A 113,277-nucleotide genomic window follows, 5' to 3' on the forward strand; every position below is an offset into this window, starting at 1 on the left:
CTGGTCCATACCCCGCAGCAACCACAGACCCATCCATTGCAGCTGACGGAGCGCATTGTCTACGGTGAACAGGTGAACGCACCGACCCACGTCTTGCGCTTCAAGGCACCCGGCAAGCTGCCGGACTTTCTGGCCGGTGACCTGGTCGGGATTTTGCCCCCAGGCAGTACGATCCCACGCTTCTACTCGCTGGCCAGCGGCTCGCAGGATGGCGTGCTGGAAATCTGCGTACGCAAACACGACGGTGGCGTGTGCTCGGAATTTCTCCATGGCCTGGACATCGGCGGGCCAATCGAAGCGTTTATCCAGCCCAACCCGCACTTTCGCCCGGCGTCGGGCACGCACCCGGTGATCCTCATCGGTGCCGGCACCGGCATCGGCCCCCTGGCCGGTTTTATCCGCAACAACACCGCTCGACACCCGATGCACTTGTATTGGGGCGGGCGCAACCCGGCCTCGGATTTCCTTTATGAACCGCAGCTCAACCAATACTTGTCGGACCGCCGCCTCACGGCATTGCGTGCAGCCTTCTCTCAGGTTCAGGACCGCAGCTACGTGCAAGACCGGCTGATCAGCGATGCCCTGGCCTTGCGCCGACTGATTGAAAAAGGCGCCCAGGTGCTGGTGTGTGGCAGTCGCGAGATGGCCAAAGGCGTGATGCAGGCCCTCGATGAAGTGTTGGCGCCTCTCAACCTGAGCGTGCTGACCCTCAAGGCACAAGGACGCTACCGTGAAGACGTCTACTGAGCTGCAACGCTACAGCCTGAACGGCGAGACCATGGGCACCCGCTACACCGCCCTGTTCTATGCCGCTGCCGGGATTGATACCGACGCAGTGAACCACAGCCTGGCCTGCGCCGTGGCCCGGGTGGATCAGCAAATGTCCACCTGGAAACCCGACTCTGACCTCAATCGCCTCAACGCCGCCCCAGAACAGCAATGGGTGTCAGTGCCTGAAGAACTGGCGACGGTGCTGTCTGCGGCACTGCGCGTCAGTCAGCAATCGGGCGGTGCCTTCGACATCGCGGTCGGTGATCTGGTTGACGCCTGGGGGTTCGGCCCCGGAGAACACGCGATCACAGCGCAGGCGCTCGCCACGCCGTCGTCGCACGCACGACTGTCCGCCAGCGCCGCGCTGGAGGTTGATGCGCAACGCAATCAGGTGCGCAAACGCGCACCACTGCAGCTTGATTTAAATGGCATCGCCAAAGGGTTTGGCGTGGATGAACTGGCCCGTTGCCTGGACGGATTGGGCATCACCCGCTACCTGGTCGGTATCGATGGCGAGATGCGCGCCCGGGGCGTCAAACCTGATGGCCAGTGCTGGGCCGTGGCCCTGGAAAAGCCCCGCCGGGGCGTGCGCGAAGTCATGGGCGTGATGGAACTGGGTGATGCCGCTATCGCGACCTCCGGGGACTATCGACAGTGGGTCGACGTCGCCGGTCAGTCCTATGCCCATACCATGAACCCGGCCACCGGCGCGCCGTTGTGCAACCCTCTTGCCGCCGTCACCGTGGTGGCGTCCTCCTGCATGCTCGCCGATGCCTGGGCCACGGCGTTGATGGTGCTGGGTGAAACCGCAGGTCCACGCCTGGCCCAGGAGCGCGGGATGGACGCCTTGTTCGTGCTGCGCGACGGCCAACAGTTCAAGGAAATATCCATTGTCGGCGGCCAATTGCAGGCGCAGATTGAAACCCGTCCGATGTGAACCACCCAATGACAGTGAGTCGCGATCAACCATGAAATTCATGCACAGGCACACCGAGGCACACCGAAGCGATCGTATCGGCTGGCTGCGCGCCGCCGTCCTTGGGGCCAATGACGGGATAGTCTCCACCGCCAGCCTGCTGATTGGCGTTGCGGCCGCCAACGCCAGCCACGCCACGTTGCTGGTCACGGGGATGGCGGGGCTGATGGCCGGCGCCATGTCCATGGCCGCAGGCGAATACATTTCCGTGCACTCCCAGGCCGATACCGAGCGCGCCGACTTGTCCCGCGAACGGGCCGAGTTAGCCAATGATCCGAAAGCCGAACACATCGAACTCGCCAACATCTACAGGCATCGTGGTGTCTCCCCCGAGTTGGCGCATCAGGTGGCCGATCAATTGATGGCCCATGACGCACTCGGCTCTCACGCTCGGGACGAATTGGGCATCAGCGCCACGCTCACCGCCAAACCCTTGCAAGCCGCCCTGGCCTCAGCCGCCAGCTTCGTGGTGGGTGCCGCATTACCGTTGGCGGTCACGTTTGTCGCGCCGGAGCACAACGCAGTGCCGTGGATATCGGGCATGTCATTGGTGTTTCTCGGGACGCTGGGCGCCATCGCCGCCAAGGCCGGCGGGGCCAATGTCATGACCGGCGCCTGGCGGGTGACATTCTGGGGGGCACTGGCCATGGGCATTACCGCACTGGTGGGGCACTTGTTTGGCGCCGTGGTCTAGTTCAGGTTCCTTTGTACGCTGCCAACCTATGCCACGCCGACAAAATCACTCGCGGTAAGGGCCACATGCCCGACCAGATCAATCTGGAAATCGGCGCCATTACCGCTGTTTACATTGCCCTCCACATAGGTGTGATCGACCCCGCCGACATTGACGAAGTGGTACTTCAATTGCGCCTGGTTGCTGAACTCGGTGCCGGCGCCGTTCCACTCGCCGAGGAAGGTGAAGTCCTGATTACCCGCGGAACCTGCGCCAAAGGTCCGGGCATCGATCGAGGTCAGATCGATGTGGTCGGAGCCCTGCGCAAAGTCGGTGATGACATCGCGGCTTGCGGTTGATGTCCCCGAGTCGCTCGTTGAGGTGAACACAAACATGTCCGCCCCCGCACCGCCGGTCAACGTATCGCGGTTGCCATTACCGGCCAGCGTGTCTCAAGGTGTCGATACCGCCGTTGTAGCTGGACCTCATCGTCGTGGAGCAGTGACGTTCGTTCGTTGGCTGAGCGATCGCACGGTCATACCGCGGGCCGCATCAGTCGCAGCCTGGAACACGCCAACGCTGTTTTTACAGCCTCTGGGATGGACCAAAATCAGCCTTTTTCAGGCCGTCAGCGCCTTCATCAAACCGTTGGCACCGATGACTTTCATGACCCGTTTCAGGTTGTAGGCGAGCACATTCAAGCTCATCTCCGCACTCACCCCGGCCAGCTTCCGCGTCAGGAAGTGCGTCGCACCCATCCATTGTTTGAGCGTCCCGAAGGGATGCTCAACCGTCCGTTTTCGGACTCGCATCATCTCTGGTGCTTTGCTCAGCCGAAGCTGCATCTCCTCCAATACGTCTTCATGCTCCCAGCGTCGAACTCGTCGTTCCGTGCTCGGTGTGCACTGCAATTTCAACGCGCAGCCCTGGCATTTCGAACTCCAGTACCGGTGCAACTTCAGGCCTTTTTCAACGTAGGAATAGTGCCAGATCAGTGCCTCTCCAGCCGGGCAAATGTATTCGTTTTTTGCCGCGTCATAGATGAAGGCATCGTTATTGAAACGCCCGTCAGCCTTGGCTCCCGATGTCATCGGCTTGGGCACATAGGCGGTGATACCTGCATCGTGACAAGCGAGGATTTGTTCGCTTTTGAAATAACCTCGGTCAGCCACTACCGACAACGTATCTGACGCCATCACCTCGTGGGCGTGCTTGGCCATCGAGCTGAGTTGATCGCGGTCAGAACCGACGTTGGTCACCTCATGCGCAACGATCAAATGGTGCTGCGTATCGACCGCTGTCTGCACGTTGTAGCCGACGATTCCTGTGCCGCGCGTCATCATGGAACGGGCGTCTGGATCGGTCAGTGAGACCTGTTTATCCGGGGATTCGTTGAGCTGGATTTCGATCGCTTGAAGCTCCTTCATTTGAGTTTTGAGCTTGGCGATTTTCTCTTCCAGCCGCACGGCGCCGGGCTCGGAAGCTGTGGGTTCTTGCCGATCGGCAGCATCGAGTGCCGCCAGGTAACGATTGATGCTCGATTCAATTTCTTCCATGCGCCGCTTCAGTTTGGCGCTGGTGAAATTGCGGTCGCGGTTGTTGACTGCTTTGAATTTACTGCCATCGATGGCGACCAGATTTTCTCCAAACAATCCCAACTGCTGACACAGCACAACGAACTGGCGACAGACGCCTCGGATGGCCTTGCTGTTGTCTTTTCGGAAGTTGGCGATGGTCTTGAAGTCCGGCATCAAACGCCCGGTCAACCACATCAGTTCGACGTTTCGCTGGGCTTCTCGCTCCAAACGTCGGCTCGACTGGATACGGTTGAGATAGCCGTAGATGTAGATCTTTAGCAAGATCGCGGGGTGGTAAGCAGGCCGGCCAGTATCGGCTGGAATGGCACCTTCAAAACCCAGATTGACCAGGTCGAGTTCGTCGACAAAGACGTCGACTACGCGCACCGGATTGGTATCGCTGACGTAGTCGTCGAGGCTCTCGGGAAGTAAGGTGCCTTGACCTCGATGTTCACCTTGGATAAAGCGCTTCATGGGCGATCCCTGCGATGAAATCCTCAGAAATCATAGCAAGTGTTTGCGAAGGCGTTTTTACACACTCTGGGCCAAAAGGAGCCATAGGTAGCTCACACTACGCACACCAAGCCAAGCCGCCTCCATCGGTGTATTCCCGAAGAGGAACAGACTCAACACAAAAATATATATTATTGAATCGACAGCCACTAGCGTCGCCCCTCCGACACAAGTCTCGGCACCGTCAGGCACGGCGTAGTTCCTTTTCCACACGCTGCAAGCGTTTCAGGTCCAACAGCGGGTTGCCGTACAGAAAGCTTGGTGCGATCCCCTCATTTTTTTTCGAGGGACGCTCATGCTCATGATCGGGAAAAAATGGCAAGTCAGGATGATCGGGCGCAGAGTCAGCGCGGTAGATCTCCTTGCTTGCGCCCGGCGGGTACAACATGTACGCGTAGTCCAACAGGGTATTCAGGCGCAGCAACCAATGCCAGCCATCGGGCAGCGCGATGCGCAAGTGCCAGCCGCGCTGGCGTTTCTGCGCGGTGCCAACAGTGCCGCCCAAGGCCTCGGCCACCATGGTGTGCAACGATGCGATCAGCTCATCCGGGATCGCCTCGCTCCGCTCGACCTCCGGCAGTCCCAGTGAGATTGAAAACAGCGTTTCTAGAAAGAGCGCGACACACGGATACTCTTGGGCGGCCTGCAGGTGCTGAGCACACAACGGCAATTGAATCAGCAGACGATTGTCAACGGCGCTGCTCAACGTAGTGCGGGCGCTGGCGACGGCAGGCGCCTTACAAGCCAAACAATTGCCTACCCCAGTAAAAATCACCGATCGGGAGACCGCGGTGTTGTCAAAGCGTCCTTCAGCCATCGCGGCCTGTTCTGCCGTGGTGCGGGTCATCCAGGCCTGCCAGGCGTGGAACACAGCCGCAGCCGCCGGCGTGTCGAGCTGCGCGTAGAATGTCTCAGGGGTCGATATCGAGCACCAACCCGTGCCTGTCGCATCATGTTCGCTGCTGCCCAGTGCACGCCGATATCGATAGGTCCGCACGCAGCCGCAATGTTCGGTCTGTGCAAAGACCAGCACCGCTTCTTGGGTCTGGCGGATCCTGAACTTCGCGGGGGCAGCTGCTACCAACGTCTGCCAAGTCGCGGCTTGGTGGGTCACGCTTTCAAGCACGAATGGTAGTCGCCGGGCAAAGCCGTCGAAGTTCTTGAAGGCGAGTGACGCAACGAATAGATCCAGGGTCTCGCCCGTGACCACTTCGTCCTGAAGCTCCTCGAGCAACGAATCGATATTGAACAGCTGCGACGTCTGAGTGTGTGGCATGGCAGTTTCCTTCTGCTGGATAATGATACGGCGCTATTGCTTGCGCCCCCCCGCGCCTGGAGGCGTTAGAGAGTTTTCGCTCCTCCCTATTGCGCAATATTCAGTAATTCCTGCGAACCGTCGTAAAAGCTGAACTGTGCTCAAAGTCAGCGGCGCCGCGGCTCATGCCCGAGCAGCTCACCGCTACCTGATCGTGGTTGCAAGTCATTCATACACGCTTGCTTCTTCGTAGGGAAAAATAGTGGCCTGCTCTTCAGGGACATCGTCCACTTCACCTAAAACTACCATCGGAGCCATGCAGGACGGCGGGTGGTGTTGGTTTCCACATAGAACTCTATAGCCGCTTCTTTCCCATTGGTCGAAAAGGTCGGAGTGCTGCTTACGAGCGGCATCTCAACAAGCTGTTTGTGCTCCTGGCTTTCGAGACTTATGGTGTCACCAAGACCCAAAACATCCCTAGCTATCGCCCGTACCTTCCTGCTCTGCCCGAGCTTGACGTCAAACGTTTTTTTATCATGCCGACTACCATCATCATTCCAAGCGACCTGCTTCATTTTAGAGGATCTATGTTTAGTTTTCGCTATATGAACATGGCATTTTGCCTTGTTTTTAGGATCTGCTGCGTCTAGGCGAGCCGACCAAACGTTATCGATTTCCTTCCAATTCCCCTCAAGCGAAATAGCCAGGTAAATGATCGCCTCTTCAGGCAAGGTCACGTACACATCGGTGATCTCATCATCCGATCCAGAATTCAACGCCTCTTTCAAATAATCGCTGATGCTCATTTCTTTCGTTCTCCTCTCTGGCAGGATGAAATGCTGTTCAGTCTACATCAGGGCATTTCAGACACGACTTGCTAGAGTCGTCGGCTTTTTTCGAGAGATATCGAGGGTTTCAGGACGCACTACACGTCCTTGAAAACCCCCGTTATGAACGGCCACGTTCCACTCCTTGGCGCTACTCATATCTCTCCGCCCCAACCCTCGATATCCAGCGCCACGAATTCTGCCTAACGGAGAGTATGGCGCGAAGCTTCAAAGAGGAAAGCGAGCGAGAGCTGCGGCGCGATCCTGGGGATTAGGTCGAAACCACGCCCCCTATGCCGCCCAGTGGCTGCGCCGCAACCTCATAGTCGCCGGGCACATCGCCGCGGGCGATGTCGATGAACGCTCGATCAAGGACGTTGAAAAGGGGACAGATTATTTTTGACTTTGAGAGGCAGCTTCTGGCCGAGGCTGTGTAAAAACGGTTTAGAGCAGGTTTGACAGTCAGAACCAGAACGAAAATCGCGTTCCTACGCAAATTTCAGATCCGCTGACACACCAATCATTGGCAGATTTTGCGTAGCGACGCAGACTTCAAAACCGTGTCTGCGTTTTTACACAGCCTGGGAAATTGACGGCTGGGTGCGTCACAAGCTTCGCTGTGTCATCTGGCGTCAATGGAAGCGGCCCTCTACGAGGGCGCGCAACTTGATACGGCTGGGACTCGGCGAGGCACGGGCGTGGAAATCGGCAGTCAATGGCCGAGGCCCATGGTGGAACTCGGGAGCGCCACATATGAATCAGGTGCTACCGAAGAAGCTGTGGGATCGACTCGGGCTGGTCTCGATACTGGATACGATAAACCGGCTTAACCGCATAACTTGAACCGCTGTATACGGAACCGTACGTACGGTGGTGTGAGAGGACGGCGGCTGTGAAGCCGCCTCCTACTCGATGGCTTTTCTGGTGGACCGTGGTGCGACCATCGCGAGCAGGCTCGCTCCCACATTAGTTCGGTGTTGCCACCAACTCCGCGTCCGACTCTGAATCCCTGTGGGAGCGAGCCTGCTCGCGATGGCAACAACTCGGTTTATCAGAAAAACTCAGCCATCGAGCAATCGGAAAAACCGTTCGCGCACCTGTGGGCTATCGCTGTGCGCGACGTTGAAGCGCAGGAAGCTGCCGGCATCAACCGCTTTGCTCAATAAGGTGCCGGGTGCCAGGACAAGATCGTTTTCAAGACCTTTACTGGCCAGCGTCTCGGCGTGCAATCCCTCGGGCAAACGGGTCCAGATAAACAGGCCCTCACCCGGTAGCGAAGACACTGAGCATCCGGCCTCCAGCAACCAGCGTGCCACGCGGCTGCTCGATTCGTAGAGGCGATCGACTGTGCGGCGAGTGTGTTTTGTGTAACTGCCATTACTGAGCATCGTGCAGATAATTTGCTCCGCCAGCTCTGAGGTCACGCCGCCGCAACTCATCTTCAAACGGATCAAGCGTGCTGCCAGTTGCGGCGAGAGCACCGCGTAGCTGACCCGGCTATTGGCGGTCAGGGTCTTGGAAAAACCGGAGACGTAGCTGATGTTGTCCAGACCACTCGCGGCCAGTCTCGGGGTGCGTCTTTGCTGAAGATCGCCATAGAGGTCATCTTCCACGATGTGGAAACCGTAACGGTGACTCAGCTCCAGCAAACGATAAACCTGGGCGGCGGAGAACGAGTGGCCGGTCGGGTTGTGCAGCGTGCTGTTGGTCATGTACAGCACGGGGCGATGGGCAATCAGCAATTGCTCGAACGCCTCCAGATCCAGGCCCTCGCAATCGCGGGCAATGGTGATGACGTTGACGCCATGCAACGACAGGTTGGCGTGCATGTTGAAGTAGCACGGATCGTCCAGCAGCACCGTGTCACCGGGTTTGATCAACAGGCGCATCAGCAGGTCGATGGCTTGCACAGTGTTGGCGGTGGTGATGATCTGCCCCAGCGGCACGTCGATGCCGACGGTTGACAACTTCACCCGCAACGCCTCGCGCAGCGGCAGGTAACCGCCCACCTCACCGCATTCGCCCATGCGCAGCGCGGTTGCACGAAGGGTGCCGCGTACTGCTTTGAGCAGTTCTTCGGCGGGTAGCCACGAACCGGGCAGGAATCCACAACCAGGACGCAGCGCGCCATTGTTCAACAGCACTGCGCGGCGGACCCGACTGAGAATGTCCTGGGGTTGCAGATCCAGGCTCGCCGCAGCCGGTGGCTGGCTGTTGGCCCGTTGGACGTAGTGCCCCGAGCCCTGGCGTGAATCCACTAGCCCCTTGGCGCGCAATCGGTCCAAGGCATCGACCACCGTGGATTTGCCGACGTTCATCAATTCGGAAAGTTCGCGAATCGGTGGCAACTTGGCCCCGTGAGGCAAGCCACCCTGGCTGATTGCCACAGACAGCTGATCGACAATCTGCTGCACCAGCGGAACTCCCGGCTGGAATTCGATGGCGGCGATCACTGCGCGCTGAGCCTGCATTTTACTGGTCTTCCTGGCAGTAAAGTTCGCTGGATTCTATACGAACTTGCTCTGATCAACGCAAACGTCTGTCTCTACCATCATCTGCACGGTTTGCATGATTGACCAAGGGGGTCCAGTAGATGATTCAGCAGATAACCCGCGATGAACGTTTCCTCGCGATGGCGAAAGAACTCGGTTTTGATATCTACGACGAGAACGCTGCCGGGGGGCGCTACGCGCCGCTGCTTCGGCACGGCGATGAGGTGTATGTCAGTGGCCTGGTGCCGCGCATGAACGGCGAAATCCAGTACCCCGGCTGCGTCGGGCTGGAACTCCACATGGCCGATGCTCAAAAGGCCGCCAGCATCAGTGCGATACGCGGGTTGGCGCTGATCCGAGAGGCTATTGGTTCACTGGATAACGTCAAGGCGGTCCTTCGCGTCACGGTGTATGTGAAGTCCACATTCGATTTTGTGGACCTGAGCGAAGTGGCCAACGGTGCATCGGATGTCCTCGCGCATGTATTGGGCGATGCCGGTCGACACACGCGAACGACTGTCGGTGTTTACCAGTTGCCGAAAAACGCCCCTATCGAAATCGACATGATCGCGGCGCTGCATCCGTCGGTGTAATCAATCCAGCGGGCAATATTGGGTTCTTTGATGGACCGTGTCGCGGCCATCGCGAGCAAGCCCGCCCACACTGGATCGGTGTTGTCGCCACTTTTGTGCTCGACGCTGAACCCCTGTGGGAGCGAGCCTGCTCGCGATGACTGAGCTGCGATGCATCAGTAAAGTCGTAATGACAGCTCATAGGGATGATGAGTTGTTGCTTGCCTAACTGTAAGCAAGTTGCCTATAGTTCGGCGATGCGACTGTATTCTTTGAAAGCACATCGTTCGTAGACGCGCACACTTCAATTTTGGCGAAGCGTTTTTACACACTCTGGGTCGATTTCTGCCTGTCGCGAAGGGCTGCAATCGACTCTCGCGGACCTTGCAGCGTGCCGTTTTTGCCTGCTTCGTGACTATTCCAACTGGTTAAAACAGTCGGGTCATCAGCACATAAGGCACGCCAAACATGTCTGGCAGATTGCGTACCACCCCGAAGCCGGCTCGCTGGTATAAGTGCTGCGCAGCTTCCATTATCGGGGTTGTATGTAATGCGATTAACGTCGTGCTATCGCGCTTCGCGCGGTCGATGCATTCGTCGAGTAGAGCCTGGCCAACGCCATGGCCCCGTGCTTTTGGCACAACTGACATCAACCGTACCATCGGCCATTCGGGCGCAAAAAAGTCGGGCTTGGGCTGGTTTGGACCGACGTAGCCGGCCGCACCAACTATTTCGCCGTCCAGTTCTGCGACAAGTACTTCGCTGAGAGCAGCATTGGCGGTAAGCGCCCCGAGTCGCGGAGCGAGCTCATTCCACCCCGGCATGGCGGTGGCCAGCTCTATCCAGGCATCACGCACTACCTGATCGACCAGCGGCTTGTCTTCTGGAAAGAAATTTCTAATGGAAACAATCATCGGTCTTGTTGGCTGTAAGCCTGCCTCATGTGATCAGAAAAAAGGGGGAGACATCGTCCGCTCTTGGCCGAAAGCAGCTCGCCATAGAATTTATAATTGACCATCGTTAGGCCCCTCCACAACGTTTGCTTATCGAAGGGGACATCGAATCACTGCTCAGTATCGCCACTCCCCAACTCTTTCAACTTAATCTCAGCCAGCGGATGCCCGGCCTTCAAAGCAATACGCCAAAAACGCGCCGCTTCCACCGGATCCGGCGCCTTGCTCGGCGTCCCCGCCAGGCAGATCGCACCAACCTGATACGCCGCCTTGCCATCCCCCGCCAACGCCGCCAGGCGCAGTAACCTCACCCCTTCCTCACGAGCCCCAAGACCGACGCCACGAAAGGTCAGAATGTGGCCGTAAAAGCTCTGGACACCAACATCCCCCAAGTTCGCCATGCGCGCGAACTGGCCCTCGAGCCATTTCCAGCCTCGCGGTTGACGCACAAACCACGACCAGTGAAACAACCGGCGGGCGAGCCAGTAGCCGGCCCGCGCCTTGATTCGTAAAAACACTCAGGCTTCCGCCGATTCCGGGTACTCATATTCAAACACCCGCACCACTTCCGAGGCATGCCAGGACGCGGCAGCCACGCCATCGGAGGGCCCGGAGAAACGCCCGAGGCGCTCGACACATTCGAAGAAGCCGGTACGCGGCAAGCGGCTCGCGCCCTGGCTGATGACCAACGAGCTGCGCAGCGGCTGCTCGGCCTTGGCGTCCAGCGCGGCCAGGTGCTCAAGGGCGGCGGTCAGGGTTTGCATGGCGGGTGTGGGTAGCTGCAAACGCTCCAGCAACGCCCGATAAGTCAAAAGATGGCGCTGACGGCGCGCCTGATCCAGTTCCCCCAGCAATCCGTCCCAATGTTGACGACTGATGCGTACGCTCACGATTCATCCCTCCACCCTGGCACCGTCAATTCCCAGGCCAGGCTGCGGCGAATTGCAGCGTCGGGTTGACGCTCGCCACTTTCGATCAAGGCCAGATAAGACGGGCTGATGCCTACCGTGCGGGCCAGCGCCTCGATGGCGATGCCCTTCCCTTCGCGCAAACTGCGTAGTTGATCCAGACCTGGAAGAATCTGGTCTGGTGCCGCCACGGGACGCGCTGTGGCGTCGTGTGGTGGTTGTTGCTTGATGCCTGCTGCTTTCAGTAGAGCCTGATACTGAGCCCATGGCAGAACCGCATATTCGGGTTCGCCTTCGCGTGTAATTATCTGAATATCCATGACTACCCCGTAGGACAACGACACTTAGCGAGTCGGCACTTTTCCCTAGAAGTGTAATCCTAACAGCGGCCAAGGTCGCGCGGGGGTATGAATATGGATGATACTGAATCGGTTCAGTTTTCTTTCGGGCCCTGAAGTTGCAGCTGTTCCGGGGTATCGGGCAGGCGTTCGACCACTGCGAGTTTTTCCGGTAACTGACGTTTGCGCCAGGCGCGGAAGGCGTTGAGCTCGTCATCGAGGACTTTCATCAGCCAAGCCAGCACGGCAATGTCGTCGAGCATGCCGAATACCGGGATGAAATCCGGGATCGCATCCACCGGGCTCAGGAAATACATCAGGCCCGCCACCACCGAAACCAGTGCTTTCGGGCTGATGGCCCGGTACTCGCCACGCCAGTAGGCCAGGCAGAGTGCCTGCAACAGGCGCAGATCGTCTTTGAGCTTGCCCAGGCGATTGCCCTGGCTGGCCCCTTTGCTGGCAACTGCGAACAGCAGGGTCGGCAAACGACCACGGGCGAGCAGGCGTCCGGCCAGAGGCAGGAAACGAGCGAAATTCCAGGGCGTTTTCATCTTTTCCTCCCACTGAAATGTTATCCACACAAATTGTGGATAACCTTGTGAACAGAGCTGCATTTCACCGCTGGAAGCCCCGTTTCATAAGGGTCTGACTCAGATCGGGCGTTTTTTACTCACATAAAAAAACCCAAGAATTCATTGACTTGGCGCCTCGGGCCGTCTAGCTCTGACGTCCTCACGGACTATGACTTCAGCGTGCTGCATCCGTTCGCTTTGTTTACCTCCACTGAACGCCAGATGCAACAACGCCCCGCATAAGCGAGGCGTTGTTTTTAGAGCAGACGCGAATTACTTGGCGGCGTCTTGTTTGGCTGGATCCTTGATGGCCAGCAGCTCCAGGTCGAATACCAGCACCGAGTTGGCTGGAATCGCCGGGCTTGGGCTTTGGGCGCCGTAAGCCAGGTCGCTAGGGATGTACAGTTTGTACTTCTCGCCAACGTGCATCAGTTGCAGGCCTTCGACCCAACCCGGAATCACACCGCTGACCGGCAGATCGATCGGGCTGCCGCGCTCGACGGAGCTGTCGAAAACAGTGCCGTTGGTCAGTTTACCGGTGTAGTGAACAGTCACTACGTCGGTCGGCTTGGGCTGTGCGCCATCGGCCTTCTTGACCACTTCATATTGCAGGCCGGAAGCCGTGGTGATGACACCGGCTTTCTTGCCGTTCTCTTCGAGGAATTTCTTGCCGGCCGCTGCCGACTCTTCGCTCATCTTGGCCAGACGCTCTTCAGCACGCTTCTGCAGTGCTGCGAAGGCTTCAACCAGTTCCTCATCCTTCAGCTTTTGTTCTTTCTTGCCGACGGCATCTTCGATGCCTTGGGCTACAGCTTTGGAATCCAGATCATCCATGCCTTCCTGAGCCAGGCTCTTGCCCATGTTCAGGCCAATGCCGTAGGAAGCTTTTTGCGCCGGGGTTTTCAGCTCTACGCTGGTCTGCGAATCACAACCCGCAAGTACCAGGCCAACCAGGGCCACCGCCGCCGCCAACCGATGCTGTTTCATGCTATTTCCTTGTTCATGCGCCTAAAGGGCAATCGAGTAAAGCCGCGAGCTTATCAGGCCGCCACGACCAATGGCTACCGGCATGAGAGCAGCAAACATCCGATAAGTTCAGGTGCCTAAACGCATTTGGGCAATAGAAGAATGAAGCTTCTGTCATCTTGCGCCCACAGCCCCGGATACCGGTTCCCACAGCCTCTGGCGTAATGGCCTCTTGCCGCACCTCGTCAGCTGAGGCATAAGAGAGCTACAAATTGACAAGGATGTTTCTCTTGCGCCTCATATTCCGCTTGCTGATTCTGATCGCCGTATTGCTGGGCCTGGGCCTCGCCGTGGTGCTGTACTACGTCGCCAACCCGAAATTGCCAGCCTGGTCCCCCGCGCAACAGGTGCATTACCTGGAGCAATGGAGCGCTGCCGACCGCCAGGCTTACTACTTCACGCCTCAGGGCACCCAGGTCAAAGGCTTGCGCTATGACTGGTTCAACGCCCTCGAACTGCCCTTCTCGCAAAGCCGGTTCGCCGCTCCCGAATACCTCGCGCGCTTTGGTTTTCTGATCGACCCAAGCCTGAAAGCCACGCCGAACAATCCCGCAAACCTGCCCGTGGGTTTTGCCCGTCATCAAAACCCCGGTAGCCAGGACGAGTTTCTGGACATCACCTGCGCCGCTTGCCACACCGGCGAATTACGCTTCAATGGCCAGGCCGTGCGCATTGACGGCGGTTCGGCCCAGCATGTGTTGCCCTCCAGTGTCCCGACCCTGCGCGGCGGCAGCTTCGGCCAGGCACTGGTGGCCAGCCTCGCCTCGACTTACTACAACCCGTGGAAATTCGAACGTTTCGCGCGCAATGTTTTGGGTCAGGACTACGACGCGCGTCATCAACAGCTACGCCAGGACTTCAAAGTCTCCCTCGATACCTTCTTGAAAGTGGCCTGGAACGACACCCATCGCGGTCTCTACCCCACCGAAGAAGGCCCCGGCCGCACCGACGCTTTCGGGCGCATTGCCAACGCCAGCTTCGGCGACGCCATTTCGCCCGCCAACTACCGCGTGGCCAACGCGCCGGTGGACTACCCGCAACTGTGGGACATGTGGACCTTCGACTGGGTGCAGTGGAACGGTTCGGCGCAGCAACCGATGGCCCGCAATATCGGCGAGGCCCTGGGTGTGGGCGCCACGCTGAACTTCTTCAACAGCAGCGGGCAGCCCCTCAAGGGCGATGACCGCTACCCGTCCAGCGTCCGGGTGCGCGATCTGTACCGGATCGAGCAAACCCTGCAACGACTCAAACCGCCCGCCTGGCCGGAAACCCTGCTGGGCACCATCGACAAGCCCCTGGCCGCAAAAGGCCGCGCCCTGTTCACTGAAAACTGCGCCGGATGCCACGTGCCCCGCGTCACCCAAATCGATGGCAGACCGGTGCAACATCTGAAATTGCTGCCCGTGGAGGTGATGGGCACAGACCCCGGTGCCGCCAACAATATTGCCGACCATCGCTTCGATCTGACGGCTTTGCAATGGGATCCGGCAGAGCTTGCGCAACTGGACGTACAACTGCATCCCAAACCCACGGAACCCTTGGATTTGAGCCAGTTGTCAGTGGCCAAGGGGCTCGCTTATGTCACTGCTTTCGTGAGCAACCAGGCCTATCGCGAAGCCAATGTGACACCGGCGGAGCGCCCGAACCTGGACGGTTTCGGCCTGCCTATCGGCGTTCAGGAGTTGCGCAGCTACAAAGCCCGACCACTGGCGGGCGTCTGGGCCACACCGCCGTTTCTGCACAACGGTTCGGTGCCGAGCATTTATCAACTGCTTTCGCCCCAGGATGAACGCGCGACCACGTTCTACAAGGGCACCTTCGAATACGATCCGAAACACTTGGGCTATCGCACCGAAGCCTTCAACAACGGATTTGTGTTCGACACGCGTATCACCGGCAATCACAACAGTGGCCACGAGTTCCGCACAGGCGAGCTTGGTAACGGCGTGATCGGTCGCCTGCTGCAACCGCAGGAACGCTGGGCGCTGCTGGAATACCTGAAAGTGCTGGGCGGCCCGCTGGAGTCGCAATTGCCTGACCATCTCCTCAGCGATAAGGATTGACCCATGCTGATCACTCTCTGGTTGCGCCTGGGCGCCTTCCTCGGCAAAACCCTGCTGTGGTTGTTGGGTCTGGGCCTGCTCGGCTGGGCGCTGGTCACGGCAGGGTCCGCCTGGCAGCATCGCGGCCCGGTATCGGCTGAAGAACTGATTCCGGGCGGCGAAGCGGCAATGACCCAGGACATCATTCAGACGGCCGTGCGTATCGTCGATCAACACCGTGAAAGTACCCGCTACCTGCGCGACGCCCACGCCAAGGCCCATGGCTGTGTGAAGGCTGAAGTTCAGGTGCTGCCGGATCTGGCGACGGCGTTACGTCAAGGCGTGTTCAGCGAACCCGGCAAAACCTGGCAAGCGACGGTGCGGCTGTCCAACGGCAATGCCTATCCGCAGTTCGACAGCATCCGCGATGCCCGGGGCATGGCGATCAAGTTGTTCGATGTGCCGGGTAAACAGTTGCTGAGTGACCGACAAGGGCACAGCGAACAGGATTTCGTGATGTTCAACCATCCGAACTTCTTCGTCAGCGATGTCGCCGAGTATCGTCAGAATGTGGCCGCTCAGGCAGACGGCAAAAAGGTGATGGCGTTCTTTCCGGGTTGGGACCCGCGCACCTGGCAGGTTCGCCATCTGTTTATTGCGTTGGCGACACTCTCCCCGGCCCCCGCAAGCCCGACCCAGACCACCTACTTTTCGGTTTCGCCGTACAAGTTTGGTGAAGCCAACGCCAAATTCCGGGTGATGCCGGATCCTGATAGCTGCCCGGCCTACGTGCTGCCCACGCAAAATCAAAACCTGCCGAACTTCCTGCGCAGCGCGTTGAGCCAGCAGTTGTCGACTGACCGGGTGCCGGCGTGTTTCGTCTTGCAGATCCAGCGCCAGGATGCGGGCAAGTACATGCCGATCGAAGACACCAGTATCGAGTGGAGCGAAAGCGATGCACCCTTCGAAACCGTGGCCAGGATCAAACTGCCCGCCCAGGACTTCGACACCCCGGCGCTGAACCTGCAATGCGACAACCAGTCGTTCAACCCGTGGTTCGGCCTGGAAGCCCATAGGCCGATTGGTGGGATCAACCGGTTACGCAAAGCGGTGTACGAAGCCGTCAGCGACTATCGACACAGCCGTAACGCCGAACAATAGGCAAGACAGAAACGAAAAAAGCGACCTGTTCGGGTAGTGCCAGTCAGTTAAGCAAAATCCCTGTGGGAGCGGGCTTAACTGAATGGCATTGACCTGTTCGGGTCGCTTTTTCAGTGGATCCGCTAAAAAGCCAAATCCCAGACAGCAAAAAGCCCGCATTAAGCGGGCTTTCTGTGGTGATCTGGCGTTCAGTGTTCCAGATACCGAATATGGCGCAGCGGACGGGACTCGAACCCGCGACCCCCGGCGTGACAGGCCGGTATTCTAACCGACTGAACTACCGCTGCGCGTAGCGTTGAAAGTGGTGGGTGATGACGGGATCGAACCGCCGACATTCTGCTTGTAAGGCAGACGCTCTCCCAGCTGAGCTAATCACCCTTTACCTTCGTTGCGGGGCGCATTGTGCCACAGATTTTCATAAAGTGTTGATTTAATTGATAAAAAATCAAAAAAATCTGAAAACCGGTAAAACGACACGACCTGCAGGAACAACGTTCAAACCTTGGGCAGAAAAAAACCCGCGTTAGCGGGCTTTTCCGTGGTGACTTGGCGTTCAGCGTTCCAGGTTACCGAATATGGCGCAGCGGACGGGACTCGAACCCGCGACCCCCGGCGTGACAGGCCGGTATTCTAACCGACTGAACTACCGCTGCGCGTAACACTAAAGCGAATGGTGGGTGATGACGGGATCGAACCGCCGACATTCTGCTTGTAAGGCAGACGCTCTCCCAGCTGAGCTAATCACCCTTCACTTTCGGTGTGGCGCGCATTCTACGGAGCGACCACACCTCTGGCAAGCACTTTTTTAATTAATTTTTTCAGGCCTTCCAAAGGCTTAGCGAAGGGTTGGCCTATGGCGCCGCTAAGAGAATAATGCCCCCTTTGTATATAAGGAGAGACTTACCCCATGTGGTTCAAAAACCTGCTTATCTATCGCCTGACCCAAGATCTGCCTTTTGATGCCGAGGCGTTGGAAACTGCACTGGCCACCAAACTGGCGCGTCCATGTGCAAGCCAGGAGTTGACCACCTACGGTTTCGTCGCGCCATTCGGCAAGGGCGAAGACGCGCCGCTGGTGCACATCAGCGGAGACTTCCTGCTGATCGCCGCCCGTAAGGAAGAACGCATTCTGCCGGGCAGCGTCGTGCGTGACGCAGTGAAGGAAAAGGTTGAAGAGATCGAAGCCGAACAAATGCGCAAGGTCTACAAAAAGGAACGCGATCAGATCAAGGATGAAATCATCCAGGCGTTCCTGCCCCGCGCCTTTATCCGTCGCTCGTCGACCTTCGCCGCCATCGCGCCGAAACAGGGCCTGATCCTGGTGAACTCGGCCAGCCCGAAACGTGCCGAAGACCTGCTGTCCACCCTGCGCGAAGTGATCGGTTCGCTGCCGGTGCGTCCGTTGACGGTGAAAATGTCGCCGACCGCCACCATGACCGAGTGGGTCACCACCCAGAAAGCCGCGGACGACTTCTTCGTGCTGGATGAGTGCGAACTGCGCGACACCCACGAAGACGGCGGCATCGTGCGCTGCAAGCGTCAGGACCTGACCAGCGAAGAAATCCAGCTGCACCTGAGCACCGGCAAAGTGGTCACTCAACTGTCGCTGGCCTGGCAGGACAAACTGTCGTTCGTGCTCGACGACAAAATGGTGGTCAAGCGCCTGAAGTTCGAAGACCTGCTGCAAGATCAGGCGGAACAGGACGGTGGCGACGAAGCACTGGGCCAACTGGACGCCAGCTTCACCCTGATGATGCTGACCTTCGGCGACTTCCTGCCGGCACTGGTTGAAGCGTTGGGCGGTGAAGAGACCCCACAAGGCATCTAAAGGCAAATTATTGTCCCTGTGGGAGCGAGCCTGCTCGCGATAGCGGAGTTTCAGTCAACATCATTGTTGAATGTCAGTCCCTCATCGCGAGCAGGCTCGCTCCCACATTGGTTTTGTGGTGCTACTTAACAATAAGGATCAGGCCATGCGCGCATTGGCTGCATTGAGTCGTTTTGTCGGCAACACCTTCGCTTACTGGGTACTGATTTTCGCCGTCGTGGCGTTTGTGCAACCGGTTTGGTTCATCGGCTTGAAAGGCGCCATTGTGCCGCTGCTGGGGCTGGTGATGTTCGGCATGGGCCTGACCCTCAAGCTCGAAGACTTCGCCGAAGTCGCTCGCCATCCATGGCGCGTGGCCCTGGGCGTGGTCGCCCATTTCGTGATCATGCCCGGTGTGGCGTGGTTGCTCTGCCAGGCTTTCCACCTGCCGCCGGAAATCGCCGTCGGTGTGATTCTGGTCGGCTGCTGCCCAAGCGGCACCTCGTCGAATGTGATGACCTGGCTGGCTCGCGGCGACCTGGCGTTGTCGGTGGCCATTGCCGCCGTCACCACCCTCCTCGCTCCGCTGCTGACGCCGGCGCTGATCTGGCTGCTGGCCTCGGCCTGGTTGCCGGTGTCGTTCATGGAGCTGTTCTGGTCGATCCTGCAAGTGGTGTTGCTGCCGATCGTGCTCGGCGTGGTTGCCCAGCGCGTGTTCGGGCATCGGGTTCGCCACGCGGTGGAGGTGTTGCCGCTGGTGTCGGTGGTGAGCATCGTGATCATCGTCACCGCTGTGGTGGCCGCCAGCCAGGCGAAGATTGCCGAATCCGGTCTGCTGATCATGGCCGTGGTGATGTTGCACAACAGCTTCGGCTACTTGTTGGGTTACTTCACCGGGCGCCTGTTCAACCTGCCACTGGCTCAGCGCAAATCCCTGGCACTGGAAGTCGGCATGCAGAACTCCGGCCTGGGCGCGGCACTGGCCAGTGCACACTTCTCGCCGCTGGCGGCGGTGCCAAGCGCATTGTTCAGCGTCTGGCACAACATTTCCGGGGCGCTGCTCTCGACGTATTTCCGTCGCATGAGCGAGAAACAAGATCGGCAAATCGCGGCTCAGCAGGCTACTGACTAAGCCGAAACTTGATCCTCGGGTTAATGATCGGCACTCTATTGCGCAACGCGAGGACGACCTCGCGGCTCGATCGAGTGATTAATCCGGGGACGACCCCATCCATCGATGGAGGTCCTTGATGTCCTGGATCATTCTGTTTTTTGCCGGCCTGTTCGAAGTCGGCTGGGCTGTGGGCCTGAAATACACCGACGGCTTCAGCCGCCCTCTTCCTACCGCACTGACCGTTGCCGCCATGGCGATCAGCCTTGGCCTGCTGGGCCTTGCCATGAAGGAGTTGCCGCTGGGCACAGCCTATGCGATCTGGACGGGTGTGGGTGCGGTGGGCACCGTGATCGCCGGGATCATCTTGTTTGATGAGTCCATGGCGCTGTTCAGGCTGGCCAGTGTGGCGTTGATCATTACCGGGTTGGTTGGGCTCAAGGTTAGCGCTTAGGCCACTACCGCAATCGCGAGCAGGCTCGCTCCCACAGTGGATTTGTGAACGGCGCAGAACCATTGTGGGAGCGAGCCTGCTCGCGATGAGGCCCGCAAAGTAGTCACCGACTATCTAACCGCCCCACGCAACTCCCCCACCAACCCTTGCAATGTCGCCGGCTCAGCCGCTTCAACGGCCACCGCCGGCCCCGCTACCAGGGTCACCCGCGACCACAGCCTGCGAAACACGCCCTTGTCCGGATCACGGCTGAAGAAACTCCCCCACAAACCCTGCAACGCCAATGGAATCACCGGCACCGGCGTTTCTTCGAGAATCCGCGTCAGCCCGCCCTTGAACTCATTGATCTCGCCATCGGCGGTCAATTTGCCTTCAGGGAAAATGCACACCAACTCACCGTCCTTCAGGTACTGGGCGATGCGGGTGAAGGCTTTTTCGTAAATCTGGATGTCTTCCTGACGCCCCGCTATCGGAATTGTCCCGGCCGTGCGGAAGATGAAGTTCAGCACCGGCAGGTTGTAGATTTTGTAATACATCACAAAGCGAATCGGCCGACGCACTGCGCCGCCAATCAGCAACGCGTCGACGAACGACACATGGTTGCAAACCAGCAGCGCCGCGCCTTCATCGGGAATCAGGTCCAGGTTGCGATGCTCGACACGGTACATGGAATGGCCAAGCAGCCAGATCATGAAGCGCATGCTGAATTCCGGGACGATTTTGAAGATGTAAGCGTTGACGCCAATGTTCAGCAGCGAGACCACCAGGAACAGCTGCGGGATCGACAGTTTGGCGATGCTCAGCAAGACGATCGACACAATCGCCGACACCACCATGAACAGAGCGTTGAGAATGTTGTTGGCGGCGATCACTCGGGCCCGTTCGTTCTCGACGGTGCGGGACTGGATCAATGCATACAGCGGCACGATGTAGAAACCACCGAAGACCCCAAGCCCCAGGATGTCGATCAACACCAGCCAGGTGTGACCGAAGCCAAGAACTTCGATCCAGCCATGGCCGGCAACGCTGTCCGGAATCCCACCGGAATGCCACCACAGCAACAGGCCAAATACGGTCAGACCGAACGAGCCGAACGGCACCAGACCGATCTCGACTTTGCGTCCGGAGAGTTTCTCGCAGAGCATCGAACCCAGTGCGATACCGACCGAGAACACCGTAAGAATCAACGTCACCACAGTCTCGTCGCCGTGCATCCATTCCTTGGCATACGCCGGGATTTGCGTCAGATAAATCGCCCCGACGAACCAGAACCAGGAGTTGCCGACAATCGAGCGCGATACCGCAGGGGTTTGCCCCAGGCCCAGTTTCAAGGTGGCCCAGGACTGGCTGAAGATGTTCCAGTTCAGGCGCATTTGCGGCGATGCCGCCGCGGCCCGGGGAATGTGGCGGCTGGCCAGGTAACCGAGCACCGCGATACCGATGATTGCCGTGGACACCACCGGCGCGTAGTTGCTGGCGGACATCATGATTCCGGCGCCAATCGTCCCGGCGAGAATTGCCAGAAAGGTGCCCATTTCCACCAGACCGTTTCCGCCCACCAGCTCTTCTTCGCGCAAGGCCTGCGGCAAGATCGAGTATTTCACTGGCCCGAACAGCGCCGAGTGGGTGCCCATGGCAAACAGCGCCACCAGCATCAGCGACAGGTGATCGAACATGAAACCGACCGCGCCCACCGTCATGATGACGATTTCCCCGAGCTTGATCAGACGGATCAGCGCATCCTTGGCGAATTTTTCCCCGAACTGCCCGGCCAGCGCCGAGAACAGGAAGAACGGCAGGATAAACAGCAACGCACACAAGTTGACCCAGATCGAACGGTCACCCTCAATCGTCAGCTTGTACAAAATGGCGAGGATCAGCGACTGCTTGAAGATGTTGTCGTTGAAGGCCCCGAGGGACTGCGTGACAAAAAACGGCAGGAAGCGCCGAGTGCGAAGCAAGGTGAACTGCGAGGGGTGACTCATCTTCCATGTGTCCCTGATTTTGGGTAGCTGATTTTGGGTAGAGAGTGGTGTGAATGCTGTTATTGGAATATCGAACGTCCATCCAGGCCACACATTACCTAATCTTTGCCGGTTATTTCTTTAATCCTGCGATACACGGCGACACAAACAACTCGCCCCGCCACGCCCCCTGCACGGTACGTTTGGCGACAATCAGCCACATCACCGCCAACATGGCCACCAACACGCAACCAAAGACACTGAAAAACGCCAGGTTCAAGGTGCTGGCCAGTTTCAGCGTGGCCAGGGAGTAGACGCCCAGCGGGAACGTGAAGCCCCACCAGCCGAGGTTGAACGGGATACCGGCGCGCAAGTAACGCACGGTGATCAGCAGCGCCATCAGCATCCACCAAAGCCCGAAGCCCCACAGCGTGATGCCGGCCACCAACCCAAGCCCCGCCGCTATTTCACCGATACCCGGCAGACCGTTGGCGGCAAAGATCGCCGGCGCGTCGGCGCCCAACAGCAACATACCCAACGCACCGGTGCCAATCGGGCCGAGGGCCAGCCAGCTCGAGGCGGCCATATTCTCGTGGGGCAACTTATGCAACGCCATGCGCAACAACAGGATGGTCAGAATGCTGAACGCCACCGGCAGGGAAAAGGCCCAGAGCACATAGCTGGTGACCAGCACCACCCATTGTGAATGAGCATCGGCCAGGTGCGGTGCCAGCAGGCCGCCGCTGGCAGCCGCCACTTCCGCCGCCACCACCGGCAACAGCCAGACGGCGGTCATCTGGTCGATGCTGTGTTCCTGACGGGTGAACATCATGTAGGGAATCAGTACGCCGCAAGCCAGCGACATCGCCACGTCCAGCCACCACAGCACTTCGGCGACATGGATCACGCCGTCGCCCCAGCGCGGCAGACCGAACAACAGAAAGCCATTGATGATGGTCGCAAGCCCCATGGGAATGGTGCCGAAAAACATCGAAACCGTGGAATGGCCGAAAATCCGCCGCGCCTCGTCGAAGAACATTGCCCAACGCGCGGCATACAGAGTCGTGAACAAAACAAACAAGGCGATATTGAACAGCCACAGGCCTTCGGCCAATGCATGCAGACCGGGATTCGACACCGGCAATTGCGCAAGCGCCAGCGCCAATACCCCGGTGCCCATGGTCGCGGCGAACCAGTTGGGGGTGAATTGGCGGATGGCTTCTCGAGGGTGCTGCAAATGACTGAACGGCTTGATACCGGGCTTAACGCTTTGGGTGCATGTCATGGTGAACTCCTGCCCTCTAGTGAGGTGGAGCTCATGGTAGATCCATATCGAATATCGATATAACGGGTAATATCTCTATCTGTTATCTATTTTGCAGATAATAGATCAGACGCTGCCTTCCGTCTCGACCACCAATACTCTCGCCACACCCAATGGATGAGCCACATGCTCGGTGCCCACCGACGCATAAAAAATATCGCCGACCTCGAGCAGCGTTTCCTTCTCCAGGCCCTCTTCGCGATAACGCATTTGCACTTGCCCATCGAGCACCACGAACACTTCCTGGCCATCGTTCACGTGCCATTTATAGGGCTGATCGGTCCAGTGCAAACGAGTGGTGATGCCATTCATGTTGGCAATGTCCAGCGCCGCCCAGGCACGATCGCCGGTGAAGGATTTGCTGCGGATGATATTCATGGGGCGGTCCGTCGAAATGAATGGCAGCGCCAAGGCTAACGGTCATCGAACATCGACGCCACAGGCTTTGGCGGGTTGCTCACGGATCAACCCAAACAGCGCACCGAGCGACAGGATGATGAGCACCGCGCCGTAACCGTCAGTGGTCGCCACCAAACCAAAGGTGCGGGTCAGGTTACCGGCCAGCAACGACGGCAAGCAGAACGCCAGATAACTGAGCACATAAAACGCCGACATCAACCCCGCCCGCTCATGAGGCAAGGCCAGCGGCACGATGCTTCGCAGGGCACCCAGGAAGCCCGCGCCAAAACCGCTGCCCGCCACCAGGGTGCCGAAGAAAAACAACGGCAGGCTGGCGCTGTGTACCGCCAGCAGAATCAGCGCAACGCCTGCCGGCAGCAGGCTCGCCCCCAACAGCAAGACCTTGTCGGCCGGCCGATTGCGCAAGGTGTAGATCATTGATGCGCCCGTTACCGTCAACACGGCCACCGTCGCCCCGCCAATCAGATTCGACGTGGACCCAGTGGCTGTCCGCACCAGAGACGGCGCCAGGGAAGCGAAAAAACCACCGAGCGCCCACACCGCCAGATCTATCGGCAGCACCCGCCACACCATACGCCGCGCTTGAATCGGCACATGCAGGGTCGGCCGTAACGAGGCCCAGGCACCCGGTTGTCGACTGACGCTTTCCGGCAGACGCCAGACGTACAGCGCTTGGATCACAAACAGCGCGAACAGCACCCAATAGGTCAATTGCAGCGGCAGCGGCGCAAACTCGGCCAACAAGCCACAACCCATGGCACCCAGCGCCATGCCCAGCAACGGCGCCACACTATTGACCATCGGCCCTTGCTGACGGTCGGTGTCCAGCAGCGCCGCACTCAAAACGGCGGTGGCCATTCCCGTGGCAAAACCCTGCAGGACCCGTGCACCGATCAACCAGGCGACGCTGTCGGCATTGATAAACAGCAACATCGCCAGCATGTTCAGCAACACGGCGGTAAAAATCACCGGTTTGCGTCCCAGATAGTCCGAGAGCGACCCCACTGTGAGCAGCGCCGCCAGCAAGCTGAGGGCGTAAACGCCGAAAATCAGGGTCAGGGTCGCCGCCGAGAACTGCAGGCGCTCCTGATACAAGTGATACAACGGGGTCGGCGCTGTGGAAGCGGCGAGGAAACTGAGTAAGGTGATCGCCAGAAACCACAGGCTGGAACGGTTTGACGTTAAACGGGACATAAGCACACTCCGCAAAAGCTAACTTTTTGCTTTTGCGGAGTGTGCTACTGACTTTCGCTTAAAGCAAATTCTTTGTGTTAAGGTCCGCCGCATGGCTATTAAAGAAGGTTTACGCCCTGGCGGCCGCAGCGCCAGGGTTCAGGAATCAATTCATTCGGCAGTCCGCGATCTCCTCGAAGAGCAGGACCGCGCCAGCGTGACCGTCCCGCAAATCGCGGCCCGGGCCGGGGTGACACCGTCGACCATTTACCGGCGCTGGGGCGATTTGTCGGCGCTGCTGGCCGACGTCGCCCTCGCCCGCATGCGCCCCGACAGTGAACCGGCCAACACCGGCAGCCTGCGCACTGATGTGCGGGCCTGGGCGGAGCAGTATCTGGATGAGATGAGTTCCGAGCCCGGGCGCAATATGATGCGCGACGTGCAATCCAGCGCCACGCCGGGCTATTGCGTAGCGATCATTGGCGGGCAGTTGCAGACGATTCTGGATCGCTATCCCGATCAGCCGAAGCCGAGTGTCGACCGGCTGATCAATATGGTGGTGGCGCCGACGGTGTTTCGCATCCTGTTTTCGGCGCAGGCGCTGGAGGTTGAAGAGTTGCATCGGTTGATCGATATTGCGTTGAGTCAGTGAGGGCGCTATCGCGAGCAGGCTCGCTCCCACAGTTGATCTTCAGTGGACACATAAATAGTTACCGGCATAGATCCAATGTGGGAGCGAGCCTGCTCGCGATGAAGTCCGCACAGGCACCAAAGATCTGACGGTCTCCCAACCTGCGACACCCCGCCGCGCCACGACCTTGGTCGACACTGACTAACTCAGGCGGTCATGCGAGACTGTCCTGACCGGGCGGAGTCCCGGATGTCTTCTGTCTGGAGTTCCCATGTCGCTGTCCACCGGGCTGATCGCCACCGTCGCCCTGGCCTATATGGCCATCCTGTTCGCCATCGCCTTTTACGGCGACCGTCGCAGCACGCCGTTGCCGCCACGGGTGCGTGCCTGGGTGTACAGCCTGTCGCTGGCCGTCTATTGCACCAGTTGGACGTTCTTTGGCGCCGTGGGCCAGGCGGCCGAACAACTCTGGTCATTCCTGCCGATCTACCTCGGGCCGATCCTGCTGCTGGTCTGCGCGCCGTGGGTCCTGCAAAAAATGGTGATGATCAGCAAACAGGAAAACATCACCTCCATCGCCGACTTCATCGCCGCCCGCTATGGCAAATCCCAGTCGCTGGCGGTGGTGGTGGCGCTGATCTGCCTGGTCGGCGTACTGCCCTACATCGCCTTGCAACTCAAAGGCATCGTGCTGGGCGTGAACCTGCTGATCGGCGCCGGCGCCGACGCCATGGGCACGCGCGCACAGGACACGGCGCTGATCGTATCCCTGGTGCTGGCGCTGTTCACCATCGTTTTCGGCACCCGTAACCTCGACGCCACGGAACACCACCGCGGCATGGTGCTGGCGATTGCCTTTGAATCGCTGGTCAAACTGTTCGCTTTTCTCGCGGTCGGCGCGTTCGTGACCTACGGCCTGTACGACGGTTTCGACGACCTGTTCGACCAGGCCATGCTCGCCCCGCGCCTCGAGGCCTACTGGAAAGAAACCATCAACTGGCCATCCATGGTGGTGCAGACCGGTGTGGCGATGATGGCGATCATCTGCCTGCCCCGGCAGTTCCATGTGACCGTGGTGGAAAACATCGACCCCCAGGACCTGCGTCTGGCCAAGTGGGTGTTCCCGGCCTATCTGGCACTGGCGGCATTGTTTGTCGTGCCGATCGCGCTGGCCGGTCAGATGATGCTGCCCAGTTCGGTGCTGCCGGATTCATTCGTCATTAGCCTGCCCCTGGCCCAATCTCACCCGGCCCTGGCGATGCTGGCGTTTATCGGTGGCGCTTCGGCGGCGACCGGCATGGTGATCGTCGCCAGCGTGGCGCTGTCGACCATGCTCTCCAACGACATGCTGCTGCCGTGGTTGCTGCGGCGTAACAACGCCGAGCGACCATTCGAAGTGTTCCGCCAGTGGATGCTTTCGGTACGCCGAGTCAGCATCGTGGTCATTCTGTTGCTGGCCTACGTCAGCTATCGTCTTCTGGGCTCGACCGCGAGCCTGGCGACCATCGGCCAGATCGCCTTCGCCGCCGTGACCCAACTGGCCCCCGCCATGCTCGGCGCGCTGTACTGGAAACAGGCTAACCGTCGTGGCGTGTTCGCCGGGCTGGCCACCGGGACGTTCCTCTGGTTCTACACCCTGGTGTTGCCGATCGCCGCCAACAGTCTCGGCTTGCCCCTGAGCAGTTTTCCGGGCCTGGCCTGGCTGCAAGGCAACCCGTTGAACCTGCCGATCACGCCGCTGACTCAAGGCGTGGTGCTGTCCCTGGCGGGCAACTTCACTTTGTTCGCCTGGGTCTCAGTGTTGTCGCGCACGCGGGTTTCGGAACACTGGCAGGCCGGTCGCTTCATTGGCCAGGAAATCAGCGCCCGCCCCAACGCTCGCTCGATGCTGGCGGTACAGATCAACGACTTGCTGCAACTGGCCGCCCGTTTCGTCGGCGAAGAACGGGCTCGTCAAAGTTTCATCCGTTTCGCCTACCGCCAGGGCAAAGGCTTCAACCCGAATTTGAACGCCGACGGTGAATGGATCGCCCATACCGAACGCTTGCTGGCCGGTGTACTCGGCGCGTCATCGACTCGGGCGGTGGTAAAAGCCGCCATCGAAGGTCGGGAGATGCAACTCGAGGATGTCGTGCGAATCGCCGACGAAACCTCGGAAGTGCTGCAGTTCAACCGCGCCCTGCTGCAAGGCGCCATCGAGAACATCACCCAGGGCATCAGCGTGGTCGACCAGTCGCTGAAACTGGTGGCCTGGAACCGGCGTTACCTTGAGCTGTTCAACTACCCCGACGGCTTGATCAGCGTTGGCCGGCCGATCGCCGACATTATTCGCTACAACGCCGAGCGCGGCCTGTGCGGCCCCGGCGAAGCGGAAGTGCACGTTGCCCGCCGCTTGCACTGGATGCGTCAGGGCCGGGCTCATACCTCCGAGCGGCTGTTCCCCAACGGCCGAGTGATCGAGCTGATCGGCAACCCGATGCCCGGCGGCGGTTTCGTCATGAGTTTCACCGACATCACCGCGTTCCGCGAGGCCGAGAAGGCGCTGACCGAAGCCAATGAAGGCCTCGAACAACGGGTCACCGAACGGACCCACGAATTGTCGCAACTCAACCTTGCCCTGACCGAAGCCAAGGGCACCGCCGAATCGGCCAACCAGTCGAAAACCCGTTTCCTGGCCGCCGTCAGCCATGACTTGATGCAACCGCTGAACGCCGCGCGACTGTTCTCTGCCGCCCTCTCCCATCAGGAAGACGGCTTGTCCAGCGAGACCCGGAAACTGGTTCATCACCTGGACAGTTCACTGCGCTCGGCCGAAGACTTGATCAGCGACCTGCTGGACATTTCCCGCCTGGAAAGCGGCAAGATCAACCCTGATCGCAAGCCCTTCGTGCTCAATGAGTTGTTTGACACGCTGGGTGCCGAGTTCAAGGCATTGGCGCAAGAACAAGGGCTGAAATTCCGCGTCCGGGGCAGTTCGCTGCGAGTCGACAGCGACATCAAACTGTTGCGGCGGATCTTGCAGAACTTCCTGACCAATGCCTTCCGCTACGCCAAAGGGCCAATACTGCTTGGCGTTCGGCGATGCAAGGGTGAGCTGTGCCTGGAAGTCTGGGACCGTGGACCGGGCATTCCGGAAGACAAACAGCAGGTGATTTTCGAAGAGTTCAAACGCCTCGACAGCCACCAGACCCGGGCCGAGAAAGGGCTGGGCCTGGGGCTGGCGATTGCCGATGGGTTGTGTCGCGTACTGGGTCACTCCTTGCGCGTGCGTTCCTGGCCGGGTCGCGGCAGCGTGTTCAGTGTCAGCGTGCCGTTGGCTCGGGCACAAACCGCGACGCCGGCCAAAGTCGCCGAACTCAATGGTCATTTGCTCAGCGGCGCGCAGGTGCTGTGTATCGATAACGAAGACAGCATCCTGATCGGCATGAACAGTTTGTTGACACGCTGGGGTTGCCAGGTCTGGACCGCACGCAACCGTGATGAATGCGCGACGCTGCTTGGCGACGGGGTGCGCCCGCAGTTGGCACTGGTGGATTACCACCTGGACGATGGCGAGACCGGAACCGAGTTGATGGCGTGGTTGCGCACGCAACTGGGCGAGCCGGTGCCGGGGGTGGTGATCAGTGCAGATGGGCGGCCAGAGACAGTGGCCCAGGTGCATGCCGCGGGCCTGGATTACCTGGCCAAACCGGTGAAACCGGCGGCGTTGCGGGCGTTGTTGAGTCGGCATTTGCCGTTGTGATGTGCCAGGCTTGAGTCCTTTGGCGACAGAGCTGACGCCTTCGCGAGCAGGCTCGCTCCCACAGTGGATCGGTGTTGTTGCACACATCGAGTGAACAACCCAAAAACCTGTGGGAGCGAGCCTGCTCGCGATGCTTTTCAGCTATTCAGGCAATTCGGCCAAGCCATCGACATCGGTCATCGCCCGCTCCAGCAGGTCCGCCGGCAAGCTCTTGCTGGCCCGCGCCCCAAGCAATTTGAGCTGTTCACTGCGACTGACCAGGTTGCCACGGCCTTCTGTCAGTTTATTGCGTGCAGAGCTGTAGGCCTTGTCCAGTTGCTGCAAGCGATTGCCGACCTCGTCCAGATCCTGAATGAACAACACGAACTTGTCGTACAGCCAACCGGCGCGCTCGGCGATTTCCCGGGCGTTCTGGCTCTGCCGCTCCTGTTTCCACAGGCTGTCGATGACCCGCAAGGTGGCCAGCAACGTGGTCGGACTGACAATCACGATATTGCGGTCGAAAGCCTCCTGGAACAGCGTCGGCTCAGCTTGCAACGCCGCGGAAAATGCCGCTTCGATCGGGACGAAAAGCAGGACGAAATCCAGGCTGTGCAAACCGTCGAGCCGCTTGTAGTCCTTACCCGCCAGGCCTTTGACGTGATTTCGCAGGGACAGCACGTGCTGCTTGATGGCGATCTGGCCGATGCTGTCGTCCTCTGCCGCCACATATTGTTGATAGGCCGTGAGGCTGACCTTGGAATCGACCACAACCTGTTTGTCGCCGGGCAGATAAATAATCACATCCGGCTGGAATCGCTCACCATCCGGCCCCTTGAGATTGACCTGAGTCTGGTACTCACGCCCCTTCTCCAGGCCCGCGTGCTCAAGCACCCGTTCGAGAATCAGTTCGCCCCAATTGCCTTGGGTTTTCTGCCCTTTCAAGGCGCGCGTCAGGTTGGTGGCTTCGTCGCTCAGCCGCAGGTTCAGTTGTTGCAGCCGTTCCAGTTCCCTGGCCAGGGAAAAGCGCTCGCGGGCCTCGGCCTGATAACTTTCCTCGACGCGTTTTTCGAACGACTGGATACGTTCCTTCAACGGATCGAGCAATTGCCCCAATCGCTGCTGGCTGGTTTCGGCAAAGCGCTGCTCACGCTCATCGAAAATCTTGCCCGCCAGCTCGGCGAACTGCGCCCGCAGCTCGTCTCGCGAGCCTTGCAGGTCGTTGAGGCGCTGTTGATGGCTTTCCTGTTGCTCGCGCAGCTCGGCATTGAGGGAGGCGGCCTGAGCGTCCAGGCGACGCAACTCAGCCTCTTTGCCGGCGCGTTCGATGTTCCAGGCGTGGGCCGCGTCGCGGGCGTCGTCGCGTTCGATCTGGAGCAGTTCGACCTCACGGCGCACGGCGGCCAGATCAGCCTGTTTGGCGGCGTTGGCCTGGCTCAGGTCAGCGATTTCATCACGGCAGGTGTCGAGCTGGGCATTCAAGCCGTCCTGCGTCAGCTGGGCCATGGCGAGGCGCTCTTCCAGCAACGCCAGTTCGGCCTGCCCCGCGCTCGCCCGACGCTGAAGTTGCCAGGCCAGTACCAGTAACGGCAACGCAGCGCCCGCCAGCCCCAGCAATGCGCTGGTCAAGTCCATCGCCATAGCCACTCCTGCCGATTCGATAAAGCGTGAAGGTTAACCAAGGCGTCAGGTCTTGGACAGCTCAGTCTTCGATCAGGCCGAGTTCCTGTCGGGCGCGTCGGTCCCCGGCACGCGCGGCCTGGCGCAACAGCTCCTGGCCAATGCGGCGATCCCGGGCATTACCGCATTCGCGGCACATCAGCTGGCCGAGGCGGCTTTGCGCGGCCACGACGCCGTCACGGGCAGGCTGCTTGAGCAGACGTCCGGCCAAGTGTTTGACATTGGAATTTTCGCCCAGGCGCGGGCTGTCCAGCAGCCACTCGGCCACACGCATCGAAAAGCGCTTGGGTGGGGTAACACTGGAGGTTGTTGAGGCAGCAGAGACTGATACTGAGCGAAACTTCATAAAGCACTGTGGGGCAGATCGGAAGGCGCGCACTCTACTCTTTTTTCGTACAGGTAAAGCCGGAAAAAGCCTGCACGCCCGTCCTAGAGCAAGTGCTTGGGACAATCCACAGAAGCTGTGGATAACTCAGTGGACAACCGCCCTTGAACTCGCGCAAAGCCGTGTGGAATGGGGCCCGCAGTCAAACTGACGATTTTTTCACCAGTAAAAAAAAGCGATGTTTTTCATTGACTTAAATTTTCGTTACAGGCAGCCACCCCCGTTGAGGCGAGGATGACAGTGGAATGACAACCCGCGCAACTTATGTGCACAAGTACCTGCGAGGCGGTTATATCGATGCGCTTTTTCGGCGCGTTTTGTCGGCAACGCCTGGGGATAAACCCGGGCAACCTGCGCTACCGATTGATCCTGGCTCGATCGTCCTCTCAGGACAACAGCCGGGTTCCGGGCTATTAGGGGGCACATGTCTGCAAGTAGACTTTTCCGATAACTCATCCAGACGTGGTCGGCAGGCACTCCAGCGATCTTTTTACGAACAGGCTTCCCTTCGGCCACTCAATCCGTTAGTATCCGCGGCGTTAGTACCAAGCTGAAAGTCAATTCTGGTCGAACAAATCCCCCCGGTCAGCCTTCCTGAAGAAGCCTCCACCGACAAAGCGGGATCGACCACCTCGATGGTTTCCAGGTAAATCTTGCGCCAACACAGCCTTTGAATCGAAAGCAAAGGGTGTTGCGAAGCTCACTTACTCTGACCGAACCAACCTGCAAATTGATCAGGATCTTCACCCCGGGCCCAGAACCTTTGCCCTTGATGTGTCGCCTGCCCTCCTAAGTACCTACCTGCCAGCCCAAGCGCGCCAACTTATCAGCGCTTCAAACTGGCTGCTTTGTTCCAGTCGGGTTCTTCGTTCGACCAATGGTGGTCGTCGTCACTGGAACGTTTTAACTTTGCACGGTTCTTATCCGTGTCGCTTGTAGGAACACCCAATTATGTCTACTCAAATCCACACTCAGGATGCCATTCGCACCCTAACCAACGCTTTTGCACCAATGAACTGCCTGATCATGGCCGCTCGCAAAGGCTGCTTCAGCTTTACTCTGGTCAACGAACACGGCATCGCTCGTCATAGCGAACGCCTGTACCCCGATCAATACTCCAGCGCAGAACCGCTGCAAGCTGTGATCGAGCGTACTCGCCAGGCACTGGTTGCCTGAGGCGCCAGAAAGGCTGAAAACCTCAAAAGCCCTGCTGAAAAGCGGGGCTTTTTATTGTCCGATATTTCTCTTTTTGCCCCCACGGCCTAAGCACTAACCGATATAACCGTTATAACTCGAAGCCGGAAATATTTTAAAAACAGTCCTTTACAGCAAAATAATGACACTACACTTCAACTCAAGCGGCTTGAGCCGCTTCCGGCGAACCTGATTCGATTCATTGCTGCCAAGGCCTCCTTCAGGTATCGCCGACCACTTCATGTTTCGAGGGCGTTATGGGTATCGCTGCCAGCGAACTGTGCCGTTATGTGATCCGTCCGACATTGATCTACCTCGGACGCCATAGCGCGACTGCCGAATCCCTGCTGCTGGGCATTGCCGCCAGTCAGTCTGCCCTTGGCTCAGCCCTGCATGACCGCCGTGGACATGGCCTGTACCGAATCGCCGAACCCCGCCACCAGGCCCTTTGGGATCACTACCTGGCCCTGGACCCGGAACGGGCGAGCCTGGTCCGCGGACTGGCCAGTCAGCATGCTTTTTTAAGCGGACCGCACCTCGAATTGACCGTCAACCTGCGCTACGCCACCGCCATCGCCTGGCTGCTGGTAGAAGAACAGAACACTCCCCTCCCCGCCGCCGATGACTTGTTGGGAATGGCCCGAATCTGGCGCCAGACCTTCCAGCCCCAAGGACGTCTCAGAGATTTCACCTGCGCCTGGCAAGCCTGTGTTTCACCGCTGAATCAGGTCGCCTGCTGACCACCCCCGTTTCAAAAAATCGCCTAACAGTCGCGAATTTGGTCGGATTGTCCTACAAAACCGCTCTAACTCAAGCGATACGGGCTATAGCGCCCGGACGAAAATATTGGTAATTTCCGCTCCGGTGATCACCAGGAGTTCTAATAATGAAAAAAGTAATGCTCAAAACCACCCTTAGCCTCGCCGTTGCCTTGGCATCCACCCAGATCTTTGCAGCTGGCTTTGCCATCAACGAACAGAGCATCAGCGGGATGGGTACAGGTTTTGCCGGGCGATCTTCCTCTGCCGACGACGCAAGCACCATTTTCGGCAACCCTGCCGGCATGTCTCGCCTCAAGCGCGAACAAGTGACCGGCGGCGTCGCACTGCTCGACGCACACACGGATATCAGCCACGCCAGCTCCCGCCCGAACAGCGGCAGCAACGATGGCGACATGGTTCCCCTCCTCGCCGTGCCGATGGGTTACTACGTCAAGCCAATCGATGACCATTGGGCATTCGGTATTGGCATGTACGCCCCGTTCGGCCTGGTGACTGACTACGAGAAAGGCTTTGCCGGCCGTTACTTCGGCAGCAAGAGCGACGTAAAAGTCATGACCTTGCAACCGACTGTCAGCTACGCCTTCAACGATAAGGTGTCGATCGGCTTCGGTCCGACCATCAACCGCATTACCGGCACCCTGGAATCGAATCTGTCGATCACCCAGGCCGCGCCGGACGGCAAGGTCAAGATCAAGGGTGACGACACCGCGCTGGGCTACAACGTCGGCGTACTGGTTCAAGCCACCGACAGCACGCGCGTCGGCCTGACCTACCACTCGAAAGTGAAGTACAAGCTCGAAGGCGACACCAAGGTCAACTACAACGTCCTCGCGGCCGTGGGCCAAAGCCCAAGCCAGAAGTATGATGCTTCGCTGGACGTGACCACGCCTGAGTCGGTCGACCTCTCGCTCACTCATCAGCTGGATGACAAATGGACCCTCTACGCAGGCAGCACCTGGACTCGCTGGAGCCGCCTGAAAGAAATCTCCGCCGAAAACAAAGGCGTGCCGACCATCCTGAATGGCCAGTTCGGTACCATCACCGAAGAGCAGAACTGGCATGACACCTGGGCTCACGCCATCGGCGCGTCCTACCAGTTGAACAAGGAATGGGTACTGCGTACCGGCCTGTCCTTCGACCAGGCACCGACCAACAACGTCAACCGTTCCCCACGGATCCCGACGGGCGATCGCAAGATTTTCAGCCTGGGCGCCGGCTGGAGCCCGACCGACGACCTGACCATCGATGTGGCGTACTCGTACCTGCGTGAAGAGTCGGTCAAGATCAACAACAGCAACAACCGTGGCCAGACCTACAACGCCACGTATGAAAACTCGGCGAACGGTTTCGGTGTAGGCGCGACCTACCGTTTCTGATGATTCACGGCGAACCTGAACCCCTCGCCGCCTGAATTGAAAAAGCCCCGCACTCTTGTATAGAGGCGGGGCTTTTTAGTGCGCGTCGATCAGGGTTTCGAGGCAAGGGCTTTCTCCACCGCCTCGATGAACTCGGGATTGTCGGGCTTGGTCAGGCTGGAGAAATTGGCGATCACCTTGCCCTGGCGATCAACCACGTACTTGTAGAAATTCCGTACCCGTCCGGCCAAGTCACCTACCCAACCCTGCAAAGCCAAGACATGGTGTGCACTTAAATTTAAGTGGGCACCAGTTCTAGCCTTTCAAGTGGGTATTTCATGCAGCCAACACGCCGTTCCTATTCCAAATCCTTCAAAGCCCAGGTCATTCAAGAGTGTGCCCAGCCAGGCGCTTCGATTGCCAGCATCGCGCTCAGCCGTAGCCTCAACGCAAACCTCGTCCACAAATGGATTCGGTTACACACGCAGCAAAACACGGCGCTGCAACCTGCTTTCATTCCGTTGCCCATGCAGCTGGCCGGAGCAAATTCGCAAGCTGCATCGCCGAATATCTGCGTTGAGATCCAGCACCCGCGTGGCACCGTCAACGCACTGCGGCTGGCAGAAGAGGATAGCGATTCTGAGAGGTCCGGTTTGTAAGGGCGAGGCGTCGAAAAACCGAAGAGAATGCAAATTTTCGTTTTCAGCGCAGATCGGCAAATGGCAGGGCGTGCAATCTGCGCGGCATGGCAACGGAAGCACTCTAAGCCCCGTCGTGCGGGGCTTGGGCCTGTATCAACTGAATGCAGGCTCTTTCACTCTCGCTCCCTCTATCAACTCACTGACTTCGGCAGCATTCAACAGTCGACGATGCTCTGCTTTGACGTGCGAATGCAGAAGGTCTGTGAGCAGCTTCGCCAGCCTTTGAGCAGTTTCCTCACTCAGCTTTTTGACTGTGCCGGTCGCGCAGACGGAGAGCGATTTCGCCCGTGTAAGGAACGTATGAAAGCCTTAATGCCCGACTGGGTCTTTGAAATTGATTGGGTCTCCTACGCAGTAGCTATACGAATTAAGACCCTCCTTCCCGAACGGGCTGAAGCTATCAGGCGAGTTGAACCGCATCAGGACGGGGTTAAAAGCACGATATCCCTGACCGAGGAGGTAGTGGCCACCGTTATCGGTAGAGGTTTCGGTATTCCCCTGCTTCGTAACTTCCCAAGCGAGGGGGGACAAATCAAATGGGGGGGCGTCCGTGTTTGCACTCATCATAGGTCTCCTGACAAAGACAACGAAAAGCTCAGTCTAGCCGAAGATGCTTGAGCCGCTCGTACGTTGCTTAGCACACCATATCTACGCAAGGTGAGTTCCCCATTCGCTTACGAAATTCCACTTCGGCGAACTGCTTTGTTCAGCAAGAACCTTGAATAAATGCGTTGCGTCATCGCCGCGGACCTTTTGCGGCTCGGTCATGGTGAAGGTTACGCCGTAGTTCACGTAGCAGACCTTGGCAGTCTCTGCGCCATCTTTGGACTCTTGTTTGAAGTCATCGGACGGAACACCGATCACCTCAAGCCCTTGATCCTTGTAACGCTGATACAGCGCCTCAAGCCCTTTGAACTGCGGGGCGAAGCCACAGAAGCTCGCGGTATTGACCACCACCAGTGGCTTGCCGGCGAAGCGCTGGCACAGATCGATGGATTCCTTGGCACGCAGCTTGGGCAATGAGCCTTGCAACAACTCCGGGCATTCTGCCGCCTGGGCCAACCCGGCAAAAGCCGTCAGCAACGCGGGGATTGCAAGCCAGCGCATCAGCATGTCGGTGCATCCTTGAGCAATCGTCAGAAAACGAAATTACGCGCCTTCGCCGCTTGCTAGCAAGCCCCCATGCCCAACTGCATCAACGCCAGCCCACCCCTATGCCAGCCCCACCATGCCAAGGCCAGCAGCAATACGCCGAGGGCGATTGCAGCCATCCGCGGCCAGAGACTGTTCATGCTGCACTCATCCGGGTTTGCAGACGCGCCACCGGCTGCTCGCGCACCGGCCAGTTCAGGGCTGCAGCCAACAGACTCAAGAGAATCGCCACCTGCCAGATCAAGTCGTAGCTCCCGGTTCGGTCGTACACCACCCCGCCCAACCAGCCACCGAGGAACGAGCCGAGCTGGTGGAAGAGGAAAACGATCCCACCGAGCATGGACAAATTTCGTACACCGAACAAGGTCGCCACCGTGCCGTTGGTCAAGGGCACCGTCGACAACCAGAGAAACCCCATGGTCATGCCGAACAAATAAGCCGTGACCTCGGTGACTGGCGCCCAGAGGAACAATGCAATCACCACAGCCCGCAACAGATACAGACCAGTGAGCAAGCGTGGCTTGGACATCCGCCCGCCAAGCCAGCCCGCGGTATAGGTGCCGAAGATATTGAACAGCCCGATCAGCGCCAGCACCGTGGTGCCGACAGAGGCCGGCAAATGCTGATCCACCAGATAGGCCGGCAGGTGCACGCCGATGAACACCACTTGAAAACCGCAGACAAAAAAACCGAACGCCAACAGCCAGAACCCTGAATGGGAACAGGCTTCACGCAGCGCTTCAGAGAGGGTTTGCTCGTGTCCGAGGACCGGCAGCGGTTTGTCCTTGAGCATGCTCACCAGCGGTATGATCAGCGCCACCACCAGGCCCAGCACCAGCAACGCCGCGGACCAGCCAAGCCAGCCGATCAGCCCCAGCGTGCCGGGCAACATGGCGAATTGACCGAAAGAACCGGCGGCGCTGGCGATCCCCATGCCCATACTGCGTTTTTCCGGCGGCACGGCACGGCCGACCACGCCGAGAATCACCGAGAACGAAGTGCCGGACAGGCCGATACCAATCAACAGGCCGGCACTCAAGGACAAGGTCGCCGCCGAATCGGACAACCCCATGAACACCAGACCCAGGGCGTACAGAACACCGCCAACCAACACCACTTTCGCGGCGCCGAAGCGGTCGGCCAGGGCACCGGTGAACGGCTGCGCCAGGCCCCAGATCAGGTTCTGCAGGGCAATGGCGAAGGCAAACACTTCGCGGCCCCAGCCGAATTCGGCACTCATGGGCGCCAGAAACAACCCGAAGCCGTGCCGCACCCCCAGGGACAACGCCAGAATCAGCGCACTGCCCAACAGCACCCAACCGCATGTACGCCACATTGATGTCATTCTTGTTCTCCGGTAGCGGGTATATACCCGCTTAAGATCGAACAAACTGGCCTCAAGCCAGTTCGTCCAGCAGTTTCAGCAAGGTTTCACGCTTCTCGGCACCCAGACGGTCGATCAACCGCTGCTGCGCCGCTTCCCAGGCCGGCAAGGCCGCTGCCAGACGTTCGCGCCCCGTTTCAGTGAGCAGGACGATGCGATTGCGCATGTCTTCGCCCTCGACCAGCGTCACCAGGCCTTCACCCTCCAGCACCCGCAGATTGCGCCCCAAGGTGCTGCGATCCAGGCCCATGGCCTCGGCCAGAGACGAGATGCTCGGCTGATCCAGACGCTGCAGATTGCACAACAGAGAATACTGGGCAACGTTGATCCCGAAGCCGTCGAGAGCGCCGTCATAATGCCTGCTGACGCCACGGGCGGCACGACGCAGGTTGGTGCACAAACATTGAGAAGGAAGCATGGTGCGTGTATATACCCGCGGTTAAATGAAAGCAAATTTTTTGATACATATTACCTGTGGGATTCAGAGCAGCACCAAGCCCACCAGTAGCGCCACCTCCAGCAATTCCAGCAACGCCCCGGCGGTATCGCCCGTCGTCCCACCCAGTCGCCGCAACATCACTTGCCGCAACCAGACAAACACCACAATGGCCAGCACAAGCGCCCATACACCACTGAGGCCCGCGATCAACACACAAGCCACCGCACTGATCGCCAACACCTGCCGCCCGACCAAACGCGGCAGATGATCGGCCAGCGCCTGCCCCAATCCGCCAGGACGCACATAAGGCGTGGTCAGGAATAACCCTAATAACGCGCCGCGGCCAATCAACGGAACGATGATCAGGACCACGCTGTGCTGCTGCTCGATCAATGCCAGCAATGCGGCAAACTTGAGCAGCAACACCAGCACCAGCGTCACCACCGCAATCGGCCCGCTGCGAGGGTCTTTCATGATGGTCAGGGTACGTTCACGGTCGCCGTAACCACCGAGCCATGCATCGGCGCTATCGGCCAGGCCATCCAGGTGCAACGCACCGCTGAGCAATACCCAGACGCTCAGCAGCAGTGCGGCGTGAAGCAATAATGGCGTGCCTAGCAACAGCCAGTTCAGTGCCCACAGAGTCGCGCCGAACAGCAAACCGACCAGCGGATAGAACAGCAGCGACCGGCCCAATTCCTCGGGCGTCGGCATGCCCGGCAGGCGAATCGGCAGGCTGCTCAGAAATTGCAGGGCGATCCAGAACGCCAGCATAATCAGCTCGCTTCCGTTAACAAGGTGCCGGATTCAACCGATAGCGAGAACAGCGCACCATGGCCGACCTCAACATTGAGCAACTGCTCACGCGGTAATCCGCGTGCTTGCGCCAGCAACAAGCGCATGACGCCGCCATGGCTGATCAGCAAGATTCGCTCACCCGCATAGGCCGCGTGCAGCCGCTCGATCGCCGCCAACACCCGTGCCGAAAAGTCCGCCACCGGTTCACCGTCAGGCGGTGTGAACGAATAGGGATCGGCCCAGAACAAGCCCAACGCCTCGGCGCTGGTTTCCATCAGCGCCGCTGCGCTCTGCCCTTCCCAGGCTCCGAAGTGCAGCTCCTGCAGATCGCTGTCCAAGTGCACCGGCAAACCCAGTTGCGCCCCAAGTTCTTCAGCAAAGCGTGCGCAACGCTGCAACGGCGAACTGACCAAGCGATCCCAAGGGCCCTGCTCGACCACCGCAGCGCGCATCTGCTCCCAACCCTTACCGGTCAGCGCATCGTCGAGGCTGCCGCGCAAACCGCCGCCGAGTTCGGTTTCGCCATGGCGCAACAGGTCCAGGCGCAAGGTCATGCCGGGCGATCCGCCACCGCGGCTTCGGCGAACGTTGCCATCTGCCCGTGAAGGTCGCAGGCCAGCCGCAACAATGGCACGGCCAACGCCGCGCCACTGCCCTCGCCCAGCCGCAGACCGAGGTCCAGCAACGGTTCGGCGTTCAGGGTTTCCAGCACATGGCGATGGCCCGGCTCGGCGCCACGATGACCGAACAGTAACCACTCACGGCAAGCCGGATTCAAACGCACCGCCACCAGAGCGGCAACACTGCAAATAAACCCGTCGACCAATACCGCGACACCTTCCTGGGCACAGGCCAGATACGCACCGACCAGCGCAGCGATTTCGAAACCACCGAGATTGAACAAGGTTTGCAGCGCATCGCCACGCTGAGTGCCATGCAACGCCAAGGCGCGCTCGATGACCTGGGCTTTATGGCTGACACCCGCCGCGTTCAGTCCGGTGCCCGGCCCGGCCAGGTGCACCACCGGGCAATCGAGCAAGGCACAGGCCAACGCGCTGGCCGCCGTGGTGTTGCCGATGCCCATTTCGCCACCGATGAACAACTGCGCGCCTGCTGCGATAGCGCGCTGCACACTGTCGCGGCCGGCCTGCAAGGCGAGCTCGCCCTGGGCCTGAGTCATCGCCGGCCCCTGGACGAAATTCGCCGTGCCCGGGCCGATGTTCAGATGACGCACACCCGGCAGATTCAACGACGGTGTAACGGTGCCGAGGTCGACCACTTCAAGAGAAGCCCCCAACTGTCGCGCCAACACGCTGATCGCCGCGCCACCGCTGACGAAGTTGTGCAGCATCTGCCCGGTAACTTCCTGGGGAAACGCCGACACCCCTTCGGCGACCACGCCATGGTCACCGGCAAAAATCGCAATCCACAGCTGATCGAGCGTCGGCTTGACCTGCCCCTGCAACCCGGCCAGTTGCACCGCCACCGATTCGAGCTGGCCGAGCGAGCCGGCAGGCTTGGTCAGTTGCTGTTGACGCGCCTGCGCCTGTTCGACCACTTGCGCATCGATCGGCTTGCATGGGTTCAGCCACCAGGAGTGAGTCATAACGCAGTTCCTTTCAAAGTCAGGGGCAGGCCGGCGACGGTCAAGACGACACGTTGGCAGCGCTCGGCCAAGGCTTGATGCAGCCAACCGGCTTCATCGACATAGCGGCGAGTCAATTCGCCCAGCGGCACGACACCCATTCCGGTCTCGTTGCTGACAAAAATGATTTCACCCGGCAACGACGCCAGGCAGTCCAGCAGGGCTTCGCGCTCGGCGGCGAGGCGCTCGGCGTCGTCGAGCATCAGCAGGTTGGTCAGCCACAGCGTCAGGCAATCCACCAGCAAGCAACGATCGGCACTGGCGCTTTCGCACAACACGCGGGCCAGTTCCAGCGGTTCCTCGATCAACGCCCATTCGGCCGGACGACGGGCGCGGTGATGGGCAACCCGTTCGTTCATTTCACCGTCCAGGGGTTGGCTGGTGGCGATGTAGGTGACGTGTAGCTGACTGTCTGTCGCCAGTTTTTCAGCCAGGCGACTTTTGCCGGATCGGGCGCCGCCGAGGATCAGTTGCAGCATGGTTCAGTCCTTCAAATGTGCGGTGAGGCGACGGGCGTCATCGCGGGCAAGCCCGCTCCCACAAGGATCGAGGCTGTGCACAGATTTTGGTCCACCCAGGGAACCTGTGGGAGCAGGCTTGCCCGCGATGGGGCCTGTGCAGCCACCTCAAATCCCACAGAGTTCACGCAGCAATGAAGTATCCAGATGCTTCTCCACCAGATCCGCCAGTCGCTCGATATCGCGCTCGCGCAGCCCGTGGTAATCGACTTCCTGCACATCCTGCAAACCGGCCCAGCGCAACAACGCACTGCACGCCGCCGGGGATTCGAACAGGCCATGCAGATACGTGCCGAAAATCTGTCCATCGACACTTTGCGCGCCGTCGCAGCGACCATCGTCCAGCCGCACGGCGGCGTTTTCCAGCGCCGGTCCCGTGGTCACGCCGGCATGAATTTCATAGCCGCTGACCTGCGCATCTTCCAGTGCCAGGCGCCCACGCACATTGCGCAACTGCTTCTCTTCTTCAAGTTGCGTTTCGAACGACAGCCAGCCCAAACCGGCACTGGAGCCCGGTGCTCCTTCGAGGCCCAGCGGATCATGCACCTGCTCGCCGAGCATTTGCAGACCGCCGCAGATCCCCAGCACTTTCCCGCCGTAGCGCAAGTGCCGCGAGATAGCCGTGTTCCAGCCGTTGGCCCGCAGATACGCGAGGTCGCTGCGCACGCTTTTCGAACCGGGAAGAATCATCAGGTCGGCCGGCGGAATCGTCTGGCCGGGGCCGATGAATTGCAGGTCCACTTGCGGATGCAGGCGCAGTGGATCGAAATCGGTGTGGTTGCTGATTCGCGGCAGTACCGGCACCACCACTTTGAGCACTTGATCGGCCTTGTCGTTCTGACGCTGATCGAGGCCGTCCTCGGCCTCCAGGTGCAGGTCCATCACATAAGGCAACACGCCGATCACCGGTTTGCCGGTGCGTGCTTCCAGCCAGTCCAGCCCCGGTTGCAGCAAAGCGATGTCGCCGCGAAAACGGTTGATGATGAAGCCTTTGACCCGCGCCTGTTCGCTGGGCGACAGCAGCTCCAGCGTCCCGACCAAATGCGCGAAAACCCCGCCGCGATTGATGTCGGCGATCAGCACCACCGGGCAATCCACCGCCTCGGCAAACCCCATGTTGGCGATGTCGCCGGCGCGCAGGTTGATCTCTGCCGGCGAACCCGCCCCTTCGACCATCACCAGCGGATACGCCGCGCTCAAACGCTCATGAGAGGCCAGCACCGCTTGCATCGCGATGGCTTTGTAGTCGTGATAGGCGACGGCATTCATCGTAGTGACCGCGCGACCATGAATGATCACCTGGGCACCGGTATCGCTGTTGGGTTTGAGCAGCACCGGGTTCATGTCGGTGTGCGGTTCGAGGTTGGCGGCCTGGGCCTGCACCGCTTGAGCACGGCCGATCTCGCCACCGTCGGCGGTCACGGCGCTGTTGAGGGCCATGTTCTGCGGTTTGAACGGCACGACACTCACGCCCTGACGCGTGACCCAGCGACACAGCGCCGTCACCAGTGTGCTTTTACCGGCGTCGGATGTGGTGCCTTGCACCATCAACGTTGTCATGGGTTTTCCTTGGCATAGGTTTGCAGGGCTTGTTCGAGGCGCGACCAATCCGCTTCATCCGCCGGCAAGCCAAACCGCAGGCTGCTGTTGAGGGTGAACAATCGCAGCAAAATGCCGCGTCGGGCCATGAACTCATGCAGCGCTTCGGCGCGCTCGGTGATCAGCCATTGGAACAACGCGCAGCCGCCCTGAGGTTTGAAACCATACTGTTCAAGCAACAGTGCCAGACGCTCGCCAGCCTCGTCAGTACGAATGCGCTGTCGGGTGTGCCCGTGCGTATCCGTCAGGCACGCCTGGCCCAGCACTCGGGTCGGCCCACTGACGGCCCATGGCCCCACTTGCTCGGCCAGCAGCTTGAGCAACTTGCGCTCAGCCAGCACAAACCCCAGCCGCACACCGGCCAGGCCGAAAAACTTGCCGAAGGAGCGCAGCACGATCAAGCCGATCTGGTTGGCAAACGGCGCCAAGCTCAAATGCGGTGTGTTGTCCATGAACGCTTCGTCAACCACCAGCCAGCCACCGCGTCGGGCCAGCCGCGAATGCCAATCCAGCAGGCGAGCCGGGGTCAGGCTCAGCCCCGTGGGATTGTTCGGGTTGACCACCACCAGCACATCAAGGCTGTCGAGAAAGAAATCGACTTCCGACTCCAGCACTTCACGCACGATGTAACCGTTGCGGCGCCAGGCTTCGGCGTGTTCGGCGTAACACGGTGACAGCACGCCGACCTTGCCGGCCCGGCGCAGACGCGGCAGCAACTGGATAGCCATTTGCGAACCCGCCACTGGCAACACCTGAGCCGCACCGTAATAGTCACAGGCGGCCTGCTCCAGACCATCATCGGTTTCCGGCAACCGCGCCCAGGCCCGCAACGGGATGTCCGGAACCGGGAATGGCCAGGGCGCCAGGCCACTGGACAGGTCGAGCCAATCGGCTTCAGCGATACCGTATTCACGCGCAGCCTTGCGCAACCGGCCACCGTGCTCAAGCATAGAATTCAGCCCCCACGCAGAGAATCAGCAGCCATAACCATACCCCGCGCTGGACCAATTGCCAGCCACGGTCGATGGAATCGGCATCCGCCGGCACGCCTTCGCCCAATTGCGGACGTTGATGCAGTTCACCGTGATAAATCGCCGCCCCGCCCAACTCGACACCCAGCGCACCGGCACCGGCCGCCATCACCGGCCCGGCATTCGGACTGTCCCAAGTCGGGCCTTGTGTACGCCAGCACTTCAGCGCCAGTCGGGTTTTGCCCAGCAGCGCGTAGGTCAACGCCACCAGGCGTGCGGGAATGTAGTTCAGGACATCGTCGATCTTTGCCGCGGCCCAGCCGAAACGTTCGAAGCGTTCGTTGCGATAACCCCACATCGCATCCAGGGTATTGCTCAGACGATAGAGCACCACGCCGGGCGCACCCGCCACGGCAAACCAGAACAGTGCGGCGAACACCGCATCGCTGCCGTTCTCCAGCACCGATTCGGTGGCGGCGCGGGCGACTTCGGTTTTGTCCAGCTCGCTGGTCTGGCGGCTGACCAGATAACCGACGCGTGTGCGCGCCTCAACCAAATCATCGCTGCGCAGAGCCTTGGCCACCGGCTCGACATGCTCGCCGAGGCTGCGCATGCCCAGAGCACAATAGAGCGCGAGAATCTCGACGATCCAGCCAACGTAAGGCGCCCAGGACAGCGCGGTGACCAGCAAGGTCAGCGGCACGACCGCCATCACCCAGGCCGTCACACCATGACTGCGCCAGCCGCGGCCAGCGGAGTTGAAACGTTGTTCGATGCGATCGGCAAAACGACCGAACGCCACCAGCGGATGCCAGCGTTTAGGTTCACCCAGCAGCGCATCCAGCGCGACCGCGGCGACACTCAACAACGCCACACTCATTGACTCACTCCCCAATAATTTTCATACAGCAACTCGTTGAGCTGACGCGCCTGCGCCCAGCCTTCGAGTACCAGCATCGGCGCCGGATAGAATTCCTTGACCGGCCCCAGGCAAAGAACGGCCAAAGGCTTGGCCCCGGTCGGTAAACCCAGCAAATCCGCCAGGGCTTGCGGCTCGAACAGCGACACCCAGCCCATGCCCAGGCCTTCGGCGCGGGACGCCAGCCAAAGGTTCTGGATGGCGCAGGACAGCGAGGCCATGTCCATTTCCGGCAATGTCCGACGACCGAAAATGTGGCGCTCGCGATCGTCCATCAGCGCGGCGACCAGCACCTCGGCGCAGTCATTGATGCCTTCGACCTTGAGCTTCATGAATTCGTCGGAGCGCTCGCCGAGGGCTTCGGCGGTGCGGATGCGTTCGTCTTCCACCAGGTGCTGGATCTTGCCGCGCAGTGCCCGGTCGCTGATGCGGATGAAACGCCAGGGCTGCATCAGGCCGACGCTCGGTGCCTGGTGTGCGGCGTCAAGCAGACGACGAAGTAACTCAGGCTCGACGGTGCCGCCGCTGAAGTGGCGCATGTCGCGGCGTTCAGCGATTGCCCGATAGACCGCTTCGCGTTCGGCTTCGGAGAATGCGTTGTCAGTCATGGCCTCTTCGCGAGCAGGCTCGCTCCCACATTAGAAACGGTGTTGTCTGACGAAACGCGGTCCACTGTGGGAGCGAGCCTGCTCGCGAAGGCGTCCTGGCGGTCAGGCACAAACAACGCGGCAATCGCCGATGGATTGGACGGAAAATAAAAGTGCACATAAGAGGCCGTCATCCGCCCCTCACGATAAACCGCCTCCGCCCCTCGCCCGCCATTGGGGCTCAAACCTCGAGCAATCGGCTCAAGTTCGGTGCTGGTCAGCGAGTGGTGATAGGTGTGCCCACGCAGCAAACCTTCCGGCAGTTCCACCGCCTGCAAAGCCAACGCGGCAAGACGCTTCTGCATCACCGCGTCACCGGTCAGCAAGCCGACCAGTTCAGCGCGAGTGCCCTCGACATCGGTCAACGAATCCAACAGATACAACATGCCGCCACACTCGGCCAGCAACGGCTTGCCCGCCGCGTGGTGAGCGCGGATGGCGGTCAGCATCGATGTGTTTTGCGACAACGCCACATGGTGCAATTCGGGGTAGCCGCCCGGCAGATAAAGACTGTCTGCCTCCGGCAAGCCGGTGTCGCGGATAGGCGAGAAGAACGACAATTCGGCGCCCATGGCCCGTAGCAGATCCAGGCTCGCGCCATAGGTAAACGCGAAGGCTTCGTCCCGGGCCACGGCAATCCGCACACCGGCCAGCAACGGTTCGGCGGCGATCATTTCAGGCGCGGCGAACTCTACGGCCGGCGGCAACGCCACATCGCAACTGCTGGCCAGTGAGGCGGCCGCCGCATCAAGGCGCAGGTCGAGGTCATTCAGTTCGCTGGCCTGAACCAGGCCGAGATGCCGGCTCGGCAATTCGATCCCGGTCTCCCGGGACAACGCGCCGTACCAGCGCAAGCCTTCCGTCAGGCTGCCTTCAAGCAATTGCGCGTGACGCAAGGTGCCGACCCGGTTGGCCAACACACCGGCAAACGGCAAATCCGGCTGATAGTGCGCAAGCCCCAGGGCCAGTGCGCCAAAGGTCTGCGCCATCGCGGTGCCGTCGATCACGCCGAGCACCGGCACACCGAAGTGCCGCGCCAGGTCGGCGCTGGACGGCGTACCGTCGAACAGCCCCATGACGCCTTCGATGAGGATCAGGTCCGCCTCACCGGCAGCCTCCCACAACAGGCGGCGACTTTCCTGCTCGCCGACCATCCACATGTCCAGTTGATACACCGGCGCACCGCTGGCACGCTCGAGAATCATCGGGTCGAGAAAATCCGGGCCGCATTTGAACACACGGACCTTGCGCCCCTGATTGCGGTGCAACCGGGCCAGCGCGGCGGTGACGGTGGTCTTGCCCTGACCGGAGGCCGGCGCGGCAATCAGCACCGCCGGGCAATGACGTGGTTGATTCACAGCTCGACGCCTTTTTGCGCTTTGATTCCGGCCTGGAACGCGTGCTTGATCACACCCATTTCGGTGACGGTATCGGCCAGTTCGATCATCTCCGGTTTGGCGCCACGACCGGTGACCACCACGTGTTGCATCGGCGGACGGGCCTGCAAGTCGCTGAGCACCTGATCGAGATCGAGGTAACCGTGCTTGAGGGCAATGTTCAGTTCATCGAGCACCACCAGACCAATGGACGGATCGCGCAGCAGTTCCTGAGACACAGCCCAGGCGGCTTCGGCGGCGGCGATGTCGCGCTGGCGGTCCTGGGTTTCCCAGGTGAAGCCCTCGCCCATCACATGAAAACGCACTTGCTCCGGGAAACGCCGGAAGAACAGTTCTTCGCCGGTGCTGTTGCGGCCCTTGATGAACTGCACCACGCCACACTGCATACCGTGACCCATGGATCGGGCGAGCATGCCGAACGCCGAGCTGCTCTTGCCTTTGCCATTGCCGGTCAACACCAGCAGCAGGCCGCATTCATTCGGGGAGTTGGCGATGCGTTCGTCGATCACGGCTTTTTTGCGCTGCATGCGCGCCAGGTGGCGTTCGTCACGATCGGGGGTATCAGTCATGGGGGAGCTCTCCGTTGAGGCTGGATAACGGCGGGCAGGCACAAGAATAGACGGCAAGAAGCCTGGCATCGCCCACCGTGATGCCGCTGGATGGATCAGGCCGGTCTCCGGGCTCATGAGCGGCACTTGGCCCAACTGCGCGCCTTCCCATGTCGAGACTCGACACAGTGGCTCTAGGCGCAGCCTTCACTCATTTACCGTTGCGGGGGCAGCGTCGGGATCATGACTCTTCGTTGCTTGAAGATAGTCACTCACCGACTTCCCTGTTTCACTCTGTCGACCAAGGCCACAGAGCACCTGAAACAAGCCGCGAAGGTTAGAGGGTTGGGGGTGGAGCGTCAATTAAAGCCGGACCGCCTGCCAGCGAATAACTGCCGTCGATCAATTAACTGACGCCAATCTTGTGCCACACCGCCAGCAGTGATATCAAAGAGCCACAACCTCACAACACAATAACAAAGGTGAGCCACATGCAAGGCATGATCATCAGCAATCCGAAGCTGGAATTCCTGCGCCCGGTGCTGGAACGCTGGTTTGACTGTATCGACCGCTACAATGCCGTGCGCGGCGATAACGATACGCCTTACTGGCACGACGAAAACGCCAACCTCGGCCTGCTCTCTGCCGCGGCCTGGATGGCGGAAATGATCACGCTGCAACAAACACCGACCCGCAAACAAACCGAAGAAGGCGAACGCAACGCCCGCGCCGATCTGTTCATCGCCACCAGCGAAGAACGCGCGTACCTCCAGGTGACCCAGCGTTGGCCGCGAGTCAACAGCCTAAACCTGACCCAGGCACTGGCGGACATCACCAGCGACGCAAAGCGAATCAGCTATGCCAGCGACCTGAAGCTCGGCTGTCTGTTTGTCGCGCCACAAAAAGCCCAGCACAGCGCCACCCCGGAAGAGCTCCAGGACATGCTCGACGACCTGCAAAAGGAACACACCTGCGCCGTGGCCTGGTATTTCCCCTACGCCTATCGCAAGTTGCGCAATGAAGCCGGCAACTACCACCCGGGCATCGCCGTGCTGTTCAAGGAAGCCCGCGGCTGACCGGTTGAACCATCGGGTGACTACGCTTCTCTATGATTACGTCAATGCATTCATAGGGAAGATCAGTAATGCGCAAACCCCAGCTCGTTTTCATCATCGCGCTCGCCGGAGGGCTCGCCGCCTGTGGTGAAACCTCCAGCCTGCAAGTCTCGGACGGCACCGGACCGTCGCCCAAGCTGCCAGAACCGAACAAAACCCTGATCCCGACGGTGAACATCGCCCCGGCGATCGGCTGGCCTCAAGGTGCAAAACCTGTCGCCGCTGCGGGGACTCAGGTGGCGGCGTTTGCCGAAGGCCTCGATCATCCGCGCTGGCTCTACGTGTTGCCCAATGGCGACGTGCTGGTGGCCGAAACCAATGCGCCACCTAAACCTGACGACGGCAAAGGCATTCGCGGCTGGGTCATGGGCAAAGTCATGGGCCGCGCCGGTGCCGGCGTCCCCAGCCCGAACCGCATCACCCTGCTGCGGGACAAGGACCACGACGGCGTCGCCGAAACCCGCACGGTGTTCCTGGAAAACCTCAACTCGCCCTTCGGCATGACCCTGGTCGGCAATGACCTGTACGTTGCCGACACCGACCGCCTGCTGCGTTTCCACTATGAAAACGGCGAAACGGCGAAACGGCGATCAAGTTGCCGCCGATCAAGGTGGTCGATCTGCCGGGCGGCACGCTGAATCACCACTGGACCAAAAACGTCATCGCCAGCAAGGACGGCAGCAAGTTGTACGTCACCGTAGGCTCGAACAGCAACGTCGGCGAAAACGGCATGGATCAGGAAGAAGGCCGCGCGGCGATCTGGGAAGTGGACCGCGCCACCGGCAACCATCGGATCTTCGCCTCAGGGATTCGCAACCCAAACGGTCTGGCCTGGGAGCCACAGAGCGGCGCACTGTGGACCGCGGTCAACGAGCGTGACGAAATCGGCAGCGACCTGGTGCCGGACTACATCACTTCAGTGAAGGATGGCGGGTTCTACGGCTGGCCTTACAGCTATTACGGGCAGCATGTCGATGTTCGCGTCGAGCCGCAAAACCCTGCTCTGGTCGCCAAGGCCATTGCGCCAGATTACGCGGTGGGGCCCCATACCGCGTCGCTGGGCCTGACGTTCGCCGAAGGCAGCAAACTGCCGGCGCCGTTCACCCAAGGTGCCTTCATCGGCCAGCACGGCTCGTGGAACCGCAAGCCACACAGCGGCTACAAAGTGATTTTCGTGCCGTTCAGCGCCGGCAAACCGACCGGGAAGCCAGTGGATGTGCTCACCGGTTTCCTCAACGACGAGGAAAAAGCCATGGGCCGGCCGGTGGGCGTGGTGATCGATCAGCAGGGCGGCCTGCTGGTGGCGGATGATGTGGGGAACAAGGTGTGGCGCGTTTCGGCGGCTCAATAACTGCGACACACATCACTGTGGGAGCGAGCCTGCTCGCGATGGGGTCAGCACATTCAAAGACGATGTGGCCTGACGCACCGCGATCGCGAGCAGGCTCGCTCCCACAAGAGATCAGCGTTTACGACAGAGCGTGAGGCCATCCCCCAGCGGCAACAACGACAGATCCACACGCGAGTCATCCTTCAAGGCGCGATTGAGCGCCTGGATGGCTCGGGTGTCTTCGCTCTCGGGATTCGCCTCAAGCACCCGCCCGCTCCATAGCGTGTTGTCGAACACTGCCAGACCACCGACCCGCAGCAAACGCAGCGCATGCTCCAGGTAAGCCGGATAATTGGCCTTGTCGGCATCAATGAAAATCAGATCGTAGTGCTCGCCTTGCCCTTGCCGCTCAAGCTGCGCGAGGGTTTCCAGCGCAGGAGCCAGACGCAGATCAATGCGCCCGGCGAGGCCTGCTTCCTGCCAGTAACGACGAGCAGTGGCGTTGTAATCGCCAGGCATATCGCAACAGATCAGCGAACCGTCATCCGGCAATGCAGCGGCCATGCACAAGGCGCTGTAACCGGTGAAGGTACCGACTTCCAGCAAACGCCTGGCGCCGACGAGTTTGACCAGCAATGCGAGGAACTGCCCCTGCTCCGGCGCCACCTGCCAGCGAGCCATGGGCAGCGCCTGGGTTTCGTCGCGCAGGCGCTTGAGCAGCGGCGTTTCTCGCAGGGAAACGTCGAGCAGGTAGTGGTACAGGGAATCGTCGAGATTGAGCGTGCGAGCGGTCATGACAACCTCCGTTAAGCCGTTCTCAATGAGCTTCCCCGTCGCGCCGGGAATTCATTGAGAACGCCCCCTATGGATTATGTGCCAAGTGCTCAGGCTGCAGGACGCGCTTGGCGCTCAGATAGGCTTTCTGCCAATAAGCTTTGGACAAGCTGTCCAGCTTGACCGTGCCGCCCGTGGCTGGCGCATGGACGAAGCGGCCTTCGCCGACGTAGATGCCAGCATGGCTAACCTGGGAGCCGCCATTGGTGGCGAAGAAAATCAGGTCGCCGGTTTGCAGGCCTTCCTTGCCGACATTGGGGGCTTGCATGCCGATCATCTCTCGTGTGGAACGCGGCAAGGAAATGCCCGCGACATCGCGATAGACGTAACCGATCAGACCACTGCAATCGAACCCGGAATCCGGCGTGTTGCCGCCCCAGCGATAAGGTGTTCCCACCAGGCCGAGCGCACGAAACAGCACATCTTCTGCCGCCGGGGAAAAGGCTTGGGAGGAACCGAAAACAATGGGCGCGCGAACTACCGGCGCAGGTGGCGGTGTGCGGCTGGCGCAGGCGCTGAGCAGCGCTGCGAAGACCATGAGCGCGAGGCGGGCCGACATCGTCATAAACAGAACATCCTGATCTGGCTGCGGCTTTTTCTGCCACAAAGGCAGAAAAGAAAACCGCCTGCGCAGAACGCAGGCGGTTTGCCATCAATAATAGATCAGGATTCTAGCGGCTACGCGGCAAACTTCAAGTAAGACTTTAAGTTCACCTTATAAACTGTCTGCTTACTTGCGTGCAGTGACGATAGCCGGGGCCACAGTCGGCGCCATCGCGAGTGCGCGCTTGGCTTCGATGAAGGTCTTGCTCCAGTAGCTGTCGCCCAGGCTATCGACCCGGACACCACCGCTTTTACGGCTGCTGGAGTGGATGAACTGGTTGTCACCCAGGTAGATCCCGGCGTGACTGACACGACCGCGACGGCCATTGGTGGCGAAGAACAGCAGATCGCCCGGCTTGAGGGCGCTGCGAGCAACCTGCGGAGCGTCAACGTTGATCATTTCGCGGGTGGAGCGCGGCAGGTTCATGCCGGCCTCTTCACGAAACAGATAACCGATGAAGCCGCTGCAGTCGAAGCCTGCCTCGGAGGTGCCGCCGAAACGGTAACGGGTACCAATCAGGGACATGCCACGTTCGAGGATGCTGTCGGCCAGAACCGGAAGTTGGTATGACTTGCCGCCGGCGAAGTCTGCCAGTTCTTTATTGGTGGCTAGCTCTTCCTGGAAAAGAACGGAAGAAGACTGCGCGGTAACTGAATTTGAAACCCGCTGTTGTTGCTCTTGCTGAGACACTGGAGAGTGGGCAGCGCAACCGAACAACAGGGTGACGAGTGCGAGAGGCACGAGGGGTGCGAAGCGATTTAGCATGGGCACGACCGTGGCTGATAGTTGTAAAGAAGCCGAGACTATGCCCGCTATCAGCCTCATTTGCAAATTCAATCGATCTTTATGTGACTTATCGGTTTCTCGTTTACATCTAAGCGCTTAAGCCCATTTTGAATCTTTGCGCAGCCTGCCCCCTTGCAGGAAAGCGGATTTGTTGACGCCTGAAATATGCCGAACCCGCGTAAAACCTGGGCTTTACCAGGTTTTTTTACCAACCGAGGGTTTCTTTCAGGAACGGGATTGTCAGCTTGCGCTGAGCTTGAAGGGAGGCCTGATCGAGGCGCTCAAGCAGCTCGAAAAGCGCACTCATGCTGCGAGTCCCGCGGGTCAAAATAAAATGCCCGACTTCATCGGTCAGGTGCAGGCCACGACGAGATGCGCGCAATTGCAAGGCACGCAATTTGTCTTCGTCAGAGAGCGGGCGCATCTGGAAGATGAGTGCCAGTGTCAGCCGCGACTTGAGGTCCGCCAGCTTCACCGGTAGTTCGCGCGGGGATGTCGAGGCGGCGATCAGCAGACGTCGACCGCTGTCACGCAGACGATTGAACAGATGGAACAGCGCCTCTTCCCAATCCGCCTTGCCGGCGACCGCCTGCAAATCGTCCAGGCAGACCAGCTCGTATTGTTCGAGGTTGTCGAGGATTTCGATACCGCGGTCCAGCAACTCGGCCAACGGCAGGTACACCGCCGGCTCCCCCAGCTGTTCGAAGCGCAGACACGCCGCCTGCAACAAATGCGTGCGCCCTACCCCGTCCTTGCCCCAGAGGTAAATCAGGCTTTCCGTCCAGCCGGCGTCGGCTTCGCAGAGCCGCTCGACATAGCCGAGTGCAGCGGCATTGGCGCCTGGGTAGTAATTGATAAAGGTAGCGTCATCACGCAGACGCACACCTAGGGGCAGCTGAATCGGTTTCATGCTGACTGAACAGTTCCAAAGGAACCGTTAGTGGCCTCTGTGTAAAGTTTGCGAAGTTTATACCCGTGAAGCTGACCGCACAATGCGACAGACCACAAGCAAAATCAAAGGTTTGCGTTAAATGACAGTTTCTTTGGCGGCGTATGTGGCAGCCGCGCAAGGGAGACAGGCAAACCTGGCATGAAACCAGGCTGCCCGCTACGAGCGATCAAAAACCTTACAGCTAAGACTCGTCGATACCGCCGTACATATCCGAGTCCTTATACAAATCCTGTACGTGGCGCACCAGGACCATAATCACCGCCGCCACCGGCAATGCCAGCAGCACACCGGTAAAACCGAACAGCTCGCCGCCGGCCAGGATGGCGAAGATTACCGCCACAGGATGCAGACCGATCCGGTCACCCACCAGCAACGGCGTCAGGACCATGCCTTCCAGTGCCTGACCGACCATGAACACCGCGACGATACCGATCATGGGGTACAGATCGCCCCCGAACTGGAACAGACCGGCAATCAATGCCGCGCCGATCCCGATGACGAACCCCATGTACGGCACAATCGCCGCCAGACCGGCGATCAGACCGATCAACAACCCCAACTCCAACCCGACGATCATCAAGCCTGCGGCATAGATCACGCCCAGCGCCAGCATCACCAGCAACTGCCCGCGCACGAACGCTCCGAGCACTTCATGGCATTCCCCGGCCAGGGACATGACGCGCTCTTCACGATCACGCGGCAGCAGGCTACGGATCTTGGCCATCATCAGGTCCCAGTCGCGCAGCAGATAAAAACTCACCACCGGGATCAGCACCAGATTGGCCAGCCAGCCGATCAGCGCAAGGCCTGAGGCCGTCGCCTGACTCAGCACCACGCCGACAATGTCGCTGGTCTGGCCCATGTGCTCGCTGATCGCCGCCTTGAGCTTGTCGAACTTCCAAAAGCCCTCCGACAAACCCAACTTCGATTGCGCCCACGGCAACGCGGTGTGCTGCAACCAGTCGAGCATCTGCGGCGCCAGTTCATACAGGCGAAACAGCTGCTTGGCGAGCATCGGCACCAACACCAACAGCAGCGCGGTAAGGATCAACGTGAACAAGGCGAACACCGCCACCACGCCCCAGGTCCGCGACAGACCGAACTTCTCCAGCCGATCCACCAGCGGGTCGAACAGATAGGCCAACAGCAGCGCCACCAGGAACGGCGTCAGGATCGGATGCAACAGGTAAACAAACGCGCAAAGCAGGACCACCCCACCAAGCCAGAACCAACGCCGCGTATCGGCCATGTACCACTCCTGCTTCTATATAAAGAAAAACTACCAGCGAAAACGTAACTGCGGCGTAGGTGCCGGGCCTGGCGCTGCGGCCGGCGCCGAACCAGCAGCCACGGGAACAGGTGCCGTGGGTGCCGGGGCCTGACCGGCCGGAACTTCCTGCAATTTCGCCAGGGACAACTGAGCTCGCAGCTGATCGGCACTGCCGTTGACGCGATAAAGCACGCGGTCGCCATCGACACTCAGCAAACGCGCGCCAAAAGGCTCCAGCAAACGCCCGAGCGTCGCATAACGCTCCAGATTCATTCCCTGCACTTCCAGCAATTGCTCGCCGGACGCACCCGGTTTAGCGACGAAACGCGACGCCAGACGCTCGCTGACCGCCAGCATCACCGCATCGGCCACGGCGGCGGCATCGGCGCCCTGCACGCTACCGGCCTCTTTCTGATCGCCCAACCACAGACGCCACTTGGCTTGCCATTGGCCACCCTCTTCACGGGCATGCACCGCCAGCAAGGCGTCGGCATTGTAACGGTCGGAGGCGCCCTGCAGCGGCGCAGGGTCAGCACTTTCCAGATTCGGCGCGGTAGCGACGATCTGTTCATTCAGGTCCGCCAGCGGCAAACGCAGCGGCAGGCCACGGTGTTGAGCCGCCCGACGCAGGGGCGCAGCGCTGGCCTGACCATCGCCCACCAGGCTCGAGCCTTCGGCGGAGTCGTTCAACCACCAGCCGAGGATCGACGGCCGATTGGCACCCCACACGGCCAACCCGGCACGGCGCAAGGCCTGTTCGGTGGTGGCCGGATCGAAATCGACTTTCAGCACCTCCGGCGGCCCGGCGTCGTAACCGAACTGACTGATGATTTGCTGAGGTTCTTTGCGCACGGCCGCCAGACCGGGGCTTTGCGCCGCCCTGGGGTCGCCGGTCAGGCGCAACACCAACGTATCCAGCGCCCGCTGAGTCGCCTGATCGCGCTCCTCCGGCGTCTGGCCGCTGACGGGCTCGCGCACTTGATAGAGGCCTTTGACGGTTTCGGCATGGCTGGTCAGGCTGACCACGGCTAAACAGCCCACGAACAAGAATTTAAGAAAACGCATGAAAGATTCCTGACGACAAGAGCGGCTGGAACAGACCGCATGAACTAGGCTGTGACCACACGCCCAAGCAAAACATTCACCCGATCCCGGTAAGTTTTCGCACTGTCATAACGATAGACGGTTAACGTCGATACCTTATACAGCCATGTGGGACGCCACCAACACGGGCAATATCGATTTTTTTTTAACGCAATATGCCCCTGCCCGTCGGCACGAGGATGGCCGCTGCCCCTCAAGCCTGATAAAATCGCGCGCCTTCGCAGACCGGCAACAGCCGGGCGCCCTGAAATTCGCGTACGGCAATTGCCCTTCGCCAGCTTCAGTGGCCCCACTGGACTCGGTCGTTACCCCTGAATCCCCCCTAAAGGCCTGGATCATGAGCAAGCAACCCTCCCTGAGCTACAAGGACGCCGGTGTAGACATCGACGCCGGTGAAGCATTGGTCGAACGCATCAAGAGCGTCGCCAAGCGCACTGCGCGCCCGGAAGTCATGGGCGGCCTGGGCGGTTTCGGCGCCCTCTGCGAAATCCCGGCCGGTTACAAGCAACCGGTGCTGGTCTCGGGCACTGACGGCGTCGGTACCAAGCTGCGCCTGGCGCTGAACCTGAACAAACACGACAGCATCGGCATCGACCTGGTTGCCATGTGCGTGAATGACCTGGTGGTGTGCGGCGCCGAGCCGCTGTTCTTCCTCGACTACTACGCCACCGGCAAACTGAACGTCGACACCGCCGCACAAGTTGTGACCGGCATCGGCGCAGGCTGCGAACTGTCCGGCTGCTCCCTGGTCGGCGGCGAAACCGCTGAAATGCCAGGTATGTACGAAGGTGAAGACTACGACCTGGCCGGCTTCTGCGTCGGCGTCGTGGAAAAATCCGAAATCATCGACGGTTCGAAAGTCGCTGCCGGCGATGCCCTGCTCGCCCTGCCGTCTTCCGGCCCGCACTCCAACGGCTACTCGCTGATCCGCAAGATCATCGAAGTGTCGGGTTCCGACATCGAGAACATCCAGCTCGACGGCAAACCGCTGACCGACCTGCTGATGGCCCCGACCCGTATCTACGTGAAGCCGCTGCTCAAGCTGATCAAAGACACCGGTGCCGTCAAAGCCATGGCCCACATCACCGGTGGCGGCTTGCTGGACAACATCCCGCGCGTACTGCCAAAAGGCGCTCAAGCGGTAGTTGACGTTGCGAGCTGGACCCGCCCGGCGGTGTTCGACTGGCTGCAAGAGAAAGGCAACGTCGACGAAACCGAAATGCACCGTGTGCTGAACTGCGGCGTCGGCATGGTTATCTGCGTGGCTCAAGAGCACGTTGAAACCGCCCTGAACGTCCTGCGTGAAGCCGGCGAGCAGCCTTGGGTCATCGGTCAGATCGCCACCGCTGCCGAAGGCGCGGCTCAGGTCGAACTGAAGAACCTTAAGGCGCACTGATGTCCGCCACCTGTGATGTCGTGGTGCTGCTCTCCGGCACCGGCAGTAACTTGCAGGCCTTGATCGACAGCACGCGGACCGGCGAAAGCCCGGTTCGCATCGCTGCGGTGATTTCCAACCGCGCCGACGCCTACGGCCTGCTACGCGCCAGGGACGCGGGTATCGACACCCGCACCCTGGATCACAAGGCTTTCGAAGGCCGCGAGGCCTTCGATGCCGCGCTGATCGAACTGATCGACGCCTTCAACCCCAAACTCGTGGTACTGGCCGGCTTCATGCGCATTCTCAGCGCTGACTTCGTGCGCCACTATCAGGGTCGCCTGCTTAATATCCATCCCTCGCTGCTGCCCAAGTACAAAGGGTTACACACTCATCAGCGCGCGCTGGAGGCCGGCGACACGGAACACGGCTGCTCCGTGCACTTCGTCACCGAGGAACTCGATGGCGGACCACTGGTCGTACAGGCAGTAATACCGGTAGAGTTGCACGATTCGCCGCAGAGTCTGGCGCAGCGAGTCCACACCCAGGAACACCTGATCTACCCGATGGCCGTACGCTGGTTTGCCGAAGGTCGTTTATCGCTTGGCGAACAAGGTGCTTTACTGGACGGACAGTTACTCGCGGCCAGCGGCCACTTGATTCGAACCTAGGAGATTTTATGCGTCGTGCCCTGCTCTTCGCTTGCGCTCTGTTCGCCCTGCCGTTTGCGCAGGCCGCAGACCTTCACCCCTTCTCCGCCAGCTACACCGCCGACTGGAAGCAGTTGCCCATGAGCGGCACCGCCGAACGCAGCCTGACCAAGGAAGCCAACGGCATCTGGAAACTCAGCTTCAAGGCGTCGATGATGATCGCCAGCCTGACCGAAGAAAGCACCCTCACCCTGGACAAGGACACGCTGCTGCCACAGTCCTACCACTTCGAACGCGGTGGCCTGGGCAAGGCCAAGAAGGCTGATCTGGACTTCGACTGGACCAACAAGATGGTCACCGGCACTGATCGCGGTGACGCCGTCAAACTCCCGCTCAACCGCGGAATGGTCGACAAGTCCACCTATCAGCTGGCGCTGCAGCATGACGTGGCCGCCGGCAAGAAAAGCATGAGCTATCAGGTCGTCGATGACGGCGAAGTCGATACCTACGACTTCCGCGTGCTGGGTTCGGAGAAAGTCGACACCAAGGCTGGCCAGATCGATGCGATCAAGGTCGAGCGCGTGCGCGATCCGACACAAAGCAAGCGCATCACCGTGCTGTGGTTCGCCAAGGATTGGGATTACCTGCTGGTCCGTCTGCAACAGGTCGAAACCGACGGCAAGGAGTACAACATCATGCTCCTCGACGGTACGGTCAACGGCAAGACGGTGAAAGGCAGCTGACCCGCAACGACATGAAAGCCCCGCAAACGCGGGGCTTTTTTTCGTCTGGCGTTTCGTTGAGCGGAGCGATCAGCGCACTGTAAAGCGTTGCTGAGCCAGCAGACGATCGCCCTGGAACACCATGAAACGCCATTCACCAGGAACGACTTCGTGACTTTCAGTGAACTCGAAGGCCATCAGGTCCAGCGGAGCGCCTGGCACCAGTTTCTGAATCACTTCCAGTTTGTCGTGACGCACACCATCCGGGGTGCGGATGCCCGGCGTGAAATAGAGCAAAGTCAGCGGCTCGCCTTCGGCGACTTTGCCGGCCAACTGGTAACGCATACCGAATTTTGTGCCCAGTTTCGCCGGGACGATTTCGGTCTGCTGAATCTGTTCATTACTGCGGCGCAAAACTCGCTCGCCCGATTGCAGTTCGGCTTTCGCGCTGGCGAACACGCCGTATTCCACCGGACCTTCGACGCGGACTTCGGCATTGGCCAGAGCACTGACGAACATCAACGTGGCCAGGGCGGTTAAACGGGTGAGGTGCATGGTGCGCTCCTTGATTGAGATGAGCGCGAGGGTATGACGCGGGGGTGACAGGACGATGACAACCTTGAGTTCCGCGCAATCCTGTGGGAGCGAGGCTTGCCCCTCGTGGTCAAATCACCCGGCAAGAAAGTGGAACGCTAACGTGAAGGAATGCTCTATTACTTCAGGGTCTTTTTTGATCGAATGACTTTTCCTGTTGCCTACGAGGTTTCCCATGACCGTTACCGTCAATACCGTCTCCGCCGAAGGTTTTCGTCACAGCGTCCAGATCGATGACCATGAACTGTTTGCCGATGTACCCAAGTCGTCCGGCGGCGAAGGCACGGCACCTGAGCCACACGACTACTTCGATGCAGCCCTCGGTGCCTGCAAGGCCCTGACACTGAAACTGTATGCGAAGAAGAAGGACATCCCACTGACCGGCGTCGGGGTTGAGGTCAAGCGCGACAACAGTGAAGAGCAGAAAGGCAAATACGTCCTGCACGTCAAACTCACGCTCAAGGGCGTACTCACCGACGCCCAGCGCGAAGAGCTGCACCGCGTGGCCGACCGCTGCCCGGTACACAAGCTGATGACCACCTCCGAGGTCAGCATCGAGACTCATCTGTCGGAAGGCGCCTTCAGCCAATAGCGGCAAGGGCTGCGCAAGCGGGTTATGCTCACGGCGTCACCCGCTCAGCCTGGAATGCAGCACCATGAACACTCCGCTCGTGATCCGTCCCCGCGCCGAAGACGTCGAAGGCCAGCCGATTCTTCGGACGCTGCCGTCAGCCAAATGCCGCAACGTCGGACCTTTTGTGTTTTTCGACCACATGCTCGAAACCCGTTATCCGCCGGGTAAAGGCATGAACATCCGCCAGCATCCGCACATCGGCCTGTCCACCCTGACCTACCTGTTCGAAGGGCAGATCCAGCACAAGGACAGCCTCGGTTCCAATCAGCTGGTGAATGCCGGCGATGTCAGCTGGATGACCGCCGGCAGTGCGATTGCCCACATCGAACGCACGCCCGACGCCTTGAAGGACAGCGGCGGTACGATGCACGGCTTACAGATCTGGCTGGCGTCACCCAAGGGCCGTGAACACGGTCCGGGACACTACAGCCACCATCCGGCAACCACGCTGCCCGTCAGCGATAACCTTGGCGTGAAGATACGGATGATCGCCGGATCAGGCTTTTGCCTCGAGTCGCCGGTCCCGGTGCTTTCTCCTACGCTGTATGCCGAATTGAACCTGCAAACGGCAACCACGCTGCTGATTCCCACCGAGCATGAAGAGCGGGCACTGTATGTGCTGAGCGGTGAGGTGCAACTGGACGGCGAACTGCTGGAACCGCACTCGCTGGTGGTGTTGCCGGCCGGGGAAGAAATGACGTTGTTCGCCGAGAGTGACTGCCATGCCGTGCTGTTTGGCGGAGCGCCATTGGATGGGCCGCGACGGATCAACTGGAATTTCGTGGCCAGCGATCCGGCACTGATCGATGAAGCACGTCGGCGCTGGGCTGCCGGGGATTGGCCGGCAGTGCCGGGGGAAATCGAGCGGATCGAACTGCCTTCGGATCTTCGGCGTTAGTAACACCGCCATCGCGAGCAGGCTCGCTCCCACAATGGATCGCACTCATGTACAAATTCTGTGTGCACTGGAGATCTAATGTGGGAGCGAGCCTGCTCGCGATGTGGCCCGCACTAACACCGAGATTGCCGGGGCAAAAAACAGCGATCAGCCCTTAAACACTTCATCCAGCAGATTGTGCATCGACATGAACGCACGAGCGGCGGTTTTCGCGTCATACATCATCGTGCCCGGCACATTGGCACGGGGATCGGTGAACGAATGCACCGCACCGCCGTAGCTCAGCAATTGCCAATCTACACCGGCGGCATTCATTTCAGCTTCGAACGCCGGCAGCTGCTCTTTCGGCACCAGCGGATCGGCAGCGCCATGCAGCACCAGCACCGAGCCCTTGATGTTTTTCGCGTCGTTCACGTTCGGCGTATCCAGCGTGCCATGGAATGACACCGCCGCTTTCACCGGCGCACCGGTACGCGCCAATTCCAGCGCGCAGCAACCACCGAAGCAGAAACCGAACGTCGCCAGTTTCGAGGCATCGACTGCGGCCTCACCCTGCCCTTGCAGTTGTTCGAAGGCTGCCTGCATGCGTTTGCGCAGCAAGGCGCGGTCATTCTTCAACGGCATCATTGCCGCGCCCGCCTCATCGCCGTTCTGCGGACGAACCGATTGCCCGTACAGGTCGGCGATCAGCACCACATAACCCTTGGACGCCACGGATTTGGCAATCTCCTCGGCGCCGGCGCTGACGCCCAACCAGTTCGGCGCCATCAACAGACCCGGGCGCGGGCCTTTATGGTCGGCATCGAAGACCAGACGGCTTTCATACGACTGGCCGTCGACCTGATAGGCAACGGAACAAACAGTGATTTGGCTCATGACTGACTCCCAGTAAAAAAGCACCAGAATGAAAAAACCCGCCGAAGCGGGTTTTTTCTACAACGCGGTTAAACCGACAGTTCAACCAACAGCTTGTTCAAACGGCGCACATACGCGGCCGGGTCTTTCAAGCTGTCGCCGGCCGCCAGGGCCGCCTGATCGAACAGGATGTGCGACAGATCGCCGAAGCGCTCGTCGCTCTGCTCGTTGTCGAGTTTCTCGATCAGCGGGTGAGCCGGATTGAATTCGAAGATCGGCTTCGAATCCGGAACCTTCTGACCACTGGCTTCCAGGATCTGACGCATTTGCAGGCCCAGGTCCTGCTCGCCGATCGCCAGAATCGCCGGGGAATCGGTCAGACGGTGGGAAACCCGCACCTCAGCAACGGACTCACCCAAAGCGGTCTTGAGACGCTCAACCAGACCTTCTTTGGACTTGGCGACTTCTTCCGCGGCTTTCTTGTCTTCTTCCGAGTCCAGGTTGCCGAGGTCCAGGTCACCGCGTGCCACGTCGACGAAGCTCTTGCCGTCGAAGTCGCTGAGGTAGCTCATCAGCCACTCGTCGATGCGGTCGGTCAGCAGCAGCACTTCGATGCCTTTCTTGCGGAAGACTTCCAGGTGCGGGCTGTTTTTGACTTGCGCGTAGGTTTCGCCAGTCAGGTAGTAGATCTTGTCCTGACCTTCCTTGGCACGGGCCAGGTAGTCGGCCAGACCCACAACCTGCTCGCCGTCGTCGCCCTGAGTGGACGCGAAGCGCAGCAGACCGGCAATTTTTTCTTTGTTGGCGAAATCTTCTGCCGGGCCTTCTTTCATGACCTGACCGAAGTTCTTCCAGAAGCCTTTGTATTGCTCAGGCTCGTTCTTCGCCAGTTTTTCCAGCATGTCCAGAACGCGCTTGGTCAGCGCCGATTTCATGGTGTCGATGATCGGGTCTTTCTGCAGGATTTCCCGCGACACGTTCAGCGACAGGTCGTTGGAGTCGACCACGCCTTTGATGAAGCGCAGGTACAGCGGCAGGAACGACTCGGCCTGATCCATAACGAACACACGCTGCACATACAGCTTCAGGCCTTTTGGCGCTTCACGCTGGTACAGATCGAACGGAGCACGGGTCGGTACATAAAGCAGCGAGGTGTACTCGAGCTTGCCTTCGACCTTGTTATGGCTCCAGCTCAGCGGGTTCTCGAAATCGTGAGCGACGTGTTTGTAGAACTCCTGGTATTCCTCATCCTTCACTTCAGTGCGAGGGCGAGTCCACAGGGCGCTGGCGCGGTTGACGGTTTCCCACTCAAGCGCAGGCTTCTCTTCGCCTTCGGCGGCTGCCACTTCTTTCGGCAACTCGATCGGCAAGGCGATGTGGTCGGAATACTTCTTGATGACGTTGCGCAGACGCCAGCCATCAGCGAACTCGTCTTCACCAGACTTCAGGTGCAGGACGATGCGAGTACCACGGTCGGCTTTCTCGACGGTGGCGATTTCGAATTCGCCTTCGCCCTTGGACGACCAGTGCACACCTTCGCTGGCAGCAAGGCCGGCACGGCGGCTGAATACGTCAACTTTATCGGCGACGATGAAGGCCGAATAGAAACCGACACCGAATTGACCGATCAGGTGCGAGTCTTTTTTCTGATCGCCAGACAGGTGTTTCATGAAATCGGCAGTGCCGGACTTGGCGATGGTGCCCAGATGGGTGACCGCATCCTCACGGCTCATGCCGATGCCGTTGTCTTCGAGGGTGACGGTTTTAGCGTCCTTGTCGAAGCTCACACGGATTTTCAGTTCAGCGCCGCCTTCCAGCAACTCAGGCTTGGCCAGCGCTTCAAAACGTAATTTATCGACCGCGTCAGAGGCGTTCGAGATCAATTCGCGAAGGAAGATTTCCTTGTTGGAATACAGCGAATGGATCATGAGGTGCAGCAGCTGCTTCACCTCGGTCTGGAAGCCCAGGGTTTCCTTTTGAGTTTCCACACTCATGGTCATCAAACTCCAATCAGATGGCAGTGGCCGCGACCTTGAGGGTCGGCGGCGGGTTGTCATCAAAGTTGGGGGCTTAGATCAGGATTTCAAGGGCTCTTCGATTTTGAAGTGGGCCCGGGCCGTGGCAATGGGCTCGGCTTCAGTGCTTTGCCAGGCGGTAATCGCCACGTTTGCCACCCGGCGCCCCTGTCGGCAAACCAGGCATCGGGCCCAGGTATCGCGAAATTGCCCCGCGCGCAGGTAGTCGAGGGAAAAGTCGATAATCTTCGGCACGCCGGGCAAACCGGTGAAAATCAACAGGTGCAGCGCCGCCGAAAGCTCCATGAACCCGGCAATCACCCCGCCATGAATCGCCGGCAATAAAGGGTTACCAATGTTGTCCTTGTTGGCCGGCAGACGAAACAGCAGCTCATCTCCTACCCGCGAACATTCGACGCCGATCAGCTCGGCGTAAGGAATCAGCTGCAGCAGCGCTGTGTAGTCCCCCTGCGCATGAGCCTGCTGGAGTTGCTCCTTGAACGTGCCAGTCATTTCGCACCTCCAGCAATGACACCACCAAAGCCCTTGGTGCCTTTGACGCCCTTGCCCATGCGCATAAAGGTGCCCACCACGTGGGCGATGGGCTGTTCGGGATCGTCCTGATAGGCAAAACCGCGCGCGAAGATCACGTCGGTGGTCACTCGGTAACATTGGGCGAAGCCGTACACATCCTTGTGCGGCTCGGCGGCGTACATGTAGTCGATACGCAAGTCGAGCGTCGGGCAAACCTCGAACTCAGGCAGCACGCAGAGCGTGGCCATGCCGCAGGCGGTGTCCATCAGTGAGGTCAGCGCACCGCCATGAATCACCCCGGTTTGCGGGTTGCCAACGATTTGCGGGCTGTACGGCAGAATCACCGTCAGCCCTTCGCTGCTGGCACTGTGAACGCGCATTCCGAGAACCTGACAATGCCGCAATGCCGACAGGAATCGCGTCGCACGCTCAAAAACGGGGTTTTCGGCCATTTGATAAAACTCTTCTTAGTGTCCAGACAAAGTAGCAGGCTAGTGGGCAAAAGTTCCGTGGCAAAACAAACATATATATATCTGTGAATTGAGGAACTTAACCCTGATCACCGCGCTCGAAAGGCCAGTAGATATTTTCCATCAGGAGAAACACCCCATGCGTAAGACTTTAGCTATTGCCTTGATGTTGACCGCTTCCCTCGGTCTCGCTGCTTGCGATAAAAAATCCGAGGACAAAGCTCAAGATGCTAACCAACATGCCGAGCAAGCTCAGGAAAAAATGAGCGAAGCTCAGGATAAAGTGAACGAGGCAGCAAAAGAAAACGCCGAAGCTGCCAAAGCTCAGGCCGAATCGAACGCAGCAGCGACAAAAGAAGCCGCGCCAGAAGCACCTAAAAACTAAAAGCGTTTTTAGTGATAAAAGAAAACCCGCCAAGTGCGGGTTTTCTTTTATCGGCGGCTTTTGTTTGCAATGCAGTATTAGATCAAAATCGTCCTAAAAGTCGGACTAATCATCAGCAGCAACGAACACACTAAACCCACGAACCACACCAGACTGCGCTGCCAGGCCAGATCTGCCCAATAGCACAGCAAGTAAATGATGCGTGTGATCACGAAGATGATTGCCAGCGTATCGATCAGCCACCCCGCCGTCTGCGTGGTGTGCGCCATCAACACCCCAACCGCAAATATTATGAACGCCTCGAAACTGTTCTGGTGGGCCGCCAATGCACGAGCACCGAAGCCTGTAAGTTGCGCCTGTTGCTGGCGCGGCAGGTGATTGTTGTAACCGCCCTGCGCGCTCATGGCCTTGGCCACTGGCATGCGCGCCACGAAAATCAACAAGGCGCTGATAAACACACACCAGAACGGAATACTCATCAAGCCGCCTCTTTGTTCAGCTCAGGCAATGGCGCCTCTGTAGGGGTATAGACCATCACGTCAAGAACGTCGGAGTGAAACTCGCGGCGATACAACACAAACACGACACCGGCGCTCATCAACATGAACAACCAGGGGCTGACAAACCACGCCAACATGGTCATGCCGAAGTAATAGGAACGCAGACCGAAGTTGAACTGGTTGGCCGCCATGGAAATGACACGAGCGGCTCGGGAAGCAAAGGCTTTACGCTCTTGCTCGGACACATGGCGCTCACCAATCATCGGTGCCGAGCCCACAAGAATGGCCGCAAAGTTGTACTGACGCATGCACCAGCTGAACGTAAAGAACGCATAGACAAACACCAGCGCCAGGCACAACAGCTTGATCTCCGACATGCCTTGGGAGGCCTGTTGCACCATCGGGATATCCGCCAGCAATGACACAGCTCTTTCGGACGCGCCCAATACCGTGAGAATGCCGGCCAGGATAATCAACGTACTGGAAGCGAAGAACGAGGCGTTGCGCTCAAGGTTGCCGATCACGCTGGCATCGGCAATGCGGTTGTCGCGCAACAGCATGCGGCGCATCCAGTCTTCACGATACAGGTGCAGCACACTGGCCAGGCATGCAGTGTCACGGCCCTTCCATGTCGCGTAACGGGTGTAGCCACCCCAGCAGACGACAAACCAGAGCGCGGCGAGGATATGGATCAGATTAGCGTGGATGAACGACATGCAGTTCCTTGTGAGATCAGTGTGAAATACCGGGATCCTGTGGGAGCGGGTTTGCTCGCGAAAGCGGACTTCCAATCAACATCGCTATTGAATGTTAAGCCCTCTTCGCGAGCAAGCCTGCTCCCACATTTGATCTTCGCACGCCCATAAAAAATGCCCCGTATCGATTGATACGGGGCATTTCAATTTGCAGCTCAAAGCCCGCTTGTGGCGAGCCATGAAGCAGTTTAAGCCAGCGCTTCTTCGCGCTTGCCCAGCAGACGGTCGCAGACCACGGCGACCGCCAGGGTCATGACCGACGGCACCAGCCACGCCAGCCCCTGCTCGCTCAGCGGCAGGTGAGCCAGTTGCGTCGGCATCCAGTCGGCCAGACCGGCGCCTTTGAGGGCGTCGATCAGGCCGAAGATGAACGACACCAGCATCACCGGTCCGACGATGCGGCCCTGCTCATGCCAGAAGCCCTTGCAGAAGCTCAGGGCGACCAGGGCGATGCACGGCGGGTAGATGGCGGTCAGCACCGGGATCGAGAACGCGATCAGCTTGGTGAGGCCCAGGTTGGACACCAACAGGGAGAACGCAGCCAGGATGATCACCAGCGTCTTGTAGGACAGCGGCAATACACCGCTGAAGTATTCGGCACAGGCGCAGGTCAGACCGACCGCTGTCACCAGGCAGGCCAGGGAGATCAGCACCGCGAGGAAACCGCTGCCCAGGGAGCCGAAGGTGTGCTGCACGTACGCGTGCAATACCGCCGCGCCGTTGGTAGCACCGGCGGCCACTTCATGGCTGCCCGAACCGAGCCGGAACAGACTGACGTAAACCAGCGCCAGACCCACGCCGGCAATCAGCCCGGCAATGATCGCGTAACGGGTGATCAACACCGGCGAATCCACGCCACGAGAGCGGATCGCATTGACGATGACAATGCCAAATACCAACGCGCCCAGGGTATCCATGGTCAGGTAACCATTGATGAAGCCCTGGGAGAACGGTGCTGCCACGTATTCAGGGGTGGCCACGCCGATGTCGCCAGCCGGCAGCGCGAACGCCGCGATACCGAGAACGGCCAGGGCGATGATCTTCAGCGGTGCGAGGAACCGTCCTACGGTGTCCAGCAGACGGCCTGGATAGAGCGAGATGAAGAACACCAGCAGGAAGTACACCGAGCTATAGAGAAACAGCGCCAGCGGGCTCTCGCCAGTCAGCGGCGCCAGACCTACTTCGAACGACACGGTCGCGGTGCGCGGCGTCGCGAACAACGGGCCGACAGCCAGGTAGCACGCGGCTGCGAGCAGGCCGCCGGCGATTTTACCGATCGGGCTGCTCAAGGCATCCATTGCGCCGCCGACCTTGGCCAGGGCGACAACGGTGACCACCGGCAGACCGACTGCGGTGATCAGGAAACCCAGCGCCGCCATCCAGACATTAGGCCCGGACTGCAAACCGACGATAGGCGGGAAAATGATGTTGCCGGCCCCGACGAACAGGGCAAACGTCATAAAACCCAGTGCCAGGATGTCCTGGCCTTTCAACACTTTCATTAAGGAAATACCACACTACTGAATCGGAATTTAGAGAGGGATTTCCCTTATGGGTGAGGGAAATGCTGTCGATCCGTATAGGACCGACCCGTTTAGCGCGTCGCTGCCTTGTGGGCCGCGGACGCAAAAATGGCGGCTAGCGTAACGAATTTGCATGACAAACGCACTGTTACAGTGCGAACTATCCGATACACGACATTTCAATGTCGCGTTTTTGCATGTAAATGGTGGGCGGTCCGCCATCGCGAGCAGGCTCGCTCCCACATTTAGAACGCGGTCAAATGTGGGAGCGAGCCTGCTCGCGATAAGGCCTTCAAAGCCGACACAAACCCCGGAAACGACAAAGGCCACCCGAAGGTGGCCTTTGTCTGGTGAAGCGTCAGTTAAGCCCGAGGCTTACTTGACGGCCCAACCGGTCAGCTCGGCCAGGGCCTTGCCGATGTCTGCCAGCGAACGCACGGTTTTAACACCTGCGTCTTGCAGTGCAGCGAATTTCTCGTCTGCAGTGCCTTTGCCGCCAGAGATGATTGCGCCAGCATGGCCCATGCGCTTGCCCGGAGGAGCAGTCACACCAGCGATGTAGGAAACAACTGGCTTGGTCACGTGTGCCTTGATGTAGGCAGCCGCTTCTTCTTCAGCCGAACCGCCGATCTCGCCGATCATGACGATCGCTTCGGTCTTCGGGTCTTCCTGGAACAGCTTCAGGATGTCGATGAAGTTCGAACCCGGGATCGGGTCACCACCGATGCCGACGCAAGTCGACTGACCGAAACCAGCGTCGGTAGTCTGCTTCACAGCTTCGTAGGTCAGGGTGCCGGAACGGGAAACGATACCGACCTTGCCTGGCAAGTGAATGTGACCTGGCATGATGCCGATCTTGCATTCGCCTGGAGTGATCACGCCTGGGCAGTTAGGGCCGATCAGGGTGATACCCAGCTCGTCGCACTTGACCTTGGCATCCAGCATGTCCAGGGTAGGAATGCCTTCAGTGATGCAAACGATCAGCTTGATGCCGCCGAAGGCTGCTTCCAGGATGGAGTCCTTGCAGAAAGGAGCTGGAACGTAGATCACGCTGGCGGTGGCGCCAGTGGCAGCTACAGCGTCTTTCACGGTGTTGAACACTGGCAGACCCAGGTGCTCGGTGCCGCCTTTGCCTGGAGTTACGCCGCCAACCATCTTGGTGCCGTATTCGATGGCTTGCTGGGTGTGGAAACTACCTTGCGAACCGGTAATGCCCTGGCAGATAACTTTGGTGTCTTTATTGATCAGGACGCTCATTATTTGCCCTCCGCAGCTTTAACGACTTGTTGAGCAGCGTCGGTCAGGCTGGTAGCAGCGATGATGTTCAAACCGCTTTCTGCCAGTACTTTAGCGCCCAGCTCAGCGTTGTTGCCTTCAAGGCGAACAACAACCGGGATTTTCACGCCGACTTCTTTCACGGCGCCGATGATGCCTTCGGCAATCATGTCGCAACGAACGATGCCGCCGAAGATGTTGACCAGTACTGCAGCGACGTTAGTGTCGGACAGGATGATCTTGAACGCTTCGGTAACGCGTTCTTTGGTAGCACCGCCGCCCACGTCGAGGAAGTTGGCTGGTTTGCCGCCATGCAGGTTGACGATGTCCATGGTACCCATGGCCAGGCCAGCACCGTTGACCATGCAACCGATGTTGCCTTCCAGTGCCACGTAGTTCAGTTCGAACTTGGCAGCGTGCGCTTCGCGCGGATCGTCTTGCGACGGATCGTGGAAAGTCTTCAGCTTAGGCTGACGGTACATGGCGTTGGCGTCGATGTTGATCTTGGCATCGAGGCAATGCAGATCGCCGTCAGCCTTGATCACCAGCGGGTTCACTTCCAGCAGAGCCAGGTCGTGATCCTTGAACAGCTTGGCCAGACCTACGAAGATCTTGGCGAACTGAGCGACTTGCTTGCCTTCCAGACCCAGCTGGAATGCCAGCTCGCGACCCTGGAATGGCTGAGCGCCAACCAGTGGATCGATAGTGGCCTTGAGGATTTTCTCAGGGGTGTCGTGAGCGATTTTCTCGATGTCCACGCCACCTTCGGTGGAAGCCATGAACACGATGCGACGGCTCGAACGGTCAACGACAGCGCCCAGGTACAGCTCTTTAGCGATATCAGTGCACGACTCAACCAGGATCTTGGTGACTGGCTGGCCATTGGCATCAGTCTGGTAAGTCACCAGACGCTTGCCCAACCACTGTTGAGCGAATGCTTTGGCGTCTTCTTTGCTGCGAACCAGCTTTACGCCGCCCGCTTTACCGCGACCACCAGCGTGGACCTGGGCTTTGACAACCCACTCGGTGCCGCCGATTTTGTCGCAAGCTTCTGCTGCTGCTTCCGGGGTGTCTACTGCATAACCGGTGGAAACTGGCAGGCCGTATTCAGCGAACAGCTGCTTACCCTGATACTCGTGAAGATTCATGCTTATTACCGTCTTCGTTAGGTACTGCGCATTCGGTGCTGCACTTGTTCAAGTGCCGCACCACCTGTGACTGCTGCTTGCGTAGCCTTTCCGGGTACCCGGTGCAGCCACGCAAGACTGCGTCCAGCGGACATTCCGCGGTGAGTCTTGCATGCAAGGCTCACGACGGGCCGTACCGCCGTGGTTTCTTATTGTCTTAACGCTTCTTGCGGTTGGCGATGTGGATGGCGCCGCCATTCACAGCCAAGGCTGCTTCGTGCAAGGCTTCAGACAGGGTCGGATGGGAGAAAACCATCATGCCCAGGTCTTCAGCGCTGGTGCCGAATTCCATACCGATCGCGCCCTGCTGAACCAGTTCTGCAGCGCTCGGGCCAATCACGTGGACGCCCAATACGCGGTCGGTCTTGGCATCAGCGATGACCTTGACGAAACCACCGGTATCGTTGGCGGCCATGGCACGGCCAGAGGCTGCGAACGGGAAGGTGCCGACGTTAACTTCTACGCCTTCAGCTTTCAAGGCCTGCTCGGTTTTACCGACCCACGCGATTTCCGGGTGAGTATAAATAACCGAAGGGATCAGGTCATAGTTCATCTGGGCTTTATGGCCCTTGATGCGCTCGACAACCATGATGCCCTCTTCCGAGGCCTTGTGAGCCAGCATCATGCCGCGAACCACGTCACCGATGGCGTAAACGCCCGGTACGGTGGTGGCGCAGTGATCGTCAACGTGCACGAAACCGCGCTCGTCGAGGGTCACGCCGCAATCGGCAGCCAGCAGATCAGTGGTCACCGGACGGCGACCAACGGCTACGATCAGCTTGTCGAAAGTGATGTTCTGTTCGCCGTTGGCATCGGTGTAGTTCACAACGACTTCGTCGCCGTTCACTTTGGAACCGGTCACGCGAGCGCCCAGCTTGATGTCCAGACCCTGTTTGGTCAGGGTTTTCAGCGCTTCCTTGGAAACAGCGGTGTCCGCTGCCATCAGGAAGGTATCCAGCGCTTCGAGAACGGTGACTTTGGCGCCCAGACGGGACCATACCGAACCCAGTTCCAGACCGATAACACCAGCGCCGATCACACCCAGGCGTTTTGGTACGGATTGGAATTCCAGAGCGCCAGTCGAATCGACGATCACATTCTGGTCGACCGGAGCCGGTGGAATGTCGATCGGACGCGAGCCCGGAGCCAGGATGACGTTTTCGGCTTCGATGACTTCAACCGAACCGTCAGGCTTGGTGACTTCGACTTTCTTGCCGGCCAGCAGTTTGCCGTGGCCCTGGATCGAAGTGACGCCGTTAGCCTTGAACAGGGTGGCAACGCCAGAGGTCAGGCCTTTGACGATGTTGGCTTTACGGCCGACCATTGCTGGTACGTCCATGGTCACGCCAGCGTGGTTGATGCCGTGGATCGCGAAGCCGTCTTGCGCTTCGTGGAACTTCCAGGAGCTGTCCAGCAGCGCCTTGGATGGAATGCAGCCGACGTTCAGGCAAGTACCGCCGAGGGCCAGTTTGCCTTCCTTGTCGGTGTATTTCTCGATGCAGGCAGTGGTGAGGCCCAGTTGCGCTGCTTTAATGGCAGCCACGTAGCCGCCAGGGCCCGCGCCAATCACTACCACGTCGAATTTCTGAGTCATGTGTCATTCCTTCTCGAATCAAACCGGACGGCCCCTTTTGGGGACCGTCGTGGGACGAAGCTGGTCATTACAGAAGGGCCGCCCATCGCTGAACGGCCCGTGCAACGAAATCAGATATCCAGCAGCAAACGAGCCGGGTCTTCCAGCAGGTTCTTGATGGTAACCAGGAAGGTCACAGCCTCTTTGCCATCGATCAGACGGTGATCGTAGGACAGTGCCAGGTACATCATCGGACGGATAACGACTTGACCGTTGATCGCCATAGGACGCTGCAGAATGTTGTGCATGCCCAGGATGGCCGCTTGTGGCGGGTTGACGATCGGGGTCGACATCATCGAACCAAAAGTACCACCGTTAGTGATGGTGAAAGTACCGCCGGTCATCTCGTCCATCGACAGTTTGCCGTCACGAGCCTTCTTGCCGAAGGTGGCGATGCCGCCTTCGATTTCAGCCAGGCTCATCAGTTCGGCGTTACGCAGAACCGGAACAACCAGACCGCGGTCGCTGGAAACAGCTACACCGACGTCAGCGTAGCCGTGGTAAACGATGTCAGCACCGTCGATCGACGCGTTGACAGCCGGGAAGCGTTTCAGCGCTTCGGTGGCCGCTTTCACGAAGAACGACATGAAGCCCAGGCGCACGCCGTTATGGCTCTTCTCAAAGAGATCCTTGTACTTCGAACGCAACGCCATGACTTCGGTCATGTCGACTTCGTTGAAAGTGGTCAGCATTGCCATGTTCGATTGAGCTTCAACCAGACGCTTGGCGACGGTGGCCCGCACGCGGGTCATCGGTACGCGCTTCTCGATGCGATCGCCGGCAGCGAACACTGGAGCAGCAGCGGCAGGAGCAGCCGCCTTGGCAGGCGCGGCAGCCGGAGCGGCTTTCTTGGCAGCTACAGCGGCAACAACGTCTTCCTTGGTCACACGACCGCCTTTGCCAGTGCCGGCAACGGAAGCGATGTTGATGCCGTTTTCTTCAGCCAGCTTGCGAGCAGCCGGTGCAGCAACAGGATCATCTTCGCCTTCAGCGGCTGGAGCAGCAGCTTGTGCAGCGGCCGGAGCAGCGGCAGCAGCTGGAGCGGCAGCAGCGCCGCCTGCTTCGATGGAGCCCAGGACTTCGTCGGACAGAACGGTGTCGCCTTCGTTCTTGACGATAGCGCCCAGCACGCCATCAGCGGTGGCCAACACTTCCAATACGACTTTGTCAGTTTCGATGTCGACGATCAGGTCATCGCGCTTGACGGCGTCGCCCGGTTTTTTGTGCCAGGTGGCAACGGTGCCATCGGCAACCGATTCCGGGAAAGTGGGGGCTTTGATTTCGATAGCCATTATCTGTGGGTCCTTAAATTCGGTTTCAGGTGCGCGAAGGCGTTAAACAGTGAAAGCATCTTGCAGCAGTTGTTCCTGCTGCTCGGCGTGCATCGATGCGTAACCGCAAGCAGGTGCGGCAGACGCCTCACGACCAGCGTATTCCAGGACCAGGCCTTGTTTATGGTTGGTCAGGCTGCGACGCATGTGATGCTGGCTGCTGTACCAGGCGCCCTGGTTCATCGGCTCTTCCTGGCACCAGACCACGTTTTCGAGGTTGGTGTAAGGGGCGAGCGTCTCCATCAGGTCGTCCTCAGGGAACGGATACAGCTGCTCGAGACGCACGATGGCGATGTCTTCACGACCTTCGGCACGGCGTTTTTCCAGCAGGTCATAGTAGACCTTGCCGCTGCACAGGATCATGCGAGTGACCTTTTTCGGGTCAAGCGCATCGATTTCCGGGATAACGGTCTGGAACGAACCTTCGGCCAGATCTTCCAGGGTCGAAATGGCCAGTTTGTGGCGCAACAGCGACTTCGGAGTCAGAACGATCAATGGCTTGCGCAGCGGGCGAATGACCTGACGACGCAGCAAGTGATAGATCTGAGCCGGCGTAGTCGGTACGGCTACCTGAATGTTGTGCTCGGCGCACAGCTGCAGGTAACGCTCCAGACGAGCCGAGGAGTGCTCAGGCCCCTGACCTTCGTAACCGTGCGGCAACAGCATGGTCAGACCGCAGAGACGGCCCCACTTGTGTTCGCCACTGGTGATGAACTGATCGATAACCACCTGGGCACCGTTGGCGAAGTCGCCGAACTGGGCTTCCCAGATCACCAGCGCATCAGGCGTGGTGGTCGAGTAACCGTATTCGAACGCCAGTACGGCTTCTTCGGACAGGAACGAATCGTACAGGTCGAAACGTGGCTGGCCGTTATACAGGTTCTGCAACGGGATGTAGGTGCCCGCGTCTTTCTGGTTGTGCAAGACAGCATGACGGTGCGAGAACGTACCGCGACCGATGTCCTGACCCGTCATGCGAATCGGGTGACCTTCGAACGCCAGGGTCGCGTACGCCATGGTTTCGGCGTAACCCCAGTTGATCGGCAGGCCGCCGGCTTGCATCTTCTGACGGTCTTCGTAGATTTTCGCGACCTGGCGCTGAACCACGAAGCCTTCAGGAATTTCCAGCAGCTTGGCGGACAGTTCCTGCAAGGTTTTCAGATCGAAGCGAGTGTCGTGACGCGCAGTCCAGGCATGGCCCAGATACGGACGCCAGTCCACGAACAGCTCTTTGTTCGGCTCTTTGACCAGGCTTTTTACAACATGCAGACCGTTGTCCAGCGCGTTGCGGTATTCGTCGATTTTCGACTGCACACGCTCTGCGTCCAGCACACCGCTCTGGGTCAGGCGATCGGCATACAGCTCACGGGTAGTGCGCTGTTTGGTGATCTGCTGATACATGATCGGCTGGGTACCGCTTGGTTCGTCAGCCTCGTTGTGGCCGCGACGACGGTAGCAGACCAGATCGATCACCACGTCACGCTTGAACTGCATGCGGTAGTCGATGGCCAGCTGGGTCACGAACAATACAGCTTCCGGATCATCACCATTCACATGGAGGATCGGCGCCTGGATCATTTTCGCGACGTCGGTGGCGTACTCGGTGGAACGCGAGTCCAGCGGGTTGCTGATGGTGAAACCGACCTGGTTGTTGATCACGATGTGCACGGTGCCGCCGGTTTTGAAACCGCGGGTCTGCGACATCTGGAAGGTTTCCATGACCACGCCTTGACCTGCGAATGCAGCGTCACCGTGGATGGAGATCGGCAGAACCTTCTCGCCGGTAGGATCGTTACGACGGTCCTGACGGGCGCGAACCGAACCCTCGACCACCGGAGAAACGATTTCCAGGTGAGACGGGTTGAACGCCATGGCCAGGTGAACTTCACCGCCGGCGGTCATCACGTTGGACGAGAAGCCCTGGTGGTATTTAACGTCACCGGAACCCAGCTCGACCTTCTTCTTGCCTTCGAACTCGTCGAACAGCTCGCGCGGGTTCTTGCCGAAGGTGTTGACCAATACGTTCAGACGACCACGGTGGGCCATGCCGATGACGATTTCCTTGGTGCCGTAGGAACCGGAACGCTGGATCAGCTCGTCAAGCATTGGAATCAGGCTTTCGCCGCCTTCCAGACCGAAACGCTTGGTACCCGGGTATTTGGTGCCCAGGTATTTTTCCAGGCCTTCACCGGCGGTCACGCGCTCGAGCAAGTGGCTCTTGATATCGGCGGAGTACGTCGGACGACCGCGCACGCTTTCCAGACGCTGCTGGAACCACTGGCGCTGCTCGGAATCGGTGATATGCGTAAATTCAGCGCCGATGGTGCGGCAATATGTCTGCTGCAACGCTTCGTGAATTTCGCGTAGGCTCGCCTCCTCTTTGCCGATGAACAGGTCGCCGGCACGGAAGGTCGTATCAAGATCGGCATTGGTCAAGCCGTAATGATTGATTGACAGGTCTGCAGGTGCAGGACGCTGCCACAGCCCCAGCGGGTCAAGCTGGGCTGCCTGGTGGCCACGCATACGGTAGGCCTGGATCAATCGCAACACTTCAACTTGCTTCTTCTCGTGCTCACTGCTCACGCTGCCGGCGGAAACCGGTTGGGCGCGGCGCTGGTTCTTTGCCAGCAAGACGAAATGATCGCGAATTGTGGAGTGCGAAACATCGGTAGCAGTGTTGCCGTCAGCAGGCAACTTCTGGAAGTAGGTGCGCCACTCTTCTGGCACAGCGTTAGGGTCGTGCAGGTAGAGCTCGTAGAGCTCTTCCACATAGGCAGCGTTACTACCGGAAAGGTAGGCGCTGTTCCACATGCGCTGCATCACGCTTTCTTGCATGCTTGGTCACCCTCGGTTAGGGGAACACCACCGGCGTCGACACCGAGCAAACTTGCAGAAGTCCGAATGCAGCGACTAAAACAAGCCACTTAGGATCACGCTGATAGTCCGGGTACCAGCCCGGATGCCCCTGCTTGTCTCATTTCTTCAAAATAAGAGCCGCAGCCTTATGGGCTGCTGCTCAGGTTAAAACTACGGCGCCGGTTGAAGCCTGCGCCGTAGCATCTACGGGTATTGCGGTCCTACGGGTACAGCAGCTGAATCACACGCCGCTTTGCAGCAGCATGTTACGGATGTGACCGATGGCCTTAGTCGGGTTCAGGCCTTTCGGACAAACGTTGACGCAGTTCATGATCCCCCGGCAGCGGAATACGCTGAACGGGTCATCCAGCGAAGCCAGACGCTCGGACGTCTTGGTGTCGCGGCTGTCTGCCAGGAAGCGGTACGCTTGCAGCAGAGCAGCCGGGCCCAGGAACTTGTCCGGGTTCCACCAGAAGGACGGGCACGAAGTCGAGCAGCAAGCGCACAGGATGCACTCGTACAGACCGTCGAGCTTTTCACGCTCTTCTGGGGATTGCAGACGCTCGATGGCCGGAGCCGGCGTGTCGTTCTGCAGGTATGGCTTCACCTTTTCGTATTGCTTGTAGAAGATGCTCATATCGACGACCAGGTCACGGATAACCGGCAAACCTGGCAGCGGACGAACGATCAGCTTGTTACCTTTTACGACGGCAGACAGCGGCGTGATGCACGCCAGACCGTTTTTGCCGTTGATGTTCATGCCGTCGGAACCGCAAACACCTTCACGGCAAGAGCGACGATAGGAGAAACCTTCGTCCTGCTCTTTGATCAGGGCCAGCACGTCCAGCACCATCAGGTCTTTACCACCGGTATCAACCTGGAATTCCTGCATGAACGGCGCAGCGTCCTGATCAGGGTTGTAACGATAAACACTGACTTGCAACATGGCGGCCACCCTTAATAAGTCCGAATCTTAGGTTCAAAAGTCGGAACAGTCTTCGGCGAGAAGTTCACTGCACGCTTGGCAACGCGCTTCTCACCCGGGAAGTACAGGGTGTGGCACAGCCAGTTTTCGTCGTCACGGTCTTCGAAGTCTTCACGGGCGTGAGCACCGCGGGACTCTTTGCGTACTTCTGCAGCGATGGCGGTAGCTTCGGCCACTTCCAACAGGTTCTGCAGTTCCAGCGCTTCGATACGTGCAGTGTTGAAAGCCTGCGACTTATCGTTGATCTTCACGTTGGCGATGCGCTTGCGCAGGTCAGCCAGCTGGGCAATACCCTTCTGCATGTATTCGCCGGTACGGAATACACCGAAGTAGTTCTGCATGCAGTTCTGCAGCTCGCGACGCAGGGTAGCCACGTCTTCGCCTTCGGTACGGTTGTTCAGAGCGTTCAGGCGCGACAGGGCAGCTTCGATATCGGCTTGGGTAGCGTCGTCGTATTCGATGCCATCGGTCAGCGCCTTTTCCAGGTGCAGGCCGGCAGCGCGGCCGAATACCACCAGGTCGAGCAACGAGTTGCCGCCCAGACGGTTGGCACCGTGAACCGATACGCAAGCCACTTCGCCCACGGCGAACAGACCTGGGATGATGGCGTCGACACCTTCGTCGTTCTGGGTGATTGCCTGGCCATGAATGTTGGTGGCAACGCCGCCCATCATATAGTGGCAGGTCGGAACAACCGGAACCGGAGCGACGACCGGGTCAACGTGCGCAAAAGTTTTCGACAGTTCGCAGATGCCTGGCAGACGGCTGTGCAGCACTTCCTCGCCCAAGTGGTCGAGTTTGAGCATTACGTGGTCGCCATTCGGGCCACAGCCGTTGCCGGCGATGATTTCTTTAACCATCGAACGGGCAACAACATCACGACCTGCAAGGTCTTTGGCGTTCGGAGCATAACGCTCCATGAAACGCTCGCCGTGCTTGTTGATCAGGTAACCACCTTCACCACGGCAACCTTCGGTAACCAGTACACCAGCGCCGGCGATACCGGTCGGGTGGAACTGCCACATTTCGATGTCTTGTACCGGTACGCCAGCACGCAGAGCCATGCCGACGCCGTCACCGGTGTTGATCAGGGCGTTGGTGGTGGACGCATAGATACGACCTGCACCGCCGGTGGCCAGAACGGTAGCCTTGGCACGGATGTAGGTGGTTTCGCCGGTTTCGATGCAGATGGCAATCACACCGACAAAAGCGCCATCCTGGTTTTTCACCAGGTCAACAGCGTAGTACTCGTTCAGGAACGTGGTGCCGGCTTTCAGGTTGCCCTGATAAAGGGTGTGCAGCAGCGCGTGACCGGTACGGTCGGACGCAGCGCAAGTACGGGCAGCCTGGCCACCCTTACCGTAATCCTTCGACTGACCGCCGAACGGACGCTGGTAGATACGACCTTGCTCGGTACGCGAGAATGGCATACCCATGTGGTCCAGCTCGTAAACGGCAGCCGGGCCTTCCTGACACATGTATTCGATCGCGTCCTGGTCACCGATGTAGTCGGAACCCTTGACGGTATCGTACATGTGCCAGCGCCAGTCATCGTTCGGGTCGGCCGACGCGATGGCGCAGGTGATGCCGCCCTGGGCCGATACGGTGTGCGAACGGGTCGGGAAAACCTTGGTGATCACGGCAGTCTTGTGACCGCCTTGTGCCAGTTGCAGCGCAGCGCGCATGCCGGCACCGCCGCCACCAATAATGATGGCGTCGAAAGAAATCGTTGGAATGTTAGCCATGGATCAGATACCCCAGAGAATCTGCACACCCCAGACGAAGTAAGCGAACATCGCAACGCCGCATACCGCCTGGAAAAGGAAACGTACTGCAGTCGCGGACTTGCCCAGCGCCATCGGCGTCAGGTAGTCGGTCGCGATGGTCCACATGCCGACCCAGGCGTGAGCGCCCAGGGCCACAAGGGCCAGCAGACTGAAGATACGCATCCCGTTGTGGGCGAACAGGCCATGCCATTGGGCGTAGCCAATGCCAGGATTCGCCGCGAGGTATCCGATCAGGAAGATGAAATAAGCCGCGAGAACAACCGCAGACACACGTTGCGCCATCCAGTCATAGAGGCCCGAACGCGAAAGGTTCGTAACGCTGGTTACCATATCCAAACTCCTGCCAGAACGATCAACACCACGGAAACGGCGATGATAATTTTCGAGCCCAGGCGGCCGCCTTCAAGCGTCTCGCCGATGCCCATATCCATGATCAAGTGGCGCACGCCGGCTACCAGGTGATACAGAAGAGCGGACAGGAGGCCCCATGCTACGAACTTGGCCAGCGGACTGGTCAAGCATGCCTTCACCTCAGCAAAACCTTCCTCGGAACCCAGAGACTTGCCCAATGCATACAGCATGAAGCCAAGGCCCAGGAAGAGGATGATGCCGGAAACACGGTGAAGAAACGACGTAACGCCGGTGATGGGGAGTTTGATGGTCCTTAGGTCTAGGTTTACAGGTCGTTGGCTTTTCACGGCTTTTTTTTCACACTGAAGAGCCCCTAACAATCAGGGCAAAGTTGTTGGGGAGTGCACTGGTCAGGTAACCACCACCCAGGGATGCGACCCCCAATAAAGCAGGCCCAAAAGCCCCTGGCGGTCGGTGGCCGAGTATAGACAGTTAGGCTACTAATGACAACGCGTTCACCTTCCCCTAATAGCTGATTGCACAAGTCAGATAAAAGGCGTAAATGGCAGTCAATTTCGAGGAAAAAGTCCGGTTAAAGCCTTCTGGAGCAAGACTTTAGGCAAATTGACATTCAAATTTATCTCACTATAGTGGTGCGGGCCCTGCGTGGGGGGTCTGTCTGATGATTTCAAGCATAAATAGGAGGCCACATGGCTGACAAAAAAGCGCAGTTGATCATCGAGGGCGCAGCCCCCGTCGAGCTGCCCATTTTAACCGGCACCGTTGGTCCCGATGTTATCGACGTTCGGGGCCTGACGGCCACGGGCCGTTTCACCTTTGACCCTGGTTTCATGTCGACCGCCTCCTGCGAGTCGAAGATCACCTATATCGACGGCGACAACGGCATTCTGCTGCACCGCGGCTACCCGATCGAACAGCTGGCTGAAAAGTCGGACTACCTGGAAACCTGCTATCTGCTGCTCAACGGTGAATTGCCGACCGCAGAACAGAAGGCCCAGTTCGTCGGCACCGTGAAGAACCACACCATGGTTCACGAGCAATTGAAGACCTTCTTCAACGGCTTCCGTCGCGACGCCCACCCGATGGCCGTCATGTGCGGCGTAGTGGGCGCCCTCTCGGCGTTCTACCACGACTCCCTCGACATCAATAACCCGCAGCATCGCGAAATCTCCGCGATCCGCCTGGTTGCCAAGATGCCGACCCTGGCCGCAATGGTTTACAAGTACTCCATGGGCCAACCCATGATGTACCCGCGCAACGACCTGTCGTACGCGGAAAACTTCCTGCACATGATGTTCAACACCCCGTGCGAGATCAAACCGATCAGCCCGGTACTCGCCAAGGCCATGGACCGGATCTTCATCCTCCATGCCGACCACGAGCAGAACGCATCGACCTCCACCGTACGTCTGGCCGGTTCGTCGGGTGCCAACCCGTTCGCCTGTATCGCCGCCGGTATCGCTGCACTGTGGGGCCCTGCCCACGGCGGTGCGAACGAAGCCGTGCTGACCATGCTCGATGAAATTGGCGATGTCTCGAACATCGACAAGTACATCGCCAAGGCCAAGGACAAGAACGATCCGTTCAAACTGATGGGCTTCGGTCACCGGGTTTACAAAAACCGCGACCCACGCGCCACCGTCATGAAGCAGACCTGCGACGAAGTACTGAAAGAACTGGGCATCACCAACGATCCGCAACTCGAACTGGCCATGCGCCTGGAAGAGATCGCCCTGACCGACCCGTACTTCATCGAACGCTCGCTGTATCCGAACGTCGACTTCTACTCGGGGATCATCCTCAAGGCGATCGGCATTCCAACCAGCATGTTCACCGTGATCTTCGCCCTGGCGCGGACCGTCGGCTGGATCTCCCACTGGAAAGAAATGCTCTCCAGCCCGTACAAGATCGGCCGCCCGCGCCAGTTGTACACCGGCTACGAGTCGCGTGACATCACCCGGCTTGAAGACCGCAAATAAGACCTGTCTTGCGATAACGTCTTGAGCTGTACCGGAAACGGCCTCTATTTAGATAGAGGCCGTTTTTGTTTGTGCCTGATGTTGAGTGACGCGGCGGCCTGAGGGCCGACCGGGCTCTTTGGTTGTGTACATATCCTTTTCTGCGGTGGCGGCTGCTGGCGGTTCCGCTCTTACAGCGGGTCACTTTGGAAAAGCGCCAAAGTAACCAAAGCGCTTTTGCCCCTTTCGTTCGGTGCCTCGCCCAGGCTCGGCATGCCCTCGCTCCGGTCCTGCTCCGTGGGCCCGCCGCCATCGGCCATCCATGGCCGGGGGCGGCTAACCCGGCATCCATGCCGGGTTGCCCACTGCGCAGAACCTCCACTCGGCCTCTCGAGGGGGCGGTGCGTCAAGATCAAAAGCTGCAGGCGAGCTAACGCTCGACCTGTTGAGTGGTGAAAAGCAGAGCGGATATGCTCTGTTTTTTTGTGGGAGCTGGCTTGTCGGGTCGCCGCATCGCTGCGATGGCGGCCTGTCAGCCGACTAATCGTCCCCCGGATGTACCCAGTCCAACTGTGGGAGCGAGCCTGCTCGCGAAGCTGTTGATCTTGCTGTTGCTGTTGATCTTGCTGTTGCTGTTGCTTTGGCTTTTGATCTTGATCTTGATCTGTCCGCCCCTTTCCCAGAGGCCGAACGCAGGCGTTGCGCAGGGGGCACCGCGGCAAGGATGCCGCGGTAGCCGCCCCCGGCCATGGATGGCCGATGGCGGCGGCCCCCCGGAGCAATGCCGGAGTGAGGGTATGCCGAGCCTAGGCGAGGCACCGAATGGTGGGGCAAGACCTTTTGGTTACTTTTGGGGCGCTTGCCAAAAGTGACCCGCTGTAAGAGCGGAACCATAAGTGGCCGTTACCACAGAAACGGATATGTACTCGATCAAAGAGCCCGGTCGGCTATCAGGCCACCTCCGCGAAAAAGCCATACACAGTGCGATAACCGCCCAATAAAAAAATGCCCCGATCTCTCGACCGGGGCATTCGTTTTAGCGCGGCTTATATATAGAAGCCTTAGTGCGCAACCGCCCCACTCGCCCCCAACCCGGTCTGCGAACGAACGAACTGCGGGAAGAACAGCGCCCGCTCGTTCACGCCCTCGGCGGACTTGTCAGTGACCGAGAAGAACCAGATCCCGACAAACGCAATGGCCATGGAGAACAGCGCCGGGTATTCATACGGGAAGATCGCCTTCTCGTGACCCAGGATCTGCACCCAAATGGTTGGCCCCAGTACCATCAAGCCAACAGCACTGACCAGACCCAGCCAGCCGCCGACCATCGCGCCGCGAGTCGTCAGCTTCTTCCAGTACATGGAAAGCAACAGCACCGGGAAGTTGCAGCTCGCCGCGATGGAGAACGCCAGGCCCACCATGAACGCGATGTTCTGCTTCTCGAACAGAATGCCCAGGCCGATCGCCAGCACCGCCAGGGCGATGGTGGTGATTTTCGAGACACGGATCTCGTCCTTCTCGTTGGCCTTGCCCTTCTTGATCACGCTGGCATACAGATCATGGGACACCGCCGAGGCACCCGCCAGGGTCAGGCCGGCCACCACCGCCAGGATGGTCGCGAACGCTACCGCCGAGATGAAGCCCAGGAAGATACTACCACCCACCGCGTTGGCCAAATGCACCGCCGCCATGTTGTTGCCGCCCAACAGCGCACCAGCCGCATCTTTAAAGGCCGGGTTGGTGCTGACCAACAGGATCGCACCGAAACCGATGATGAACGTCAAGATGTAGAAGTAGCCAATGAAGCCGGTTGCATACAGCACGCTTTTACGCGCTTCTTTCGCGTCACTCACGGTGAAGAAGCGCATCAGAATATGCGGCAGGCCAGCGGTACCGAACATCAGTGCCAGGCCGAGGGAGAACGCCGAGACCGGATCTTTCACCAGACCGCCCGGGCTCATGATCGCTTCACCTTTAGGGTGAACCTTGATCGCCTCGGAGAACAGCGCGTTGAAGTCGAAGTTGACGTGCTTCATCACCATCAGCGCCATGAACGAGGCACCGGACAGCAACAGCACCGCCTTGATGATCTGCACCCAAGTGGTCGCCAGCATGCCGCCGAACAGCACGTACAGGCACATCAGGATGCCCACCAGGATCACCGCAACGTGGTAGTCCAGGCCGAACAGCAGCTGAATCAGCTTGCCGGCACCGACCATTTGCGCGATCAGGTAGAACGCCACCACCACCAGCGAGCCGCACGCCGACAGCGAGCGGATCTGGGTTTGCCCCAAGCGATAGGACGCCACGTCGGCAAAGGTGTACTTGCCCAGGTTACGCAGACGCTCGGCGATCAGGAACAGAATGATCGGCCAACCCACCAGGAAGCCGATCGAATAGATCAGGCCGTCGTAGCCGGAGGTGAACACCAGGGCGGAAATCCCCAGGAAAGACGCCGCGGACATGTAGTCACCGGCAATCGCCAGACCGTTCTGGAACCCGGTGATCTTGCCGCCCGCCGCATAGTAGTCGGCCGCCGATTTGTTGCGCTTGGACGCCCAGTAGGTGATGCACAGGGTTGCCCCCACGAACACCACGAACATCAGGATCGCGGAAACGTTGAGCGGTTGTTTCTGTACCGCGCCCGTCAGGGCTTCAGCCGCCCATGCGCCAGGTGCGAAGGCTGCGATGCTCAATAGAGCCATTAGACGCCGGATCATTGCTGAGCCTCCTTGAGAATCGCATTGTTCAAGTCGTCGAATTCGCCATTGGCGCGTCGCACGTAGATGCCTGTCAGGACAAAGGCCGAAACAATCAGCCCGACACCGATCGGAATACCCCAGGTAATCGATGACTCAGGGCTGATTTTCGCGCCCAGAATATGCGGCCCGTAAGCAATCAAAAGGATGAATCCAGAGTACAGCCCAAGCATGATCGCTGAAAGAATCCAGGCGAATCGTTCCCTCTTGCTAACCAGCTCCTTGAAGCGTGGGCTGTTTTGAATCGAGAGGTAAATGCTGTCGTTCATTGTTTTTATCCTCGCAGCACAGATTTTAGTTGGAACGCTATCTACTCTATGCGGCTGCCGGACAGGTTCCAGACGACCTTAGTATTAGAACGACATGACAGACTCGCCATTTTTTCAGCATGCATCAAACAATGTGGGAGCGAGCCTGCTCGCGATTACGGTGTGTCAGTCAACATCTATGCCGACTGATACATCTCAATCGCGAGCAGGCTCACTCCCACAGGAAAAAGCAAAAAGCCCCTTGGCATTTAAGCCAAGGGGCCTTGAGAGGTGCTGACCAGACGCTTCAAGTCAAATCATTTGGTCCAGTCGGCAACGCGATCCGGGTGTTTGGCCACCCAGTCTTTCGCTGCGGCTTCAGGTTTGGCACCGTCCTGAATCGCCAACATGACTTCGCCGATTTCGTCTTTCGACGCCCACTGGAAGTTCTTCAGGAACTTCGCAACTTCAGGCGCTTTGGTTGCCAGTTCTTTGCTACCGATGCTGTTCACGGTTTCAGCCGCGCCATAAACGCCTTTCGGGTCTTCCAGGAAGCGCAGTTTCCACTTGGCGAACATCCAGTGCGGCACCCAACCGGTGACGGCAATGGATTCGTTTTTCTTCTCGGCACGGGTCAGCTCGGCAATCATGCCGGCGCCGGAACTGGCCTTGAGGGTGTAATTGTCCAGACCGTAATCCTTGATGGCCTGATCGGTCTTGAGCATCACGCCTGAACCGGCGTCGATGCCGACGATACGGCCCTTGAAGCTCTCGTCGGTTTTCAGATCCGCAATCGACTGGGCCTTGACGTACTCCGGCACGATCAGACCGATTTTCGCATCCTTGAAGTTCGGGCCGTAGTCGACGACCTGATCCTTGTTCTTCGCCCAATATTCGCCGTGAGTCACAGGCAGCCACGCCGACAGCATGGCGTCGAGTTTGCCGGTGGCCACACCTTGCCACATGATCCCGGTGGCAACCGCTTGCAGTTTCACATCATAACCGAGCTTCTGTTTGATCACTTCAGCAGCCACGTTGGTCGTGGCGACGCTGTCCGACCAGCCGTCGACATAACCGATCGTTACTGCCTTGCCTTCAGCGCTGGCTACGGTAGAACTGATCGCCAGCACCAAAGCGGCACCTGCGCCCAAGAGTCGTCGCATCTTCATCGTTACTTCCCCGAAAGTGCTGCACTCGACGGATGCCGAGTCGCTCAACGTATTTTTATGGTGCACAGCGCCCCCATCACGCCGACCGCAAACTCGCTCGATCGTCAGTGGAGTACTGACGTGTCGATCATCAACCTGACGCCAGCAGTGACCTGCTCTGTCAGCGACCTCAAGGCATCGAGAAACGACATCAGAACGCCATTAATCGTGCCCCGTGAAAGTACGCACGCCAACCCCGCCCAAACTTTGCATGTCAAAATTATGCGGGCCACCAAGCACGGGACAAATGCAGGTAACATGCGCGACTTTGCTCCCAGACGGCCTGACCATGCCCGCGACATCCCGCTTTCCTTTTTTGGCTTATCTCTTCGCTTGCCTGCTGGGGTTTTTTGCCCTGGGTGGCTTCTGGTATGGCCTCGGCAAACCGGTGATCCTGCCGGACGTGGCCAGCGCGACGCACAAGCTGCAATGCGCCTCCTACACCCCGTTCGACAAAGACCAATCGCCATTCGATGTGCCGTTCAAACTGCGCCCCGAGCGCATGGACGCTGACCTCGCGCTACTGGCAACCCGTTTCGAATGCATTCGCACCTATTCCATGACCGGCCTCGAGGCTCTGCCCGATCTGGCACGCAAACACGGCTTGAAGCTGATGATCGGCGCCTGGGTCAACAGCAACCCGGTGGACACCGCCAAGGAAGTCGATCTGCTGATCGCCTCGGCCAATGCCAACGCGGATGTAGTGACCTCGGTAATCGTCGGCAACGAAACCCTGCTGCGCAAGGAAGTCACCGGCGCGCAGTTGGCGACGCTGATTAACAAAGTCAAAAGCCAGGTCAAACAACCGGTGACCTACGCCGACGTCTGGGAGTTCTGGCTCAAGCACCCGGAAGTCGCCCCGGCGGTGGACTTTTTGACCATTCATTTGCTGCCGTACTGGGAAGACGAGCCATCGAACATCGACGCCGCGCTACAGCATGTGGCCGAAGTACGTCAGGTGTTCGGCAACAAATTTGCGCCCAAGGACGTGCTGATTGGCGAAACCGGCTGGCCAAGCGAAGGCCGTCAGCGCGAAACCGCCTTGCCGAGCCGGGTCAATGAAGCCAAGTTCATTCGCGGTTTTGTCGCCATGGCTGAGCAGCAAGGCTGGCATTACAACCTGATCGAGGCGTTCGACCAGCCCTGGAAACGCGCCAGCGAAGGTGCAGTGGGCGGTTATTGGGGACTGCTCGATGCCGATCGCCAGGACAAGGGCGTGCTCGCCGGGCCGGTCTCGAACGTACCGTACTGGTCGCAATGGCTGGCGCTGGGTGGCTTGATCTTCATCGGCACGCTGATCCTCGGCGGTCGCGTTCGCAGCACCCGCGCGGCGTTGGTGCTGCCACTGCTCGGTGCCTTGGCGGCCTGCTCGATTGGCGCCTGGGGTGATCTGGCCCGTGTTACCACCCGGTTTGCCAGTGAATGGTTATGGGTTGCCTTGCTGACGGGGTTGAATCTGTTGGTGCTGGCCCATGCCGCGCTGACCTTGAGCGCCCGTACCGGTTGGCGTGAACGCGCCTTCAATGCTCTGGAACGTCGAGCCGGCTGGTGGCTGGCAGCGGCAGGTTTTGCGGCGGCGGTAATGATGCTGGAGCTGGTGTTCGACCCGCGTTATCGCAGCTTCCCGAGTGTCGCGTTCATCCTGCCGGCGCTGGTGTACCTGTGCCGTCCGGTGAGCGTGCCACGTCGGGAAATCGCCCTGCTGACCTTTATCATAGGCGCCGGCATTGCGCCGCAGCTGTATCAAGAAGGTTTGCAGAACCAGCAGGCCTGGGGCTGGGCGCTGGTGAGTGTGTTGATGGTGGCGGCGTTGTGGCGCAGCCTGCGGGTTCGCAAGGGCTGATCTTCAGCGCGGCAACCGGCCCTCGCTCCCACCGTTAACCGCGTTCTCATGCTGGATGCGGTCGAATGTGGGAGCGAGCCTGCTCGCGATGACGGACTATCAAACCCCGCGGGACGCCCGGACCAAACGCAAAGCAGCAATCACCACCGCAAACACCGCCAACGTGGTGGTGTACAACGCCAGCGCCGGAAACCCGAACACCAGCGCCAGCACCGCCAACCACCACCCCGCTCGCTCCGGCAGCACAAAACCGATCACGGCGGCGGCCACTGCCGTCCAGCCCAGCACCTTGAAATGAATCATCAAGCCCAGATTCGAACGAATCTGACATTCCCAGCGACTGGCCTCGTCAACGCAGATGCCGACCCATTGAGCATCCTCCATGAAGCCGTAACGGGCGCCATAACTGGCGGCCAGCCACAATGGCAGAAGAACGAGCAGCAGAATCACGGGCAGACGGCGGGACATGAAACACTCCAATAAACGAAATCGGCGGCCAGCTTAATCTCCCGACAGCCTTACGCAAGCGCTAACAACAGTTAACTGGCCAGCCAATCACTGCAAAGTGTATCGTCCCGCTACCGTTGCTCCGAAATCAGCCTGTTTTGGTGCCGATGCATGGCACTTTGACGCAAATCCGATGGTCATAGCCTGCGAACTTCATCCGGCACCTTCCTCTAAGGGATCCAGTCATGCTCCGTTCCTTGCGCTTCGCCGCCCTGTTTGGCGGCTTGATTTTAAGTGCGTCCGTACTGGCGGCCGACATTGACGCCGCCAGCTATGGCTATCCCCTGACCAATCCGTTCGAGGCGACCATTGCCACGACACCACCGGATTTGCGCCCGGAATTGCCGCTGGACGAAGACATCAATCAGTCGGACCGCAGTGTCACCTTGCGCCCGGAGCGTGAATTCAGCCTGCCGGACAATTTCTGGCCGGTAAAGAAGCTCACCTACCGCATCGCCACGCAAGATAAAGCCGCTCCGTTGATCTTCCTGATCTCCGGCACTGGTGCACGCTATGACAGTACCCTTAACGAGTACCTGAAAAAGCTCTACTACAAGGCCGGCTATCACGTGGTGCAGCTGTCGTCGCCCACCAGCTTCGACTTCATGACCGCCGCCTCGCGCTTCGCTACACCGGGCGTGACCAAGGAAGATGCCGAAGACATGTACCGGGTGATGCAGGCTGTGCGGGCGCAGAACCCGAAATTGCCGGTTACCGATTATTTCCTGACCGGTTACAGCCTCGGCGCACTGGATGCGGCGTTTGTTGCGCATCTGGATGAAACCCGTCGCAGCTTCAATTTCAAGAAAGTCTTGCTGCTCAACCCGCCGGTCAACCTTTACACCTCGGTCACCAACCTGGACAAACTGGTACAGACAGAGGTGAAGGGCATCAATAACACCACCACTTTCTATGAGCTGGTGCTGGACAAACTGACCCGTTACTTCCAGCAGAAGGGCTACATCGACCTCAACGATGCCTTGCTCTACGACTTCCAGCAGTCCAAGCAGCACCTGAGCAACGAACAGATGGCCATGCTGATCGGCACCTCGTTCCGTTTCTCGGCGGCGGACATCGCCTTCACCTCGGACCTGATCAACCGTCGCGGCCTGATCACGCCACCGAAATACCCGATCACCGAAGGCACCACCCTCACACCGTTCCTCAAACGCGCACTGCAATGCGACTTCGACTGCTACATCACCGAGCAGGTCATCCCGATGTGGCGCGCCCGCACTGATGGCGGCAGCCTGCTGCAACTGATCGATCAGGTCAGCTTGTATGCACTCAAGGACTACCTGCACGACAGCCCGAAAATCGCCGTCATGCACAACGCCGACGACGTGATTCTCGGCCCTGGCGACCTGGGTTTTCTGCGCCGGACCTTTGGCGACCGCTTGACTGTTTATCCATTGGGCGGCCATTGCGGCAACCTCAACTATCGCGTCAACAGCGACGCCATGCTGGAGTTTTTCCGTGGCTAAATACCCCCTGCTGATCGCAGCGTTACTCTGTGCAGGCGTCGCCAATGCCGACAACAGCAAAGCCAACGCCCCGGTGGTGGTCGATAAAGACGGTTTCAAGGAACCGCTGAGCAAACTCAAATTCAACCCGGGGCTGGATCAGCGCGAATTCGAACGTTCGACGCTCAATGCGCTGAACGTCTATGACCCGCTGGAAGAGTGGAACCGCCGCGTCTACCACTTCAACTACCGTTTCGACCAATGGGTGTTCCTGCCTGTGGTCAACGGCTATCGCTACGTCACCCCAAGTTTCCTGCGCACCGGCGTCAGCAACTTCTTCAACAACCTCGGTGACGTGCCGAACCTGGTGAACAGCCTGCTGCAATTCAAGGGGCAGCGCTCGATGGAAACTACCGCACGCCTGCTGCTCAACACCACCATCGGTGTCGCCGGCCTGTGGGACCCGGCCACCGCCATGGGGGTGCCGCGCCAGAGCGAAGACTTCGGCCAGACCCTGGGTTTCTACGGCGTACCGGGCGGCGCCTACTTCGTGCTGCCGATCCTCGGCCCGTCGAACCTGCGTGACACCGCGGGCCTGGCGGTCGATTACACCGGCGAATCGGCGATCAACTTCCTGAACGTTTCCGAAGTCAGCTCCAACCACCCGGAAATCTGGGTACTGCGCGGTATCGACAAGCGCTATCAGAACGGCTTCCGCTACGGCCAGCTGAACACACCGTTCGAGTACGAAAAAGTGCGTTACGTGTATACCGAGGCGCGCAAGCTGCAGATCGCCGAGTAACGTCGTCGGCAACAAAAAAGGCCATTCGATGCAGATCGAATGGCCTTTTTTATGCGCGATGTTCCAAGCACCGCCAACCTACTGTGGGAGCGAGCCTGCTCGCGATAGCGGTCTAACAGTCAACATTGATGGCGAATGTTATGACCTCATCGCGAGCAAGCTCGCTCCCACAGGTTCAGGCCTTTACCGTTTTCCAGATCTTGCTGACAGCCATCACCCCAACCAACACCGCCGCACCCGCCACAATCCCGGCCACCGCATTCAGCAACGTCGGCACGATAAATCCGGCCCCACCAGCACCTGCGGTGACACCCTCGATCCAGTGATGAACCACCGGCACGCCGTGGGTCAGAATCCCGCCGCCGACCAAAAACATCGCCGCCGTGCCGATTACCGACAGGCTTTTCATCATGTACGGCGCCGCACGCAGTATCCCGCCGCCGATGCTTTTGGCCATCTGGCCGGGCTTCCGGGTCAGCCACAGACCGAGGTCGTCGAGTTTGACGATGCCCGCCACCAGCCCGTACACGCCGATGGTCATGACGATGGCGATGCCCGAGAGCACGATCACTTGTTGGGTCAGCGATGCATCAGTCACAGTGCCCAGGGTGATGGCAATGATTTCCGCCGAGAGAATGAAGTCGGTACGGATCGCCCCTTTGATCTTGTCCTTCTCGAACGCCACCAGATCCACCGCCGGGTTGGCCACAGCCTCGACCAGTTCTGCGTGTTCGGCCTGATCTTCGGCTTGGCTATGCAGGAATTTGTGGGCGAGTTTCTCGAAGCCTTCGAAGCACAGGTACGCGCCACCGACCATCAACAACGGTGTGACCAGCCACGGAATGAACGCGCTGATGGCCAACGCCGACGGCACCAGGATCAGCTTGTTGAGGAACGAGCCCTTGGCCACCGCCCACACCACCGGGATTTCCCGCTCGGCACGTACGCCGGAAACCTGCTGGGCGTTGAGCGCCAGATCGTCGCCCAGTACACCGGCGGTCTTCTTCGCGGCCATTTTGGTCATCAACGCCACGTCGTCCAGTACGGTGGCGATGTCGTCGATCAGCACCAGCAAACTGCTTCCTGCCATGAATCGGGTTTCCTTCTTGAATGAATGGCGCGCAGCATAACGCGACCCGAGGCCACACGGGGCATTCTTGAGCGCCGCGCGAGGCCGGTGCTACCATGCGCAACCGCCAGAACAGGCAAGGAACCCCTTGGTTTATGAGCACTATCCGCGAGCGCAACAAAGAACTGATCCTGCGTGCCGCCAGTGAAGAATTTGCCGACAAGGGCTTCGCTGCGACCAAAACCAGTGACATCGCGGCCAAGGCGGGGCTGCCCAAGCCCAACGTCTACTACTACTTCAAATCCAAGGAAAACCTCTACCGCGAGGTCCTGGAAAGCATCATCGAGCCAATCCTGCAGGCCTCGACACCGTTCAACGCCGACGGTGTGCCCAGCGAAGTGCTGAGCGGCTACATTCGCTCGAAAATCCGCATCTCCCGTGATCTGCCCTTCGCCTCCAAGGTATTCGCCAGCGAAATCATGCACGGCGCCCCGCACTTGAGCCCCGACCTGGTCGAGCAGCTCAACGGCCAGGCCAGGCACAACATCGACTGCATCCAGACCTGGATCGACCGCGGCCAGATCGCCCCGATCGACCCCAACCACTTGATGTTCAGCATCTGGGCCGCGACCCAGACCTACGCCGACTTCGACTGGCAGATCTCTGCGGTGACCGGCAAGGCCAAGCTGGATGAAGCCGACTATGAAGCGGCGGCGCAGACGATTATCCGGTTGGTGCTCAAGGGGTGTGAGCCCGACCGATAAACCGAGGCGGTGCCATTCGCGAGCAGGCTCGCTCCCACACTGAATCTGCGTCGTACACAAATCAAATGTGGGAGCGAGCCTGCTCGCGAAGAAGGCAACCAGGTTTCATTTCAAACCCAAATCGCATCCCACAACGGATAGTCGCCAAGCTTCTCAACCAGTCCCGCGCGCAATGGGTTGGCCACGATGTACCGAGCCAACTTCACCAAGTCTTCCTCACGACGCAGCGCCCGATCATGAAAGCCTCGCTGCCAAAGGCTGATCTTACGACCAGTGGACAGAATCACCGCTTTGGTGCTCAAAGATTTGGTCTTTTGCATCAGCCCACTCAACGACCCTTTCTGCAATTCGATCAACCAGTGAAAGTGATCGGGCATGACAACCCAAGCCAATGAGTTGGCACAACCTTGATCCTGAGCGGCGCGAAATTGTGCGACGACTAATCTGCCCAAGACAAAATTGTTGAAGACAGGTTTTCTTCCAAGCGTGTTGGTGGTCAGCAGGTAAATTCGGTTGGGCTCGGCAAATCGGCCGATGCGCAAGCGGTGTGAAGCAGCCAGATTCGGCATTCCTTTGCCCTTTTCATGATGAAGTCATGAAGAAGGCTAGACCTGTGAATGCTTTTGGGTGGGGCGGACTTTTAGCTGGATGTGTCTGGTAGATGGCCATCGCGAGCAGGCTCGCTCCCACAATGGTTCCGCGGCGTTCACAAATTTTGTGTCCACCATTGATCTACTGTGGGAGCGAGCCTGCTCGCGATGGCGACTGTTCAGACCCTGAAGATCAACCAACCACCCCCGCATCCGCCCTCAACCCCTGCGCCTCGATCGCCCTGATCGCACACTGCTCATCAACATCAGACAAATCGCCGCTGATGCCCACCGCCCCCAACACACTCCCGTCCTGATCCCGAATCAACACGCCGCCCGGTACCGGGACGACGCTGCCCTGTCCCAGGCTATTCAGCGCGGCGAAGAAGGCCGGGCGTTGTTGGGCGTCTTGAGCCAGCAGCCGTGAGCCTTTGCCCAGGGCGATCGCGCCCCAGGCTTTGCCAATGGCGATCTGCGGGCGCAGCAGGCTCGCGCCGTCTTCGCGTTGCAGCGTTATCAAGTGCCCGCCGGCGTCCAGCACCGCAACGGTCAATGGCGCGGCAGAGATTGCACGGCCTGCGGAGATGGCCTGATTGGCCAGGTTGACTGCGATGTTCAAGGTTAAAGCGCTCATGGTGCCGTCCTCATTTTGTTATTGGGAAAGCCGTTGGACTGTTTTGTGTTGCGCAATCCGATGCGACAAATAGAACACAATGAGCAATTTATTTGTATACAATAATTCTATAAAACAGCCACATTCGACGATAAGCCACACTTCACAAGGCTTCCGACGAATGAAACAGCTGCTTGAGAAAATGGATTGACCTGCGCCGTCCGCCGTGAATACACTCTGCGCAAAGCCACTTGTATACAATTACAAAACGTAAGAGGCACAAAACAATGAGCAAAATGAGAGCAATCGAAGCCGCCGTTCTGGTGATGCGCCGTGAAGGGGTCGATACCGCTTTTGGCATCCCGGGCGCCGCGATCAACCCGCTGTACTCCGCCTTGCAGAAGGTCGGTGGCATCGATCACGTCCTCGCTCGCCACGTTGAAGGCGCCTCGCACATGGCCGAGGGCTACACCCGCACCAAGGCCGGCAACATCGGCGTGTGCATCGGCACGTCCGGCCCGGCCGGCACCGACATGGTCACCGGGCTCTACAGCGCCTCGGCCGATTCGATCCCGATCCTGTGCATCACCGGCCAGGCACCACGGGCCCGCATGCACAAGGAAGACTTCCAGGCCGTCGACATCACCAGCATCGTCAAGCCGGTCACCAAGTGGTCGACCACCGTCATGGAGCCGGGCCAGGTGCCTTACGCGTTCCAGAAAGCGTTCTATGAAATGCGCTCCGGCCGCCCTGGCCCAGTGCTGATCGACCTGCCGTTCGACGTGCAGATGGCTGAAATCGAATTCGACATCGACGCCTATGAGCCGCTGCCGCTGGCCAAGCCGACGGCTAATCGCGTGCAGATCGAGAAGGCTCTGGCCATGCTTGATCAGGCTGAGCGCCCACTGTTGGTGGCCGGTGGCGGCATCATCAATGCCGATGCCAGCGAGTTGCTGGTGGAGTTCGCCGAGCTGACCGGCATTCCAGTGATCCCTACCCTGATGGGCTGGGGCACCATCCCGGACGATCATCCACTGATGGTCGGTATGGTCGGCCTGCAAACCTCGCACCGCTACGGCAACGCGACGATGCTGAAGTCCGACATGGTGCTGGGTATCGGTAACCGTTGGGCTAACCGTCACACCGGTTCGGTCGACGTTTACACCGAGGGTCGCAAGTTCATTCACCTCGACATCGAACCGACCCAGATCGGTCGCGTGTTCACCCCGGACCTGGGCATCGTTTCCGACGCCGCTGCCGCGTTGACCGTGTTCATCGAAGTCGCTCGCGAATGGCAAGCCGCCGGCAAGCTGAAAAACCGCAGCGCCTGGCTGCAAGACTGCCAGCAGCGTAAAGCCAGCCTGCAGCGCAAGACTCACTTCGACAACGTGCCGGTCAAGCCGCAGCGCGTGTACGAAGAGATGAACCAGGTGTTCGGCAAGGACACCTGTTACGTCAGCACCATCGGTCTGTCGCAGATTGCCGGCGCGCAGTTCCTGCACGTCTACAAACCGCGTCACTGGATCAACTGCGGTCAGGCCGGCCCGTTGGGCTGGACGATTCCGGCAGCACTCGGTGTGGTCAAGGCTGAGCCGACCCGCAAAGTGGTGGCGCTCTCGGGCGACTACGACTTCCAGTTCATGATCGAAGAGTTGGCAGTGGGCGCGCAGTTCAAGTTGCCGTACATCCACGTGGTGGTGAACAACTCGTACCTGGGGCTGATCCGTCAGGCTCAGCGCGGCTTCGACATGGACTACTGCGTGCAGCTGTCCTTCGACAACCTCAACGCTCCGGAACTCAACGGTTACGGTGTCGACCACGTCGCTGTCGCCGAAGGCCTGGGTTGCAAGGCGCTGCGGGTGTTCGAACCGGATCAGATCCAGCCTGCCCTACGCAAGGCTCAGGAACTGATCGAGGAGTTCAAGGTGCCGGTGATCGTCGAGATCATTCTGGAGCGCGTGACCAACATTTCCATGGGCACCGAGATCAACGCCGTCAACGAATTCGAAGACTTGGCGCTGGTTGGCAACGACGCGCCAACGGCGATTTCGCTGCTCGATTAACTGCTGACCGTTCCCACTGTGGGAGCGAGCCTGCTCGCGAAGGCGGCTTCACATCCACAGAGATGTTGACCGACATACCGCATTCGCGAGCAGGCTCGCTCCCACAGGAGGCCTCACACATATACGGGAGACCACCATGCCGCGTTTCGCAGCCAACCTGTCCATGCTGTTCACCGAGCAGGATTTTCTTGCCCGTTTCGACGCTGCCGCCAAGGCCGGCTTCAGTGGTGTCGAATACCTTTTTCCCTACGACTTCAGCTCCGCCGACATCAAGGCCAGGCTCGATGCCAATGGCTTGACCCAGGTGCTGTTCAACCTGCCGGCCGGTGACTGGGCCAAGGGCGAGCGCGGTATTGCATGCCTGCCGGATCGGGTCGAAGAATTCCGCGCCGGTGTCGATCTGGCCATCGCTTACGCCAACGTGCTGGGCAACACCCAGATCAACTGCCTGGCCGGTATTCGTCCACAAGGCGTCGACGAAGCGACCGTGGAAAAGACCTTTGTCGCCAACCTCAAGTACGCAGCCGACAAGCTGCAAGCGGCGGGCATCAAACTGGTGATGGAAGCGATCAACACGCGTGACATCCCGGGCTTCTACTTGAACAACACGGCGCAAGCCCTGTCGATTCGCGAACAGGTCGGCAGCGCCAACCTGTTCCTGCAATACGACATTTATCACATGCAAATCATGGAGGGTGACCTGGCCCGCACCATGGCTGCGCACCTGGACGAGATCAACCACATCCAGTTGGCCGACAACCCAGGGCGCAACGAACCGGGCACCGGTGAAATCAATTACCGCTTCCTGTTCGAACACCTGGACCGCATCGGCTATCAGGGTTGGGTTGGCTGTGAATACAAGCCGCTGACCACCACTGAAGCGGGTCTGGGTTGGTTGAAAACCCATAACGCAATCTGACTCAGATCCCTGTGGGAGCGAGCCTGCTCGCGATAGCAATGTACCGGTCAACATAGATGCTGAATGTGATGACCTCATCGCGAGCAGGCTCGCTCCCACAAAAAAGCAGCGATCCCCCTATTTGCTTGAGCAACAAAAACAAGAGGATTTTCTCATGGCTAAAATCGGATTTATCGGCACCGGCATCATGGGCCACCCAATGGCGTTGAACCTGCAGAAAGCCGGTCACAGCCTGTTCCTGTCGGCGCACCACGACCCTGCACCTGCCGATCTGGTCGCCGCTGGCGCCGTCGCGCTGGCGAACCCGAAAGAAGTCGCCCAGGAAGCCGAATTCATCATCGTCATGGTCCCGGATACCCCGCAGGTCGATGACGTGCTGTTCCGCGCCGACGGCGTTGCCGCAGGCGTGAGCAAAGGCAAAATCGTGATCGACATGAGCTCGATCTCGCCGACCGCCACCAAAGCCTTCGCTGCCAAGATCAACGAGAAAGGCGCGCAGTACCTCGACGCGCCAGTGTCCGGCGGTGAAGTCGGCGCCAAGGCGGCGACCCTGAGCATCATGGTCGGCGGCGAAGCCGATGCCTTCGAACGCGCCCTGCCGCTGTTCCAGGCCATGGGCAAGAACATCACCCTGGTCGGTGGCAACGGCGATGGGCAAACCGCGAAAGTGGCGAACCAGATCATCGTCGCGCTGAACATCCAGGCTGTGGCCGAAGCCCTGCTGTTCGCCTCGAAAAACGGCGCCGATCCAGCCAAAGTACGCGAAGCGCTGATGGGCGGCTTCGCCTCGTCGAAGATCCTTGAAGTTCACGGCGAACGCATGATCAAAGGCACCTTCGACCCGGGCTTCCGCATCAGCCTGCACCAGAAGGACCTGAACCTGGCCCTGGCCGGCGCACGCGAATTGGGCATCAACTTGCCAAACACCGCCAATACCCAGCAAGTGTTCAGCACCTGCGCGGCCATCGGTGGCAGCAACTGGGACCACTCGGCGCTGATCAAGGGCCTGGAACACATGGCGAATTTCTCGATTCGCGATAAATAACACCTGCCCCCTACTGATCGTTCCCACGCTCTGCGTGGGAATGCATCCCGGGACGCTCCGCGTCCCTGCCGAGCGGACGCGGAGCGTCCAGTTGAGGCATTCCCACGCAGAGCGTGGGAACGATCATTTGCGCTAAACAAAACAATAAGACTGGGAGCCCGCCATGTCGGTCGATCCGCAACAACTGCTGCGCGAGCTGTTTGCCACAGCCATCGACGCGGCCCATCCGCAGCACGTCCTCGAAGCTCATTTGCCCAAAGATCGCAGCGGTCGGGTGATCGTCATCGGCGCCGGTAAAGCCGCAGCCGCCATGGCCCAGGTGGTCGAGCGCTGCTGGCAGGGTGAAGTGTCTGGCCTTGTGGTGACTCGCTACGGTCACGGCGCCCCGTGCGAAAAAATCGAAGTGGTCGAAGCCGCGCACCCGGTGCCGGATGCCGCGGGGCTGGCCGTGGCCAAACGGGTGCTGGAACTGGTCAGCGACCTTAGCGAAGACGACCGCGTGATCTTTCTGCTGTCTGGCGGTGGCTCTGCCCTGCTCGCCTTGCCCGCCGCCGGCATCACCCTGGCCGACAAACAGTCGATCAACAAAGCCCTGCTCAAATCCGGCGCGACCATCGGCGAGATGAATTGCGTGCGCAAGCACCTCTCGGCGATCAAGGGCGGACGTCTGGGCAAAGCCTGCTGGCCGGCCACGGTTTACACCTATGCGATTTCCGACGTACCGGGCGACCTCGCCACGGTCATCGCGTCCGGCCCTACGGTGGCCGACCCGAGCACCTCGTCCGAAGCGCTGGCGATCCTCAAGCGCTATGGCATCGAAGTCCCGGCCTCGGTGCGCAACTGGCTGCAAAGCCCGGAATCGGAAACGGTCAAACCCGGCGATCCGAGCCTGGCCCGCAGTCACTTCCAATTGACCGCCCGCCCACAGCAATCGCTGGAAGCGGCGGCGGTGAAAGCCCGTCAGGCCGGTTTCAGCCCGTTGATTCTCGGCGATCTGGAAGGAGAATCACGGGAAGTGGCGAAAGTCCACGCCGGCATTGCCCGGCAGATCGTCCAGCACGGCCAGCCGCTGTCGGCACCGTGCGTGATTCTGTCCGGCGGCGAAACCACCGTCACCGTGCGCGGCAATGGTCGTGGCGGGCGCAACGCCGAATTCCTGCTGAGCCTGACCGACAGCCTCAAAGGCTTGCCCGGCGTCTACGCCCTGGCCGGTGACACCGACGGTATCGACGGTTCCGAAGACAACGCCGGCGCGATCATGACCCCGGACAGCTACGCCCGCGCCATCGCCCTTGGCTTGAGCGCCAGCGACGAGTTGGACAACAACAATGGCTACGGTTATTTCGAGGCACTGGACGCCCTGATCGTCACCGAGCCGACCCGCACCAACGTCAACGATTTCCGCGCCATTTTGATTCTCGAGACCCCTAAACATGACGCCTGACAAGAAAGTCAAAATCCTCGCTACCCTTGGCCCGGCCACCGACGGGATCGACGATATCCGTGAATTGGTGCAGGCCGGGGTCAATATCTTTCGCCTGAACTTCAGCCATGGCGATCACGCCGACCACGCGCAGCGCTATCAGTGGATTCGTGAAGTCGAGCGCCAGCTGAATTACCCCTTGGGGATTCTGATGGACCTGCAAGGCCCGAAACTGCGAGTCGGCAAATTCGCCCAGGGCAAAGTGCAGCTGCATCGCGGCCAGGCATTGCGTCTGGATCTGGATGCGACACCGGGGGATGAACGCCGGGTCAACCTGCCCCACCCGGAAATCATCGCAGCCCTGGAGCCCGGCATGGACCTGCTGCTGGACGACGGCAAGCTGCGCCTGCGGGTGGTGACCAAGTACGCCGATGCCATCGACACCACGGTGCTCAACGGTGGCGAGCTGTCGGATCGCAAAGGCGTCAACGTGCCGCAAGCCGTGCTGGACCTGAGCCCGCTGACCGCCAAGGACCGTCGCGACTTGAGCTTCGGTCTGGAACTGGGCGTGGATTGGGTCGCACTGTCGTTCGTGCAACGCCCGGAAGACATCCGCGAAGCCCGCGCGCTGATCGGCGACAAGGCGTTCTTGATGGCGAAGATCGAGAAACCATCGGCCGTGACGCAACTACGGGAAATCGCTGAATTGAGCGATGCGATCATGGTCGCGCGCGGTGACCTGGGTGTGGAAGTGCCGGCCGAAAGCGTGCCGCAGATTCAGAAAAACATCATCAGCACCTGCCGCCAACTCGGCAAACCGGTGGTGGTGGCGACGCAGATGCTGGAGTCGATGCGTTTCTCCCCGGCCCCGACCCGTGCCGAAGTCACTGACGTCGCCAACGCCGTGGCCGAAGGTGCGGACGCGGTGATGCTGTCGGCGGAAACCGCGTCCGGCGAATACCCGCTGGAAGCCGTGCAAATGATGAGCAAGATCATCCGTCAGGTGGAAAACGGTCCGGACTATCAGACCCAACTGGACGTGAGCCGGCCGAAGGCTGAAGCCACGGTGTCGGACGCGATCAGCTGCGCGATCCGCCGCATCAGCAACGTGCTGCCGGTGGCGGTGCTGGTGAATTACAGCGAGTCCGGCGCGTCGAGTCTGCGGGCGGCGCGGGAACGGCCGACGGTGCCGATCCTCAACTTGACGCCAAACCTGCAAACCGCACGGCGTTTGACGGTGGCGTGGGGCGTGCACTCGGTGGTCAACGATCGGCTGCGGCAGGTGGATGAAGTGTGCTCGACGGCACTGGAGATTGCCCAGGCACAGGGAATGGCTCAGCGGGGGGATACGTTGCTGATTACTGCTGGGGTGCCGTTCGGGCAGCCGGGGTCGACCAATTCGTTGCGCATCGAGACATTAATCTAACTCCCCCCCACACAATGATCGTTCCCACGCTCTGCGTGGGAATGCAGCCCGGGACGCTCCGCGTCCCAAGAGCAGACGCAGAGCGTCCATTGAGGCATTCCCACGCAGAGCGTGGGAACGATCTGTACTGACTGCCCCCATCATGCCTGCCAACCACTTCCACACCCACTGCCCCGACTGGGCCACCGCCCTGCTCAACGGCTTCAGCCAGATCTTCCTCCAGCGCCATCCGCTGTGCGGCCTGCTGTGTCTGTTGGCGATCCTGTTCAGTGCGCCGGCCCTGCTCGGCGGTGCGTTACTGGGAGGTGTCGCCGGGTTGCTCACCGCGCAACGTCGCGGGTATGCCAAGGCTGATCGTCAGGCCGGGCTGTTCAGTTACAACGGTGTTTTGCTCGGCTTGCTGCTGAGCCTTTATTTCCCTTGGTCAGCGCTGCTACCACCGTTGATCATCGCCAGTGGCGGCCTGAGCGCGATGCTCACCCGGCAATGGCTCAAAGACGCTGACGATCATCAATGTCTACCGGCCTATACCGCACCTTTCGTTGGGTTGAGTTGGTTATTGCTCGGCTTTGCCGCACCGCAGCAACCCGCTCCGCTGATTGAACTGAACACCCTCAACCTGCTCGCCGCCGAATTGAAAGGCCTGGGGCAAGTCATGTTTCTCGGTCATCCCCTGGCCGGCGCGCTGATTGCCGCCGGGTTGCTGATCGCTGACCGCCGCGCCTTCCTGTGGGCGCTGCTCGGCTCCGCTGCCGGCCTTGGCTTCGCCTTGCTGCATCACGACACCTCCAGCGCCTTGCAGGGCTTGAGCGGCTACAACCCGCTGCTCGCCGCCCTCGCCTTCAGCCCGCAACGCCGCCAACCGTGGCTGCCGCTGCTCGGCATTCTGCTGGCAGTGTTGCTCACGCCGGGATTTGCCGCACTGGGTCTGGCAGCGCTGACCGCGCCCTTCATCCTTGCCTGCTGGCTGATTCGCGCAGGCTGCAGAGTGCTGCGTCAGGCCGCCATAGACAGCGCGCCTTGCGCTACCGGGGAGAATCACCCTAGGCTTCGCTGATTCTCGATTCAGGCGTTATCCATGGACAGCAGCAAAAACTGGCGTGAAGCGCTTTACGTCATGATTTTCCAGACCGATACCCAGGCCGGTCGGCGCTTCGACAGCATCTTGCTGTTGATCATCCTCGCCAGCCTGGTGATCGTGGTGCTAGACAGTATCGACAGCGTTCACCAGAACTACGCCGCTGTGCTGGCGTACATCGAATGGGGCTTCACCGTCATTTTCGTCATCGAATACGGCCTGCGCCTGTACTGCTCGCCCAAGCCGCTGCGCTACGCGTTCAGCTTCTATGGGCTGGTGGATTTGCTGGCGATCGTGCCCGGTATTCTCGCGCTGTATTACAGCGATGCGCAGTACCTGCTGATCATCCGGATCATTCGGATGCTGCGGATTTTCCGCGTGCTCAAGCTCAGCCCGTATCTGAAGCAAGCCAACTACCTGATGCTGGCGCTACGCGGCAGCAAGCAGAAAATCGTGGTGTTTCTGCTCAGCGTCAGCACCCTGGTGACGGTGTTCGGCACCTTGATGTACGTGATCGAAGGCCCGGAGCACGGCTTCACCAGCATCCCCAAAGGCATCTATTGGGCCATCGTCACGCTGACTACCGTGGGTTTTGGCGACATCGTGCCCAGGACGCCGTTGGGTCAGGTGGTTTCGTCGCTGGTGATGATCACCGGTTACTCGATCATCGCCGTGCCAACAGGGATCTTTACCGCGGAACTGGCCAACGCCATGCGCGGTGAACAATTGCAACACGATTGCCCGACCTGCCAGAAAAACAGTCACGAACACAACGCGGCGTTCTGCTCCCGCTGCGGCAATGCGCTGTTTAAGAAACTGGAATAAGCAAAGTGCTTTTTAATCTTTAAACGACTATGCGAGCCCGGCTATAGTCGCTGGCAAAACGGTGGCAACCGCTCTTCAATGACTGACAACTAACTCGTAGAAGCTGCCGCAGGCTGCGATCTTTTGACTTTGATTTGTGTCGGCGATTCAAGATCAAGAACGAAATCAAAAGATCGCAGCCTGCGGCAGCTCCTACAAAAGACAAGGAATGCGCAGTGAAAAAACTCTTTGGCGCCTCACTTCTGGCCGCTGGCCTGGCCTTGGGCAGCGTGGCTCAGGCTGCACCGACCCTGCTTAACGTTTCCTACGACGTGATGCGAGATTTCTACAAGGACTACAACGCTGCCTTCCAGAAACACTGGCAAGCCGAGCACAACGAGAACATCACGCTGCAGATGTCCTTCGGCGGTTCCAGCAAACAGGCCCGTTCAGTGATCGATGGCCTGCCGGCTGACGTCATCACCATGAACATGGCCACCGACATCAACGCCCTGGCGGATAACGGCAAACTGGTCCCGGACAACTGGGTCACGCGCCTGCCGAACAACAGCGCGCCATTCACCTCGGCGACCGTGTTCATCGTGCGCAAAGGCAACCCGAAAGCCCTGAAAGACTGGCCGGACTTGCTCAAGGACGGCGTGCAGGTGATCGTCCCCAACCCGAAAACCTCGGGCAACGGCCGCTACACCTACCTCTCGGCCTGGGGCTATGTGCTGAAAAACGGCGGTGACGAAAACAAGGCAAAAGCTTTCGTCGGCAAACTGTTCAAACAAGCACCAGTGCTCGATACCGGCGGCCGTGCAGCGACCACTACGTTCATGACCAACCAGATCGGTGACGTGCTGGTGACCTTCGAAAACGAAGCGGAAATGATTGCGCGTGAGTTTGGTCGTGATCAGTTCGAAGTGATTTACCCAAGTGTTTCCGCTGAAGCGGAACCGCCGGTGTCTGTGGTCGACAAAGTGGTCGAGAAAAAAGGCACCCGTGCCGCCGCTGAGGAATACTTGAAGTACCTGTGGTCGCCGGAGGGTCAGGAGATTGCGGCTGCCAACTACCTGCGCCCACGTGATCCGGCCGTGTTGGCCAAGTACACCGATCGCTTCCCGAAAGTGGACTTCCTTTCGGTGGAGAAGACCTTTGGTGACTGGCGCACTGTGCAGAAGACTCACTTCAATGATGGTGGGATCTTCGATCAGATATACAGCGGTCAGTAATGCCTGAACCCAACGAAAAGGCGACCTGTGAAGGTCGCCTTTTTTGTGGGTGCATGCTTGTGTGGCGAGGGGTATTGCGTCATGCCGTTACATTGGCGGGGTTATGCCGTCCTTGCCCGCTGCAATCGATTGGGCGGTGAGTGTCCCGTCGGCACTCTGGGTCACAAACGTCACGATCTTCACGCCCACCTTCAGCAAGCTCCGATCACCCGGCACCACGTTCACAATCGGCACATCCTCCGGCACCAGAATCGTCTGCTGCCCACCCTTGTAGTTGACGGTCAGAACCCGGCCGTTGCTGACCACCAGATCACCCACGCTGCCGTTGGTCATGCTGCTGCCCTTGACCAGATCAAAAGGCCGATGGCCGTCGCCGCTGCCGGCCAGCTCCGGCGGGAACACATGGACTTCCAGGGCCTTGAGGGTGCCATCTTCCTGGGGCACGGCAGCCGAGCCGATGTAGCTGCCGGGCTTGATGTCTTCGATATTGGCCAGGGTGACGGCGTGGATTTTGGTGTCCCTGGTCAGGTTGATCAGCACATTTTCGCCGCTATTGACGTGGACTTTCATGACGTCTGCGCTGATGCCGGTGATCTCGCCGCGCACGCCTATGCGCATCCCCGGTGCGTCGGCGGCCTGAGCGAAACCTGCCGTGAACACGCTGATCAAGGTAACAACTGAAGCGCCGCGGATCAGGTGTCGGAACATCGCATTCATATTGGAGTGCCTTCCAGTTTATCGAGCATAAGAGAACATAAGCACGCTATCGAAGAAGATGTAAGTGAATGTATCATCGGATCCCAGTGTTCGGACGCATGGTTCATCGGCAGGCAGCGCACACGTGCGTCACTCATTCCGCAAAGGAATGATTACTATCACTCCAAACCCTCTTCCGCCGCTCTAGCCAGCCAATTAGCCTCTGCGCATTCCTTCTTGTTCAGCGAGCCACGTTATGAATCCAGCGACTCAGACATCCCACGGTGCCGCGACAATGACCCGAGGCATGGTGCTGCTCTTCGCCTTCTGCTGCGGCGCCATCGTGGCCAACATCTACTACGCCCAGCCGATCATCGGCCTGATCGCGCCCGACATCGGCCTGACCGACACCATGGCCAGCCTGATCGTTTCGCTGACGCAGATTGGTTATGCGCTGGGTCTGTTCTTCCTGGTGCCGCTGGGTGATCTGCTGGAAAACCGTCGCTTGATGATCATCACCACCGTGGTGGCGATTGCCAGTCTGCTGGGCGCGGCGTTCACCGATCAGCCGAACGTTTTCCTGCTGATTTCGTTGCTGGTGGGTTTCAGCTCGGTGTCGGTGCAGATCCTGATTCCGCTGGCCGCCCACCTGACGCCGGAAGCGTCGCGCGGTCGCGTGGTTGGCGGGATCATGGGCGGTCTGCTGCTGGGAATTCTGCTGGCCCGGCCGGTGTCCAGCGTAGTGGCCGACCACTTCGGCTGGCGCGCAATGTTCGTCATTGCAGCGGTGTTGATGGCAGCGATCAGCATCGTCCTGGCCCTGACGGTACCCAAGCGCCAGCCTGATCACAACGCCTCTTATGGCCAGTTACTGGGTTCGCTCTGGACGCTGCTGCGCCAGCAACCGGTTTTGCGTCAGCGGGCGTTTTATCAGGGTTGCATGTTCGCCACGTTCAGCCTGTTCTGGACTGCCGTACCGTTGGAGCTGGCGCGCAATCATGGCCTGTCGCAAACCCAGATCGCGATCTTCGCTCTGGTCGGAGCCATCGGCGCGATTGCCGCGCCCATCGCCGGTCGACTGGCCGATGCCGGCCACACCCACCTCGCCTCGCTGCTGGCGATGCTGTTCGCCAGCTTGAGCTTCCTGCCGGCCTTCATCCACCCGGCCTACAGCGTCATCGGCCTGGCCGTCACGGGCGTGGTACTGGATTTCTGCGTGCAGATGAACATGGTCCTCGGCCAACGCGCGGTCTACACCCTCGATGCCAAGAGCCGCGGCCGTCTGAATGCGCTGTACATGACCAGCATCTTCATCGGCGGCGCGTTTGGCTCATCGGTGGCCAGTGCGGTGTACGAACATGGCGGCTGGTTGTGGATCGTGATTGTCGGCAGCGCGTTTCCATTGCTGGCGCTGTTACGGTTTTTGAGTGCTTCAGGGAAGCCTGCACTGGCGACGGCGTAACAACGTTAAAAGCACCGCGATCAAACGCAAAACCCTGTGGGAGCGGGCTTGCTCGCGAAAGCGCCAGGTCAGTCAACCTCTGCGCTGAATGTCACACTATCTTCGCGAGCCGCCGCTCCCACACGCGATCTGCGGCACTAACGCGACCTGCATAAGGACTTACGATGGACCGCCTCGCCGCAATGGAAACCTTCGTCTACGTGGTGGAAACCGGTTCGTTTTCCGCTGCGGCCAGGCGCCTGAATATCGGCCAGCCCGCCGTATCGAAAGCCATCGCGCAGCTGGAAACACGGCTCGCTGTGCGGCTGCTGTTGCGCTCGACGCGCGGCCTGACACCCACCGAGGCCGGGCTGGCCTTTTTCGAGCGAGCCAAACGCGCCATCGAAGAAGCCGACGAGGCCGACAATGCAGCTCGCGGTGCCGCCACCGGCCTGAGCGGTAACCTGCGGATCTGCGCCGCGGTAACCTTTGGCCGGTTACACATCGTTCCGCACCTGGGGCCGTTTCTCGATCAAAACCCGCAGTTGAACATCGACCTGATGCTGGATGATCGCAACGTCAATCTGGTGGAAGAAGGCGTCGACGTTGCCCTGCGTATGGGCACCTTGAACGACTCCGGCCTCACCGCCCGCAAGATCGCCGAATGCCGGCGCGTGGTGCTGGGTACGCCGGCATACTTCGAAGAACGCGGCGAACCCACTTGTCCTACCGACCTGACCCAACATCAGGCCGTGGTCTATACCTTGGGCGGCGGCGCCCATTGGCAGTTCAGCAAGGACAGCGAAGAACAATCGGTGATCATCAACGGCAGAATTCGCGTAAACGCCGCCGAGGGATTGCGTGAAGCGGTGTTGGCGCATCAGGGGCTGACCATGGCGTCTGAGTGGATGTTTGCACCGGAGCTGGCCAGCGGTGCGGTCAAGGCAATAATGAGCGATTGGTCTTTGCCGAGTCTGGACCTTTGGGCGGTGTTTCCGACGGGAAGAATGGCCAGCGCGAAGGCTCGGGCGTTTGTCGATTACGTCCAGACCTTGCTGATAAAAGAAGCCTGAGGAAGCACTCAATCAAGATCTTTCAAACCCCAAAAAGCAAAACGGCGATCCTCGGATCGCCGTTTCCATTCACTGCCCGAATTGCCTACCCAACCCACCCGGCACACCGTGGATGTCCGTCTCTTCCCACGGCCCGTTCGGGCTGATCGAGCGGCTCCAGCCGTTGTTCCAGCGGTAGTAGGTGCGCTGGCGGTAGAAGGTGTTGGTCTGATTGTCGAGGACGTAAACGCCGAGTTTCGCGTCCCAATGGCTATTACCGCCCGGTGGCGGGGCGAAGCTGGCGGAGGTGCGTGGTACCGGTTTCGATGGTTTGATCGGCGTGCCCGGCTTGCTCGGTGTAGTCGGTTTGGTGCTCGGCTGCGAGGGCGGAATCGGCGGCAACCGTTCGGGTTCGTGCTCCTGGACCGCACAAGCGCTTAGCCCCAAAACCATACTGAGGAGAGTGATACGAGCGATGGCGGTCATGGTCGCGTTTCCTGTTATTTATCCGGGCTGTCGATGGTCAGGTTTTGTTGCGCGGTGGTGCTGGTGGCCAAGGGCTGGCTGCGACCGATCCATTCGCCGGCAGTCGGTTGGCCGGCGCGGGAGATGCGCGCAACCAGTTGGACTTCAGGGAAGTTCGACAGTTTCAACTGCGGCATCATTGCGTCGGCATCGCCCAGCTCGACGGTCACCGGCAGGTCGGCAACGGTCAGACGCTTGGCGGCCAGTGGTGCGGGTGGACCGGAGATGGCGCGGGCGAAGATGAACACGCTGTCGCCGGGCTGGACCTTGGCTTTCAAGTCCGGCGCCAGATCGACACGGACCTTGAGCAGTGCGGCGACCTTCGCGGCTGAAGCTGGAGCCTCAGCCTGAACTTGAGCCACCTTGCCACCGCTGGCTTCCAGCTTCTCGGCGGCCCGAGCGATGCCGCCTTGCAGCGCGACACGGGATTGATCATCCGGCGGCAGTTGCGCCAGCAGGCGACTCCAATAGTCGATGGCTGCCTGGTAACGCTCGCCTTCGAAGGCCGCGATGCCCAGCAGACCGAGACTGGTGACTTCCTTTGGATCGGTTTTCAGCGCTTCGTCGGTCAGGGCCTGGACCTTGTCCGACCACTTCTTGCCATCGGCGAAGTATTGGGCCTGAGCCCACTGCCCGAGCAGTTCCGGCTGACGACCGGCCAACGTCACGGTGCGTTCGAAGATCTTCGCTGCATCGGCCGGACGGTCCTGAGCCATGTAAGTGCGGCCGAGGAAGTACAGGCCTTCGGCCGAATCCGGTTGGGCGGCAACCGCACGTTCCAGGCGACGGGTCATCTCTTCCATCGACTGCGGCGCCTGAGCGAATTCGCGGGTCAGCTCGACTTTGTCGCTAGCGCCGAAATGCAGGTACAGCCCAAGGCCCAGCACCGGTACCAGAATCGCCGCCAGCAATGGCAATGGTTTGCCCAGACGCGACACACGCGGCGCCTCGACGCCCTCGGTGTCAGCGAGCAGTTCACGGGCAGCTTCGGCGCGGCCGGTGTCCATTTGTTCGGCGTTGAGCACGCCCTCTTCCTGCTGAGTCTGCAACTCAGCCACGCGCTCCTGATAAAGCGCGACGTTCAGTGCCGTGCGGTCCTCTTCAAGCTGAGCGCGGCGACCACGCAGAACGGGGATCAGCAGAAAACTCAGGGCAATCAGGAGCAGCAGGCCTGCAGCGAGCCAGAAATCAATCATTCTTGGTTTTATCCAACAGGTGGTCGAGGCGCTCGCGCTCATCAAAGGAAAGCGCATCCGGGCTGTCAGTGCGTTGCACGCGACGACGGCGGATAATCACGGCGATGACTACAAAACCGCCCAGCAACAGGCCAGCGGGGCCGAACCAGAGCAATGCGGTTTTAGCGTTCAACGCGGGTTTGTAGCGGACGAAATCACCGTAGCGGTCGACCATGAAATCGATGATCTGCTGATTGTCCTTGCCCTCGCCGAGCATGCGGAAAATCTCTTTGCGCAGGTCGGCGGCGATCGGTGCGTTGGAGTCGGCGATGTCCTGATTCTGGCACTTGGGGCAACGCAGCTCCTTGGTCAGCTCACGAAAACGCTCGCGGTCGCCTTCTTTGGCGAACTCATAGGTGTCGATGGCCGCGTGGGCCACACCGGCCATGCTCAAACCCAGCACGGCGGCGGCAATCCAGCGCTTCATGGCTTGGCCTCGTCGACCAGCGCCTGATATTTGGCCGCCAGTTTTTCGCGCCAGACTTGTTCGTCGATCACGCCGACGAATTTGTCGCGGATGATGCCCTTGGCGTCGATGAAAAAGGTTTCCGGTGCACCGTACACGCCGAGGTTCAGGCCCAGGGTGCCGGCATCGTCACGGATGTCCAGTTGATACGGGTTGTGAAACTCGGCCAGCCACTTCAAGGCATCTGCGTTGGTGTCCTTGTAGTTGATGCCGTAGATCACCACGCCCTTCTCGGCCAGTTTGTTCAACACCGGGTGCTCGACCCGGCAGGAAATGCACCAGGTGCCCCAGACGTTGACCAGTGCCGGTTTACCCAGAATGTCTGCTTTGCTCAGGGTTTTGTCGCCCTGCACCGACGGCAGGGAAAACTCCGGGAACGGTTTGTCGATCATCGCCGAGGGCAACTCGGCCGGGTCCAGGTACAGCCCGCGATACAGAAAAACAGCAACCACCAGAAAAATCGCCAGTGGCAACAGCATCAACCAACGTCTCATGCAGTGGCTCCCGTCATGCCGAGTGCTTCACGCACGCGGCTTTTCACCTTGACCCGATAACGGCGATCCAGCGCCGCCAGTAACCCGCCCAAGCCAGTGAGCAACCCGCCGAACCAGATCCAGCGCACGAACGGTTTGACGTGCACGCGGACCGCCCAGGCGCCCTCGCCCAGCGGCTCGCCCAAGGCGACGTAAAGATCACGGGTGAAACCGGCGTCGATCCCGGCTTCGGTCATCACCGAGTTCTGCACGGTGTAGAGGCGTTTTTCCGGGTGCAGCACGCTGACTTCCTTGCCGCCCTTGATCACCCGTACGGTGCCCTTGTCGGACGTGAAGTTCGGCCCTTCGAAATGCTTGGCGCCTTCGAACACAAATTGATAACCGGCCAGGCTCATGGACTCACCCGGCGCCAGGCGCAGATCACGCTCGGCACTGTTCTGGCTCGACAACACGACACCCAGCGCGCACACGGCGATACCCAAATGGGCGACTTGCATGCCCCAATAGCTGCGGGTCAGGGTCGGCAGGCCTTTGATCAGGCCCTTGTGGCGAGTCTTGTCGAAGATATCCCGCACACCGGCCAGCAACACCCAGGCAGCCAGCATGAAGGTCGCCAGCACCGCCCAGTTGAAATCGCCATAAGCGACGCCCGCCACCACGGCCAACGCAGCACTGCCGAGCAACACCGGGGTCAGCATGCTCATCAGCCATTTGACCGGGGTGTCTTTCCAGCGCACCAGCATGCCGACCGCCATCACCACCATCAGCAACGCCATCAATGGAATGAACAGCGCGTTGAAGTACGGCGGGCCGACCGACAGCTTGGCGCCGGTCAGCGCATCGAGAATCAGCGGGTACAAGGTGCCCAGCAGGATCATCGAAGCGGCCACCACCAGCACCAGGTTATTGCCCAGCAGCAGGGTTTCCCGGGACCAGAGGTTGAAGCCGACATGGCTCTTGACCACCGGAGCGCGCAGAGCGAACAGCGTCAGCGAACCACCGACCACGAACAGCAGGAATATCAGGATGAACACGCCGCGCTCAGGGTCGGACGCAAACGCGTGAACCGAGGTCAGCACGCCGGAACGCACCAGGAAGGTTCCGAGCAAGCTCAACGAGAACGCAGCGATGGCCAGCAACACCGTCCAGCTCTTGAACACGCCACGTTTTTCCGTGACCGCCAACGAGTGAATCAGCGCCGTGCCCACCAGCCAAGGCATGAAGGACGCGTTTTCCACCGGATCCCAGAACCACCAGCCGCCCCAGCCAAGTTCGTAGTAGGCCCACCAGGAGCCCAGCGTAATACCGATACCGAGGAAGGCCCAGGCGACGATGGTCCACGGACGGGACCAGCGCGCCCACGCCGCATCGAGACGACCGCCCAGCAACGCGGCAATGGCGAAGGAAAACGCCACGGAGAAACCGACATAGCCCATGTACAGCATCGGCGGGTGAACGATCAGGCCGATGTCTTGCAGCAGTGGATTAAGGTCGCGCCCATCCGCTGGCATCTGCGGCAGGATCCGGGCGAACGGGTTGGACGTCATGATCAGGAACAGCAGGAAACCGGTGCTGATCATGCCCATCACTGCCAGCACCCGGGCCAGCATCACTTGCGGCAACTGCCGGGAGAACACCGACACCGCGAAGGTCCAGCCACCGAGGATCAACGCCCACAGCAGCAACGAACCTTCGTGAGCGCCCCATACCGCGCTGAATTTGTAATACCACGGCAAGGCGCTGTTGGAGTTGCTGGCCACATAGGCGACGGAGAAGTCGTCCACCATGAACGCGTAAGTCAGGCAACCGAAGGCGAACAGCAAAAACGCGAACTGCCCCCACGCGGCCGGCTGGGCCAGGCTCATCCACAAGCGATCGCCACGCCAGGCACCCAGCAACGGCACCACGGCCTGAACCAGCGCAAAACACAGCGCCAGGATCATGGCCAAGTGGCCCAGTTCGGGAATGAACAGCCCTGAACTAAATAGTGCAGACGTCATCAGTTAACCCTCTTTCGCGGGAGTAGGTGCCGACTGACCGCTGTCTTTCAACGCCTTGGTCACTTCCGGTGGCATGTACTTCTCGTCGTGCTTGGCCAGCACTTCGTCGGCCACCACCACGCCGTCGGCGTTGAGCTTGCCGAGGGCGACGATGCCCTGCCCTTCGCGGAACAGGTCCGGAAGGATGCCGCGGTAGCTGATGGTCACGGATTTGTTGAAGTCGGTGACGATGAATTTCACGTCCAGCGAATCGCCGGAACGTTGCAGCGAACCCTTCTCGACCATGCCGCCTGCACGGATGCGCGTGTCTTGCGGGGCTTCGCCGTTGGCGATCTGGGTCGGGGTGTAAAACAGATTGATGTTCTGCTGCAGGGCGCTCAGGGCCAGGCCGACAGCAGCGCCGACACCGACCAGGATCGCGAGAATGATGATAAGACGCTTCTTACGCAGCGGATTCACTTGCCGTTCTCCCGGCGCAGACGACGCGCCTCTTGTTGCAGATACCGCTTGCGGGCCAGGATCGGCACCGCCACGTTGAGGACCAGCACCGCCAGGCTAATGCCATAGGCTGACCAGACATACAGGGCATGATGGCCCATGGCGAGGAAGTCGCCGAATGAAGCAAAACTCATCGAGCGGCCTCCAGACTGTTCTGCACTTCGGTTTTCACCCAGCTCGCCCGAGCTTCGCGCTTGAGCACTTCAAGGCGCATGCGCAGCAACAGCACCGCGCCGAAGAAACAGTAGAAACCCAGCGCCGTCAGCAGCAGTGGCAGCCACATCTCGGCGGGCATCGCCGGTTTTTCGGTGAGGGTGAACGTCGCGCCCTGATGCAGGGTGTTCCACCACTCCACCGAGTATTTGATGATCGGGATGTTGATCACGCCGACGATCGCCAGCACCGCGCAGGCCTTGGCCGCGCTGTCACGATTGCTGATGGCGTTGCCCAGCGCAATAAGACCGAAGTACAGAAACAGCAGAATCAGCATGGACGTTAGTCGCGCATCCCAGACCCACCACGAACCCCAGGTCGGTTTGCCCCAGATCGCACCGGTGACCAGCGCCACGGCGGTCATCCAGGCACCGATGGGCGCCGCGCATTGCAGGGCGACGTCGGCCAGTTTCATTTTCCACACCAGCCCGACAATACCGCACACGGCCAGCATCACATAGATGGACTGCGCCAGCATGGCGGCGGGAACGTGGATATAGATGATGCGAAAGCTGTTGCCTTGCTGGTAGTCCGGCGGCGCGAAGGCCAGGCCCCAGACCACGCCGACGCCGATCAGCAGCAACGCCGCGACGCTCAGCCACGGCAGCAGTTTGCCGCTGATGCCGTAAAACCATTTGGGTGAGCCGAGCTTATGAAACCAGGTCCAGTTCATTGCTGTTTCCATCACGGGTGCTGCTCGTTGTCCCAAGCAGCCAAGGGTCTTTACTGATCAATAATTGACCAGACCTCATTATTCGCCGACGCTGATCTTCAGGCCAGCAGCTATTGCAAAAGGTGTAAGGGTTATCGCCAGGGCGGTCAGGCTACCAAGCCACAAGAGATAACCAGTCGCCGGCATGCCCTGCAATGCCGCCTGCAAGGCGCCACTGCCAAGAATCAACACCGGGATGTACAGCGGCAGAATCAGCAGCGCCAGCAACAGGCCACCACGTTTCAATCCTACCGTCAGCGCCGCGCCCACCGCGCCGAGCAGGCTCAGCACCGGTGTACCCAGCAATAAGGAAAGCAGCAACACCGGCAGACAGGCGGCAGGCAAACCGAGCATCAACGCCAGCAAGGGCGCGAGCAAAACCAGTGCCAGGCCGGAAAAGGTCCAGTGTGCCAGTACCTTGGCCAGCACCAGAAGAGGCAGAGGGTGCGACGAAAGGACCCACTGTTCAAGGGATCCGTCTTCGAAATCACTGCGGAAAAGCCCGTCCAGCGAGAGCAGAACCGATAAAAGCGCCGCCACCCAGACCAGTCCCGGAGACAAGGTTTGCAACAATTGAGACTCGGGGCCGACCGCTAATGGGAACAGCGAAACGACGATGGCGAAGAATACGAGCGGATTGGCCAGTTCCGCAGGACGGCGGAACAGCAAACGTGCCTCGCGGGCGACCAACAGGCCGAAAACACTCATACGGCCCAGTTCCCCAAATCAATGTCACGATAGCCGGCCGGCATCCGGGTCAGGGTGTGGTGAGTGGTCAGAACGACCATACCTCCGCTCTCGCAGTGCGCGGCCAGGTGTTCTTCGAGTTGCGCCACGCCTTGTTTGTCGAGCGCGGTGAACGGCTCATCGAGGATCCACAGCGGCGGGCTGTCCAGATACAACCGCGCCAACGCCACGCGACGTTGCTGGCCGGCAGACAAGGTGTGGCAGGGAACATCCTCGAAACCGCGCAGTCCCACCGCCGCCAGTGCCTGCCAGATCGCCTCATGGGAGGCCGGTTGATGCAAGGCGCAAAGCCAACTGAGGTTTTCTTCGGGGGTCAGCAGGTCCTTGATCCCGGCGGAGTGGCCGATCCACAACAGGTTGCGCGCCAGTTCGCCGCGTTGCTCGTTCAATGGCTGGCCGTTGAGCAATACTTGACCGGCGGTCGGGTGCATCAAACCGCAAAGCAGGCGCAAAAGGCTGGTTTTGCCACTGCCGTTAGGGCCGCTGATCTGTAACATTTCGCCACTGGCCAGTCGCAATTCGAGATTTTCGAAGAGCAGCCGAAGGTCTCGCTCACAGGCAAGGGCAACGGTTTGCAGGACAGGACTGGTCAAGAGATCACGGGCCTTATACGGTTCAAGTCGGCTCGGGCACGGCCGTTAAAGAGATGCAGCATAGATGCAATGACGGCTTGTT

108 protein-coding genes, 4 tRNA genes, 5 pseudogenes and 1 riboswitch (1 of these 118 running past the window's edge) are annotated in these 113,277 nt (G+C 59.5%); of the genes and pseudogenes, 39 read left to right on the forward strand and 78 right to left on the reverse strand.

The annotated features are described in order from the left end of the window. The 3 genes in view from QMK51_RS19720 to QMK51_RS19730 are tightly spaced (at most 31 nt apart) and all read left to right on the forward strand, a layout consistent with a single transcriptional unit that may run on beyond the window. Window positions 1-747, forward strand: the 3' end of a protein-coding gene (locus tag QMK51_RS19720) for a PepSY domain-containing protein (protein WP_320391311.1). It extends 1,434 nt beyond the left edge of the window; the window shows 747 of its 2,181 coding nt (coding positions 1,435-2,181); its start codon lies off the left edge, out of view; its stop codon occupies window positions 745-747. Beyond that, window positions 731-1,708 (forward strand): FAD:protein FMN transferase, encoded by a 978-nt coding sequence (locus QMK51_RS19725; RefSeq protein ID WP_320391312.1) that lies wholly within the window; start codon window positions 731-733, stop codon window positions 1,706-1,708. Before QMK51_RS19720 ends, QMK51_RS19725 begins: the two co-directional genes overlap by 17 nt. A gap of 31 nt (window positions 1,709-1,739) precedes the next feature. After that, window positions 1,740-2,441: a VIT family protein gene (locus tag QMK51_RS19730; protein ID WP_320391313.1), complete on the forward strand. Its 702-nt coding sequence runs from the start codon at window positions 1,740-1,742 to the stop codon at window positions 2,439-2,441. A 26-nt stretch (window positions 2,442-2,467) separates the two neighbouring features. Here the strand turns inward: QMK51_RS19730 and QMK51_RS19735 are convergent, their stop codons facing one another. From QMK51_RS19735 to QMK51_RS19750, 4 genes are all read right to left on the reverse strand, one after another. Then, a complete protein-coding gene (locus tag QMK51_RS19735; protein WP_320394543.1) occupies window positions 2,468-2,866 on the reverse strand; it encodes a M10 family metallopeptidase C-terminal domain-containing protein in 399 nt (132 codons plus the stop codon). A 174-nt stretch (window positions 2,867-3,040) separates the two neighbouring features. Beyond that, complete coding sequence (locus QMK51_RS19740; RefSeq protein ID WP_320391314.1) at window positions 3,041-4,471, reverse strand: IS1182 family transposase; 1,431 nt, start codon at window positions 4,469-4,471, stop codon at window positions 3,041-3,043. Window positions 4,472-4,694: 223 nt separating this feature from the next. After that, on the reverse strand, window positions 4,695-5,786 hold the full coding sequence (locus QMK51_RS19745; protein WP_320391315.1) for a hypothetical protein: 1,092 nt from the start codon (window positions 5,784-5,786) through the stop codon (window positions 4,695-4,697). A 281-nt stretch (window positions 5,787-6,067) separates the two neighbouring features. Further along, on the reverse strand, window positions 6,068-6,571 hold the full coding sequence (locus QMK51_RS19750; RefSeq protein ID WP_320391316.1) for a DUF6367 family protein: 504 nt from the start codon (window positions 6,569-6,571) through the stop codon (window positions 6,068-6,070). 606 nt (window positions 6,572-7,177) lie between these two features. On the opposite strand from QMK51_RS19750, the pseudogene QMK51_RS19755 reads away from it, so the two are divergent. Continuing rightward, window positions 7,178-7,435, forward strand: a pseudogene (locus tag QMK51_RS19755) (group II intron reverse transcriptase/maturase); the annotation flags it as partial. A gap of 218 nt (window positions 7,436-7,653) precedes the next feature. On the opposite strand, the gene QMK51_RS19760 reads toward QMK51_RS19755, so the two are convergent. After that, entirely contained in the window at window positions 7,654-9,063 is a 1,410-nt protein-coding gene (locus tag QMK51_RS19760) for a PLP-dependent aminotransferase family protein (RefSeq protein ID WP_320391317.1), read from the reverse strand. 122 nt (window positions 9,064-9,185) lie between these two features. Here QMK51_RS19760 and QMK51_RS19765 point away from each other — a divergent pair, with 122 nt between their 5' ends. After that, window positions 9,186-9,677, forward strand: a complete 492-nt coding sequence (locus QMK51_RS19765; RefSeq protein WP_320391318.1) for a RidA family protein — start codon at window positions 9,186-9,188, stop codon at window positions 9,675-9,677. A 407-nt stretch (window positions 9,678-10,084) separates the two neighbouring features. Here the strand turns inward: QMK51_RS19765 and QMK51_RS19770 are convergent, their stop codons facing one another. From QMK51_RS19770 to QMK51_RS19795, 6 genes are all read right to left on the reverse strand, one after another. Then, complete coding sequence (locus QMK51_RS19770; protein WP_320391319.1) at window positions 10,085-10,570, reverse strand: GNAT family N-acetyltransferase; 486 nt, start codon at window positions 10,568-10,570, stop codon at window positions 10,085-10,087. A 149-nt stretch (window positions 10,571-10,719) separates the two neighbouring features. Next, entirely contained in the window at window positions 10,720-11,127 is a 408-nt protein-coding gene (locus tag QMK51_RS19775; RefSeq protein WP_320391320.1) for a sel1 repeat family protein, read from the reverse strand. Continuing rightward, window positions 11,128-11,499, reverse strand: coding sequence for a hypothetical protein (locus QMK51_RS19780; protein WP_003223109.1), 372 nt, complete (start codon window positions 11,497-11,499; stop codon window positions 11,128-11,130). It abuts the gene before it with no gap. Beyond that, window positions 11,496-11,837, reverse strand: coding sequence for a helix-turn-helix transcriptional regulator (locus QMK51_RS19785; protein WP_320391321.1), 342 nt, complete (start codon window positions 11,835-11,837; stop codon window positions 11,496-11,498). Before QMK51_RS19785 ends, QMK51_RS19780 begins: the two co-directional genes overlap by 4 nt. A gap of 113 nt (window positions 11,838-11,950) precedes the next feature. Next, the gene (locus QMK51_RS19790) at window positions 11,951-12,406 is read right to left on the reverse strand and encodes a YkvA family protein (protein ID WP_320391322.1); all 456 of its coding nucleotides are present in this window, start codon (window positions 12,404-12,406) and stop codon (window positions 11,951-11,953) included. Window positions 12,407-12,700: 294 nt separating this feature from the next. After that, window positions 12,701-13,414 (reverse strand): FKBP-type peptidyl-prolyl cis-trans isomerase, encoded by a 714-nt coding sequence (locus QMK51_RS19795; protein WP_258696863.1) that lies wholly within the window; start codon window positions 13,412-13,414, stop codon window positions 12,701-12,703. Between the two features lie 269 nt (window positions 13,415-13,683). On the opposite strand from QMK51_RS19795, the gene QMK51_RS19800 reads away from it, so the two are divergent. After that, window positions 13,684-15,516 carry a di-heme-cytochrome C peroxidase gene (locus QMK51_RS19800; RefSeq protein WP_320391323.1) on the forward strand — a complete coding sequence of 611 codons (1,833 nt, stop codon included), beginning with the start codon at window positions 13,684-13,686 and terminating at the stop codon, window positions 15,514-15,516. A gap of 3 nt (window positions 15,517-15,519) precedes the next feature. Beyond that, entirely contained in the window at window positions 15,520-16,656 is a 1,137-nt protein-coding gene (locus QMK51_RS19805; protein WP_320391324.1) for a catalase family protein, read from the forward strand. Window positions 16,657-16,866: 210 nt separating this feature from the next. Here the strand turns inward: QMK51_RS19805 and QMK51_RS19810 are convergent. From QMK51_RS19810 to QMK51_RS19825, 4 genes are all read right to left on the reverse strand, one after another. Next, a tRNA-Asp gene (locus QMK51_RS19810) sits at window positions 16,867-16,943 on the reverse strand. A 15-nt stretch (window positions 16,944-16,958) separates the two neighbouring features. Next, a tRNA-Val gene (locus QMK51_RS19815) sits at window positions 16,959-17,034 on the reverse strand. A 198-nt stretch (window positions 17,035-17,232) separates the two neighbouring features. Continuing rightward, window positions 17,233-17,309: transfer RNA gene (locus QMK51_RS19820), tRNA-Asp, on the reverse strand. A gap of 18 nt (window positions 17,310-17,327) precedes the next feature. Continuing rightward, window positions 17,328-17,403: transfer RNA gene (locus QMK51_RS19825), tRNA-Val, on the reverse strand. A gap of 160 nt (window positions 17,404-17,563) precedes the next feature. On the opposite strand from QMK51_RS19825, the gene rdgC reads away from it, so the two are divergent. The 3 genes from rdgC to sugE all read left to right on the forward strand — a co-directional run bounded on the left by rdgC (window position 17,564) and on the right by sugE (window position 20,028). Continuing rightward, window positions 17,564-18,484 carry a recombination-associated protein RdgC gene (gene rdgC, locus QMK51_RS19830; protein ID WP_258696866.1) on the forward strand — a complete coding sequence of 307 codons (921 nt, stop codon included), beginning with the start codon at window positions 17,564-17,566 and terminating at the stop codon, window positions 18,482-18,484. A gap of 145 nt (window positions 18,485-18,629) precedes the next feature. Continuing rightward, entirely contained in the window at window positions 18,630-19,595 is a 966-nt protein-coding gene (locus QMK51_RS19835; RefSeq protein WP_320391325.1) for a bile acid:sodium symporter family protein, read from the forward strand. A 118-nt stretch (window positions 19,596-19,713) separates the two neighbouring features. Then, complete coding sequence (gene sugE / locus QMK51_RS19840) at window positions 19,714-20,028, forward strand: quaternary ammonium compound efflux SMR transporter SugE (protein WP_320391326.1); 315 nt, start codon at window positions 19,714-19,716, stop codon at window positions 20,026-20,028. Window positions 20,029-20,138: 110 nt separating this feature from the next. Here the strand turns inward: sugE and QMK51_RS19845 are convergent, their stop codons facing one another. From QMK51_RS19845 to QMK51_RS19860, 4 genes are all read right to left on the reverse strand, one after another. Beyond that, window positions 20,139-22,013, reverse strand: coding sequence for an MFS transporter (locus tag QMK51_RS19845; protein WP_320391327.1), 1,875 nt, complete (start codon window positions 22,011-22,013; stop codon window positions 20,139-20,141). A 112-nt stretch (window positions 22,014-22,125) separates the two neighbouring features. Beyond that, window positions 22,126-23,277: a TDT family transporter gene (locus QMK51_RS19850; RefSeq protein ID WP_320391328.1), complete on the reverse strand. Its 1,152-nt coding sequence runs from the start codon at window positions 23,275-23,277 to the stop codon at window positions 22,126-22,128. A gap of 105 nt (window positions 23,278-23,382) precedes the next feature. Then, window positions 23,383-23,694, reverse strand: a complete 312-nt coding sequence (locus QMK51_RS19855) for a cupin (protein WP_320391329.1) — start codon at window positions 23,692-23,694, stop codon at window positions 23,383-23,385. 42 nt (window positions 23,695-23,736) lie between these two features. Beyond that, on the reverse strand, window positions 23,737-24,930 hold the full coding sequence (locus QMK51_RS19860; RefSeq protein ID WP_320391330.1) for an MFS transporter: 1,194 nt from the start codon (window positions 24,928-24,930) through the stop codon (window positions 23,737-23,739). Between the two features lie 91 nt (window positions 24,931-25,021). Between QMK51_RS19860 and QMK51_RS19865 the strand changes: the two genes are divergently transcribed. Beyond that, on the forward strand, window positions 25,022-25,561 hold the full coding sequence (locus QMK51_RS19865) for a TetR/AcrR family transcriptional regulator (protein WP_320391331.1): 540 nt from the start codon (window positions 25,022-25,024) through the stop codon (window positions 25,559-25,561). Window positions 25,562-25,811: 250 nt separating this feature from the next. After that, window positions 25,812-29,282 (forward strand): PAS domain-containing hybrid sensor histidine kinase/response regulator, encoded by a 3,471-nt coding sequence (locus tag QMK51_RS19870; RefSeq protein WP_258696871.1) that lies wholly within the window; start codon window positions 25,812-25,814, stop codon window positions 29,280-29,282. Window positions 29,283-29,423: 141 nt separating this feature from the next. On the opposite strand, the gene rmuC is transcribed toward QMK51_RS19870, so the two are convergent. Next, entirely contained in the window at window positions 29,424-30,788 is a 1,365-nt protein-coding gene (gene rmuC, locus QMK51_RS19875) for a DNA recombination protein RmuC (RefSeq protein WP_258700770.1), read from the reverse strand. A 175-nt stretch (window positions 30,789-30,963) separates the two neighbouring features. After that, window positions 30,964-31,287: a sel1 repeat family protein gene (locus QMK51_RS19880; RefSeq protein ID WP_258696872.1), complete on the reverse strand. Its 324-nt coding sequence runs from the start codon at window positions 31,285-31,287 to the stop codon at window positions 30,964-30,966. 990 nt (window positions 31,288-32,277) lie between these two features. Here QMK51_RS19880 and QMK51_RS19885 point away from each other — a divergent pair. The 3 genes from QMK51_RS19885 to QMK51_RS19895 all read left to right on the forward strand — a co-directional run bounded on the left by QMK51_RS19885 (window position 32,278) and on the right by QMK51_RS19895 (window position 34,678). Next, a complete protein-coding gene (locus QMK51_RS19885; protein ID WP_007898912.1) occupies window positions 32,278-32,502 on the forward strand; it encodes a hypothetical protein in 225 nt (74 codons plus the stop codon). Window positions 32,503-32,777: 275 nt separating this feature from the next. Further along, window positions 32,778-33,260: a hypothetical protein gene (locus tag QMK51_RS19890; protein ID WP_320391332.1), complete on the forward strand. Its 483-nt coding sequence runs from the start codon at window positions 32,778-32,780 to the stop codon at window positions 33,258-33,260. A 146-nt stretch (window positions 33,261-33,406) separates the two neighbouring features. After that, the gene (locus QMK51_RS19895) at window positions 33,407-34,678 is read left to right on the forward strand and encodes an OmpP1/FadL family transporter (protein WP_258696873.1); all 1,272 of its coding nucleotides are present in this window, start codon (window positions 33,407-33,409) and stop codon (window positions 34,676-34,678) included. 89 nt (window positions 34,679-34,767) lie between these two features. On the opposite strand, the pseudogene QMK51_RS19900 reads toward QMK51_RS19895, so the two are convergent. Further along, window positions 34,768-34,890: pseudogene (locus QMK51_RS19900) on the reverse strand (glutathione peroxidase); the annotation flags it as partial. Between the two features lie 105 nt (window positions 34,891-34,995). Here QMK51_RS19900 and tnpA point away from each other — a divergent pair. Continuing rightward, window positions 34,996-35,316 carry an IS66-like element accessory protein TnpA gene (gene tnpA / locus QMK51_RS19905; RefSeq protein ID WP_320391333.1) on the forward strand — a complete coding sequence of 107 codons (321 nt, stop codon included), beginning with the start codon at window positions 34,996-34,998 and terminating at the stop codon, window positions 35,314-35,316. A 354-nt stretch (window positions 35,317-35,670) separates the two neighbouring features. Here tnpA and QMK51_RS19910 read toward each other — a convergent pair. From QMK51_RS19910 to cobO, 15 genes and pseudogenes are all read right to left on the reverse strand, one after another. Continuing rightward, window positions 35,671-35,835: pseudogene (locus tag QMK51_RS19910) on the reverse strand (RHS repeat-associated core domain-containing protein); the annotation flags it as partial. Between the two features lie 201 nt (window positions 35,836-36,036). Further along, a pseudogene (locus QMK51_RS19915) lies at window positions 36,037-36,471 on the reverse strand (glutathione peroxidase); the annotation flags it as partial. Between the two features lie 56 nt (window positions 36,472-36,527). Further along, window positions 36,528-36,650, reverse strand: coding sequence for a hypothetical protein (locus QMK51_RS19920; protein ID WP_258696875.1), 123 nt, complete (start codon window positions 36,648-36,650; stop codon window positions 36,528-36,530). Continuing rightward, window positions 36,647-37,855, reverse strand: coding sequence for an MFS transporter (locus QMK51_RS19925; protein WP_320391334.1), 1,209 nt, complete (start codon window positions 37,853-37,855; stop codon window positions 36,647-36,649). The genes QMK51_RS19920 and QMK51_RS19925 overlap by 4 nt, the downstream gene beginning before the upstream one ends. Window positions 37,856-37,907: 52 nt before the next feature. Continuing rightward, complete coding sequence (locus QMK51_RS19930; protein ID WP_048394362.1) at window positions 37,908-38,312, reverse strand: MarR family winged helix-turn-helix transcriptional regulator; 405 nt, start codon at window positions 38,310-38,312, stop codon at window positions 37,908-37,910. Window positions 38,313-38,375: 63 nt separating this feature from the next. After that, window positions 38,376-39,107: an adenosylcobinamide-GDP ribazoletransferase gene (locus QMK51_RS19935; RefSeq protein ID WP_320391335.1), complete on the reverse strand. Its 732-nt coding sequence runs from the start codon at window positions 39,105-39,107 to the stop codon at window positions 38,376-38,378. Window positions 39,108-39,109: 2 nt separating this feature from the next. Beyond that, window positions 39,110-39,685 carry an alpha-ribazole phosphatase family protein gene (gene cobC / locus QMK51_RS19940; RefSeq protein ID WP_320391336.1) on the reverse strand — a complete coding sequence of 192 codons (576 nt, stop codon included), beginning with the start codon at window positions 39,683-39,685 and terminating at the stop codon, window positions 39,110-39,112. After that, entirely contained in the window at window positions 39,682-40,737 is a 1,056-nt protein-coding gene (gene cobT / locus QMK51_RS19945) for a nicotinate-nucleotide--dimethylbenzimidazole phosphoribosyltransferase (protein ID WP_320391337.1), read from the reverse strand. The genes cobC and cobT overlap by 4 nt, the downstream gene beginning before the upstream one ends. Beyond that, a complete protein-coding gene (gene cobU, locus QMK51_RS19950; RefSeq protein WP_258696881.1) occupies window positions 40,734-41,255 on the reverse strand; it encodes a bifunctional adenosylcobinamide kinase/adenosylcobinamide-phosphate guanylyltransferase in 522 nt (173 codons plus the stop codon). Before cobU ends, cobT begins: the two co-directional genes overlap by 4 nt. A gap of 147 nt (window positions 41,256-41,402) precedes the next feature. Continuing rightward, window positions 41,403-42,854, reverse strand: a complete 1,452-nt coding sequence (locus QMK51_RS19955) for a cobyric acid synthase (protein ID WP_320391338.1) — start codon at window positions 42,852-42,854, stop codon at window positions 41,403-41,405. Continuing rightward, window positions 42,851-43,843, reverse strand: a complete 993-nt coding sequence (gene cobD, locus QMK51_RS19960; protein WP_320391339.1) for a threonine-phosphate decarboxylase CobD — start codon at window positions 43,841-43,843, stop codon at window positions 42,851-42,853. Before cobD ends, QMK51_RS19955 begins: the two co-directional genes overlap by 4 nt. Further along, on the reverse strand, window positions 43,836-44,744 hold the full coding sequence (gene cbiB / locus QMK51_RS19965; protein ID WP_018925130.1) for an adenosylcobinamide-phosphate synthase CbiB: 909 nt from the start codon (window positions 44,742-44,744) through the stop codon (window positions 43,836-43,838). Before cbiB ends, cobD begins: the two co-directional genes overlap by 8 nt. Beyond that, window positions 44,741-45,391, reverse strand: a complete 651-nt coding sequence (bluB, locus tag QMK51_RS19970) for a 5,6-dimethylbenzimidazole synthase (RefSeq protein ID WP_320391340.1) — start codon at window positions 45,389-45,391, stop codon at window positions 44,741-44,743. The genes cbiB and bluB overlap by 4 nt, the downstream gene beginning before the upstream one ends. Then, window positions 45,388-46,788 carry a cobyrinate a,c-diamide synthase gene (locus tag QMK51_RS19975; RefSeq protein WP_320391341.1) on the reverse strand — a complete coding sequence of 467 codons (1,401 nt, stop codon included), beginning with the start codon at window positions 46,786-46,788 and terminating at the stop codon, window positions 45,388-45,390. Before QMK51_RS19975 ends, bluB begins: the two co-directional genes overlap by 4 nt. Further along, entirely contained in the window at window positions 46,785-47,396 is a 612-nt protein-coding gene (gene cobO / locus QMK51_RS19980) for a cob(I)yrinic acid a,c-diamide adenosyltransferase (protein ID WP_059402199.1), read from the reverse strand. The genes QMK51_RS19975 and cobO overlap by 4 nt, the downstream gene beginning before the upstream one ends. A gap of 80 nt (window positions 47,397-47,476) precedes the next feature. After that, a riboswitch (cobalamin riboswitch) is annotated at window positions 47,477-47,712 on the reverse strand. Between the two features lie 154 nt (window positions 47,713-47,866). Here cobO and QMK51_RS19985 point away from each other — a divergent pair. Together QMK51_RS19985 and QMK51_RS19990 are read left to right on the forward strand one after the other, a co-directional pair. After that, on the forward strand, window positions 47,867-48,451 hold the full coding sequence (locus QMK51_RS19985) for a hypothetical protein (protein ID WP_320391342.1): 585 nt from the start codon (window positions 47,867-47,869) through the stop codon (window positions 48,449-48,451). 68 nt (window positions 48,452-48,519) lie between these two features. Then, a pseudogene (locus tag QMK51_RS19990) lies at window positions 48,520-49,841 on the forward strand (PQQ-dependent sugar dehydrogenase). A gap of 111 nt (window positions 49,842-49,952) precedes the next feature. On the opposite strand, the gene QMK51_RS19995 reads toward QMK51_RS19990, so the two are convergent. The 6 genes from QMK51_RS19995 to QMK51_RS20020 form a co-directional block, all read right to left on the reverse strand. Further along, window positions 49,953-50,615 (reverse strand): O-methyltransferase, encoded by a 663-nt coding sequence (locus QMK51_RS19995; RefSeq protein ID WP_320391343.1) that lies wholly within the window; start codon window positions 50,613-50,615, stop codon window positions 49,953-49,955. A 67-nt stretch (window positions 50,616-50,682) separates the two neighbouring features. Next, on the reverse strand, window positions 50,683-51,219 hold the full coding sequence (locus QMK51_RS20000) for a C40 family peptidase (RefSeq protein WP_258696889.1): 537 nt from the start codon (window positions 51,217-51,219) through the stop codon (window positions 50,683-50,685). Between the two features lie 165 nt (window positions 51,220-51,384). Further along, on the reverse strand, window positions 51,385-52,023 hold the full coding sequence (locus QMK51_RS20005) for a C40 family peptidase (protein ID WP_320391344.1): 639 nt from the start codon (window positions 52,021-52,023) through the stop codon (window positions 51,385-51,387). Between the two features lie 226 nt (window positions 52,024-52,249). Next, window positions 52,250-52,954, reverse strand: coding sequence for a DnaA regulatory inactivator Hda (gene hda, locus QMK51_RS20010; protein ID WP_007898944.1), 705 nt, complete (start codon window positions 52,952-52,954; stop codon window positions 52,250-52,252). Window positions 52,955-53,177: 223 nt separating this feature from the next. Next, complete coding sequence (locus tag QMK51_RS20015) at window positions 53,178-54,245, reverse strand: AI-2E family transporter (RefSeq protein WP_320391345.1); 1,068 nt, start codon at window positions 54,243-54,245, stop codon at window positions 53,178-53,180. A gap of 30 nt (window positions 54,246-54,275) precedes the next feature. Then, window positions 54,276-55,331, reverse strand: coding sequence for a DUF2066 domain-containing protein (locus QMK51_RS20020; RefSeq protein ID WP_258696892.1), 1,056 nt, complete (start codon window positions 55,329-55,331; stop codon window positions 54,276-54,278). Window positions 55,332-55,707: 376 nt separating this feature from the next. Here QMK51_RS20020 and purM point away from each other — a divergent pair, with 376 nt between their 5' ends. From purM to QMK51_RS20035, 3 genes are read left to right on the forward strand one after another with little or no spacing between them, the layout of a single operon-like run. Next, window positions 55,708-56,766 (forward strand): phosphoribosylformylglycinamidine cyclo-ligase, encoded by a 1,059-nt coding sequence (gene purM / locus QMK51_RS20025; RefSeq protein ID WP_007936066.1) that lies wholly within the window; start codon window positions 55,708-55,710, stop codon window positions 56,764-56,766. Beyond that, window positions 56,766-57,416, forward strand: a complete 651-nt coding sequence (gene purN / locus QMK51_RS20030; protein ID WP_258696893.1) for a phosphoribosylglycinamide formyltransferase — start codon at window positions 56,766-56,768, stop codon at window positions 57,414-57,416. Before purM ends, purN begins: the two co-directional genes overlap by 1 nt. 8 nt (window positions 57,417-57,424) lie before the next feature. Further along, on the forward strand, window positions 57,425-58,138 hold the full coding sequence (locus QMK51_RS20035) for a DUF3108 domain-containing protein (RefSeq protein ID WP_320391346.1): 714 nt from the start codon (window positions 57,425-57,427) through the stop codon (window positions 58,136-58,138). Window positions 58,139-58,207: 69 nt separating this feature from the next. Here QMK51_RS20035 and QMK51_RS20040 read toward each other — a convergent pair whose 3' ends face one another. Beyond that, window positions 58,208-58,672, reverse strand: a complete 465-nt coding sequence (locus QMK51_RS20040) for a DUF3859 domain-containing protein (RefSeq protein ID WP_320391347.1) — start codon at window positions 58,670-58,672, stop codon at window positions 58,208-58,210. A 214-nt stretch (window positions 58,673-58,886) separates the two neighbouring features. Here QMK51_RS20040 and QMK51_RS20045 point away from each other — a divergent pair, with 214 nt between their 5' ends. Both QMK51_RS20045 and QMK51_RS20050 read left to right on the forward strand, forming a co-directional pair. Then, entirely contained in the window at window positions 58,887-59,303 is a 417-nt protein-coding gene (locus QMK51_RS20045) for an OsmC family protein (protein WP_258696896.1), read from the forward strand. A gap of 64 nt (window positions 59,304-59,367) precedes the next feature. Further along, window positions 59,368-60,243, forward strand: coding sequence for a pirin family protein (locus QMK51_RS20050; RefSeq protein WP_320391348.1), 876 nt, complete (start codon window positions 59,368-59,370; stop codon window positions 60,241-60,243). A gap of 147 nt (window positions 60,244-60,390) precedes the next feature. Here the strand turns inward: QMK51_RS20050 and QMK51_RS20055 are convergent, their stop codons facing one another. The 4 genes from QMK51_RS20055 to QMK51_RS20070 all read right to left on the reverse strand — a co-directional run bounded on the left by QMK51_RS20055 (window position 60,391) and on the right by QMK51_RS20070 (window position 64,099). After that, on the reverse strand, window positions 60,391-61,119 hold the full coding sequence (locus QMK51_RS20055) for a dienelactone hydrolase family protein (protein WP_320391349.1): 729 nt from the start codon (window positions 61,117-61,119) through the stop codon (window positions 60,391-60,393). Between the two features lie 68 nt (window positions 61,120-61,187). Next, window positions 61,188-63,092, reverse strand: coding sequence for a molecular chaperone HtpG (gene htpG / locus QMK51_RS20060; protein ID WP_320391350.1), 1,905 nt, complete (start codon window positions 63,090-63,092; stop codon window positions 61,188-61,190). 81 nt (window positions 63,093-63,173) lie between these two features. Beyond that, on the reverse strand, window positions 63,174-63,626 hold the full coding sequence (locus QMK51_RS20065) for a PaaI family thioesterase (RefSeq protein WP_320391351.1): 453 nt from the start codon (window positions 63,624-63,626) through the stop codon (window positions 63,174-63,176). Then, window positions 63,623-64,099, reverse strand: a complete 477-nt coding sequence (locus QMK51_RS20070) for a PaaI family thioesterase (RefSeq protein ID WP_320391352.1) — start codon at window positions 64,097-64,099, stop codon at window positions 63,623-63,625. Before QMK51_RS20070 ends, QMK51_RS20065 begins: the two co-directional genes overlap by 4 nt. Before the next feature lie 157 nt (window positions 64,100-64,256). On the opposite strand from QMK51_RS20070, the gene QMK51_RS20075 reads away from it, so the two are divergent. Then, on the forward strand, window positions 64,257-64,502 hold the full coding sequence (locus QMK51_RS20075) for a hypothetical protein (RefSeq protein WP_123496139.1): 246 nt from the start codon (window positions 64,257-64,259) through the stop codon (window positions 64,500-64,502). Between the two features lie 77 nt (window positions 64,503-64,579). Here the strand turns inward: QMK51_RS20075 and QMK51_RS20080 are convergent, their stop codons facing one another. The 12 genes from QMK51_RS20080 to sdhC form a co-directional block, all read right to left on the reverse strand. Continuing rightward, entirely contained in the window at window positions 64,580-64,981 is a 402-nt protein-coding gene (locus QMK51_RS20080; RefSeq protein WP_258696901.1) for an MAPEG family protein, read from the reverse strand. Then, complete coding sequence (locus QMK51_RS20085) at window positions 64,981-65,718, reverse strand: DUF599 domain-containing protein (protein WP_007936050.1); 738 nt, start codon at window positions 65,716-65,718, stop codon at window positions 64,981-64,983. The genes QMK51_RS20080 and QMK51_RS20085 overlap by 1 nt, the downstream gene beginning before the upstream one ends. Before the next feature lie 227 nt (window positions 65,719-65,945). Continuing rightward, window positions 65,946-67,259 (reverse strand): branched-chain amino acid transport system II carrier protein, encoded by a 1,314-nt coding sequence (brnQ, locus tag QMK51_RS20090; RefSeq protein ID WP_320391353.1) that lies wholly within the window; start codon window positions 67,257-67,259, stop codon window positions 65,946-65,948. Between the two features lie 396 nt (window positions 67,260-67,655). Then, on the reverse strand, window positions 67,656-68,537 hold the full coding sequence (sucD, locus tag QMK51_RS20095) for a succinate--CoA ligase subunit alpha (protein ID WP_008032672.1): 882 nt from the start codon (window positions 68,535-68,537) through the stop codon (window positions 67,656-67,658). Further along, entirely contained in the window at window positions 68,537-69,703 is a 1,167-nt protein-coding gene (sucC, locus tag QMK51_RS20100) for an ADP-forming succinate--CoA ligase subunit beta (protein WP_007898980.1), read from the reverse strand. Before sucC ends, sucD begins: the two co-directional genes overlap by 1 nt. Before the next feature lie 196 nt (window positions 69,704-69,899). Beyond that, window positions 69,900-71,336 (reverse strand): dihydrolipoyl dehydrogenase, encoded by a 1,437-nt coding sequence (gene lpdA / locus QMK51_RS20105; protein WP_320391354.1) that lies wholly within the window; start codon window positions 71,334-71,336, stop codon window positions 69,900-69,902. Between the two features lie 110 nt (window positions 71,337-71,446). After that, window positions 71,447-72,667, reverse strand: coding sequence for a 2-oxoglutarate dehydrogenase complex dihydrolipoyllysine-residue succinyltransferase (gene odhB / locus QMK51_RS20110; protein WP_010456848.1), 1,221 nt, complete (start codon window positions 72,665-72,667; stop codon window positions 71,447-71,449). A 42-nt stretch (window positions 72,668-72,709) separates the two neighbouring features. After that, on the reverse strand, window positions 72,710-75,541 hold the full coding sequence (locus QMK51_RS20115; RefSeq protein WP_258696905.1) for a 2-oxoglutarate dehydrogenase E1 component: 2,832 nt from the start codon (window positions 75,539-75,541) through the stop codon (window positions 72,710-72,712). A 262-nt stretch (window positions 75,542-75,803) separates the two neighbouring features. Beyond that, on the reverse strand, window positions 75,804-76,508 hold the full coding sequence (locus QMK51_RS20120) for a succinate dehydrogenase iron-sulfur subunit (protein WP_018925107.1): 705 nt from the start codon (window positions 76,506-76,508) through the stop codon (window positions 75,804-75,806). An 11-nt stretch (window positions 76,509-76,519) separates the two neighbouring features. Next, entirely contained in the window at window positions 76,520-78,292 is a 1,773-nt protein-coding gene (gene sdhA / locus QMK51_RS20125; RefSeq protein ID WP_258696906.1) for a succinate dehydrogenase flavoprotein subunit, read from the reverse strand. Between the two features lie 3 nt (window positions 78,293-78,295). Next, on the reverse strand, window positions 78,296-78,664 hold the full coding sequence (sdhD, locus tag QMK51_RS20130) for a succinate dehydrogenase, hydrophobic membrane anchor protein (RefSeq protein ID WP_003210573.1): 369 nt from the start codon (window positions 78,662-78,664) through the stop codon (window positions 78,296-78,298). Further along, complete coding sequence (gene sdhC / locus QMK51_RS20135) at window positions 78,658-79,032, reverse strand: succinate dehydrogenase, cytochrome b556 subunit (protein ID WP_015096190.1); 375 nt, start codon at window positions 79,030-79,032, stop codon at window positions 78,658-78,660. Before sdhC ends, sdhD begins: the two co-directional genes overlap by 7 nt. Window positions 79,033-79,395: 363 nt before the next feature. On the opposite strand from sdhC, the gene gltA reads away from it, so the two are divergent. Beyond that, window positions 79,396-80,685, forward strand: coding sequence for a citrate synthase (gene gltA / locus QMK51_RS20140; protein ID WP_105339798.1), 1,290 nt, complete (start codon window positions 79,396-79,398; stop codon window positions 80,683-80,685). Window positions 80,686-81,725: 1,040 nt separating this feature from the next. Here the strand turns inward: gltA and QMK51_RS20145 are convergent. The 3 genes from QMK51_RS20145 to QMK51_RS20155 form a co-directional block, all read right to left on the reverse strand. After that, window positions 81,726-83,384: a cation acetate symporter gene (locus tag QMK51_RS20145; RefSeq protein ID WP_320391366.1), complete on the reverse strand. Its 1,659-nt coding sequence runs from the start codon at window positions 83,382-83,384 to the stop codon at window positions 81,726-81,728. Continuing rightward, window positions 83,381-83,692 carry a DUF485 domain-containing protein gene (locus QMK51_RS20150; protein ID WP_007939152.1) on the reverse strand — a complete coding sequence of 104 codons (312 nt, stop codon included), beginning with the start codon at window positions 83,690-83,692 and terminating at the stop codon, window positions 83,381-83,383. Before QMK51_RS20150 ends, QMK51_RS20145 begins: the two co-directional genes overlap by 4 nt. Before the next feature lie 296 nt (window positions 83,693-83,988). Beyond that, window positions 83,989-84,840 carry a glycine betaine ABC transporter substrate-binding protein gene (locus tag QMK51_RS20155; protein ID WP_258696908.1) on the reverse strand — a complete coding sequence of 284 codons (852 nt, stop codon included), beginning with the start codon at window positions 84,838-84,840 and terminating at the stop codon, window positions 83,989-83,991. Window positions 84,841-85,126: 286 nt separating this feature from the next. Between QMK51_RS20155 and QMK51_RS20160 the strand changes: the two genes are divergently transcribed. Continuing rightward, window positions 85,127-86,722, forward strand: coding sequence for a beta (1-6) glucans synthase (locus QMK51_RS20160; RefSeq protein WP_320391368.1), 1,596 nt, complete (start codon window positions 85,127-85,129; stop codon window positions 86,720-86,722). A gap of 99 nt (window positions 86,723-86,821) precedes the next feature. On the opposite strand, the gene QMK51_RS20165 is transcribed toward QMK51_RS20160, so the two are convergent. Further along, window positions 86,822-87,190, reverse strand: a complete 369-nt coding sequence (locus tag QMK51_RS20165; protein ID WP_258696910.1) for a hypothetical protein — start codon at window positions 87,188-87,190, stop codon at window positions 86,822-86,824. 224 nt (window positions 87,191-87,414) lie between these two features. Between QMK51_RS20165 and QMK51_RS20170 the strand changes: the two genes are divergently transcribed. Together QMK51_RS20170 and QMK51_RS20175 are read left to right on the forward strand one after the other, a co-directional pair. Next, complete coding sequence (locus QMK51_RS20170) at window positions 87,415-88,713, forward strand: serine/threonine protein kinase (protein ID WP_258696911.1); 1,299 nt, start codon at window positions 87,415-87,417, stop codon at window positions 88,711-88,713. Then, window positions 88,706-89,494 carry a VacJ family lipoprotein gene (locus QMK51_RS20175; protein WP_258696912.1) on the forward strand — a complete coding sequence of 263 codons (789 nt, stop codon included), beginning with the start codon at window positions 88,706-88,708 and terminating at the stop codon, window positions 89,492-89,494. Before QMK51_RS20170 ends, QMK51_RS20175 begins: the two co-directional genes overlap by 8 nt. 175 nt (window positions 89,495-89,669) lie before the next feature. Here QMK51_RS20175 and QMK51_RS20180 read toward each other — a convergent pair whose 3' ends face one another. Next, window positions 89,670-90,584 carry a DUF808 domain-containing protein gene (locus QMK51_RS20180; protein ID WP_320391369.1) on the reverse strand — a complete coding sequence of 305 codons (915 nt, stop codon included), beginning with the start codon at window positions 90,582-90,584 and terminating at the stop codon, window positions 89,670-89,672. A 134-nt stretch (window positions 90,585-90,718) separates the two neighbouring features. Here QMK51_RS20180 and QMK51_RS20185 point away from each other — a divergent pair, with 134 nt between their 5' ends. Then, window positions 90,719-91,327 (forward strand): TetR/AcrR family transcriptional regulator, encoded by a 609-nt coding sequence (locus QMK51_RS20185; protein ID WP_258696914.1) that lies wholly within the window; start codon window positions 90,719-90,721, stop codon window positions 91,325-91,327. A gap of 110 nt (window positions 91,328-91,437) precedes the next feature. On the opposite strand, the gene QMK51_RS20190 is transcribed toward QMK51_RS20185, so the two are convergent. Further along, entirely contained in the window at window positions 91,438-91,896 is a 459-nt protein-coding gene (locus tag QMK51_RS20190) for an REP-associated tyrosine transposase (RefSeq protein ID WP_320391370.1), read from the reverse strand. Between the two features lie 214 nt (window positions 91,897-92,110). Then, window positions 92,111-92,551, reverse strand: coding sequence for a GlcG/HbpS family heme-binding protein (locus QMK51_RS20195; RefSeq protein ID WP_258696916.1), 441 nt, complete (start codon window positions 92,549-92,551; stop codon window positions 92,111-92,113). A 266-nt stretch (window positions 92,552-92,817) separates the two neighbouring features. Between QMK51_RS20195 and gcl the strand changes: the two genes are divergently transcribed. From gcl to QMK51_RS20235, 8 genes are all read left to right on the forward strand, one after another. Next, window positions 92,818-94,593: a glyoxylate carboligase gene (gene gcl, locus QMK51_RS20200; protein ID WP_320391371.1), complete on the forward strand. Its 1,776-nt coding sequence runs from the start codon at window positions 92,818-92,820 to the stop codon at window positions 94,591-94,593. Window positions 94,594-94,729: 136 nt separating this feature from the next. Next, entirely contained in the window at window positions 94,730-95,512 is a 783-nt protein-coding gene (hyi, locus tag QMK51_RS20205; protein ID WP_320391375.1) for a hydroxypyruvate isomerase, read from the forward strand. A 154-nt stretch (window positions 95,513-95,666) separates the two neighbouring features. Then, window positions 95,667-96,557, forward strand: coding sequence for a 2-hydroxy-3-oxopropionate reductase (locus QMK51_RS20210; protein ID WP_320391376.1), 891 nt, complete (start codon window positions 95,667-95,669; stop codon window positions 96,555-96,557). A 163-nt stretch (window positions 96,558-96,720) separates the two neighbouring features. Next, complete coding sequence (locus tag QMK51_RS20215; RefSeq protein WP_320391378.1) at window positions 96,721-98,001, forward strand: glycerate kinase; 1,281 nt, start codon at window positions 96,721-96,723, stop codon at window positions 97,999-98,001. Next, window positions 97,991-99,406: a pyruvate kinase gene (gene pyk, locus QMK51_RS20220; protein WP_320391379.1), complete on the forward strand. Its 1,416-nt coding sequence runs from the start codon at window positions 97,991-97,993 to the stop codon at window positions 99,404-99,406. Before QMK51_RS20215 ends, pyk begins: the two co-directional genes overlap by 11 nt. A 142-nt stretch (window positions 99,407-99,548) precedes the next feature. After that, the gene (locus tag QMK51_RS20225; RefSeq protein WP_320391380.1) at window positions 99,549-100,463 is read left to right on the forward strand and encodes an urea transporter; all 915 of its coding nucleotides are present in this window, start codon (window positions 99,549-99,551) and stop codon (window positions 100,461-100,463) included. A gap of 21 nt (window positions 100,464-100,484) precedes the next feature. Further along, complete coding sequence (locus QMK51_RS20230) at window positions 100,485-101,309, forward strand: ion transporter (protein WP_320391381.1); 825 nt, start codon at window positions 100,485-100,487, stop codon at window positions 101,307-101,309. Window positions 101,310-101,524: 215 nt separating this feature from the next. Next, a complete protein-coding gene (locus QMK51_RS20235; RefSeq protein WP_258696924.1) occupies window positions 101,525-102,523 on the forward strand; it encodes a sulfate ABC transporter substrate-binding protein in 999 nt (332 codons plus the stop codon). A gap of 87 nt (window positions 102,524-102,610) precedes the next feature. Here QMK51_RS20235 and QMK51_RS20240 read toward each other — a convergent pair whose 3' ends face one another. Then, on the reverse strand, window positions 102,611-103,240 hold the full coding sequence (locus tag QMK51_RS20240; RefSeq protein ID WP_320391383.1) for a hypothetical protein: 630 nt from the start codon (window positions 103,238-103,240) through the stop codon (window positions 102,611-102,613). Window positions 103,241-103,475: 235 nt separating this feature from the next. Here QMK51_RS20240 and QMK51_RS20245 point away from each other — a divergent pair, with 235 nt between their 5' ends. Then, complete coding sequence (locus QMK51_RS20245) at window positions 103,476-104,681, forward strand: MFS transporter (protein WP_320391385.1); 1,206 nt, start codon at window positions 103,476-103,478, stop codon at window positions 104,679-104,681. Between the two features lie 164 nt (window positions 104,682-104,845). Next, on the forward strand, window positions 104,846-105,733 hold the full coding sequence (locus QMK51_RS20250; RefSeq protein WP_258696927.1) for a LysR family transcriptional regulator: 888 nt from the start codon (window positions 104,846-104,848) through the stop codon (window positions 105,731-105,733). A 69-nt stretch (window positions 105,734-105,802) separates the two neighbouring features. Here QMK51_RS20250 and QMK51_RS20255 read toward each other — a convergent pair whose 3' ends face one another. The 10 genes from QMK51_RS20255 to ccmA all read right to left on the reverse strand — a co-directional run bounded on the left by QMK51_RS20255 (window position 105,803) and on the right by ccmA (window position 113,195). Then, on the reverse strand, window positions 105,803-106,198 hold the full coding sequence (locus QMK51_RS20255; RefSeq protein WP_258696928.1) for a hypothetical protein: 396 nt from the start codon (window positions 106,196-106,198) through the stop codon (window positions 105,803-105,805). Window positions 106,199-106,212: 14 nt separating this feature from the next. Continuing rightward, window positions 106,213-107,433 (reverse strand): c-type cytochrome biogenesis protein CcmI, encoded by a 1,221-nt coding sequence (ccmI, locus tag QMK51_RS20260; protein WP_258696929.1) that lies wholly within the window; start codon window positions 107,431-107,433, stop codon window positions 106,213-106,215. Then, entirely contained in the window at window positions 107,426-107,899 is a 474-nt protein-coding gene (locus QMK51_RS20265; protein ID WP_258696930.1) for a cytochrome c-type biogenesis protein, read from the reverse strand. The genes ccmI and QMK51_RS20265 overlap by 8 nt, the downstream gene beginning before the upstream one ends. Beyond that, window positions 107,896-108,432 carry a DsbE family thiol:disulfide interchange protein gene (locus QMK51_RS20270; protein ID WP_320391391.1) on the reverse strand — a complete coding sequence of 179 codons (537 nt, stop codon included), beginning with the start codon at window positions 108,430-108,432 and terminating at the stop codon, window positions 107,896-107,898. The genes QMK51_RS20265 and QMK51_RS20270 overlap by 4 nt, the downstream gene beginning before the upstream one ends. Further along, the gene (locus QMK51_RS20275) at window positions 108,429-110,432 is read right to left on the reverse strand and encodes a heme lyase CcmF/NrfE family subunit (RefSeq protein ID WP_320391393.1); all 2,004 of its coding nucleotides are present in this window, start codon (window positions 110,430-110,432) and stop codon (window positions 108,429-108,431) included. The genes QMK51_RS20270 and QMK51_RS20275 overlap by 4 nt, the downstream gene beginning before the upstream one ends. A 3-nt stretch (window positions 110,433-110,435) precedes the next feature. Further along, window positions 110,436-110,891 carry a cytochrome c maturation protein CcmE gene (gene ccmE, locus QMK51_RS20280; RefSeq protein ID WP_008026817.1) on the reverse strand — a complete coding sequence of 152 codons (456 nt, stop codon included), beginning with the start codon at window positions 110,889-110,891 and terminating at the stop codon, window positions 110,436-110,438. Next, on the reverse strand, window positions 110,888-111,064 hold the full coding sequence (ccmD, locus tag QMK51_RS20285) for a heme exporter protein CcmD (RefSeq protein WP_223487735.1): 177 nt from the start codon (window positions 111,062-111,064) through the stop codon (window positions 110,888-110,890). The genes ccmE and ccmD overlap by 4 nt, the downstream gene beginning before the upstream one ends. Next, on the reverse strand, window positions 111,061-111,816 hold the full coding sequence (locus QMK51_RS20290) for a heme ABC transporter permease (RefSeq protein WP_320391397.1): 756 nt from the start codon (window positions 111,814-111,816) through the stop codon (window positions 111,061-111,063). The genes ccmD and QMK51_RS20290 overlap by 4 nt, the downstream gene beginning before the upstream one ends. A gap of 78 nt (window positions 111,817-111,894) precedes the next feature. Continuing rightward, window positions 111,895-112,563, reverse strand: a complete 669-nt coding sequence (ccmB, locus tag QMK51_RS20295; protein WP_320391399.1) for a heme exporter protein CcmB — start codon at window positions 112,561-112,563, stop codon at window positions 111,895-111,897. Next, the gene (gene ccmA / locus QMK51_RS20300; protein ID WP_320391401.1) at window positions 112,560-113,195 is read right to left on the reverse strand and encodes a cytochrome c biogenesis heme-transporting ATPase CcmA; all 636 of its coding nucleotides are present in this window, start codon (window positions 113,193-113,195) and stop codon (window positions 112,560-112,562) included. The genes ccmB and ccmA overlap by 4 nt, the downstream gene beginning before the upstream one ends. Window positions 113,196-113,277: the final 82 nt, after the last annotated feature.

The sequence above is a fragment of the Pseudomonas sp. P9_31 genome (assembly GCF_034008235.1).
Lineage (GTDB): Bacteria > Pseudomonadota > Gammaproteobacteria > Pseudomonadales > Pseudomonadaceae > Aquipseudomonas.

Excerpts from the sequence above, each read along its gene's own strand:
- QMK51_RS19730 (WP_320391313.1), top strand. The coding sequence starts at position 1,740 with ATGAAATTCATGCACAGGCACACCGAGGCACACCGAAGCGATCGTATC.
- QMK51_RS19740 (WP_320391314.1), bottom strand. The coding sequence starts at position 4,471 with ATGAAGCGCTTTATCCAAGGTGAACATCGAGGTCAAGGCACCTTACTT.
- QMK51_RS19745 (WP_320391315.1), bottom strand. The coding sequence starts at position 5,786 with ATGCCACACACTCAGACGTCGCAGCTGTTCAATATCGATTCGTTGCTC.
- QMK51_RS19750 (WP_320391316.1), bottom strand. The coding sequence starts at position 6,571 with ATGAGCATCAGCGATTATTTGAAAGAGGCGTTGAATTCTGGATCGGAT.
- QMK51_RS19760 (WP_320391317.1), bottom strand. The coding sequence starts at position 9,063 with ATGCAGGCTCAGCGCGCAGTGATCGCCGCCATCGAATTCCAGCCGGGA.
- QMK51_RS19765 (WP_320391318.1), top strand. The coding sequence starts at position 9,186 with ATGATTCAGCAGATAACCCGCGATGAACGTTTCCTCGCGATGGCGAAA.
- QMK51_RS19770 (WP_320391319.1), bottom strand. The coding sequence starts at position 10,570 with ATGATTGTTTCCATTAGAAATTTCTTTCCAGAAGACAAGCCGCTGGTC.
- QMK51_RS19785 (WP_320391321.1), bottom strand. The coding sequence starts at position 11,837 with ATGGATATTCAGATAATTACACGCGAAGGCGAACCCGAATATGCGGTT.
- QMK51_RS19790 (WP_320391322.1), bottom strand. The coding sequence starts at position 12,406 with ATGAAAACGCCCTGGAATTTCGCTCGTTTCCTGCCTCTGGCCGGACGC.
- QMK51_RS19795 (WP_258696863.1), bottom strand. The coding sequence starts at position 13,414 with ATGAAACAGCATCGGTTGGCGGCGGCGGTGGCCCTGGTTGGCCTGGTA.
- QMK51_RS19805 (WP_320391324.1), top strand. The coding sequence starts at position 15,520 with ATGCTGATCACTCTCTGGTTGCGCCTGGGCGCCTTCCTCGGCAAAACC.
- rdgC (WP_258696866.1), top strand. The coding sequence starts at position 17,564 with ATGTGGTTCAAAAACCTGCTTATCTATCGCCTGACCCAAGATCTGCCT.
- QMK51_RS19835 (WP_320391325.1), top strand. The coding sequence starts at position 18,630 with ATGCGCGCATTGGCTGCATTGAGTCGTTTTGTCGGCAACACCTTCGCT.
- sugE (WP_320391326.1), top strand. The coding sequence starts at position 19,714 with ATGTCCTGGATCATTCTGTTTTTTGCCGGCCTGTTCGAAGTCGGCTGG.
- QMK51_RS19845 (WP_320391327.1), bottom strand. The coding sequence starts at position 22,013 with ATGAGTCACCCCTCGCAGTTCACCTTGCTTCGCACTCGGCGCTTCCTG.
- QMK51_RS19850 (WP_320391328.1), bottom strand. The coding sequence starts at position 23,277 with ATGACATGCACCCAAAGCGTTAAGCCCGGTATCAAGCCGTTCAGTCAT.
- QMK51_RS19855 (WP_320391329.1), bottom strand. The coding sequence starts at position 23,694 with ATGAATATCATCCGCAGCAAATCCTTCACCGGCGATCGTGCCTGGGCG.
- QMK51_RS19860 (WP_320391330.1), bottom strand. The coding sequence starts at position 24,930 with ATGTCCCGTTTAACGTCAAACCGTTCCAGCCTGTGGTTTCTGGCGATC.
- QMK51_RS19865 (WP_320391331.1), top strand. The coding sequence starts at position 25,022 with ATGGCTATTAAAGAAGGTTTACGCCCTGGCGGCCGCAGCGCCAGGGTT.
- QMK51_RS19870 (WP_258696871.1), top strand. The coding sequence starts at position 25,812 with ATGTCGCTGTCCACCGGGCTGATCGCCACCGTCGCCCTGGCCTATATG.
- QMK51_RS19880 (WP_258696872.1), bottom strand. The coding sequence starts at position 31,287 with ATGAAGTTTCGCTCAGTATCAGTCTCTGCTGCCTCAACAACCTCCAGT.
- QMK51_RS19885 (WP_007898912.1), top strand. The coding sequence starts at position 32,278 with ATGTCTACTCAAATCCACACTCAGGATGCCATTCGCACCCTAACCAAC.
- QMK51_RS19890 (WP_320391332.1), top strand. The coding sequence starts at position 32,778 with ATGGGTATCGCTGCCAGCGAACTGTGCCGTTATGTGATCCGTCCGACA.
- QMK51_RS19895 (WP_258696873.1), top strand. The coding sequence starts at position 33,407 with ATGAAAAAAGTAATGCTCAAAACCACCCTTAGCCTCGCCGTTGCCTTG.
- tnpA (WP_320391333.1), top strand. The coding sequence starts at position 34,996 with ATGCAGCCAACACGCCGTTCCTATTCCAAATCCTTCAAAGCCCAGGTC.
- QMK51_RS19920 (WP_258696875.1), bottom strand. The coding sequence starts at position 36,650 with ATGAACAGTCTCTGGCCGCGGATGGCTGCAATCGCCCTCGGCGTATTG.
- QMK51_RS19925 (WP_320391334.1), bottom strand. The coding sequence starts at position 37,855 with ATGACATCAATGTGGCGTACATGCGGTTGGGTGCTGTTGGGCAGTGCG.
- QMK51_RS19930 (WP_048394362.1), bottom strand. The coding sequence starts at position 38,312 with ATGCTTCCTTCTCAATGTTTGTGCACCAACCTGCGTCGTGCCGCCCGT.
- QMK51_RS19935 (WP_320391335.1), bottom strand. The coding sequence starts at position 39,107 with ATGCTGGCGTTCTGGATCGCCCTGCAATTTCTGAGCAGCCTGCCGATT.
- cobC (WP_320391336.1), bottom strand. The coding sequence starts at position 39,685 with ATGACCTTGCGCCTGGACCTGTTGCGCCATGGCGAAACCGAACTCGGC.
- cobT (WP_320391337.1), bottom strand. The coding sequence starts at position 40,737 with ATGACTCACTCCTGGTGGCTGAACCCATGCAAGCCGATCGATGCGCAA.
- cobU (WP_258696881.1), bottom strand. The coding sequence starts at position 41,255 with ATGCTGCAACTGATCCTCGGCGGCGCCCGATCCGGCAAAAGTCGCCTG.
- QMK51_RS19955 (WP_320391338.1), bottom strand. The coding sequence starts at position 42,854 with ATGACAACGTTGATGGTGCAAGGCACCACATCCGACGCCGGTAAAAGC.
- cobD (WP_320391339.1), bottom strand. The coding sequence starts at position 43,843 with ATGCTTGAGCACGGTGGCCGGTTGCGCAAGGCTGCGCGTGAATACGGT.
- cbiB (WP_018925130.1), bottom strand. The coding sequence starts at position 44,744 with ATGAGTGTGGCGTTGTTGAGTGTCGCCGCGGTCGCGCTGGATGCGCTG.
- bluB (WP_320391340.1), bottom strand. The coding sequence starts at position 45,391 with ATGACTGACAACGCATTCTCCGAAGCCGAACGCGAAGCGGTCTATCGG.
- cobO (WP_059402199.1), bottom strand. The coding sequence starts at position 47,396 with ATGACTGATACCCCCGATCGTGACGAACGCCACCTGGCGCGCATGCAG.
- QMK51_RS19985 (WP_320391342.1), top strand. The coding sequence starts at position 47,867 with ATGCAAGGCATGATCATCAGCAATCCGAAGCTGGAATTCCTGCGCCCG.
- QMK51_RS19995 (WP_320391343.1), bottom strand. The coding sequence starts at position 50,615 with ATGACCGCTCGCACGCTCAATCTCGACGATTCCCTGTACCACTACCTG.
- QMK51_RS20000 (WP_258696889.1), bottom strand. The coding sequence starts at position 51,219 with ATGACGATGTCGGCCCGCCTCGCGCTCATGGTCTTCGCAGCGCTGCTC.
- QMK51_RS20005 (WP_320391344.1), bottom strand. The coding sequence starts at position 52,023 with ATGCTAAATCGCTTCGCACCCCTCGTGCCTCTCGCACTCGTCACCCTG.
- hda (WP_007898944.1), bottom strand. The coding sequence starts at position 52,954 with ATGAAACCGATTCAGCTGCCCCTAGGTGTGCGTCTGCGTGATGACGCT.
- QMK51_RS20015 (WP_320391345.1), bottom strand. The coding sequence starts at position 54,245 with ATGGCCGATACGCGGCGTTGGTTCTGGCTTGGTGGGGTGGTCCTGCTT.
- QMK51_RS20020 (WP_258696892.1), bottom strand. The coding sequence starts at position 55,331 with ATGCGTTTTCTTAAATTCTTGTTCGTGGGCTGTTTAGCCGTGGTCAGC.
- purM (WP_007936066.1), top strand. The coding sequence starts at position 55,708 with ATGAGCAAGCAACCCTCCCTGAGCTACAAGGACGCCGGTGTAGACATC.
- purN (WP_258696893.1), top strand. The coding sequence starts at position 56,766 with ATGTCCGCCACCTGTGATGTCGTGGTGCTGCTCTCCGGCACCGGCAGT.
- QMK51_RS20035 (WP_320391346.1), top strand. The coding sequence starts at position 57,425 with ATGCGTCGTGCCCTGCTCTTCGCTTGCGCTCTGTTCGCCCTGCCGTTT.
- QMK51_RS20040 (WP_320391347.1), bottom strand. The coding sequence starts at position 58,672 with ATGCACCTCACCCGTTTAACCGCCCTGGCCACGTTGATGTTCGTCAGT.
- QMK51_RS20045 (WP_258696896.1), top strand. The coding sequence starts at position 58,887 with ATGACCGTTACCGTCAATACCGTCTCCGCCGAAGGTTTTCGTCACAGC.
- QMK51_RS20050 (WP_320391348.1), top strand. The coding sequence starts at position 59,368 with ATGAACACTCCGCTCGTGATCCGTCCCCGCGCCGAAGACGTCGAAGGC.
- QMK51_RS20055 (WP_320391349.1), bottom strand. The coding sequence starts at position 61,119 with ATGAGCCAAATCACTGTTTGTTCCGTTGCCTATCAGGTCGACGGCCAG.
- htpG (WP_320391350.1), bottom strand. The coding sequence starts at position 63,092 with ATGAGTGTGGAAACTCAAAAGGAAACCCTGGGCTTCCAGACCGAGGTG.
- QMK51_RS20065 (WP_320391351.1), bottom strand. The coding sequence starts at position 63,626 with ATGACTGGCACGTTCAAGGAGCAACTCCAGCAGGCTCATGCGCAGGGG.
- QMK51_RS20070 (WP_320391352.1), bottom strand. The coding sequence starts at position 64,099 with ATGGCCGAAAACCCCGTTTTTGAGCGTGCGACGCGATTCCTGTCGGCA.
- QMK51_RS20075 (WP_123496139.1), top strand. The coding sequence starts at position 64,257 with ATGCGTAAGACTTTAGCTATTGCCTTGATGTTGACCGCTTCCCTCGGT.
- QMK51_RS20080 (WP_258696901.1), bottom strand. The coding sequence starts at position 64,981 with ATGAGTATTCCGTTCTGGTGTGTGTTTATCAGCGCCTTGTTGATTTTC.
- QMK51_RS20085 (WP_007936050.1), bottom strand. The coding sequence starts at position 65,718 with ATGTCGTTCATCCACGCTAATCTGATCCATATCCTCGCCGCGCTCTGG.
- brnQ (WP_320391353.1), bottom strand. The coding sequence starts at position 67,259 with ATGAAAGTGTTGAAAGGCCAGGACATCCTGGCACTGGGTTTTATGACG.
- sucD (WP_008032672.1), bottom strand. The coding sequence starts at position 68,537 with ATGAGCGTCCTGATCAATAAAGACACCAAAGTTATCTGCCAGGGCATT.
- sucC (WP_007898980.1), bottom strand. The coding sequence starts at position 69,703 with ATGAATCTTCACGAGTATCAGGGTAAGCAGCTGTTCGCTGAATACGGC.
- lpdA (WP_320391354.1), bottom strand. The coding sequence starts at position 71,336 with ATGACTCAGAAATTCGACGTGGTAGTGATTGGCGCGGGCCCTGGCGGC.
- odhB (WP_010456848.1), bottom strand. The coding sequence starts at position 72,667 with ATGGCTATCGAAATCAAAGCCCCCACTTTCCCGGAATCGGTTGCCGAT.
- QMK51_RS20115 (WP_258696905.1), bottom strand. The coding sequence starts at position 75,541 with ATGCAAGAAAGCGTGATGCAGCGCATGTGGAACAGCGCCTACCTTTCC.
- QMK51_RS20120 (WP_018925107.1), bottom strand. The coding sequence starts at position 76,508 with ATGTTGCAAGTCAGTGTTTATCGTTACAACCCTGATCAGGACGCTGCG.
- sdhA (WP_258696906.1), bottom strand. The coding sequence starts at position 78,292 with ATGGCTAACATTCCAACGATTTCTTTCGACGCCATCATTATTGGTGGC.
- sdhD (WP_003210573.1), bottom strand. The coding sequence starts at position 78,664 with ATGGTAACCAGCGTTACGAACCTTTCGCGTTCGGGCCTCTATGACTGG.
- gltA (WP_105339798.1), top strand. The coding sequence starts at position 79,396 with ATGGCTGACAAAAAAGCGCAGTTGATCATCGAGGGCGCAGCCCCCGTC.
- QMK51_RS20145 (WP_320391366.1), bottom strand. The coding sequence starts at position 83,384 with ATGATCCGGCGTCTAATGGCTCTATTGAGCATCGCAGCCTTCGCACCT.
- QMK51_RS20150 (WP_007939152.1), bottom strand. The coding sequence starts at position 83,692 with ATGAACGACAGCATTTACCTCTCGATTCAAAACAGCCCACGCTTCAAG.
- QMK51_RS20155 (WP_258696908.1), bottom strand. The coding sequence starts at position 84,840 with ATGAAGATGCGACGACTCTTGGGCGCAGGTGCCGCTTTGGTGCTGGCG.
- QMK51_RS20160 (WP_320391368.1), top strand. The coding sequence starts at position 85,127 with ATGCAGGTAACATGCGCGACTTTGCTCCCAGACGGCCTGACCATGCCC.
- QMK51_RS20165 (WP_258696910.1), bottom strand. The coding sequence starts at position 87,190 with ATGTCCCGCCGTCTGCCCGTGATTCTGCTGCTCGTTCTTCTGCCATTG.
- QMK51_RS20170 (WP_258696911.1), top strand. The coding sequence starts at position 87,415 with ATGCTCCGTTCCTTGCGCTTCGCCGCCCTGTTTGGCGGCTTGATTTTA.
- QMK51_RS20180 (WP_320391369.1), bottom strand. The coding sequence starts at position 90,584 with ATGGCAGGAAGCAGTTTGCTGGTGCTGATCGACGACATCGCCACCGTA.
- QMK51_RS20185 (WP_258696914.1), top strand. The coding sequence starts at position 90,719 with ATGAGCACTATCCGCGAGCGCAACAAAGAACTGATCCTGCGTGCCGCC.
- QMK51_RS20190 (WP_320391370.1), bottom strand. The coding sequence starts at position 91,896 with ATGCCGAATCTGGCTGCTTCACACCGCTTGCGCATCGGCCGATTTGCC.
- QMK51_RS20195 (WP_258696916.1), bottom strand. The coding sequence starts at position 92,551 with ATGAGCGCTTTAACCTTGAACATCGCAGTCAACCTGGCCAATCAGGCC.
- gcl (WP_320391371.1), top strand. The coding sequence starts at position 92,818 with ATGAGCAAAATGAGAGCAATCGAAGCCGCCGTTCTGGTGATGCGCCGT.
- hyi (WP_320391375.1), top strand. The coding sequence starts at position 94,730 with ATGCCGCGTTTCGCAGCCAACCTGTCCATGCTGTTCACCGAGCAGGAT.
- QMK51_RS20210 (WP_320391376.1), top strand. The coding sequence starts at position 95,667 with ATGGCTAAAATCGGATTTATCGGCACCGGCATCATGGGCCACCCAATG.
- QMK51_RS20215 (WP_320391378.1), top strand. The coding sequence starts at position 96,721 with ATGTCGGTCGATCCGCAACAACTGCTGCGCGAGCTGTTTGCCACAGCC.
- pyk (WP_320391379.1), top strand. The coding sequence starts at position 97,991 with ATGACGCCTGACAAGAAAGTCAAAATCCTCGCTACCCTTGGCCCGGCC.
- QMK51_RS20225 (WP_320391380.1), top strand. The coding sequence starts at position 99,549 with ATGCCTGCCAACCACTTCCACACCCACTGCCCCGACTGGGCCACCGCC.
- QMK51_RS20230 (WP_320391381.1), top strand. The coding sequence starts at position 100,485 with ATGGACAGCAGCAAAAACTGGCGTGAAGCGCTTTACGTCATGATTTTC.
- QMK51_RS20240 (WP_320391383.1), bottom strand. The coding sequence starts at position 103,240 with ATGAATGCGATGTTCCGACACCTGATCCGCGGCGCTTCAGTTGTTACC.
- QMK51_RS20245 (WP_320391385.1), top strand. The coding sequence starts at position 103,476 with ATGAATCCAGCGACTCAGACATCCCACGGTGCCGCGACAATGACCCGA.
- QMK51_RS20250 (WP_258696927.1), top strand. The coding sequence starts at position 104,846 with ATGGACCGCCTCGCCGCAATGGAAACCTTCGTCTACGTGGTGGAAACC.
- QMK51_RS20255 (WP_258696928.1), bottom strand. The coding sequence starts at position 106,198 with ATGACCGCCATCGCTCGTATCACTCTCCTCAGTATGGTTTTGGGGCTA.
- ccmI (WP_258696929.1), bottom strand. The coding sequence starts at position 107,433 with ATGATTGATTTCTGGCTCGCTGCAGGCCTGCTGCTCCTGATTGCCCTG.
- QMK51_RS20265 (WP_258696930.1), bottom strand. The coding sequence starts at position 107,899 with ATGAAGCGCTGGATTGCCGCCGCCGTGCTGGGTTTGAGCATGGCCGGT.
- QMK51_RS20270 (WP_320391391.1), bottom strand. The coding sequence starts at position 108,432 with ATGAGACGTTGGTTGATGCTGTTGCCACTGGCGATTTTTCTGGTGGTT.
- QMK51_RS20275 (WP_320391393.1), bottom strand. The coding sequence starts at position 110,432 with ATGACGTCTGCACTATTTAGTTCAGGGCTGTTCATTCCCGAACTGGGC.
- ccmD (WP_223487735.1), bottom strand. The coding sequence starts at position 111,064 with ATGAGTTTTGCTTCATTCGGCGACTTCCTCGCCATGGGCCATCATGCC.
- QMK51_RS20290 (WP_320391397.1), bottom strand. The coding sequence starts at position 111,816 with ATGAACTGGACCTGGTTTCATAAGCTCGGCTCACCCAAATGGTTTTAC.
- ccmB (WP_320391399.1), bottom strand. The coding sequence starts at position 112,563 with ATGAGTGTTTTCGGCCTGTTGGTCGCCCGCGAGGCACGTTTGCTGTTC.